The following is a 113914-nucleotide window of genomic DNA, read 5'->3' as shown; positions in this document are numbered from 1 at the left end:
GCCGTAGGTGTCGTTGAAGGGCTTGAAGGAGTCCAGATCGAAAAAGGCCAGGGTAAGGGGACGGCCGTAGCGGATGGTGCGATCCACCTCCAGGCCCAGGGTGACGTGGAAGTGGCGGCGATTGTACAGACTGGTGAGGCTGTCGGTGATGGAGTGGCGGCGCAGCTCCGTCTCCAGCTCCTTGCGGGCGCTCATGTCGTGGAAAAAACCCACCGAGCCGATCTCTTGTCCGTCTTCGAGGAGCAGGGTGGCCGAAAGCCGGATGGGGACCTTGCGGCCCCCCGCGCCAGACACCTCCACCTCCATGCCGTCCAAGACGCCTACCCCACCGAACTCGCTACCGTATAAGGCCTTTTTCACCTTGCGGGCCAACTCGGGCGGCTCGTAGACCTGGGTGATGGACAGCTTGCCCAGCACTCGGGAGGCGGGCAGGCCGGTCAGCTTTTCCGCGCCCTGGTTGAAGATGACCACCGTGCCTCCGCGGTTGACCCCGATGATGCCATCCGGACAAGAGCTGATCAGCCTCTCCACGAACTCATTAGTGGTAACCATTCGTTTCCCCTGCGGATTGGTCAACAAGCCGATGCCTCTCCCCTGCTGCGCCCCGCCAGGCCTGCGCCGGTTATTCGGATATCCGATTGAAACCGCCGCGCATTATAGCATGACCGGTTTCGCCTGGGGAGATATCGTGATTTCCCCAAGAAAAGCCCGGCCCCGGTGGGAGAACCGGGGCCGGGCGGCGCTAGGGATAGGGATATGGGTCATGCCCTCCGGCGCGCCGGGTTGTAAGCGCGCCGGGGGCGGGGTGACGTTTTAGGCGGGCAGGGTTATGTGAGGCAGCTTACTCAGGGCCTCGTCCACCATCTTCTGGGGATACTCGTAGTTGCTCAGCTGGCCGGCCAGGAAGGCGTCGTAGGCGCTCATGTCGAAGTGGCCGTGGCCCGAGAGGTTGAACAGGATGGTCTTTTCCTTGCCCTCTTCCTTGGCCTGGAGCGCCTCGATCACCGCGGCCCGGATGGCGTGGGTGGACTCGGGCGCCGGGATGATGCCCTCGGAGCGGGCGAACATGAGCCCGGCCTCGAAGCACTCCAGCTGAGGCACCGCGATGGCCTCGATGAGCTCGTCTTCCTTCAGGCGGCTGACCAGGGGGCTCATGCCGTGATAGCGCAGGCCGCCGGCGTGGATACCCGGGGGCACGAAGGTGTGGCCCAGGGTGTGCATCATCACGATGGGGGCCAGGTGGGCCATGTCGCCGTAGTCATAGGCATAGATGCCCTTGGTCACCGTGGGGCAGGAGGCGGGCTCCACCGCCAGGATGCGCACGTCCATGCCGCCGATCTTCTCGCGCACGTAGGGGAAGGCCAGGCCCGCGAAGTTGGAGCCGCCGCCGATGCAGCCGATGACCACGTCGGGCTTCTCGCCGATCTTTTTCATCTGCCTGATGGCCTCTTCGCCGATCACCGTCTGGTGCAGGCACACGTGGTTGAGCACCGAGCCCAGGGAGTAGTTGGTGTCGTCGTGGCTCACCGCGTCTTCCACCGCCTCGGAGATGGCCAGGCCCAGGGAGCCGGGGTGATCCGGGTTTTGGGCCAGGGCCGCGCGGCCCGACTCGGTCTGGTCGCTGGGGCTGGCGAAGATCTCGGCGCCCCAGGTGTTGATCATGGACTTGCGGTAGGGCTTCTGGTTGTAGCTGACCCGAACCATGTACACCCGGCAGTCCAGGCCGAACATCTGGCAGGCCAGGCTCATGGCGCTGCCCCACTGGCCGGCGCCGGTCTCGGTGGCGATGCGCTTGATGCCCTCTTTTTTGTTGTAGTAGGCCTGGGGCACCGCGGTGTTGGGCTTGTGGGAGCCCGCCGGGGAGACCGACTCGTTCTTGAAATAGATCTTGGCCGGGGTGTCCAGGGCCTTTTCCAGGTTGCGGGCGCGCATCAGGGGAGTGGGCCGCCACAGGGCCAAGACCTGCATCACCTCTTCGGGGATGTCGAAGAAGGGCGCCGGGCTCATCTCCTGCTCCAACAGGGCCATGGGGAAGATGACGTTCATCTGCTCCGGGGTGGCGATCTCCATGGTGGCCGGATGGAAGGGCGGGGCCAGCGGGGTGGGCAGGTCGGCCTGCACGTTGTACCAGCGCTTGGGCATCTCCTGCTCGTCGAGTAAGACCTTTACCTGCTCCATGACTCTCTCCTTGTACTCCTGACGAATCGTTTCAACTGAAAACAGGGCCTAAAAACAGCCGCGGGCCCTGGGGCCCGCGGCGCGGCTGCTAGCTGAGTTGCTTCAGAGCGCGGACGGACCCCGGCCGGGCGGCTGCCAGCGCCACCAGAGATGCTTTTCACGGCTAGGATTTTGCTTGCTCATCAGCACTCCTTTTGGATACTGTATACGGTATACCAGCGGCGCGCCGATATTGTCAAGGAAAATGTGAAGAAGCGGGCCGTTCACCCTGGTGTGCTATCTTCGGCCCCCGGCCCCCGCCTCCGGGCGGGTCTCCTGTAACCAAACCGGCACCTTAGGGGACAAGTGGATGCAACCGGGCCAGCCAACGGCGCTTTCCCGGCCCCGCCCCCTGGATTCACACGAAAGGACCCGGGTTGGAGGGAAAGTTCACTGGACAAAACATAACCGCCATCATAGAATGGGAAACCCAATCGCCGGTAGATTGGTCTGACCAAGAGCAATCGCCTAGCTCGGTATCACCACGCGCATGAGTCAACTTTGGGGGGGACAGCGGAGATGCCATTGCCCTATTAAGTAATTATTTCCATCGAGTTAATAATTATGAGACCAGGCAACGCCATCCAAGCCCTGATCGCCACGGACAACATAATCCTGCGCCGGGGCATGGCCCGGATGCTAGGCGACTGCCAGGGAGTCCAGGTGGTCTCCGAGCTGAGCAGCGGGCAAGAGGTGATCAAGCAGATCGAGGGAGCGGCCCCGGACGTGGCCCTGATCGATTATTACCTGCCCGGGCTCGGCGGTCTGGAGGTGGCCGCCCGCCTGGCCGACAAGAAATCCTCCCCCAGAGTCATCCTGTTTTCCACCTACGCCTTGCGCGAGAGCAGCGTCTTTTTGGCCCTGGAGGCCGGGGTGGCCGCGGTGTTGGACAAAAGCTGCGGCTACCGCGACCTGGTCGCGGCGGTGAAGGCCGCCGCCGAGGGCAAGACCTACCTCCCCCCCGCCCTGTCCGCCCAGGTGCTGGGCCGCTTCGGCAGCTGGATGGGCCGGCCCAACCGGGGCAAGCGCGGCGAGTTCGCCAGCCTCACTCCCCGCGAGCGCGAGGTCATGCAGCTCATCGCCGAGGGCCTCACCTACACCCAGATCGCCGACCAGCTCTGCATCAGCCCCAACACGGTGAACCGCCACCGGGCCAGCCTGATGGACAAGCTCAACCTCAAGAGCGTGGCCGACATCGTGAAGTTCGCCATCGAGGCCCGGGTGGTCCGGCTGGACGGGCGCGCCTTCGAAAACAACTAGGCCGCCTTCGCCTGAACAAATCCCCTCATCTAAAATAACAATATTTGCCACGGAAAATGGTGCGTTTGCACCATTCCCCCGCCCTTGTAACTAATTGTAAACATTGGATGGCTAGTTGGTCCCCCTGATCTGGCTAGGATCCGGGGAATGGCTCCGGTCCAAGTGGGCCGGGCCGCTTTTCCATGTTTTGGCAAGGAGGAAAGGCTGATGAAGAAACTGTTGATTGTGGCCATCACTATGATGGCCCTGTTGGCCATGTCGGTGCCGGCGATGGCGGACGTGTCGCCTTCGACCTACACCTTCCAGATGGGCGCTCGTATGCTGACCGACATCGGTTGGTGGAATAAGAGCTCCGAGCTCACCACCAGCGGCGCCGACGTGGGCACCTGGTTCCTGAACATGCCCGGGCACAGCTACCTGCGGGGGCGCTTCTACAGCGTGGACAAAAACGTGGGCGGCCGTATCGAGCTGGGCCTGAGGAGCCTCCAGCCCACTGCCGATGTCAGCCTGCGTTACGCCTACGCCTATTGGCGCGTGGGCAACTGCCGCATCCTGGCCGGTCAGACCGACAACTGGTTCGGCTCCCTGGCCTACCATCCCCGTCAGTATGTGGGCCTGAACGAAAACGCCCACCTGCTGCTGTTCGGCTGGGGTCTGCTGTGGCCTCACCGTGTACCCCAGGTGCAGTTCACCTACAACACCGCCAAGTGGGGCGTCCAGTTCGCGCTGGAAGAGCCGCGCCAGAAGAACAACTACTTCGGTGCCGGCACCGACAGCACCTTCGTGTTCCCCCGCGCCAGCTTGACCTTCATGCTCAAGTACGGTGGCTTCATGACTCACCCCGGCTTCAACTTCGTGCAGCACAAGTATGAGTCCGGCAACACCGGCGCCTTTGACGACAGCTACAACACCTGGGCCTTCGTGCTCCCGATCAAGTACACTGTCGGCGCCTTCACCCTAAAGTTCCAGGGCCACTACGGCGTGAACTTCGCGACTGAGTATCCCTTCTACCCCGTCGCCCTTACCCAGCCTTACCGCAACGGCATCACCACCGGCGGTATCGACGACACCACCATCTACGGTGGTATCCTGGCCGGCGAGTACAAGATCGGCAAGATCATGATCACCGGTGGCGTGGGCTACGAGAACTTCTCCAACGACGCCTGGTCCGGCAAGAACGGCTTCTCCAAGGACGAGAACGTCCGCATGGGCTACTTCATCGCCGTGCCTTACCAGTTCACCAAGAACTTCGGCATCCACCCCGAGTTTTCCTACTTCAGCCACGGCGACAGCCCGACCACGGGCAACAGCATCGGCGACGAGTGGCTGCTCGGCGTGCAGTTCCGTTTCGTCTTCTAGGAGTGCGTAGAGTTTAGAAAAGCGTTCATTAGACCTTTTCTAAATCACCCCACGGGGGCCCGGCCGCCAAGCCGGGCCCCCATCTTTTTGCCTGGCGATAGCGATGGAGCCGGCCGCCGGAGAGCGGCTAGGATTCTTTCTTTTCTTTCTTGCCGTGCGAGCGTTTGACCAGGTAGTAGCCCAGCGACAGGGCCACGATCACCGCGGCCACGGCGATGAGGGTCATGGGCTCCTGGGTCTTGGCGTCCAGGATGATCACCTTGCGGGCCACCGCGATCATAGCCACCAGGAACACCACCTCCACGTGAATCTTGGACTCGTCCAGATACATGCGGATGGTCTCGATCAGCTCCAGGCCGATGAGGATCATGAAGAAAAAGCCGAAGATCTCCAAAAGCTCGCTGATCTTGAAGAGCATGAAGGGCGGGTTGATCAGGTCAGTGACCAGCATGATGCCCAGCTCCGCGGTGGAGAGCAGGATCACCACCACCATCATCAGCAGCAGGGCGACGATGGTATAGCGCTCCACCCGGCTGATCAGCCTCTGCGTGATCCCTTTCATGGCTACCCCCTCCCGGCGTACGTGAGCCGCTTTCATAATATTATCCCCCCACGGGCCGGGTCAAACCCCGCCGGGGCGCTGGACAAGATACGGGGCGGGGGCATATACAAGGGCATAACCCCAACACCGGAGACACCCATGCCGCGCCGCGCCAAAGATATCCTCAACGGTCCCCGCTGGTCCAAGGTCCGGGCTCTGATGAAGTCCATGGGCCACAGCGACTACGACCTGGAGCGCCCCATCATCGGGATCGCCAACACCGAGAGCAACATCGTGCCCGGCCACTTCAACCTGGGCCAGGTGTCGGCCTCGGTGAAGCAAGGCATCTTCCAGGCCGGAGGCACCCCCATGGAGTTCGGGGTGATCGGCTGCTGCGACGGGGTGGGCAACGGCCATATGGGCATCCGCTACATCCTGCCCTCGCGCGAGGTGATCGCCAACTCGGTGGAGGTGGTGGCCCAAGCCCACCGCTTCGACGCCCTGGTGCTCTTGGGCTCCTGCGACAAGATCGTGCCCGGCCTTTTGATGGCCGCCGCGCGCCTGGACCTGCCCACTATTCTGGTCAACGGCGGGCCCTCCCTGGGCGGCTGCCAGTTCGACGGCCGCCCGGCGGACATCACCGCCCTGCCCGAGGGGGTGGGCATGCTCACCGCCGGGCGCATGACCCAGGAGGAGTTCGACGAGCTGGAGAACAGCGTGATGCCCACCTGCGGCTCGTGCAGCTTTTTGGGCACGGCCAACAGCATGTGCTGCGCGGCCGAGGGGCTGGGCATGAGCCTGCCGGGCAGCGCCACCATCCCGGCGGTGTACTCGGCCCGCCTGGCGTCGGCCCAGGCGGCGGGGCGGCGCATCGTGGCCATGGTGGACGAAGGCCCCACCGCCCGCGAGATCATCAACCGGGCGGGCCTGGAGAACGCGGTGCGCCTGGGCCTGGCCATGGGCGGCTCCACCAACATGGTGTTGCATATGCTGGCCGTGGCCTACGAGGCCGGGGTGGAGATGGGCGTCGAGGTGTTCGAGGAGTTCTCCAAGACCACGCCGCACCTGGCCAAGATCTATCCCTCCGCGCCGCCCAACGTGCCCGACTTCCACGCCGCGGGCGGGGTGCCGGCGGTGATGCGCGAGCTGCTGCCGCTACTCAACGCGGACAACCCCACGGTGAGCGGCAAGACGGTGCGCGAGAACGTGCAAAACGCCAAGAAGAACGGCAGCGAGATCATCCGTAGCATGGACGACCCATGGTCCGCCCAGGGCGGCCTGGCGGTGCTCAGGGGCAACCTGGCCCCGGACTCGGCGGTGACCAAGCCGGCGGCCATCGACCCGGCCATGCATCTGTTCACCGGCACGGCCCGTGTCTTCAACTGCGAGGAGGACGCCAACCAGGCCATCTTGGCCCAGAAGATCAAGCCGGGCGACGTGGTGGTGATCCGCTACGAGGGGCCCAAGGGCGGGCCGGGGATGCCCGAGATGGCCCTGGCCATGAAGATGCTCTACGGCCAGGGGCTGGCCAAGCAGACCGCCCTGGTCACCGACGGGCGTTTTTCGGGCACCAACAACGGCTGCTTCGTGGGGCACATCTCGCCCGAGGCCGCCGAGGGCGGGCCGCTGGCGGCGGTCAGGGACGGCGACCGCATCACCGTGGACATCGCCAACCGGCGGGTGGACGTGGACCTGAGCGAGGCGGAGATCGCCGAGCGCCTCGAGGGTTGGCAGCGGCCCAAGCCGCGCATCACCAGCGGGTACCTGGCCCTCTACTCCCGGCTCACCGCCTCGGCCGCCCAGGGCGCGATCATACCCAGCCGCTACGAGGAAGACTAGGCAAGAAGCGGCGCAAGGATTTCTTGCGCCTTCGGCGCCCCGATAGCAGAGCTATCGGGGGCAGCAGAAGGTTTATTAAGAGATGATCTTGTTGCCCCCGACAGCTTGTCTGTCGGGGCCGCGCAGCGCAGCGCAGCGGCAAGAAATCTTAGGGGCCGCGTGGGCCTGTGCAAAGATTTCTTGCCGCCGCCCCAGGGGCGGCAGCCCCGATAGCAGAGCTATCGGGGCCAGCAGAGAACAACTTAACTCGTAAAGCTTTCCGGCCAGCAAAGGCCGCCCCCAACCCAGGCACAGCCACTGCTTCGCAGACAAGGCGCGGGCGAGCGACAATCGGAGGCGTATTGGTCAATACGTCGAGATTGGAGCGAAGCCCGCAACGCCGTATGCGGAGGCGTGGCGCAGCCCCCTCGTTCTTTAGCCGCTAATCCCTGTGCAGTATCTCGATCTTCATGCCGTCGGGGGCCTTGAGGAAAGCGGCCTGCACGCCGGGGCGCGGCTCCATGGGCGGGATGATGAACTCCACCCCCTTGGCGCTGAGCTCCTCGTAGACCTTTTGCACGTCGTCCACGATGAAGCCCAGCTCATAGGCCCCCCAGCGGGGATCGGCCTCTTGGGGCTCGGGCTCGTCGCCGCGCTTGGGCGACAGGGCCAGGAAGATGTCCCCCACCTTGACCCGCACCAGGGTGTTGCCCCGCACCTGGAGGCGGGCCACCACCTCGCCGCCGAACATGTTTAGGTAGAAGTCCTCGGTGGCCTGCATGTCTTGGCAGCGCATGTGCACGTGGTCCAGGCTCAGGTTCATGGCGTCTCCTCGCGGGATGGGGGCCGGGAGATTCCGGCGGGTTGGGGCCTACTATAAACCGTGTCAGGCTGCGAGGCACCGCAAAAAGGAGCCCTTTGACCTCGCGCGGCCGGCGTATTAAGATAGGCCGTCGTCAGGGGATTTGCCCGTTCAGCCTGTCCGGGCCACGGTGGCCGCCACCTCCCGCCCCTGCCAACCCTATTACGAGGAGGAGGGCCATGCCTGGTCCGCGTTCCGCCCGTCCATGGTTCGCACTGCTGGTAGCCGCACTGCTGCTTCTGGTCCCGGTCGGGGCCGGGGCCCAGCAAACCGACTGCAAGCAGGGGTGCCAGGACTTCCTGGCCCAAGAGGGGCTCACCGGCCCCGAGGCCATGAATCAGTGCCTGCAAAACTGCCAAAAGGCCCGGGAACTGGGCATCGATGGTCTCAGCTTCAAATGCCTGTACGAGCTGCCCAAGCTATGCGGCTACGAGCTGGCCTGGGACCTGATTCGCCACTGCGTCCCGCCCTGCATCGAGTTCAAGAAAACCGCCTGCGAGGACTGTATGGTCAAGCACGGCTTCTGCGGGGCGGTGAGCGAGTGCCGCACCTGGGTGTGCAAGTGCATCCTCAAGAACCACGACTGCGACCACTACTATCACCACGGCTGCAAGAAGTAGGGACGGCTAGAGCCCGCTGCCCGGCTTGGCCCAAACTAACGAGGCCACGCCGCGCTTCTTGATGGCCCGGAAGCCCAGGTCTTGGGCCACCGCCTCCATCACCGCCTCGGGGTCATCCACCCGCGAGCCGGCCAGCACGTCCGCCCCATGGCTGAACAGCACCGGCGACCAGGGCGTGCTGGGGCCCACCAGCACCCGCACCGCCTGGGGCGCGGCCTCCAGGGCCCAGGCCAGGGCGCGGGTGAGCAGGGTGGTGGAGGTGATCGCCGCCACCTGAGAGCGGCCCAGCACGGCCTCCCACTCCTCGGTGGGCGGGGTCTCCGCGCCGGGGCGCAGCTCCAGCAAATCGAGCTCGGCCGCGATCTCGCCCAGGGCGGCGGTGAAGGGGAAGTCGCCCACCACCACCACGCGCTTGCCCGGAGCCAGCTCGCACAGCAGCTCGTCGGCCCCGGCGGGGCGGGCCTCCGGGGGCGCGGGCCGCGCGGCGTTGAGCGCGGCCAGGCCCAGGCTGGCCAGCCAGGGCGAGTCGTTCATCACCAGTCCGGCCACCTCGCCCAGGGGAGCTCCGGCCAAGCCCCGGGCCTTCTCGGCCTCGCCCGGCGCGGGGGCGGCCCCAAGAGTCGAAGACAGTCCCACCACCCCATCCGCCTGCACGGCCAAAAAGCGGCGGCCCAGGGCCAGGCGCTCCACGGTGAGCGGCACGGGCCCCTGCTCGGCCAGGAGCGCGGCCAACAGGCGCTGTTCGCGGGGGAGCCCGGCCAGGGCGGGGCGCGGGGTGGGCGGCCCGCCGCAGCAGGCGTGGTGATGGCCTGAGCCGTGGGGCTCTATCCGGGTGAGCGGCTTTTTCATGGCTTGGTCCTCCCTAGGGCCGCTGGTCGGGCGCGGCGATAATCTCCGGTTAATTGTAGTCCAATGTGCCCGCCGCACCAAGCGCGGCCCTGCCCGGGGTGTGTTAATCTTGGCCCAACACCCTCACGGAGGCGCGAACCATGCGGGCCCTGTTGGTCATAGACGTGCAGAAGGAATACTTCACCGGCGCCCTGCCGATTAGCCACCCGCCGAACAGCCTGGCCAAGGTGCTGGAGGCCATGGACGCGGCGACGCGCCACGGCGTGCCCGTGGCCGTGATCCAGCACGGTTCGCCCGACCCCCAGGCCCCGGCCTTTCGCCTGAACTCGCCGGGCTGGGAGCTGATGCCCGAGGTGGCCGCGCGCCCCCGCGAGGTGCTCATCGCAAAGCAGCTGCCCGGCTCCTTCACCGGCACCGAGCTGGGGCCGTGGCTGGAGTCCATCGGCGCGGACACGGTGGCCATCTGCGGCTACATGACCCAGATGTGCTGCGACACCACCGCCCGCCAGGCCTTTCACCGGGGCCTGGACGTGGAGTTCCTCTACGACGCCACCGGCACCCTGGACATTGCCAACCAGGCGGGCAAGGTCACGGCCGAGGAGCTGCACCGCGCGGTGCTGGTCACCCAGGCCATGCGTTTTTCGCGGGTCCTTACCACCGCGCAATGGATCGACACCCTGGACGGCAAAGGACGCGACTGCTCCAAATGTTCCTAAGCATTTTTCTCTCGTTGTTGGTGGCCACGGCCGCCGCGATCATCGGCCTGGCCTGGTGGGGCGGGCAGCGCTTCGCCCGCCGGGGCGAGGAAGTGGCGCGGAGCCTCATGGCCCAGTCCGAGCCGGTGGCCCGCCGTCCCGGCGAGCTGGAAGGCCTTCCCGCGCCGGTGCGGCGCTATCTGGAGCAGGCCCTGCCCCCGGCGGGCGGAGAGCCCCGCCTGGCGCGGGCCACGGTGCGCGGCCAAATGCGCCTGAGCGCGGCCCGGCCCTGGCAGCCTTGGCAGGGCAGCCAGGCCTGGTCGCTGAACCCGCCGGGCATGGTGTGGAACGCGCGCCTCAGGATGTCGCGCCTGATGGTGGTCTTCGCCCGCGACGCCCTGGAGCTGGGGCGGGGCAAGCTCTTGGTGAGCCTGTGGGGCTGGCTGACCCTGGCCCGGGCCGAGGACGCGCCGGAGCTGGACCAGGGCTCGCTGCAACGCTGGCTGGCCGAGGCACCCTTCTTCCCCCTGGCCCTGCTGCCCGGCGAGCATCTCAGCTGGGAAGAGATCAACGAGACCTCGGCGCGGGCGGTGGTCCGTTTGGGCGGGGTGGAGGCCGAGGGCGTGTTCCGCTTTTCGCGGCGCGGCCTGCCGCTGAGCTTCTACACCCCGGCCCGCTGGCAACAGCGGGCGGACAAGAGCTTCGCGGCCACGCCCTGGCAGGCGCGCTTCGGGCGCTGGCGGCGCATGGAGGGCTGCCTGGTGCCCACCTGGGGCCAGGCCTCCTGGCTGCCGCCCGAGGGCGATTACGCCTACATCCGGCTGGAGGTGGAAAAGATGGAGCTGGTCTGAGCGGCCCGTTCCGCTCTTATCGCTTCTCTTCTTTCTTTTCTTCTCCCCCCACCACCCCCCTCGCCGGGGTCGCCAAGGGGCCGGCATCTCCGCGCCCAACCGAAGCGCCTCTCCCGCCGACCCCACCAAAACAAAAGCGGACCTGTGTCCGCTTGCCCTACTCCGCAAAGCCGCCCAGCCAGCGGGCCTCTCTCGTTTGCCCCTGCTGTTATGCCGGCCCCGAGTGACCTCGACAAAAAAACGCTTCTTCTTTCTTTTCCCCCTCTCTTCTCTTTGTCCCAAACCGGAGACAACACCAAGGAAGATCGCCACCTCGCGGCGGAAGGGCTTCCCCTTTCTGCCACCGCCCGTGGCCGCCGCTCCTCGCGATGACTTTCTGTTTTCTAGATCAAAATAGGCGTTCGTAATTTACGCCCGACTGCTAAGGCGCGGGAGTCTCTCGGGTGGGAATAAACCCCGCCCCTACATTGGCCTGCCTGCCATACCAGCACTTATTTATTTTTCTTCCCCGTTTTTCTTCTCCCCCACCCCCCCGCCGGGGTCGCCAAGGGGCCGGCATCTCCGCGCCCAACCGAAGCGCCTCTCCCGCCGACCCACCAAAACAAAAGCGGACCTGTGTCCGCTTGCCCTACTTTGCGAGGCCGCCCCGCCAGCGGGCTTTTCTCATTTACCCCAGCTATTATGCCGGCCCCGAGTGACCCCGACAAAAAAAGCTTTTTCTTTTTTCTTTTTCTTCCCTCTTCTCTCTCTTCATCCCACCACGAAGCCGGAGACAGCACCAAGGAAGATCGCCACCTCGCGGCGGGAGGACCTTCCCTTTTCAGCAACCGTTTGGGGCCGCCGCTGCTCGCGATGACACACTGTTTCTGGATCAAAAAAGAACGGTAGGTACTGCTGGGTTTCGCTTGGCTGCGCCCAGCCTATACTGCCCCCTTACTTCAATCGCTTGAGCATTAGCGCGGCCAGCTCCTTGGCCGAGGCCAAGTCCTTGTCCTTGTCGCCGGTGGCCGTATCCACGATCAAGTAGTAGTCGCCCCGGAGCACGTGCAGCCCGGCTCCCATCTTATTGCCGACGCCCCCCCAGAAGGCCTGATCGCCCAGACCGCTTATGGCCTTGGCCCCGGCGGTGCGCGCCTTGGCGTCGGCGAAGAGCTTGGAGGCGGGCAGGGCCTTCCTCAGCTTGGGCGGGGGCAGGGTCAGGGTGATCTGGGCGTAGCGGTCCACCCGCGATTCCTTTACCGCGAAAAAGCACAGGGTCTGGCCCATGGGGTTGGGGCCGGTGGGCTTGCCCGGCTCCATGGCCAGGCCCAGGGCCTTGCCCACCTCGGCCGGGGTGAGCAGGCGGCAAGCCGTGGGCGGCGCGGCCAAGGCGGGGAGCGCGAGACACAGAACGCAGAGCAGGGCCAACAGGCGGACGAGTCTGAGCATGGTTCGATCCTCCGAGCGGTGCGCGGCAAAACCGGGCAGGGACCCGGGGCGGACCCCCTAGGCATCTCCCCCCTGATTATGGGGTATTCAGGCCCAGCTCGGCAATGACCCAAGGCTCGCGGCCCGGACGGGTCAGGACGAGGCGCAGGCCTTTGGCCGGGCGGGGCCGCTCGAGGGTGAGCAGGTAGCGGGCCGGGGTCTGGGCGGGGCGGGCTAGCACGGCCATCAGTGGCGCCAGGCGGGCCGAGAAGGCCGCCTCTTGCCAGCGTCCGGCAGGGTCCAACAGCTCCAGGCGAAGGCCCCGGGGCAGCATGTGGGGCTGGTAGCCCAGGTTCAGCTCCACCCCGGCCAGCTCCAGGGGCCGCTGCCAGACCAACGCGAACCAGTCGACGGTTTGCTGGGGCCGTCCGGTGCCCCAGAAGGTGGCCGGGTCGCGGTCCAGGGCGCGGGGCAGGTCCTGGGGCCAGGCGCTCGCCGTGGCCTTGCCCGGCGGCGGGGCCGAGGCGGGCGGCGGCAGGGGGGCGGGGCCGGGCGGGGGGATCAGCTCCCAGGCCACGGTGTCTTGCCAGGGCCAGGCTCCGGCCCGGCGGGCCAGGCCGGGATGGACGGCCAGCAGGGCCTCCAAACCACGGGACTGGGCGGGGAGCATCTTTTGGCGGTGCAGCAGGACAAAGCGCACCCCGCCCCGGGCCAGGCCGGCGAGCAGCTCCGGGGTGGGGTCTTGCAAGAGCTGGCTCAGGGCCAGGTGCCCCCGGCTGGCCAGGTCGCAGTGGCCGTTGACCAGGGGCCGCCAGTGAAAGGTGGAGAGGTAACGGAAAAAGAAGTCCTGGCGGGGCGAGTCCATGGGCAGATGCAGCACCGCGCCGGGGCCGCTCTGCTCGGCCAGCCAGGCGATGGGCGGCGGCGGCCGCAAGGGGAAGGGCCCGGCCATGGGGATGGGGCCGGGCAACAGCTCGGCCGCCAGCGCCAGGGCCGCGAGGCCCACCAGGGCGGCGCGCCACCCGGCGCGGCCTATGCGGGCCAGCAGCGCGGCCAGGCCCAGCCCGGCCAGCACCGCCAGGGAGAGCTGGGAGATCATGCCCCAGCGGGCCGCGGTGCGCAGCCCGGCGAAACCGGGGAAGTGCTCGTAGAACAAGCGGTAGGGCCCGTTCAACTCCAACCCGGCCAGGCGGATTTCCGGGCCCAGGGACATGAGCAGGCTGAACAGGGCCAGGGCCAGGTATAGCCAGCGGGGCGCGGGCTTGCCCCCGCCGCGAAACAGGGCCACCCCGGCCCCGGCCAGGAGCAGGGCCGCCAGGCCGGGGAAGAGGTAGGCCTCCCGAAAGCCCAGGGGCGAGAGCAGCGGCCCCCACAGGAGCAGGCCCGGCGGGGCGGCCAGCCAGGAGGCGGGCTCGGCCGCATACAGGCGCACCGCCTCCAGGCCCCGGCTCATGCCCATGGCCGCGCGCGCGGCCAGATAGGGCGCGGCGAAAGGCGCCAGCGCCGCCGCCCCGGCCAGACCGCCCAGCCCGAGCTGGAGCCAGCGGCGGCCCGAGGCCCAGCGGCGCTGAGCGGCCATGCCCCAGGCCAGGGCCAACAGCAGGGCCAGGCCGCCGTACAGGGCCCAGTAGGCGCTGCACAAGGCCAGCAGCACATAGGCCAGGAGAAAGCCCCCCAGATCGCGCCAGGTCCCGGAGGCCAGCCAGCGGTGCAAAAACCACAGGGCAAAGGGCGCGAACATCACCGCCTCGGTTTGCAGGCGGGTGATTTGCAGGGTGCGGTAGGGGCAAAAGGCGAAGAACAGCCCGGCCAGGGCCGCCGCCCATAAGGAGCCGCTGAGCCGCCGCGCCAAGAGGTACGTCCCCAGGCCGCTCAGGGGGAAGGTTAGTAGCAGGGCCAGGTTGTGGGCCAGGATGGGCCCCGCGCCCAGGGACAGGGCGGGCCCGGCCAGGAGGGCGGGCACCAGCAGATGCTCGCTGAAGGCCAGGGAGTTGCGCGCCGGGTAAAAGGCGTTGGCATCGAACAGGGCCAGGGGGGCGCGGCCCAGGGCGCGCCAGTCCCAGGCCAGGGCCCAGGTGTTGAGCAGGCTGTCGCCGGGGTCGTAGAGATGGGTCGCCGCGTGGAGGCTCAGGGGGCTGAGCCACCAAAGGGCCAATAGGGCATAGGCCGCGAACACGGCCAGGGCCTGCCCCCACAAGGCGGCCGGGCTATGGCAAGGGCGGTGGTCCAAGCGGATACCTCCCCATGAACGCCATTCATTATGCCCCAACCCGCCCCCACCTGGATAGAGGCCGAGGGAAGGCCTGGCCCCGGGGCGCGGCTTTTGGTAAATTGGCCTGACTGAGCCCGCCTTCAAAGGAGAGACGCCTTGTTCCGCCCTGCTGTTTTGCTGGCCCTGCTGGCCGCCTTGCTCTGCCTCCCCGCCCCACCGGCCCAGGCCGGGAGCGCCCAGGGCTCCCTGTCCGGCGCGGTGGTCAACCGCTACGGCGAACCCCTGCGCGGAGCCACGGTGCGCGTGGAGCACCTGCAAGAGGGCTTCGTGGTGGAGTCCATCGCCGACGGCCAGGGGACCTACGTGATCAACAACCTCTCGCCCGGCGACTACAAGGTCGAGGCCAGCATCGGCAGCAAAAAGGCCGACCTGGCCGTCCAGAAGACCAAGCTGGGGCCGGGCGAAAACAAGAGGCTGAACCTGGTGATCAACATCGTGGAAGGCCGCACCTTGGACCCCAACTACCGGCCCCTCAAGCCGGGCTTGTTGGGCACGCCCTAGGCCAGGGCAAATTTTTGGCGCAAAAAGAGGGGCCCCGCCGACGGCGGAGCCCCTTTCAACATTTCAGACGGCACAGCCAGCCGCCGGCAGACAAGGCGGCCCAAGGCTTGGGCTACCAAAGGGTTGCGGCGGGAGCCTCGGGATTTCCGCTAGGCCACCAACTTTCTCGACCCGCCCTGGCCCCAGCGGCACGCTGGCGAGCGAGGGCCGCAGGCGTAGCTGAAACTACGTCGAGGCCCGAGCGCCGCCAGCAACACCGTATGCCGGTGGCTGGCGAAGCCGTCCTGCTAGCCCATGTCCACCAGGGGCCGCACCTCGGTGACCTCAAACACCACCCCGGCCTTGATGCCCGCGGCCGCCTGCTCGCCCGCCGCGGCGGCGATGGCGCTCTTCACCTGCTCCAGCACCTCGCCCTCGCGGTCGATCTGCTTGCACTCCAGGTAGAGCCGCCAGCCCGGAGTGGCGAAGCCCACCGGGGCCTCCTTCACGGTGAAGAACACCGCGTAGGGGTTGGCCTCCAGGTTCTTGAGGCTGCGGTTTTCCATCATGCCCATGACCAGCTTGCCCTCCACGTCCAGACGGGGGCTGCCGAAGTAGGCGGCGTTGGGCTTGCCGTCGGGGCTGGCCGTGGCCAGCACGCCCACGCGGCCGGGCAGGTTGATAGTCGCGACAAAATCTTCGTCAAAATTGGCCATGATTCTTCTCCTGTTTCGGGGCCGAAGCCCGCTTGAGTTCGGGTTGTGTTTATATGGTGCCATATCTCAAGGCCCCGCGCTGTAGCCATGGCTACAGGGGTGTTGGAGGGCGGGCTTTGCTCTGCTATGCTGGGGCCCATGCCGCGCCCGGACAAAATAGACCTCACGCCTTTGGTGGTGGTGTTGGTGCGCCCGCGCTTCCCGGAGAACATCGGGGCCGCCGCCCGGGTGGTGGCCAACATGGGCCTGGGCGGCCTGCGCGTGGTGGAGCCGGAGCGCCCCTGGGAAGAGCCCATGCAGCGCCTGGCCTCCACCTGCGGCCGCAAGGTGCTGGCCAAGATGGAGACCTACGGCAGCCTGCGCGAGGCCCTGGCCGACACGGTGGGCGCGGCGGCCACCACGGCCCGGGTGGGCTACAAGCGCGGCGAGCTGATCAACCCCCGCCGGGCGGCCCCGGAGCTTTTGGCCTGGGCCGCGGGCGGCAAGGCGGCCATGGTCTTCGGCCCCGAGGACCGGGGGCTGTCCACCAGCCAGCTGGACCGCTGCCAGCTCTCGGTGTGCATCCCCACCGCCCAGGCCTCCAGCCTCAACCTGGCCCAGGCGGTGATGGTGATGGCCTATGAGCTGAGGCAGGCGGCCCTGGAAGCGGGGGCCACCCCGGCCGCCGGACCCAGCCCGGCCAGCCACGGCGAGATGATGGGCCTGCACCGCCACCTGGTCGACGGCCTGGTGGCCATCGGGACCCTGAAGGAAGACAACCCCGAGCACTTCTACCGCCCCATCAAGAACGTCATCGAGCGCGGCCGCCCCTCGTCCCGCGAGGTGCGCGCCATGCGGGGCATCGCCCGCCAGATGCTCTGGGCCGCCGGGCAGATTCAGAAGAAAGACAAGAATAAATAAGAACAGTTTAGTTTTAAGATTTCTTGTGCCTTCGGCACCCCGATAGCAAAGCTATCGGGGCCAACAAGGAGAGTAGACAACAAAACATTTCTGTTGCCCCCGACAGCTTGTCTGTCGGGGCCGCGTAGCGAAGCGAAGCGGCAAGAAATCTTCCTGTGGGTGGAACAAGGGCGTGAAGCTAAACACCAGCCTACCCTTTTTGGGACAAGCCTTTTTCATCACCTTTTCCTGTTACAAAAACCGCCGGCTGCTCAACCGGGAAAACTGCAAGCAAATCGTCATGAATGAACTGGGCGCGGCAGTGGCCAAATATTCGGCAGCCTGTCTAGGATTCGTGGTGATGCCTGATCATGTGCATACCCTGCTGCACCTTACCCACCAGGAACAGCTCGCCTCCCTCATGCAGCGCTGGAAACGCCTGAGTTCCTTTCGCATTAAAAAGCATCTGATAGAAGCGGCCCCTGATTACTTCCCCTCCCAGATCCGCGACGACCCCATTTGGAAGCACCGCTACTACTGCTTCCCTGTGGTGAACGAAAAAAAGGCCGAGGAGAAAATCGATTACATGCACCAGAACCCGGTCAGGGCGGGCCTAGTCACTCGGGCCGAGGAATGGGAGTTTGGCTCGGCGCGGTTTTATCTGTTGGCTGAGAATGCCGGGGTGCCCATCAACTGGCCCGGCTGAAGATTTCTTGTGCCTTCGGCACCCCGATAGCAAAGTTATCGGGGCCAACAGAAAAACCACTAAGTTATAATCTTGTTGCCCCCGACAGCTCGTCTGTCGGGGCCGCGTAGCGAAGCGGAGCGGCAAGAAATCTTCGAGATTGTCGCGCAAAAGAATTTCTTGTGCCTTCGGCACCCCGATAGCAGAGCTATCGGGGCCAGCAGAGACGATCTGACTGCCAACGGTAAGGGCGTGTTGAGCACGGCTGGCTGTTTGTATTATGGTGAAGCCTGCTGACTGACGCCTGCCTGCGCCAAACCGAACCGCCGCCGGAGGTCTGTCCGGCGGCCCTGCCGTGGAGAGGGGATCATGGCCGACAAGCAAGAGCTCATGCCCGGGGTGTTCATCGAGCCTAAAATCATTGAGACCGCGCGGGGACCCATCGAGGTGGACGACACCGGGGGCGACCTGCCTGCGGTGTTGGTAAGCCACGGCGGCATCGGCGGGGTGGACCAGGCCCGCTGCGTGGTCTCCTGGCTGGACCCCAAACAGTACCGCCTCATCTGCCCCTCGCGGCCCGGCTACTTGGGCACTCCGCTCTCCAGCGGCCCCAGCATGGACGAGCAGGCCGATCTGTTCGCCGCGCTCCTGGACGAGCTGGGCGTGGACAAGGTGGCCATGATCTCGGTCTCGGCCGGGGGGCCGCCGGCCTACACCTTTGCCCTACGCCACCCCGACCGGCTCTGGGCGCTGATCCCCATCGACAGCGTGAGCGGCTTCTACGAGATCCCCGAGACCGCCGGCCCCATCGCCCAGGCCATCTTCACCTCGGAGTGGGGCCAGAAGCTTCTAAAGAAGATAGGCGAAAAAAAGCCCGAGTGGTTCTTGCAGGAGATTTTCTCGGCCGAGGCCTACTTCACCAAGGATCAGATCAAGGCGCACATCGCCTATGCCCTGGGCTCGCCCGAGGCGGTGGAATTCATGCGGGCCTTCATGAACACCATGAACCCCTACAACCCGCGCAAGCCGGGCACGGACAACGACATGGTGATCTACCGCAAGCTGACCCACCTGCCGGTGGAGGGCATCACCTGCCCCACCCTGGTGGTGCACGGCACCCACGACGCGGACGTGAAGTTATATGACGGGGTCTATGTGCACGAGCACATCGAGGGCTCGGAGCGCTTCTGGATCGAGGAAGGCTCGCATTTGGGCTTCTGGCTGTGCCCCAACTCCCCCAAGGCCCAGGCCGCGGCCAAGGAATTCCTGGAGCGGCACAAGCCCTAGATGAAACCGTAACTCCTATTTAAATTAAACAAAGATATAATGTTCTGTAAGTTATTATTAACTTAAATTTGGATGGAGACTTAGTGCCTGGCAACGAGCAGCGAAATTTCCCTTGGTGGGTTGTTACTGCCGCAGCTGGGGTAGCAGCTACGGCCTTTGTGTACACAACTTTCATCACGCCGTACCAAAACCAAAAAATTGAACAACTCAGCGAAAAGCTATCCATCACATCTTCGGAGTTAAACGAAGCCAGAAAGAACAACAAATCCCTGCAAGAAAAAAATAAACTCCTGAGAAATCAGGTCTACACCCTCTCCAAAGCGGAGAAAGAAGCCGCAGCGGAGAAAAAAGCCGCCGATTCTCGCGCAAAAGAATGCGACAAAGTTAGACAAGAGAACATGGATCAAGGCAGTGAAATATTGCACCTTAAGAAGGAAAATCAGCGGATTTCTCAGGCATTATCCAAAGCCAAAGACGATGTTAAATTTTTATTGATTCTAACTGATCTTCAAAAACAAGAACTCAAACAATACAAATAAAACCGCCAGAAACGAGCCCCGGCAGCTCTAGCCCAGGCTGCGGCCCTGGCCTACTTGCCGTGGGTCTGGGAGACCTTCTCGAACATCACCGCCAGGCCGGTGGCCAGGCTGTAGATGGAGCCGATGGGCAGGTTGTCCTCGGCGGTGACGTCGAAGAACACGTTGAGCGAGGAGGCCATGCCGTCCTCGGGCTTCCAGTAGCACAGGAGCATGGGCAGCTTGGGCAGGGGGTAGATGACCACCGCGATGTCCGAGTCGAACATCTCCGGGGCGGGCTTGCCGCCGAAGACGTCCACCAGGTCCTCCATCAGCTCGGTGTAGTCGTCGATTATCTTCCAGAGCCGCTTCTCGCACTGGTGCTCGAAGAAGCGGCCCCAGTCCTTGCCCCCGGGCAGATCGCGCAAAGGAACCCACTGGCCCTTGGGGTCCGGGCCGCCGCCGTTGATCACGTAGTTGAGCACCGGCGGAGCCACCCAGCCGTTGATGTGGCAGCCTGAGTAGACCTGGCCCTCCTGATCCACCGAGAAGTCGCGGCCCAGGCAGTTGATGAATAGCTTGCCGTCCTTGTAGCGCGCGCCCAGGGGCCTGGCCAGGGGCTCCAGGTCCAGGGTCTTGATCTTCTCGCGCAGGGGCCCCAGGGCGGCCATGATGTCGTCCATCATCTTGGGGGCCTCCTTGGAGGCCACCGAGGCCGAGGCGGCCACCTCGGGGTCCAGATGGGGGCAGTCGTCCAAGGGGCGCTTGCCCTGGCTCACCGCCACCGCGAAGACCATGCAGGTGGGCGCGCCGCAGTCGCGGCAATTGGTCTGGGGCAGAACCTTGAGGATGTCCAGGGGGGTCTTCAGCTCGGGCATGGCGTCGGCTCCAAAGATTATCGGTTCATGCCCCCAAGCCTAACAGGCGACTCGGGGGCGGGCATCCCCCGGCTGGGGGATGACGATCACCATCCCCTTTGAGGGTCGGCCAGGGCGGCCAACACCATGCCCACGATGGCGATGCACTCCATGTCCAGATAGGACACCGCGTCCGGCTTGAACAGCACGGTGCTGGTGGCCGGGAAGCCTTCTTCCGCGTCGTTGAACAACAGAAGCAGGGGCACCCGGGGCAGGCCGGACAGCTCCAGGGCCAGGTCGTAGGAAAAACCGCCGCCCGCCGGGGCCGCGCCTAGAGGCTCCACCACTTGGCGCAGGCCTTCCAGGTCGCCGGAGCGCTTGGCCGCGATGCGCCGCTCCACGGTGTTCACAAATCCCTGCTGAAAGGGGGCCGAGCCCGGGAAGTCGCGGAAGGAGACCCAGGCCGCGTCCGCCTGGCCCGGCGGGCCGTAGGGGCCCAAAAGGTAGCGGCTGAGCAGCACCCCGATGGAGTGGCCCAAGAGGCCATCCTCGCCGCATTCGATGCCCTGGGGGCTCACCCGGCACTGGCGGCCGAACAGCGGCACCACGATCTCGTGGCCTTCGCGCTCCACCCCCAGGGCCCCGGTGTCTATCTCGTCCCAGCGCTCGCCCATCTGGCGCTGGTAGTCTTCCATTATCTCGCCGAAAACCGGCCGCAGCTCACTCATCGTCGCGTCTCCCGTGCGGTTTATATAAGGGTAACGCATCCGGCCTCTCGAGCCATCCCCCGGCCGGGGGATGGTCATTTGACGGATGGCGGGCTCAGGCGTACCCTGAAAATGCCCCCGCCAGAGCACGCACCAGTGATAGTTGCCCACTCCCGCCTTGAGGTGCCGTTGCCATGAAACCAGCCGCGCGCGTCTGCCTGTGTATCGTCCTGAGCTGCCTGATTCTGCTGCTGGGGGCCAGCGCCCTGTGCGCCGGGCCCGCCGCTCCGCCACCCGCCCCCGGCGACTCCCCGCCCTTGGTGAAGCAATCCCGCGCCCCGCAGTACGTGCAGGTGCGCCTGGAGCATCCCGGCGAGGCCCTGGTGGCCGGGGAGCGCGGCGTCCTGAAGCTGGACGCCTGGCTGCCCCAGGGCAAGGGCCTGGCCTGGGACCCCACGGTGAAGGAGCCGGTGACCCTGTGGCTGGCCACTCCCGCCCAGAGCGGCATCGCCTTTATCGACCACGCCCATCCCCAACGCCCCCGCCATCACATCCTGGTGCGCTTCGAGCGCCCGGCCGCCAACCACGCCGAGCCCCTGAGCACCCAGGTGGAGTACACCGTAAACAGCCGCACCAAGGCGGGCAAGCACACCTTCTGGATGGACATCTTCGGCGAGCTGAAAGGCGCGGACGGCAACCAGGTTCACGACACCGGGGCCCTGCGCCTGCCCTTTGAGGTGGACACCCATCTGCGCACCAAGCTCTTGATGCTGGCGGTGGTGGCGGCGGCGGTGTTTTTGTTCATCGTGGAGTGGGTGCGGGTGGACGTGGTGGCCATCGTGATGATGGTGCTCTTGCCCGAGCTGGGGCTGCTCAACTCCGCGGACACCTTCCGGGGCCTGAGCTCCAACGCGGTGGTGGCCATCATCGGGGTGATGATCATCAGCTACGGCCTGAACCGGGCCGGGATAGTGCACCGCATTATCCAGCCCATATTGGGCTTCGTGAGCAAGAGCCCCAACCGCCTGGTGGTCACCTTCTCCGGCCTCATCGCGGCCATCTCCGGGGTGATGCAGAACACCGGGGCGGCGGTGCTGTTCTTGCCCGCGGTGCGCTCGGTGACCTTCCAGAAGCTCAAGGTGCCCATCTCGCGGGTGCTCATGCCCATCGGCATGGCGGCCATCCTGGGCGGCACCCTGACCATGATCGGCACCAGCCCCCTGATCCTGTTGAACGACATCCTGCCGCCGGGGATGCCCAAGTTCGGCTTCTTGGAGCTGACCCCCATCGGGGCGGCCATCTCCATCGCGGGCATCTTCTATCTGAGCACCCTGGGCATGAAGATGCTGGCCAAGATATCGGCCCGGCAGTCGCAGTATCAGAGCGGGGACAACGACAAGCAGGAGGGCTTCCTGGCCTCCTACCCCGAGATCAAGGGGCCTTTCGAGGTCGCGGTGCCCGAGGACTACCACCCCGGCGACGGCCCCCAGGAGTTGGTGGAGATCCGGCGGCGCTATCTGGTGAACGTGGTGGCGGTGGTGAAAAACGGCGGGGCGCGCGACTACTCGCCCCTACCCAGCACCACCTTGCAGCCGGGCATGTGCCTGTGCGCCTATGGGCCGGACAAGGACGTCAACGCCTTTGCCCAGCACTACGGCCTTCAGGTGCGCGAGCGGCCGGTGGTGTTCAAGGACACCATGTTCAACCCCTCCCTGGCGGGCATCGTGGAGGGCGTGGTCTCGCCGCGCTCCAGCCTCATCGGCCAGACCATCAAGGAGATCCGCTTCCGGGAGACCTTTGGGGTGAACCCCCTGGCGGTGCACCAGGACGGGCGCACCTATTACCAGGAGCTGGCCGACCTGCCCTTGCAGTCGGGCGACACGCTCCTGCTGCACGGCACCTGGGAGCGCTTCCAGGCGTTGCAGGAGATGCACCAGAACTTCATCATCATCACGCCCTTTGAGGAGGAGTTCCACAAGCCGGAAAAGGCCAAGTGGGCCGCCCTGTGCTTCCTGGGCGCCTTGGCCATGATGGTGGTGTCGAGCTTCTACTTCCAGAACCTGCCCTACAACCCCATCCCCTTGTCCGTGTGCCTGATGGTGGGGGCGGTGGCCATGGTGCTCACCAAGGTCATCACCATCAGCGAGGCCTACCACGCGGTGGACTGGCGCACCGTGTTCCTCTTGGGCGGCTTGATTCCCCTGGGCATGGCCGTGGACCAGACCGGCACGGCCAACTGGATCGCCAAGGGCATCGTGGCCGGGCTGGGCGGGTTGATGTCGCCGCTGCTGCTGCTGGCGGTGCTGGCGGTGTTGGCCGGGGCCTTTACCTTGGTCATATCCAACGTGGGCGCGGCGACGCTGTTGGTGCCGCTGGGCATATCCATCGCGCACCAGATCCACATGGACCCCCGGGTGTGCGCCATCGTGGTGGGCCTGGGGGTGTCAAACAGCTTCCTCTTGCCCACCCACCAGGTGAACGCCCTGTACATGGGGCCGGGAGAGTACCGCACCAAGGACTACATCAGCATCGGCGGGGGCCTGACCATCATCTACATGGCCGTGCTGGTGCTGATGACCTACTTCTTTTATCTGTAGGCCAGCAAGGCACGAGAAAACGCGAGCGCCCGTCCGGCCGAGGAGGCTGGGCGGGCGCTTTGCTTTGGGGGGGCGGGGGGCCCGGCAGTGAGCGGTGCGGCGGAAGTTGTGGCCTTCCTTGTGCGCGTCCAGCCAGCCGCCGGCCTTGTGACCTTCACCTTGATGCAGTCAGTGTCGCCTTCATAGGTCGGAAACACCGCGAAGCGGACGAATAATATTTACTTAGATTAGTCTATTGCTGGTGTCGCCAGATATGGAAATCTCTAAAAATTTTCTGATGATCAACCTGCACACCCATGATAGCCCAAAATTCAGAATCATCTTGGCTCGAGCCACAAATATTTTTAAATAGCTCGAAGTATGGTTCCCTTGTCATATAAATATGAAGCAAACTCCCCTTTTGAGTCAATTCTATTTCATTGTTACGCCCGACTATAATAAGTTCTGCGTTTTTTAAATAATTAATAGCCGAATTTAGTTCGCCTTTTTTCATTAAAAATTCCTCTTCTTTGCTAACTATCCCCACCTCCTTAAGGCGAACACCCATGGCGGTGTTTACCAAAGGGAACAAGAAATCCTTATTCAAGGCGTAGGGACTTGCCAGAAAAGCGTCAACAACGAAAGTTTGACTTCCTACTCTAAATTTTTCCTCATACAGGTTTGGAAGATGGTTTTTCCTGACAAATGCAGCAACAGCAGACCGAGCAATCAATCTTTGTATAAACTTTTCATTCGCAGAGGAGTTGAGTTCTCCAGGGTTGCAATATGTAAGAATACTTGAAAGCAGATTTAACCCCCGCCTATAATCATGGTCACACAACTTGATAATTTCACTGCATAACCTTTGGCTGTATGGTTTTTTAGGATCGGGAGATAGAGTTGTATACTTAATTCGGTGATTAATGACATTCTCAAGGCTAACGTAAGGAAATTCTCTTTTTGCGGCAAAGAAACCGCGGATAAAATTTTTTGTTTCTGGACTATATTCTTTAAATGTTTCGTCGCGCAAAGCTATCCATTTTTTTATTGATCTATCTCCAAGGTGCATCATTAGGCACCTAGTCAACCAAGTCACCTGATCATCATCAATGAGGTCTGCTTGGTCAACCATAAAAATTAAAGTCTTACTAGCAAATTCTTTTTTGTGGTTTTTGTAGTACCGAATCAATTCGCTTGCAACCCCGATTGTGCTTTTATTTTGCGGGTTGATATACTGATATATTTTTTCTCTTTTGCATAAGCCGAAAAACCGTTTCCAGGCACCAATAATATCTATTAAAATACTCCGCTCAACTTCTTCATAGGAGGTAAAGGCAGCTCTGTTCCCCACGCATATATGAAACAAAAAGTCATTCAATTCCGGCGCATGACCGTTTGCTGCCTTTCGTTCTAAAAAATGTAAAAAAGATGTCTTTCCAGCGCCGGGACAGCCCATGATTCTAATGTTAGGTATAGCGTGTCTTCCGCCTGTCAATGTTTCTAGCAGATTACCTTCAAAAATTTTTATTTTATTTGAATAATAATAGTTTTTCATAAAATCTTCACATGATTCAATTTCATCTAAATCACCATAATTTGGCTGCTTAGTCCAATTTAGGATTGGATACCAATCAGTAATCAGCGTATTTTCAGCACGCAAAATCTGGCCAGTTTCTTGCTGATCGCCCACACATCACCCCCACTTGCAAAGTTAGTATATATGCCTATGCAGCGCTTTTAAACAAAATCCCCACGCAGCCTTCTAGCACATTGTAGTTAATCAGCAATATCCCAGAAACAAATAATATAATTAATATAAGTCTAAGAAACCAGAATTTGTTGTTTTCTATATTGAACTGTGTAACGGCAGCCATGTGGATAAATTTCTCAACATTTGGTAGCGACATTGCATTTTCTACCGGCAAAATATCTAACAAATATGCGAGGTGGTATTTTATAATCTTTGAGTTAGCTTCCAAATACAAATCGAACTGATTAAAATGCGAATATACATTTAAGCATCTAGCATTGTACATTTCCAATATTACCCTTGCGTACTCCACATCAACGCTAAATTTTTTTACCAAAGGAGGACTCAAAGTCACCGAGATGAAGTAACAAAACGAACAAATCACTGCACCCAATAAAACCAATCTAAAGCTAGACACGTTTATGCCGATTTTTAGTGCCCATGCTATTGGCACTGACAAACTAATTACAAAAAATGCCTTGCCAACTAGACCAGAAAGCAAGGCGTTGATTTGGACCCAATTAGGGATCAGACTATACAGATAAAATAATTTTTCATTTTGGATACTTTTCGGTTTTTGACAAGCATCTATACACATACGGCAACGCCTCAGTTTGACGACATAATCGGGCGTTTATTGTCGTTTGATAAGGCAGGCTACAGGCTTGTTAGGTCTGTTATACAGCTTTTGTTGTTTGGTTTGTGTCGCTTGCCAGCTGTAGAGGCCCCCACCTCAAAATAATATACACCCACTTTGGTTGATTGATATTTATAGTCCCGAATTAAAAATGTCAACAAATTTTCTTGACTTTACCTTTAACGGTGCTGTTTTTATTTTATAGATTGCGCCAAACTCTGTTTCAATTTTCAACACCACATTCTGATTGCCGTATTTCCTCTAAATCTTTTGTCCGTGTTGCTGTCGTTTTTTTCTCCGGTTTCTCATAAATCCTTTCATGCCCCACCCCTCTCCCCTCCCTCGCAATTTTTAGGGGGGGAGCGGGGCCTCTCCCCGGCCTGCCTCGGAAAAAATCAAATTTTGTTAATCGTAAGGCTGGCCGGGGGGTTGACATGGCCTTGGGAATGCTTACGTTAGTGTAGGTATTTACGAAATTACTCCTTTAAGTCGAGGTTTAAGATATATGCGATTCGATAAGTTCACGTTGAAAAGCCAGGAAATCCTGCAAGGGGCCATGGCCCTCGCCGACAAGCGGGGCAACCCCCAGATCGAGCCGGTGCACCTGCTGGCCACGCTGCTGGAGGTCTCCGAGGAGATCGCCCGCCCGGTCTTGGGCAAGGTGGGGGCCAATGCCAACGCCATTTTGGCCGAGGTGACCGAGGCCATAAACAAGCTGCCCCAGGCCTCCGGGGCCACGGCCCAGGCCCACCTTTCGGCCGCCTCCACCCAGGTGCTCAACAAGGCCCAGGAGATCGCCGAGAACATGCACGACGAGTATGTCTCGGTGGAGCATCTGCTCATCGCCCTGGCCGAGTGCGACGCGCCGGCGGGCAACATCCTGCGCGGCCAAGGGGTGACGGTTGACGGCATCATGAGCGTGCTCAAGGACATCCGGGGCACCCAGAGCGTCACCGACCAGAACCCCGAGGACAAGTACGAGGCCCTCAAGCGCTTCTCGCGCGACCTGACCGAGCTGGCCGCCAAGGGCAAGCTGGACCCGGTGATCGGCCGCGACGAGGAGGTGCGCCGCATCATCCAGATACTGAGCCGCCGCACCAAGAACAACCCGGTCTTGATCGGCGAGCCCGGCGTGGGCAAGACCGCCATCGTGGAGGGCCTGGCCCAGCGCATCGTGGCCGGCGACGTGCCCGAGGGGCTCAAGGACAAGAAGATCGTGAGCCTGGACATGGGCTCCCTCATCGCCGGGGCCAAGTATCGCGGCGAGTTCGAGGACCGGCTCAAGGCGGTGCTAAAGGCCGTGGAGGAAGCGGCCGGGACCATCATCCTGTTCATCGACGAGATGCACACCCTGGTGGGCGCGGGCAAGGCCGAGGGCGCCATGGACGCGGGCAACATGCTCAAGCCCGCCCTGGCCCGCGGCGAGCTCCGCTGCGTGGGCGCCACCACTATCAAGGAGTATCGCCAGAACATCGAGAAGGACGCGGCCCTGGAGCGGCGCTTTGCTCCGGTGCAGGTGGGCGAGCCCAGCGTGGAGGACACCATCGCCATCTTGCGCGGGCTCAAGGAGAAGTACGAGGTTCACCACGGGGTGCGCATCAAGGACAGCGCCATCGTGGCCGCCGCCACCCTGAGCGACCGCTACATCACCGACCGCTTCTTGCCGGACAAGGCCATCGACCTGATCGACGAGTCGGCCAGTAAGCTGCGCATTGACATCGACTCCCTGCCCGAGGAGCTGGACGTGCTGGAGCGGCGGCTCGTCCAGCTGAGCGTGGAGGCCGAGGCGCTCAAGAAGGAAAAGGACGACGCCAGCAAGCGCCGTCTGGAGGCGGTCAAGAGCGAGATATCCGACCTCTCGGCCGAGCGCGACGGCCTGCGCACCCAGTGGCAGGCGGACAAGGACCGCATCGAGGGCGTGCGCAAGGCCAAGGAGCAGATCGACGAGCTGACCGCCGAGATGGCCCGGGCAGAGCGCGCCGGCGACCTGAACCGGGTGGCCGAGATCCGCTACGGCCAGCTTCCGCAGATGGAGGAAATGCTCACCGAGCGCCAGGAGGCCCTGGAGGGCGAGGGCGCCATGGTCAAGGAGGAGGTCGACGCCGAGGACGTGGCCGAGGTGGTGGCCCGCTGGACCAACATCCCGGTGAGCAAGCTCTTGGAGGGCGAGCGCGAGAAGCTACTGAGCATGGAAGACCGCATCGCCCAGCGGGTGGTGGGCCAGACCGAGGCCATCGTGGCGGTATCCAACGCGGTGCGCCGCAGCCGCTCGGGCCTGCAAGACCCCAACCGGCCCATCGGCAGCTTCATCTTCATGGGCCCCACCGGAGTGGGCAAGACCGAGCTGGCCCGGGCGTTGGCCGAGTTCCTGTTCGACGACGAGCAGGCCATGGTGCGCCTGGACATGAGCGAGTTCATGGAAAAGCACGCGGTGAGCCGCCTGATCGGGGCGCCTCCGGGCTACGTGGGTTATGAAGAGGGCGGCTACCTCACCGAGGCGGTGCGCCGCCGGCCCTACAGCGTGGTGCTCTTCGACGAGATCGAGAAGGCCCACCCCGACGTGTTCAACGCGCTGCTGCAAATCCTGGACGACGGCCGCCTGACCGACGGGCAGGGGCGCACGGTGGACTTCACCAACAGCATCATCATCATGACCTCCAACATCGGCTCGCAGTACATCCAGGACCTGAGCGGCGATAGCCAGCGCGAGCAGATGGAAGAGGCGGTGATGGGCGCGTTGCGCTCGGCCTTCAAGCCCGAGTTCCTCAACCGGGTGGACAACGTGGTGATCTTCCACGCGCTGACCCTGGAGCAGATCAAGAGCATCGTGGGCATCCAGGCCCAGCGCATCAACAAGCTCTTGACCCAGCGGGGCATCAGCCTGGAGATTACGGACGCGGCCCAGGGGCATCTGGCCGAGGTGGGCTTCGACCCGGTGTTCGGCGCGCGGCCGCTGAAGCGGGCCATCCAGAGCCAGGTCATGGACCCGCTGGCCGTGAAGATGCTCGACGGCAGCTTCGGCGACGGCGACACCATCGTGGCCGATGTCGAGGGCGACAAGGTGGTGTTTGATAAGAGGTAAGGGTCTAGAGACAGCGATAGGCTAAAAGACAAGCCGCCCGGCTCCGCGAGGGGCCGGGCGGTGTAAACACTAGGCTGTTGCCAACAGCACCTAGCCAACAAATCCTTTGACGAGAGAGGGGGACGTATGAGCTACCAAATATTAAATATGCTAGGGAAGGCATTTGAAAGCATCATAAAGGACGAAGCATCTGATTTGGAGGTTAGGAAAAAAGCAATCCGCCTTCTAGGCGAACATCTCGACGACGCGAGAGTGCTTGAAACCATTTTTTATATAGCTGCACCAATTAGTGAACAATACCCGGACGAACTAAAGGCAGAGGCCATCAGGACTCTTGAGTCTGCCATCTCCGACGACATTGATATCGTATCAATGCTTAAAGAAAAAATGAAATCTGACGAACGTGCCGTAAGAATTGCTGCGGCAGAATTGCTCAGTAAGCATTTAGACCAGGATGAATGGGAACGAATTTTTGGAATGTATTTGCTTGATGCGCGTGAGACAAATGTCTGGGCAAAAGATAAAGACTGTTTATTGGACATTATGGGTCTTCGCTGGGAAGAAAAACACCGTCGGGAAAAACTGGAAGAAATCTTAGCTGACCTAAAAAAGCATTTGCCTGAGTAGTGTTAGGTTGGGTTAGGGGCGACAGCCCCATAACCCAACAATTCAATTGCAGTCGGTTCCGTTCCGGGCCTATGACGAAACCAGGGAAGATTGCCACGGCGCGGTGGGGGAGCTGCCTTTTTCATTCCCAACCCTCTTGACCCGCCGCGCCTCGCAATGACGGCTGTTGCTGGAAAGTGAAGTCCCGCCCCACGCGGCTCTTGATCTCAACCCAGCCATAGCCGTCATCACGAGGAGCATCTTGGAAAAGATGCGACGTGGTGATCTTCGCTTTCCCCCCGGCGGGGGGTGGTGGGGGAAAAGAGAGGGGGAGTTGGATTTGTTGGGTTTCGCTTCGCTCTGCCCAACCTACACTGTTGGCTAGACTTGGCCGGGGCCGTTCCGCAGGCATGGCAAAGGAAATGGAAGATTGCCACGGCCGGGCCAGAGAAATCGTGACGGCCAGGAATCTGGTCAAAGAGCAAACCATGCGGCGCAGCAAGCGCCATAATCTGGGGCTGCGGCCCCTAAACGGAGAGGTGATCAGGCCCGAGGTCTACAGGGAATGTGTCCGTTAGCAAAAACCGAATCTTGTCCCAAACGCTATGACGACATAAGGGTAATAGAGTATTAATTACTTCGGTGAGAACGAAAGCATCTTTAAATGAGGGAAAAGTCCCTTAGATTCCATTCTTATGACATTAAGACCACGCTTAAAAGCATAAGGGCCATACTTCACCCATTTGAGACTGTCACTTTTCCAGCCGCCTGTTGATTCAGACAGTATGCGTCCCTGATCGACACCATTGATTATTAATTTTAGTGGGCGAGAGCTTCCGGCTGCAAAATTGACGTTAATATAATATTGTCCCCCTTGAAGATTTATTTTCCATTCGACCCAACCATTGGGGCCTTCATGGACTAAAAGACCTGAGTATCCATCTTTGACAAGAGTTCCCAAAGCCATTTTGGAATCAGCCCTAGAAGCATTTATAGCAAGAATTTTAACTACCGCTCTATGTTGGGCCATTCGGGTAAATGAAAGCATTTTTAAATGAGGGAAAAGTCCAGTAGATTCCATTCTTATGACATTAAGGCCTTGCTTAAAAGTATAAGGACCATTCTTTACCCATTTGAGACTGTTACTTTTCCAGCCGCCTGTTGATTCAGAGAGTATGCGTCCTTGATCTATACCATTGATTTTTAATTTGAGTGGTCGAGAACTTCCAGCTGCAAAATTGACGTTAATATAATATTGTCCCCCTTGAAGATTTACTTTCCACTCGACCCAACCATTTGGGCCTTCATGGACTAAAAGACCTGAGTATCCATCTTTGACAAGGGTCCCAAGAGCCATCTTTGAGTCGGCGCGTGAAGCATTTACAGCAAGAATTTTAACTCCCTTAGTTTCTGCTAAAACAAATGAGGGAAGAAGAGTCACAGCTACTACGAGTGCAAACAAAAATAATTTCGCTAATTTCATTTTTCTATCCTTTTTATGGCTTGAGAATTGAACTCGTGATTTTATTGCCTGCATCGCGGACAATAAAATATTTATCCTGAATTGTCCCCCGCACACTCATTATAAATCCACCGACCGGCCATTCTTACCGTTATCACGGTTTGAAACCAGTGCCAGGACTTTAACTCTGATGAAAATCGACTGGTTCTAATGCTTCCGGGTCACAATACATGCAAATCGACCGATTTTGAGCATAACTCACCATTTGATATTTGGTCAACCGTTCGACACCCAAAGATTGTCATCCAATTTGAGATAGAAGGATCGGAATAGGCGGAGGAAATTGTAGACGCTTACACCCATGAGGAGCCTGGCCTGATTGGCCTCGAACCGGTGGCAGCTTTTTTGGATGGGGGTGATGCGGGGCATGAAGGCCGGGACCGGCGCGCGGTCTTGTATCGTAGCTCAGTACCGAACCTCTTGCTGCTCCGCCAGCGCTACGCAGCCCCGACAGGCGAGCCGTCGGGGCCACCCGGAAAAAGAGCGGACTAAGGCCGAAGTGACAAGGACAGACCAGCTCGCGGCGGGGGGCCGCCTTTTCCCTTCCCTGCCCTCTTGGCCCGCCGCGCCTGGCGATGGACGGCCAGGGGGGATGCGGGGTGTGCCCGGCGGGGCTTGCCAGGATGCCTGCTTTGTGTTTGATTTAGGGCGGGGGCGGCATGGGGCCGCTCCGGGCAAGCTCAACCCGACACACCTGAAGGGGCAATCATGAAAAAAGCCATCGCGCTGGCGCTGTTGCTCATGCTCTCGGCCGCCATGACCACCGGCTGCTACACCACCGGCAAGGTGGCCGGCGACACGGTCAAGGGCGTGCAAGACGGCGCCAAGGATCTGCAAAAGGGATACGAGGACGGCAAGAAGAGCAACTAGGCCCGTAGCGGACCAGGCGGCCGGCACGCCGCGGGGCCAGCACCCCGTGGGGCCGGCCGTTAATTATTTGAGGATGTCGCTGTAGTACTTTTCCCGGCACTCCGGGCAGATGCCGTGGCTGAACTCCGCGCCGGAGTGGGCGCTGATGAAGGCCTCCACCTTTTCCCAATAGCCCTCGTCGGTGCGGATGCTCTTGCAGTGGGAGCAGATGGGGATGAGTCCGCTCAGGGTCTTGACGTTGGCCAGGGCCTCCTGGAGCTGATCGATGAGCGCCTCGCGCTCCTGGCGGTCCAGCTCCGACCGGCTGGTATCGCGCACCGTCTCGATGGCCCCGATGGGGTTGCCCTTTTCGTCATAGAGCACGGCGGCGATGCCGGCCAGGTAGGTGCCCTCGGGCCCCAGGCCGGGGTGGAAGGTCTTGGCCGAGACCAACGCGCCCCCGCGTTCCACCAGGTCGCCGTATTCCGCCTCCCGCTCCGGGTCGCGGCGCAAGACCAGATCGATGAGGATGGGCCGCCGCTCGCCGTAAAAAGGTAGGGAGTGCTCGTAATCGCCCTTGCCCAGCATGTCCCGGGCCTTCACCCCGCTAAGCTCCTCCACCGCTTGGTTCCAGAACAGCACCCGCCCCTCTTGGTCGATGACCCAGGTGGGGTCGGGCAAAAAGTCCAGGATGCGCTCCAGGTTGTCTGCGGTGATGGCCAGCTCCGCCCTGGAGAGGCTCAGCTCCTCGCTCAGGCGGGTCTGGTTGATGATCAACAGCCCCACCATCCAAAGGGTCTGTAACGGGATGCCGACAAGGAAGTATCCCCCCTGGATCAGGGAGCTGGAGAACATGCCGCGGTCCGCCCCCCCCAGCAGGGTGTCGGCCAGTCTCCCCAGCATGGCCAGGCAGAACAACAGGAGCATTACCCCGGTGCCGCCGTAGAGCGGGCGCTGGCCGCGCGGGGCGTACCTGAACAGCCACCAGCCCGTGGGCAGCAGCAGGGCCGCCAGCCCTAAGCTGATGGCCAGGGCCCGCATGGCGAACCAGTTTTGTCCCAAAGAAAACCACACCAGCCCCGCCATGGTGACCAGTGGCACGATGAGCTGGTAGCGGGGCATGGGCCCCAGCCCCAAGAAGCGGCGGGTGCCCGCGAAGGCCAGGGCCCCGCAGGCTGCCAGGCAGGTGTTGCCTGCCAGGACCGACACCGCTTCGGGCATCGCCACCCGGGCCAGGAGCAGCAAATAGGCCAGGGCCAGGGCCAGGGCGCTGAGGGTCCACTGCTTGAAGCCGGGGTAGGTCTTCTGGGTCAGGGCGGTGAAGGTCAGGGCGCCGGCTAGGCAGGCGGTCACCAGGGTGTGGGCGGCGAAAAGGGTGGGAACGTCGAATATCAGCTTCATGGCAACAACTCGGTCCACCGCGGGAAAGGGACCCGGCGGCGGGGCAGGCGCACGGCGAACCGCGCTGACATCTCAGGAATTGTCAGCAAGTTCCATCCCGAATAATTACGCGGGTCCATGGGACGGCTCATTCCTCACTTCTTGCTCTCGCCCCGGCCCTGCTCGACGATGGGGGGCGGCCAGGTCTCGGGGGTCAGGCAAACGTCCTTGCCCTCCTCGGGCAGGGTGTCGCCGAACAGCCGCCGCAGCGGGGCGAAGATGGGGCTGGTGGCGAACTGGATCACCGAGCCCACCAGCCCGCCCGGGGCCACCCCGGCCGAGAAGTCCTCGAAGGTGCCCTGAATCCTGATGGGCGTCTCCAGGCTGAAGAACTGGGGGGTCTTGGCCCGGGGGCTCAGGTCCAGGTCGACGGTGCGGTTGACGAAGTTTATCTTGGCCTCGCCGCTGACCCGGACCTTGCTGGTGTCGATGATCAGCTTGCGCTGGGTGAGCACCCCTTTGCGCATTACCATGTCGGCGATGGCGCAGTTGACCTTGGACTCGTACTTCATGACCAACGAGCGCAAGAGCGAAAAGACCAGGTTGGCCGCCCACAGGGAGGTGGCGTCCTCTTGCAGGTCGTCGGGCCAGATGCCCACCTGCACCAGGCCCTCGGCGTGGGCCATGAACTGGCGCATGGTGGGCGCGGCGGCTGAGAGCGAGATGCGCAGCGAGAGGCGGCCGCCCTTGGCCGCCGGGCCGCCGGCATGGCGGGCCAGCATGGCATAGTTGAGGTTGCGCACCGTCAGGTTGAGCTCCGAGGCCAGGTCCGAGCCGCGCATCACCACCTCGTCGCTGAGCCGGATGCTGCCCTTGGGCATCTCGATGAGCACCGGGTCCAAGGTGAGGCGATTGCCCTCCAGCTTCAGCTCCACATGGGCCCGGCCCAGGTTGGCCCCCCGGAGGCGCAGCTCCCGCGCCTTGATCACCAGCTTGCCCTCGATGGCCCCGAAAGCGGCGCGCACCCCCCGGTCGATGCCTTCCAGGAGCTGGCCCCGGGAGTGGGCCACGGCCACCGCCCCGGTGGGCCGCCCCAGGCCGGCCACCATGTACACGTCCTCCAGGTCGGTGCGGGGCGAATCCAGGAACACCTCCAGGCGGGGCGGCTTGCCGTCGGTGAGGCTGGCCGAGCCGGTGAGGCGGCTCTCGCCCAGCTCGATGAGCATGTCGTTTAGGCGGTAGCGCCTTTGGCTGATGAGTATGTGCCCCTCCACCAGGGGGAAGGTGAGCCCCCGGCCGCCGGGGGCCACCGACAGCCTGAGCTGGTGGGCCCGGATGCGCTCCAGGTCCACATCGCCGTGGATCAATGGGCCCAGCTTCAGGTAGAGGTCCAGGCGCTTTACCCGGGTGAGCACGTGGCCGCCGCTCACGCGGGGGTCGCTCAGCTCGATGTCCTCGGCCTGGAGGTCCAGGCCCCAGGCGGGGGTTATGGTGAGGGGGCCCTTGAAGGCGATGCGGTAGGGGGCCAGGTCCTGGTTTAGGTCCTCTTCCACCATGGCGCGCAGGAAACCGGCGGGCACGGACACATTAAGCCAGCCCAACACAGCCCAGGTCAGGGCCAGGGCCAACACCAACGCCAGCAATGAGAGCAAGATTTTTTTGATCATGCGAGCCTCGGGGAACGATGAGGCCCTATTGTACTTCGCGGGAGGTGAAAAAGTCATCCCAAGGGGTGGGGTCGGCGCCTTTCCGGGCCTGATGGGCGGCCCAGTCGCCGCCGGGGATCAGGGTCAGGCCGTCCACCGGGCGGTTGAACACGTAGACCCAGGCTTGCCCCCCGCCCCCGGCCAGGGGATAAAGTTCGCGTAAATACTCCGACTCGCTGGGGCACCCGGGGAGGCACACCTCGAAGCCGTCCAGAATATCGACCACTTGCGTGTTGAGGATGCGAAACACCTGGCCCTGCACCAGGCCCGGGCCGGGCTTGAGGCCGGGGTAGGCCCCCAGGTCGTAGAGCAGGCCGGACACCGCGTCCGGGCCGATATATTCGAGCATATGCTCCACCCCCAGGCGGGCCTGGGCCGGGAAGGGGCGCATCAGGGTGCCGTAGACGAAGATGTACTCGGTATCGGGCATGGCTCGCAGCCTACAATTTTGTAGAGTAACCGGCGGTTATATTTGTATTTATAGCCCAGGCCGCCCCAAAAAACCAGCCCCCCGTCAAGGGGCGGAGGGCCATCCTAAAAAAATGCAGGCTTACCTTGGCGCGCTCCGAGCACGTGTTTTAAACAGCCAGGCAAGGTGGATGGCTATTATCAGGCACAGGAGCCAACCGTAGATCGGAATCGGATCGAGGATGAAAAAGACCCACAACCAGACAAGACTGTATAACCCGGCGAATAATCTGACGCTCAGGCGCGTGCTGACCAGCAGCATTACGAGAATGCCGATCGGCGACAAACAGATGCCCACGAACCACAGGATATCCGTGGTTGAAGAGAAGGGCTCGCCCGCTCCGGCTTCCGCCCGGGCCTTGATGCCCATCAGCATGCGTCTTTCCATGATGTAATGCAGGGGCATCTCGAAAAAATAGCGCAGCTTATCCGACCAAGTCGCCAGAGGCCGCCCATGAGTCCTAATCACCAGCCGGGTTTGTTGGGGATTTATTTCCCGCAGTAAAAAACACCCCCAGTTACTCAGGACAAAATATCTTCCCGGATCCACCTCCACGACTTGAAAGCTATATTTAATCACCGTGTTAGGCTCATTTAACGATGTCGGGACAACCCGGCCGACCTTCATATCCTTGAATTGCGCTTCGACCCTGTCTTGCGCCCGGTATTTGTATCCCAACGAGTGTTCAACAAACCAGTAGCTGTAAAAACCGCCTCGATCCGCGCCCAATTGAATCAGCCATTCCCAAACCCGCGCAATCGGGGCATTGATGGTGATAGCGCGGGTTGAACTGATAAATGGCGCCCGGTGGTCACCGGGCATCGGCATGGTCAGCTCCTTGTCAGAGGAGCCCCAGGTAAATATCAACGGCTTTACTACCGTGGCACCGACGATCAGAAGCAAGCAGACGACGGCCAGGACGGCCAACACCAATCCAAGCGTTTTTTTCACACCCCCCACTCCATATTTTTTGCCGGACACCTAACAAGTTATAGGCAGGGGAATCCTTTCAGGGCTCGGGCAGGAGCAGCAAACAACCAAAGGCCGTCCGTGGCGTCGGCGAAAGGCGATGCTGGAGCGATTCGGCGACCGAGGCGTACTTTCTGGTACGTCGAGGGCGGCGAATCGTGAAGCGCGCCTTGCAGCCAGCCACGGGCGGCCTGCCCGTAACTATTTAGCTTCGTAGCGGGCCAAGAGGCTATCGGCCATCCCGGCCATGGTCTCCTTGGCCTTCACCGACACATCGGTGGGGCACTTGGCCTCCATGTCCGCCTCGATGATGTCCTCGTCGTAGTACATAAAGCCCAGGAAATCGAAGTCCTTGAGGGTCTTCTTGAGATAGGCCTCGTCCTTTTCCGAGCGGATCTTGTTGCCCACGATCAGGACCTTGGTCAGGCCGATATCCCCGGCCAGCTGGCGGATGTGCTCTGCCGTGTCCACCGAGCGGCGGCCAGGCTCCACCACCACCACCAAGAAGTCCACCCCTTGGCTGGTGCCCCGGCCCAAGTGCTCCAGGCCCGCTTCCATGTCCAGGATCAGGACCTCTTTGCGCAAGAGCACCAGATGGGCCATGAGCGCCTTGAGCATGGAGGAAGCCGGGCAGATGCAGCCGCCGCCGCCCTTTTTCACCGTGCCCATGACCATCAGGCGCACCCCGTCGTGCTCCACCGAGAGCTTGTCGGGCAGGTCGGTTACCGTGGGGTTGAGCTTGAAGTAGGTGCCCCAGTTCTCGCCGTCGCTGTCGGTGCGCTCGGCGATGAGCTGCTTCATCTCGCTGACCGGCACCAGCTTGTCGTAGTCCGGGAAGCCCAGGGCCTGGCCCAGGTTGGCGTCGGGATCGGCGTCCACGGCCAGAACGTTGAGGCCCTTGGCCGCCAGGGCCCGGGCCAGCATGGCCGAGAAGGTGGTCTTGCCCACCCCGCCTTTACCGCTTACCGCTATCTTCATTAGTCACCTCGGTTCGGGTGGAAAATCAGTTCAACAGTTGGCCCCGGCGTAGAGCGCCACCAGGATCTCCAGGTCGGCTTCGCATTGGCGGCGCTGGCGGCAGCCGGGCTCGCGGCCCACGCCGGTCATGGCCTTGACCAGGGGCGCGGTGTAGCCGCCCTGGGCGATGGCTTTGAGCACCGCGGCCTTGTCCACCCCGGCGCAGGGGCAGACCACCGTCTCGTCCGGGGCCTCGCGCCAGCGTTGGGCCTCGGCCTGGCCCACGGTGAGGGTTTCGCCGCAGCCGCATCCGCAGGAGCAGCCGTCGCCGCCGTGATCATGAGTCATGCCGCGCTCCTCGTCCAGACATAAAACAGCGCCGGAATCGACGCTATCTAATAATGTAGGTCCTTTGGCGGCGATTGCAAGCCGGGCGCGGGTTTACATGAGACGGCGGGCCAGCCAGGCGGGGAGATATTGGCTCCAGAACAGCCAAAGCATCCCGAGGGTCCAAACGGCCTTGATCCAGGCCGGGCGGGGCGAGGAGCCCAGGAGCAAAAACCAGGGCCAGGCGGCCAGGTATTGCCGGAAGTTGGAGAGCAGGCTGCCCGTGGCGTGGTTGAGCACGAACGCCGCGCCCAGCAGGCCCCACAGGGCGGGCACGAAGCGGTGGGCGAAGGCGGCCACCCCGCCCAGCCAGAGGAGCAGGGCCAGATTGAGGTGATCGCGCCAGGAGGCCCCGGCCAGGTGGCGGTAGATGGGCGCCCAGGGCCAGTCCGCCCGGCGGCCCCAGCCGATCTGGGAGTCGAAGTAGGCCAGGAAATCGCCAAAGGCCCACCAATGGTGGGCGAACAAGAGCGCCATCCCCAGCGCGGGCGCGGCCGCGGTGAGCATCAGAGCCCGGAGCGCGGGCCAGGGGTCGTCGGCCCGGAGGGCGCGGGGAAGGTAGACAAACAGGGGCAGGATGGCCACCGCCACGGCCAGGGGATAGGCGAGCCCGGCCATGACCCCCAGGAGAACCGCCCACCAAGTCCGGCCACTAAGCAGACACCGGAAATAGGCCGCGCCCACCAAGAGCACCACGCCATAGGGATAGCCCACCAGCAGATAGAAGGAGCAGGGGTAGGCGGCCAAAAAGACCAGGGACCACGCCGCCGCGCCCCGGCCGAAGAGGCGCAGCGCCAGGCGGTAGAGCACATGGAAGGCGGCCAGGGCGGCCAGCCAGGCGGTGATCAGGGTGGCCCACCAGGGATGCACCCCCAGCCAGAACAGCGGCCGGGCCAGCCAGGAGAACAGGGGGAACCAGGAGATGGAACCCTTCATGTACAGGGGAAAGGCCAGGTCCAGGTAGTAGCCGCGCATCATGATGCGGCGGTACCAGGACTCGTCCCACTTGCCCAAGAGAATGGTGCGGGGCAGCTCGGCCCCTTGCCAGGCCATGGCCGCCAGGACCATCAGCGCGAAGGCCGCGAACACGGCGCCGGGGATGAGCCAGTCGCGGGGCTGGGGCGCGGGCGGCGGGGGGCGGGATCGCTCGGGCGGGGCCAGGGCGCGGAGCCACGCGGGCAGCGGCCCGGTGAAGACCCAGGCCGCCCCGGCCAAAAGCCACAGCAGGGCCAGGCCGAAAAGGGCCAGGGCGCGGAAGCGCTGCTCCTTTTCGGCGAAGGCCAGGGCCTGCCAGGCTGCGGGCCGCCAGCCGGGCGCGGGCGGATGCAGGGCAATGGCCGCGCCGTCCGTCCCCACCAGGCGCAGGGAAAGCGCCGCCGGGCCCCGCGCCTGGAAGTAGTCGGCCTCGATGACATGCGGACCCGCGCCCAGCTCCAGGCGCACCCGCTCCTTGAGCAGCGTATGCAGGCGCCAGGCGTCGTACACCCGGCGGCCGTCGAGGCGCACCCGGAGGCCGTCGTCCGAGGCCACCTCCAGCCACAGGGTTTGGGGTTGGTCCAAAAGAAAACCGCCCAGCAGAGCCAGGCGGAAGTAAGCGCGTTGAGGGAAGTGGGCCTTGAGGCCGCCGTCCCGGGCCAGGGCTATGGGTTCATAAAGCAAGCGGGCGGGCAGGGAGGGATCGCGGCGGGAGTCCAGCAGCAGGAGGCCCCGGCGGGCCGGGTCCAGGGAGGCTGCCACCCCGGCCAGGCGCGCGGCCCGGTCGGCGCGGGCCACGGACCAGTAATAGAGCCCCCCCGTGGCCAGGGCGGCGCAGACCGCCAGCCAGACAAGGGCAGGCATGAGCTTGAGGCGAATGGTCATGACCCCCGGGCAGCCAAGAGTCAGCCTGGCTTGGCTCTATCGCCGAAGCCGGGCAGGCGGCGCCTCCCGCCACCCGCCAAGCTGAAGACCATTCCGTGAGGCGGGAGATTAAACCCCTGCGCCAGAGTATGGCATAAAACCGGCCGGGAAGGCTAAGAGCCTTTTGGCCGCGAAAGGGCCATCATCTTATATATGGGCATCCCGGCGGTGAGCGCGATGTCCTCGGTGGAAAGGTAGTGACCGATGCTGTCGTCGAAGAGCAGGTTGCCGTCGGGCGGGAACTCGTCGTCCCCGGCCCAGAGCACCAGCATGATGGGTACATTGGGGAAGGCCCGCACGATCACCGACACGTCGCCGGTCTCGCCCTCGCCCTCGCCGCCCACCAGGGGGGCCAGCTCGGTGAGGAAGGCGGGGCGCTCGCCGAAGAAGCCCACCAGCGGGGCTTTGGCGCGCTTGACGAAGGCCGACCAGTAGAACTCGCCCGCCTCCACCTCGCGGTAGGTGATCCACTTGCCGCTGATGGGGGTGCCGTCCGCGTTGACCAGGTAGTGCAGGATCAGGGCCTGCTCGGCCAGGGGGATCTCCGGGCCCTCGTCCAGGGCGGTCACGGTGACCGGCGGGGCGGTGACCCGCACCGGGCGGCCGAAGTAGTTCAGCTCCAAGTATGAGCCGTCGTCCGCGGGCGCGGCCCCGGCCAGATCGGCCACCACTTTCCAGTCGCGGCCGGCCAGCTCCTCAACGGCCAGGTCAAAGCTCTTCTGATAATCGTCCACCCGGGCCATGTCTCGCTCCTCGCTGGTGGTTCAAGTCTCGGGCCTTCAATGTAGCCGAGGCGCGCGGGGATGTCGAGGGTGGGATGCCCCGAAGCTAGTCGCGCCCGCCGAACTTGCCCACGCCAGCCAGGCCGGCGGCGACACAAACCACCAGCACCCAGCCCACCAATTGCTGGACAAACAGAAAGTAGAACTTGCCGGACCCGACGAGTGCCTTGCTCATTGCTTCATGCTCGGGCCTCAGATCAATGAGAGGCAGCATGTTATCCAGGCTGAAGCCAAGGCAGAACAGCGCCCCATGTGGGCCGCCGCCAGCCGCGCCGCAAACTACGGCACCAATGCCGAGGAAAAGAATCGCCCAGATCAAGGCCGCAAAATATCGATAGCCCAGGCCATAACCAATGGTCCATTTGAGTAGATTACGCCCTGCTCGTGCCAGGGACCACTTGTCCATACGCCGTCGCTCCCTCTCCATCCCGGCGTACATGACCTCGTTGGCCTTGTCGGGCTGTCCTGACTCACGCAAAAACTTGGCGCATTGCTGGTAGGGATCCATGGAAAAGTCTTTTTGCTTTCCTAGCCAGCCCACGTACCAGGAGGCAGAGCGGTCGGAGGCGGTGGTGAATTTTTGTGAATTTCGAGATCGCTCGTTTTGTTCTTTAATAGTTTCTAGCGAACCCACGCTATTATAACGAAAGCCATCTAAACGTAGAGATTCTGGCCAATCTTCCTGACCATCAAGCACCGAACCAACCGAAGTTTCCCGTAGGTCTATAGAGCCGTTGTACCAAGAGATCGACTTCATTTGGTCAGGATGGGAAAGGACCAAATCGCTAGTTATTTTGGCCTGGGATAGGCTCACTTTGTTCAAGTGGCAACCGGCTAAAGACAAAGAGCCACCAACTCGGCAAAGGTGCAAGTGCAACTCATCGAAAAACCGAACTCTGAGCATAATGAAATTTGAGGCCGCACGCAAACCCTCGCAATTAACCGGCCCCAAGAATCCTGCGCCCGACATATCTATTTGTAAACCAACACGCACACCGGGTAGACGTACAGAATCGAAACGCCCATTGCGAAGTGAAAAACTGTCTCCAATTTCAGAAGCATCCATGCCGAGTTCACCACTAAAACGAGCGTGGTTTACACTAAGGTCTCCGTCCACTCGCAAGCCAAATAAATGGGCGGATGTAAGGCGAGCTTTACGCAAGGCAAAATCCCCTTTGATGTGGGCAGAATCCATTGTTAGTTCTTCTTTAATAACTATGTCATCTGCATACATTGAACTCCCTAATATTGCTTCCTTGAGATTAACTTCACCTAAAAATTTCGCCTCCTCCATTCCGACTTGTCCGCCCACAGACACGCCTATTAGGTAGGCAGAGGCGAACCGGCCTTGGCTCAGGAAAAGGCTGCCTTTGATTACAGCGCGATCCATGGCCAGGGTGCCAGTAACCTCCGCACCGATCATGGTAAGCTGTCCGCCCACTTGAACACCTAGCAAACGGGTTGAGGAGAAGCGGCCTCGGCGAAGAAAAAGGCCGCCTTTGATTACAGCGCGGTCCATGCCCAAATCGCCGCTAAACTTCGCTTCCTCCATGGATACTAACCCGCCCACTTGAACACCACGTAGGTTAGCGGAGGCGAAGCGGCCTTTGCCCAGGAAAAGGCTGCCATTGATCTCGGCCCCATCCATAGCCAGCTCGCCGCTGAACTCTGCGCCGGTCATGGAAAGCTGCCCGCCCACCTGCACGCCATGGAGGCGGGCGGAGGCGAAGCGGCCCTGGCGAAGGGAGAGATTGTCCGTGATTACGGCCCGATCCATATGCAGTTCTTTGGCTAGCGCCGATCCTTCTAAACTGAAGTTGAATTTAAAGCGGGCCGCCCACCCGGACAAGCCGCCTTCAAAACGCGACTGCTCCAGCCAAAGCTCGCAAGCAACTTCGGCCTGGCCCAGGTCAATATCGCCCTCAAAAAACGCCCCGAAAATCCGCACCCCCACATGCGTGATCAGTCCCCGCCATGGCTCGCACAGCAAAATGGTGCGCAGGAAATCCGGCCGCAGCGTCCTCCGTTCTTTTTCCTCCTCAGCCCAAAGCGACTCATCCTTGGGGTCAAGTTCCTTGCCGTAGCGCTGGTTGAAATTCGCCTCTCGCCCCGTTCGCACCTGCTCCCAAACCCAACGCTCGGGCTCGGTCCACTTGTGCGAGGGCAAGGGCACCCAGGGCTCTTGGCTTACCGGCGGCAAGCCGGCCAGGTCTTTCCCGGCGATATCATGCATGGCGAAACTCCCCCCAAAGGAGTGCTGAGCAGGCAGGCCATTATAGCAACTTCGGGGGCGGTTTGGCGTTGGGGGCGAGGAGGCTCTATAGTTGAGGCATGGCCAAAAAGAAAAAACGCAAGGACGCGGCCCCGCCCAAGCCCAAGGACACGGGGTTTAATGCGCCCTTCGCCGGGCTGGGCAAGGTGCTGAAAAAAAGCGCGAAGCCCCAGGCCGCCCCGGCTCCGAAACCGGAGCCCAAGCGCCCGGCCGAGGACGAGGGCGCGATGTTCGCCAACGCCATGCGGGACGTGAACCGCATGAAGCGCGGCCCCAAGCCCAAGGACGCACCGCCCAACCCGGCCTTGATCGACGAGGCGGTGGACGAGGAGCTGGAGGTGATGGCCCACCTGGCCGAGCTGGTGAGCGGGGCGGGAGATTTCGATTTGCGCATGAGCGACCAGTACGTGCGCGGGGCCCAGGCCGGGGTGGGGCCGGAGCTGATGGCGCGTCTGGCCGCCGGGGCCTTCCCCATCCAGGACCACATCGATCTGCACGGCCTGAGCCTGGAGCAGGCCGAGAGCGAGACCGCCGACTTCATCGCGGGCGCGGTGGCGCGGGGCCTAAGGCACGTACTCATCGTGCACGGCAAGGGTAAGGGCTCGCCGGGCGGGGTGCCGGTCTTGAAGGAAGCCCTGGCCGCGACGCTCAAGACCAAGCGCTTCAAGCGCTCGGTGCTGGCCTTTTGCACCGCGCAAGGGATAGACGGCGGCACCGGGGCCATGTATCTGTTGCTGAGAAAATGGTCGGGGCCCAAGCAGACTAAGTGGTGAGGCGCGAGGGCTCCCCATCCTGGCTGCAAAACTCGTTTCGCGATTTATCTCGCTCGACGTATTGCGGCATACGCCTCGCTCGCCAAATCCCTGCAACTTCGTTTTTCGCCGAAGATGGAAAACCCCCGGAGATTGCCTTGCTCTCAAGCATCTGGCCGCGCGGCTGGGGGTCTGCTACGCAGGTCGCATAAATACTGGCCATTATCATTGCTGATTTTATCCCGCATAAATACGGGCTGAAATGAGTGGCCACCGGCAGGCCGCATGGATGCTGGGCGAATTACTTGCCCGGGGTGCGTTGGCCGCAGGTCTGGAGCCGCATGCCCACCGTCTGGCGCAGCTTGCCGTCCTTGTCGTAGACCTCCACCCTGTCCGCGTACATCTTGGCCGAGCCGCTGCGGATTAAGCGCACGTACTGCTGGCTCAGGTAGCAGACCCCGGGCTTGGTGTTGTAGTTGAACCACACCACCAAGGGGGCGGAGTCCCAGGCCTTGAACTTGCCTTTGGGGTCCACGGTGAAGGCGCAATTTTCCGGGTGCCCCCCGTCGATGATGCAGGCCTGATAGGCCACCTGGTTGTACACGGTGTAGGCCGAGGCCGGGGCGGCCAGGCACAGGGCCGCGCCCAGCATAACCGCCAAAGTGAGCAACTTGAACGCCTTCATGTTTTCCTCTTTTCGTCGCGGGTGGCCCTGGGCGCGGACCTATTTGCGACCCAGGCGGCCCAGGGTGCTGCCCAGGGGGCTGCCCTTTTCCTTTTGGGTGAGGCCCAGGCGGGCGCGCAGCACCGCCTTGTCGGGCTCCAGCATGATCAGCTCGGAGCCGGGGGGCTCCTCCTCGTCGGGCACCAGGCGCTCGGGGTCGCTGGGGCGCGGCGGCTCGTCGCCGGCGGCGATCATCTGGCCCAGGGTCAGGGTGAGGGCCTCCTCGCCGTTGTGGCAGGCCATATCCTTGTTGGGGCCCCAAGCGGTGAGGCGGGCCAGGTTGGGAAAGACCACCTCCCAGCCGCCCTGGGTGGGCATGAGCATCGCCGGGTAAGGGGCCAGGCCCTCCACCGCGCGCAGCAAGGCTTGTCTCGCTATTTTGTCGGCCATGAGGCACTCTCCGGGCATGAGGGGAGCATTGATCTATATTCGCCCGTGGGGCGGGAAGAGGCAAGGAGTTTGGCGGGAGGGGGAAGAAGGGGGAAGGGAGAGGAGAGGAGAAGAGGAGAAGAGAAAAGAAAAGAAAAAGAAAAGCGTTTTTTGTCGGGGTCACTCGGGGCCGGCATAAGGGCTGGGGAAAACGAGAGGCGCTCGCTGGCGGGGCGCGGAGGGCGAGAAGAAAAGAGGAGGGAAAAAGAAAAGGAAAAGGCGTTTTTTTTGTCGGGGTCACTCGGGGCCGGCATAAGGGATGGGGCAAATGAGGAGCGCTCGCTGGCGGGGCGCGGTCGGAGAGAGGCAAGCGGAGTTGCGCTTGCTTTTATTTTTGGCGGGTCGGCGGGAGGGGCGTTGGGGCGGGGCGAGGAGACGCCGGCCCCTTGGCGACCCCGGCGGGGGGTGGTGGGGGAAAAGAGAAGCAACGAACCGCTGGGGCAAAGGCGGGCCGATGTAGGGGCGGGGTTTATCCCCGCCCGAGAGACTCTCGCGTGCCGGAGGGCCGACACGAAACTCCATTTTTGCTTTCTTAATTACAGAAATCAGAAAGTCATCGCGAGGAGCGGCGGTAACGGGCGGCGGGAGAAAAGGGAGAGGTCTTCCGCCGCTCCGTGGCGATCTTCGTTGGTGTTGTCTCCGGCTTGCAGCAAAGAAAAGAGAGGAAGAAAAGAAAAAGAAAAAGCGTTTTTTACCGGGGTCGCGCGGGGCCGGCATAAGAGCTGGGGAAAACGAGAGGCGCTCGCTGGCGGGGCGTGGCGGGCGAGAAGAAAAGAGGAGGGAAAAAGAAAAGGAAAAAGCGTTTTTTTGTCGGGGTCACTCGGGGCCGGCATAAGGGCTGGGGAAAACGAGAGGCGCTCGCTGGCGGGGCGTGGTCGCTGAGTAGGGCAAGCGGAGTTGCGGGCGAGGAATATTAGCGAGGCTGGTTGGAAGCAGGCCTGCACAGGGCGGGGAGATGCCGGCCCCTTGGCGACCCCGGCGGGGGGTGGTGGGGGAGAAGAGATAGGAAGAAAAAAAGACTGAACTGCCGGAGCGCTGGGGAGCTCCGATTAACGCCCGAGCAAGACAGCCCCGCCTGCAAGAGGCGAGGCGGTTGAGTGCGTCGGCGAGGCGCGCAGTTGCAGCGTTTTGGCGGCCGAGGCGTATGTGGTCAATACGTCGAGGGAGTCAAAACGCGAAACACGCGCCGCAGCCAGCAATCGGCCGCCGAGCTACATGCGGCACCAGCGGGAGCCGCTGGGCGTATCGATAACCTGTATGCCGCGCTGGGCCAGTTCTTCGCGGAGCTGGTCGGCCAGGGCGAAGTCGCCCGAGGCGCGGGCGGCCTGGCGGCGGGTGAGCAGCTCGTCGATCTCGGGGTCGCGGGCCGGGCGCTCCAGGTCGATGATGCCCAGCACCTGGTTGGCCTGCTCCAAAAAGCCCAGCACCTTCTCCACCTGGGAGGCGTCCATCTGCTGACTGTTCATCAGGCGGTTAATGCGCCGGATGAAGGTGAAGAGATGTCCCATGGCCTTGGGCACGTTGAGGTCATTGTCCATGGCCTCCTGGATGCCGCTCTTGAGCTCGTAGAGATACTGGTCCAGGTCCGGGGCGTGGGAGCAGGGGCTGATGAAGCTCAGCCGCGCCACGAAGTCGTTGATACGCTCCACCGACTTGGCCGCCTGGTCCAGCTGCTCCTGGTCGTAGGTCAGCGGGCGGCGGTAGTGCTGGCCCAAAAGCCAGAAGCGCACCGCGGCCGGACTGTAGCCCTGGTCCAGGATCTCGCGGATGGTCACGTCGTTGCCCACCACCCGCGAGGCCTTCTTGCCCTCGACCATGACCACCTCGGAGTGCATCCAAAGGTTGGCCAGGGGCTTGCCGGTCAGGCCCTCGGCCACGGCGATCTCGTTCTCGCCGTGGGGGAAGATCAAATCCGTGGAGGCCAGGTGGATGTCAAAGGGCTGGCCCAGGTGCTTGGAGGACATGGTGGCGCACTCCACATGCCAGCCCGGGCGCACGTTGCCCCAGGGGGTCTGCCAGTAGATGCCCGCCTTCAGATCGGCCAGGGAGGCCCGCTTGAAGATGGTGAAGTCGCGCGGGTTGTCCTTCTCGTAATAGTCGTAGTCCGTGTGCTTGTCGCACTGGGTGGCCGCGATGTCCACCCCCGAAAGCTTGCCGTATTTCTCGAAGCGGCTGATGTTGAAGTAGATGCTTCTGAGTTTCTCGTAGGCCAGGCCCTTGTCCAACAGGTCGCGGGCGGTGTCCACCATCTCGCTAATGTGCTCGGAGGCCTTGGGGTAGTCCAGGGCGGGCCGCATGCCCAGGGCGGCCATGTCCTCGAAGAACACGCGCTCCCACTTGGCGGTGAACTGTTTCCAGTCCGCCCCTTCCTTGAGGCACTGGTTGATGGTGCGGTCGTCCACGTCGGCGATGTTTATCACCAGCTTGACCTCGAAGCCCCTAAACTCCAGATAGCGGCGCACCAGGTCCGCGAAGATCATGCGGCGGCCCAGGCCCAAATCCGGCGGGCCGTCCAGGGAGGGGCCGCAGGCGTAGATGCCCACCCGGCCGGGCTGGGTGGGGACCAGATCCTCCACCTCGCGGCTGAGGGTGTTGTAGAACCTCAGCGGGATGGGCACCTTTTCGCTGCTGAACAGGGGGGTGGACAAATAGCGCTCGCCGCCGTCGGGCAAAAGGGCCACCACCACCGAGCCGTCGGGCAGGGTGGCGGCCTGGTCCAGGGCCACTTTCATGGCCGCGCCCGCGCTCATGCCCACGAAGATGCCTTCCTCGCGGGCCAGGCGGCGGCTCATCTCGTAGGCGCTGTCGTCGTCCACGTTGACCAGGATGTCCACCTCGCCGGGGGCGAAGATGCCCGGGGCGTAGGACTCCTTCATGTTCTTGAGGCCCTGAATCTTGTGGCCCTGGTAGGGCTCCACCGCCACCACCTTGACCTTGGGGTCTATCTGATGAAAGCGTCGGGTGAGGCCCATCACCGTGCCCGAGGTGCCCAGGGTGGAAACCACCAGGTCCACCTTGCCCTCGGTGTCGGCGTAGATCTCGTCGGCCGTGGAGCCTTCGGCGGCGTGGGCCCGCCAGTTGTCGTCGTTGTTGAACTGGTCCACCAGGAAGTAGCGCTCCGGCTCCTCGCGGGCCAGGCGGTAGGCCTCCTCGATGGCCCCGTCGGTGGACATGTGGGCCGGGGTGAGCAGTATCTCCGCGCCGTAGGCCTTGAGAATCTTGCGCCGCTCCAAAGAGGCGGACTCGGCCATGGTGAAGAGCATCTTGTAGCCCTTGACCGCGCAGGCCATGGCCAGGCCGATGCCGGTGTTGCCGCTGGTGGCCTCCAGAAGGACCTTGTCCTTGGTCAGCTCGCCGCGCCGCTCGGCCTCTTCGATCATGTTGAGCGCCGGGCGGTCCTTCACCGAACCGCCGGGGTTCATGAACTCCAGCTTGGCGTAGACGGTCACGCCGGGGTTGTGGTTGAGCCGGTTGATGCGCACCAGGGGGGTGCCGCCCACCAGCTCCAGGATGTTATCCACACGGGGGCTCATTGATCTTCCTCGCCGATTGAACCAGTGTGGCCCCAAGCATACTCAAGCGGGGGGGGATAGTAAAGGCTTGCGGCTTTAGCTTGGGGATTGTGTCGGAGGCCCGATTGGATATATTAAATAGGTCTATCGGCATGGAAGGAGGAGGGAGCATGAAACGAGGGGTTATCTGGCTTGCGATTCTGGCCTTGGCTCTCATGGCGGGCGGCGCGGCCCGGGCCGCCGGCAACGAACCGGTGGGACATTTGCACGAGGCCACCAAGGCCCTGGCCGACGACATCCACGCTCAACGCCAGGCCCAGGGCATCCCGGACCAGGCGCAGAGCAAACAGGCCTTGGGCTCGCAAAAGAAGGTGCGCTTCCGCCTGCCCATGAACGCGGGCAAGGGCAAAGACACCGCCAGCGCCTATTGCTTCGGCTACACCCTCAACTGCACCGCCCGGGTGGTGGGGCCGGCCAACCAGTACTCCGGCAAGGTGACCACCAGCGAGGGCAGCAAGGTGGAGTTCAAGAACCAGAAGGCGGGCGACCCCCTGGACATGACCCTCCATACCGGTTACTTCGGCGACACCACCTTTTCGGTTATCATGGAAGCCGGGAGCGAGCCCTGGCCCGGGGAGGCCGTGGTGGAGCTGGTTTGCAGCTATTGAGAATTCGGAAAGCCATAAGCAAGGAGGACAAGTTGGGGATGCATAAAAGCCTGTTGCTGGTGACGGCCCTGTGCCTGGCCTTTTTGGCCGCCTGCGCCACCACCGGCAGTTGGGATGGTTTCTCCGAAACCGACAAGGGAGCCTGGCAGGCGGTGGGCGCCTCGCCGGAGTACGCTAACGCCCTGCGCGGGGTGGGCATCAGCCCGGCCCAGTCCAAGGCCTGGACCAACGCCGGGTTCACCGACGGCCCGGACATCGCGGCCTGGTACAAGGCCGGCTTCGGCCCGGGCGAGGCCCGCGACTGGCGCCTGGCCCGCTTCAGCCCCCAGGACGCGGCGGTGTGGAAAAAGGGCGGCTTCAGCCTGCAACAGACCCAGGCCTGGATCGCGGCCACCGGCTTCAACGCCCACCAGGCCAAGCAGTGGAGCGACAACGGTTTCGCGGACCCGCAGCTGGCCCAGGCTTGGCACAAGGCCGGTTTCGGGCCCCTGGACGCCAAGCAATGGAACGGCCTGGGCTTCTCCACCAACGAGGCCAAGGCCTGGCAGGCCCAGGGCTTCGACCCGCCCGAGGCGGCCAACTGGAAGAAGAACGGCTTCGACCTGAACAAGGCCATCGACTACCGCAAGAAGGGGCTCAAGCCCGCGGGCAAGTAAGCGGCCTGGCCTAGAGACAATCGGGGCGTCCGGGGAAACCCGGGCGCCTTTTTATTTGCCCTTTCCCAGGGCAACCAGATGAAATAACGAGACAATTAATTTTTTATTTGCATTAGGGGCGCAATCGGGTATCTCTTTAGTTAGTCAATATTAACTTGTTTAGGTATTACTTATTGCCGCGATACGGCCACACCCAAAGGAGAAGCACGCATGGCCAAGGCGCTCATCATTTACGGCTCCACCACCGGCAACACCCAATCCGCCGCCCAGGCCATTGCCGGGGTCCTGGACGGCGACGGCTTGGAGACCACCCTCAAGGACGTGGCCGAGGCCAGGCCGGGCGACCTGAACGGCGGCTACGACCTTTTGCTCCTGGGCAGCTCCACCTGGGGCGATGACGAGATCGAGCTGCAAGAGGACTTCGCTGAGTTCTACGAAAAGATGGACGGGCTGGGCCTGAAGGACAAAAAGGTGGCCGTTTTCGGCTGCGGCGACAGCTCTTACACCCACTTTTGCGGCGCGGTGGACGCCATCGAGCAGAAGGCCGAGGAGCTGGGGGCCGAACTGGTGGCCAGCGGCCTGAAGATAGACGGCGACCCGGACGACGCGGAAGAGGACATCCAGGCCTGGGCCAACAGCGTGGCCGAGGCGGCCTAGAGGCCCCGCGCGGCGCGAAAGGAGGCAGGATTCAGGGCATGGCTTGCAGGGCAAAACGAATCATCAATCTGCACCGCAACGGCATGGACGCCTGCAACTCTGGCGACCTGGAGGGCGCGGTGGGCAAGCTGCGCACCGCCCTCGACGAGGTGCGCGCCATCGGCCTGGAATGCTACCAGGCCAAGATCATGAACAACCTGGGCATCGTGCTGGAGATGAAGGGCGAGCCAGCCCAGGCCAGGGAGCATTACCAGGCCGCCCTGGAGATGATCCAAGGCAAGCTGGGCGGCGAGACGGTGCTGGGCCGGGTCATGGCCGAGAACCTGGACCGGGTGTCGCGGAGCATCGCGGTCCACTAGCGGCCCGCGCCATAGGCAAGAGAAAGGCCCCGCCGGAATCCGGCGGGGCCTTGGGGTGTGCTGAGTAGGCTTTGGGGCCTAGACGTGGTCCTCCAGGATGGCGCGCCATTGGGGATGACGCAGGCGCTGCAGGGCCTTTTTCTCGATCTGGCGCACCCGCTCGCGGCTCAGGCCAAAGACCTGGCCCACCTGCTCCAGGGTGTGCTCGTCCTCGTCGCCCAGGCCGAAGCGCATCTCCAGGATTCGCTTCTCACGGTCGTCCAGGGACTCCAGGGCCTCGCCCAGGTGGATGTGCATTTCGCCCTCACCCACCTTCTCGAAGGCGTTCTCGGCCTCCTTGTTCTCGATGAAGTCGCCCAGCTCGTCGCCGTCCTCGCCCACCGGGGTCTCCAGGCTGGTGGAGTCCAGGGTCAGGTTCACGATCTCCTTGACCTTGCCCTCGTCGATGCCCACCTTCTCGGCCACTTCCTTGGGGGAAGGCTCGCGGCCCAGCTCCTTCAGCAGGCCGTAGTAGACCCGGAAGTACTTGGAGCGGAGCTCCAGGAGGTGGATCGGGATCCGGATGGTGCGGGCCTGGTCGTAGATGGCCCGGCTGATGGTCTGGCGGATCCACCAGGAGGCAAAGGTGCTGAAGCGGTAGCCGGTCTTGTAGTCGTAGCGGTTCACCGCCTTCATCAGGCCGATGTTGCCTTCCTGAATCAGGTCGGCGAAGCTCAGGCCACGGAAGGTGTACTTCTTGGCGATGGACACGGCCAGACGCAGGTTGGCCTCCACCATCTCCTGCACGGCGATCTCCACCCGCAGGCGGGCGTCCTCGATCTCCTCCAGGGTCTTGGCCAGCTTCTTGGTCGGCTTCTTTTTGGCGGCGGCCCGCTGCAACAGCTCGAAGGTGTCGGCCATCACGTCTTCGACGGACATGGGCGACTTGTGGCTGTCGGCCAACCAGGCCTCGATGCGCACGCAGCTGTCGCTGGCGTCCTTGTCGCTTTTGATGATGTCCAGGGCTCTGCTCAATATGGCGTCGCGCCCATCCTGGATGGCCTTACCCAGTTCCAGTTCGCGCTCCGGGGTCAACAGATCCCGTCCCTCGACCTCCTTAAAATAGGTGACCGGAGTGTCCAGGCTGAAATCGGACCCTTTGTATTCACGGCTATCGGCCATGATAATTCACCTCTTCCCAACAGGGCCCCGCGCGGTCCAACGCTTTCGGCTGCCAGCCGCACGGAGTCTTTTCTCTGTTCAGGCTCGCCGCGCCGGATTTGGCTTTTTCCGGGCGCGGTCATCTAAGGGTTAACCTAAGCATCCGAGAGCGAAAGTCAAACCTTCACCCTCATTTATTATTCTGCGCCTCGTGCCGCGGCGATGGAAGCCATAAGCTCCCCATGGTGGGCGGGCACCGGACGGGCCGGGCGGCGGCTCATGTTTATGGCCTCGCTGGGGCAGGCCGTGACACACAGGCCGCAACCCAGGCAAAGCTCCTCGTTTACTTCCGCCGTCTCGTCGTCCACCATTATCGCGGCCACTTGGCAGATGGCCTCGCACTCGCCGCAGGCCACGCAGGCCTCGGAATCCACCATGGCCAGATAGGCCGCCTGGCTGACTCCGCCCAGCTTGTTCAGCCGGGTGATGGTTTGCAAAAACATGCAGCAATCGCCGCAGCAGTTGCACAAAAAATTTACGTTTTGCGCAACGTTATCAACCACGTGCACCAGGCCGGCCTTTTCGGCCCGCTCCAGGGCGTCCAGGAGATCATCTTGGCTGGCTTTTCTCGCCCAGCCCTGCTCCACCGCGAACTCGGCGAACGATCCGAAGATCATGCACACATCCAGGGGCGCGTCGCATCCCTGGCCCAGCTCGTGGGCCTGCTCGCGGCAGTAGCAGTTGGTCAGGGCCAGGTGCTCGTGTTGGCGAATGAGCTCCTCGGCCCGCTCCAAAGGCAGTATTTCCTGGCTGTTGGCCACCGCCCGCCCCACGGGGATCACCCGCGAGTAAGGCGTGGGCGCCTCGGCGAAGGCCTTGCCCACCCCGGGCTCGTAGTAGGCCTCGAACAAGGCGGCCATGCGGCGCTTGGCCGCGCCCGGCGCGCTGGCCCAAAACTGGGCCTCGGCCATGCCCGGCGCCATGGGCAGCAGGCTGTAGTAGTTGCCCTGCCGAGCCCGGCGGCGGTAGACCAGCCCCTTGGCGGCCATGGCGTCCAAAAGGGCATGGGCCTCGTCTTGGGGCAGGCCGGCCTCGTCGGCCAGCTTGGCGGCCTTTTTGGGCCGGAAGGGCATAAGCGCGGCCAGCCCGGCCTCGGCCGGGGTGAACAGCTCGCGCAGAATGGCCATGAGCTCCGGGCCCTGGGGAGCGCCCAAGGGGGCGCGGTCCAGGTTTTTCGCCAAGCTTTCGTAGGCGTCCTGAGCGGGGCTGGCCATGGTTTCGCCTGCCAAAACACTACCTTAAGGTTAAAAGCATACCCCTTCCCTCTGAGGGGAAGGGGCCTACCTGCACGCAATCTGAGAGTGTGGAGTATCGTCATAATAATGTCAAGCAAAAACTGCGTATTTGTGAAATTGGACTGTTGCATAACAGGGGGCGGCTCCCGCCCATATATAATGTTGTCGCGCGCGGCGGACCCAAAAACATCGCGCCGGCCATACTTGCCGCCGCCTTCATGGCCGCAACTTGAATGTGAGCCGGGGCTTTCCCCCGGTTTGCCAAAGCTTGACTCTCCACATGGGCGGGGATATCATTATTTCAAATGATTTGCATCAACTAAAACCTTCACAATTAGTGATGAAAGCCTCCGGCCATGGAACTGAACACCCTGAAGATATTCAATGCCGTGGCCGAGCTGGGCAGCGTCACCCGGGCGGCGGAAAAGCTCAACTACGTTCAATCCAACATCACCGCCCGCGTCCGGCAGTTGGAGCAGGAGCTGGGGACCGAGCTTTTTTACCGGCGGCCCCGGGGCATGACCCTGACTCCCGCCGGGATGACCTTGCTGGAGTACTCCCGGCACATCGAGCTGCTGGCAGCGGAGGCGATCCTGGCGGTGGGGGACCAGGGCGAGGCCAAGGGGCCGTTGCGCATCGGCTCCCTGGGCTCCATCGCCTCGGCCCGTCTGCCCCTGGTGCTGGCCGCGTTTCACCGGCAGCATCCCAAAGTGGAGGTGATGCTGAGCACCGGGTTGGATGATGAGCTGGTCAGGGACCTTTTGGACTACAAGCTCGACGGCGTCTTTGTTCCCGAAGGCGTGGTAAACCCGGAGATCATCGCCGAGCCGGTTTTCCAGGAAGAGCTGGTGCTGGTGGCTCACCAGGACGCGGATTTGTCCCGCCCCCACGATGCCTGCATGGCCGTTTTGTGCTTTTCCCTGGGATGCCTGTATAACGACCGCTTGCAGAGGTGGCTGGATGAGCGAGGCCTCCCGCCCCGCCGCATCATGGAGCTGCGCTCCTGGGACGGCGTGCTGGGCTGCGTGGCCGCCGGCATGGGGGTGTCGGCCATGCCCCGCATCATCGTGGGCAAATCCCCGGTGGCCGGATCATTGCAAATGGTCCCCTTGCCGCCCCATCTGAAAGACATCACCATTGTATTCGCCCGCCGCCGGGACACCTTGCGGACCAAGGCCCAGGAAGAGTTTCTGAAAATGACCCGGCAGCAGCTGGGCGGGGAGCGAGCCTAGCCCGGCGCTCCGAGCGCGGCCCCGCATCCGCGCCTCCGCAAAAAAACTTTGACACGCGGCGTGGTTGAGCATACCTCTCGGGAAACTGGAACTTTGAGCTGATCGGGTCGAAATAGACCTTCAGGGCCGTGGGCACAAGCTGCTCACGGCCCTTTTCTTTTGCCCGCACGGCATAAACCGAACGTACACCGGAGAACGAACCATGTTGACCGACATCCCAGCACCCATCAAGATCAGCGAACATCTGTACCAGCTGGGCACACCCTTTTACCCGGTGTACCTCTCCCTGGGGGACCAGGGCATGATCATCGAGGGCGGCACCGGCGGCACCGCCGAGCTGATCGCCGAGCAGGTGAAGATGCTGGGCGTCGCGCCCGAGCGCATCGCCTACATGGCCCTGACCCACACCCACGCCGACCACATCGGCGCGATGCCCCGCCTGCGCAAGCTGCGACCCCTCCTTATATAAAAGGATGTCCTCCGGAGGGGGTTATTGTTTCGCCGGGGGGACGCGGTTAACCTGAAAATATACCTATTTGCCCATCGGGAGACTGGAATATGGAGCGGGAACTGGAGCTGAGCACCCGCGGCGGGGAAACGGCGCGGGTGAGCGCCGTTGAACTGGCAGAGCTGGCCAAGCGGCTGCAAGGCCGGCTGATAGCGCCCCAGGACCCGGAGTACGAGCAGGCCCGGCGCATCTGGAACGGCATGATCGACAAACGGCCCGGGCTCATCGCTCGCTGCGGCGGCGGGGCCGACGTGCAAGCCTGCGTGAACTTCGCCCGGGAGAGGCGGATCAAGGTGGCGGTGCGCTCGGGCGGGCACAACGTAGCCGGGAGGGCGGTGTGCGACGGGGGGCTGGTTATCGACCTTAGTCAGATGACCAGTGTCGAAGTGGACCCCGAGGCCCGGACCGCCACGGCCCAGGGCGGGGCCACCTTGGGAGATCTGGACCAGGCCACGGTGCCCCACGGCCTGGCCGCGCCGGTGGGGGTGGTGGCTGAAACCGGGGCCGCGGGTCTCACCCTGCACGGCGGCTATGGCTGGCTCTGCCGGGACCGGGGCCTGGCCTGCGACAACCTTCTCCGGGCCGAGTTGGTGTTGGCCGACGGCCGGCTGGTCCACGCCAGCCCCACCCAGAACCCGGACTTGCTCTGGGCCCTCAAGGGCGGGGGAGGCAACTTCGGCATTGTCACCTCCCTTACCTACCGCTTGGCCTCGGTACCCGAAAGCAACCTCGTTGCCTTGGTTCTCTACCCCATGGACCAGGCCTGGCCCGTGCTGGAAGCCATCGGCAGCTACATGCAATCCGCCCCCCGCGAGCTGGCCGTCCTGGCCAGCTTTTGGACCGCCCCGGCCGAGGAGGGCGTGCCGCCCCAGGCTTTGGGCCAGGACGTGCTTTGGGTGCTTGGGGTGTATCACGGCCCGCCCGCCGGAGCTGAAAAGGCGGTGCGGCCCCTGAAGGAGGCCGCCGAACCCATAGCGGACCTGAGCCACGCTACCGACTGGTTGGGGGTGCAGTCGCTGTTCGACGGCGAGTACCCGGATGGACGGCGCTACTACTGGAAGGCGCAGTACCTGGACAGCCTGAGCGGGGAAGTGGTGGAGGAGCTGGTCGCGGCTACGGCCCGGCGGCCTTCTTCCCTCACCTCCCTGGACCTGTGGTTTCTGGGTGGAGCGGTGAATGAGGTGGACCCGGCGGCCACCGCCTTTTCCCAGCGAAGCAAGCCCTGCCTGGTGAACCTGGAGTCCAACTGGGAGGACCCGGCCGATGACCAGGCCAACCTGGACTGGACCCGGGGGGTGTTCAAGAGATTGGAGGGCATGTCCAGCGGCGGGGCCTACCTCAACTTCCCGGGCATGGCCGAGGAAGGCGAGGAAACCTTAAAGGCGGCCTACCAGGGCAACCTAGAACGACTGCGCCGGGTGAAGGAGGCCTACGACCCAGGCAACTTCTTTGCCGGCAACTTCAACATCACCCCCCCCAGATAGGCGTTGACAAGCCGAACGGATGAGCATATCTTTCGGGGAAACTAGAACTTTCGGAGCGAACCGGATAGTCATGATAACCCATCAGTCCCGCACCTTCTTTAGCTACTTCGTCTTTAGCGGCTTTATAGGTGCGCCCATGGGCTGATCGGGTCGAAATAGACCTTCAGGGCCGTGGGCACAAGCTGCTCACGGCCCTTTTCTTTTGCCCGCACGGCATAAACCGAACGTACACCGGAGAACGAACCATGTTGACCGACATCCCAGCACCCATCAAGATCAGCGAACATCTGTACCAGCTGGGCACACCCTTTTACCCGGTGTACCTCTCCCTGGGGGACCAGGGCATGATCATCGAGGGCGGCACCGGCGGCACCGCCGAGCTGATCGCCGAGCAGGTGAAGATGCTGGGCGTCGCGCCCGAGCGCATCGCCTACATGGCCCTGACCCACACCCACGCCGACCACATCGGCGCGGTGCCCCGCCTGCGCAAGCTGTGGCCCCACCTCAAGGTCATGGCCAGCCCCAAGGCGGCCGCGGCCCTGGCCCACCCCAAGCATCTGGAAAGCTTCCTCCCGGCCGACCGCATGATCAGCAAGATTTTGGTGGGCATGGGGGTGATCGACGAGCTGCCGCCGGTGCTGGAGGAGTACGACTTCTCGGTGGACGTGGTGGTGGAGGAAGGGGCGCGCATCGCCCTGGGCCAGGGAGTGGAATGGCACGTGCTCCTCACCCCCGGCCACTCGGCCTGCCACACCTCTTATTACGAAAGCGGCGAGCAGGTCTTGGCCCTGGGCGACATGGCCGGCTACTTCGACCCCGGCCGGGAGATCATCTGGCCCAACTACTTCTCGGGGTTGCAGGACTACTGCCTGAGCATCCAGAAGCTGGCCATTTTGCCCGCGCGCCGGGCGGTGCTCAGCCACAACGGCGCGGTGGATCTGACCAAGCGGCCCTTCCTGGAGGACGCCCTGGTCGCCACCCTGGAGTATCACGGCCAGCTCATGGAGCGCCTGGCCTCGGGCGAAGCCCAGGCCGACACCTGCGCCGAGCAGGCGGCCTGGGTGCACTCCTACGCGCCCATCGCCTCGGTAAAGGCCATCGAGTTCCTGGTGGGGCTCTTGTGCAAGCAGAGCTCCCGGGTGGTGGAGCAGGTGGCGGTCGCGCCGCTGGGATGGAGCGCGCCGAGGGTGGAGATGCAAGCCGGGGCGTAGGGTCGCAAGGAAAAGTGTAGGTTGGGTAGAGCGAAGCGAAACCCAACAGTACCTATTTAGAATGTAGGGCGGGGTTTATCCCCGCCCTTGGTTTTTCATCCAGAAATAGAAGGTCATCGCGAGGAGCGGCGGCCAAGGATGGTGGGAGAAAGGGGAAGCTTGTCCGCCGCTCCGTGGCGATCTTCCCTGGTGTCGTCTCCGGCCTGGAGCAAAGAGAAGAGAGAAAAAGAGAAGAATAAAAAAAGAAAAAGCGGTTTTTTGTCGGGGTCACCCTGAGCCGGCATAACAGTGGTTGCTTAAATAGAATGGCTCGCCGGCGGGGCGGAGTCGCGGAGGAGGCAAGCGGACGTAGGTCCGCTTTTCATTTTTGGTGGGTGGGCAGGATAGGTGCTTTGGCGGCGCGGGGAGATGCCGGCCCCGAGGCGACCCCGGCGGGGGGTGGTTGGGAGGACAAGAAAAGAGAAAGAAACGAGGCCAGGCGCCAGGGCAATATTTATGCGGCCAGGGCCTAGCCGAAGGGGCGGCCGAAGTAGGTGAGCACCGCCAGGGCCAGAAGATACACGCTGATCAGGGACTGGATGCCAGAGACCACGCGCACCCAGCCAGTGGCCCGCAGGGTGTACTCGCGGGGTTGCATGCGCGAGATCCAGTTGCCTACGTTAAGGTCGCGCCAGCCGATGTGGAAGGCGGAAAGGATGGAGAAGTAGAGGGCGTTGCGCCAGGCTTTGCCAGCGCCCAGCCGTTCAACGCCTTCCTCCTCAGGTTTTTTTAAGATTCGTGTAGGGCTCCATACGCGGTAGATTCCATCCCCGTCGGTTCCACGGAGGGCGAACCAGTAAGCAACGGCAAAAAACGGTATGAGAAATAGCATTATTGACAGCGGACGGCCAGGATTCATGCCCCAGCCGCTAGGCAATTCAAAAATAACGTATGCGACTAGCCCCTCAAAATGGCCATAATTTTTTTTGCGGTCATTTCGCATAATTGCATACGTAAGCTGGCGCTCCTGGGTACTTAAGCCGCTAGAAAAGGCAAGATTGCGCAATTTTATAAGACAAACTGGGAACAAACGGTAGGTTAACAAGTCAAGATTATGTGTACTTGCCAGAAAACTTATATTTGGGATTTTTTCATTGATAATGTCCAGGGCCGTCCCCTCGAAGTCATTATCGACAAAGAATGCTTTTGAGAAGTCGACTTCGTATTCTAAATCATCGGGGGTGCGGACATTCCCTCTATCTATAAAACATTCTTTAAATTTATTTTTTGTAATTACAGTTCCGGCAAACGTAGCTGAAGATATCTTCGCTCTATACCACAGAACTTCATGAAACATCGATTTATTAAAATTCGTCTGGTTCAATGCAGTCATTGTGAGATCACACATTATATAGTTACAATTATTTGCTGTAACCTTTTTAAAAAAGGCGTTTGTTAATTTGGTGTTCGAAAACACACTGTCCTCAAACTTTGAGTTTACGAAGAACGTATCACTTAAATCAGAGTCTTGAAATTTACATTTTACAAAAACTGTGTCTTGGAAAGATATCCCTTTTAAAAGCACTCTGTTAAACAAGGTGTTATTAAATTTGGCTCCTTCTAGAAATGCTCTCGTAAGGTCAACATCTTCCAATATAGCACCTGTAAAATTCGCTTGCGCCCCACTCTTTTTGTCAGACCAAATCCATTGGTAATGTTTATCCAACATCTTTTTTAGCTGGGATTCAGTTAGTTTCCTTCCGTTTCCCAGCATTACTACAAATTTCGGTTGTGCAGACTCAGCAAAAACCATTATGGGTATCACTAAAGAAACTAAAAGAGACAATACTATCCCAACTAAACTAGTTTTCATGATTTCCCCCCCGGGATTCTAATATGCCTCACGCCCTCTTTGTGCTGGCACATCAGGAGAGCGACGGTATATTTTCTATTGACTATACTACATATTTATACCTCATAGCCAGATGGGTATTTTCATTTGAACACCGAAGGCATGAAATGCTCGCGCTGCAAGAAACCGGCGCGGCACCGGCTGCCCAGCCACAACGCCCGCTTTTGCGACCACTGTTTGGGCGTGTTCTTCCGGCGGCAGGTGGAAAAGGCCATCAAGCAGTTCGACATGCTGGAGTTCGGCCAGCGGGTCTTGGTGGCGGTCAGCGGAGGCAAGGACTCCCTGGCCCTGTGGCAGGTGCTCATCGAGCTGGGCTACCCTGCCGAGGGGGTGCACGTGGCCCTGGAGCTGGGCGACGGCAAATTCGGGGAGGCATCCCTGGCCTCGTGCCAAGAGATGGCCCAACGCCTGGGCGCGCCGCTGCATGTGTTCAACATGGCTAAGCTGGCCGGGTTCACGGTGCAGGAGATCGCCTGGGCCAACAAGCGCTCCTTCTGCTCGGTGTGCGGCACCCTCAAGCGCTACCACCTCAACCGCCTGGCCCTGGAGCTGGATTGCGACGTTATCGCCACCGGTCACCACCTGGACGACGAGGCGGCGCGCCTGCTGGGAAACCTGGTGCGGCGCCACGAGCACTATCTGGAGAACCAGTGGCCCACCCTGCCCGGAGTGCCGGGAGCCTTCGCCAAGAAGGTGAAGCCCTTGTGCCGCCTGCACGCGGCGGAAGTTAAGAGCTACGCCAAAGCCCACGATCTGCCGGTGGCCCGGGGCGACTGCCCCCGCAGCAAAGGCGCCACCCTGCCCTATTACACCGAGGCGGTGCGCCTGCTGGAAGACCGCATGCCCGGCACCTGCATGAACTTCTATATGGGCTATCTGGAGCAAAAGGACGGGCCGCCCGCCGCGCCGAAGGATTTCCAGCGCTGCCCCACCTGCGGCACGCCCACCTTTGCCGAGACCTGCACGGTGTGCCGCTTCCTGGAGCGCACGGCCGAGCGCGAGGAAAGGAAGGCCCGTGCGGCTCAAGAGCCCGGTTAGCTTCGACCCCGAGGGGGAGCTGGGTCGCATCGCGGCCTTTGCCGAGCAGTGGCAGAGCCTGTTCCGCCCGGCTGATGTGGCCTACACCCCGGCCCACTTCACCGCCGAGCTGGAGCGCCTGCAAGAGGCCGAGCGCCTGCGCCTGTACCTGATCACCCGGCCCCAGGCCCCGGTGGCGTTGGCCATTTTGGACGGCCTGAGCCAGAGCGAGGCCATCGAGCTGTTGGCCCTGGCCCCGCTGGACGACGCCGACACGGTGCGGCCCTGGCTGGCCACCCCGGCCCAGCGGCGGCAGATGATGGCCGCCGCGCCCGAAGAAGGCAGCGGGAGAGGAGTGTATCCCTTTTTGGTGGGCGAGCCCGAGGGCGTGGCGCTAATCGACCTGGAGCCCGAGGGCCTGGTCTTGGCCATGGCCCGCTGGGGGCACCTGAACGTGCTGGACGAGGAGCCGCTTATCGCCGAGCGCCTGCACCTGCTGGGCCAGCAGATCGAGCGCCTGGGCAAACCGGGCTCGGGCGACTAGGCCCCGCCCCGCCAGCACCTCGTTATTCTTATTCTGTCCCCCTTTTCCTTCTTTCAGTTTGGGTACTGTTGGGTTTCGCTTCGCTCTACCCAACCTACACTTTTTCCCTTCTCCCCCACCCCCCACCGTCGGGGTCGCCAAGGGGCCGGCGTCTCCTCGCGCCGCGCGGGCCTGCCTCTAGCGAGCCTCTCTAAAATTTCTCTCCCCCGCCTCCGCTTGCCCAGGTCTGCGAGGAAGCCCCGCCAGCGAGTCTCGCTCTTCGGCAACCACTGTTATGCCGGCCCCGTGCGACCTCGACAAAAAACACCTTTTCTTTTGTTTTCCCCTTCTTCTCTTTGTTCCTCCCCGGCGGCAACACCAAGGAAGATCGCCACGTCGCGGCGGGAGGGTTTCCCCTTCCTGCCAACGCCCGTGGCCGCCGCTCCTCGCGATGACTGGCTATTTCTGTAATTTTAAGCAGCGCTCTAATTCTTAGGCGACCTGCCAGGCGCCCGGCGCAGGCGGCCGGTTATGGCCGCGGAGGCCATTCAGGGGAAGGATCGACCGTAAACCAGTAGAAAAGCAGCGACACCGCCCCGCCCATCACCACCACCATAATGCACAGCACCAACAAGCGGCCCATGCGTTCATCGATGGGGCCGGTGGATTTGTACAGCCCCAGGTGGGCCAAGACCTTGAGCAGGACCCAGATGAAGATGACCAGCAGGACCAGGAGGGTGCCCACCAGGAAGACCCAGGCCAGGAGGCTGCCGAAGGTATCCAGCGCACCTTCGCCCAGGTTTTCGTATGGCAGCATGGGTTCGCGCAAGAGCCGGCTCCTCCTCTTGGGGCCAGTATAGCACCAGGAGGATGGGGGGGCAGCGCGGGGATGGGGGGGCAGCGCGGGGATGGGGGGGCAGCGCGGGGATGGGGGGAGAAACGCTGGGGTGGGGAGAAGAAAGAGAGAAGAAGAAAAAAGGAGAGAAGAGAAGAGGAAGAGAAGGGAGGGAAAAAAGAGAAAAGAAAAGCGTTTTTTGTCGGGGTCACCCAGGGCCGGCAGAACAGTGGTTGCCGGGGAGAGGTGCTCGCTGGCGGGGCGGGGTCGCGGGCCTGGGCAAGCGGAGGCGGAGGCGGGGAATATTAGGGAGGTTGGTAGGAGGCAGGATTTCATGGGGCGGGGAGATGCCGGCCCAGTGGCGACCCCGGCGGGGGGGTGGTTGGGGGAGAGAAGAAAAGTGTGGGTTGGCTAGAGCGAAGCGAAACCTAACAGTACCCAACTTGAAAGAAAGAAGAGGAAGAGAAAGAAGAGAAGAGAGAAAGGAGAAAAAACGAAAGAAAAGCGTTTTTTTGTCGGGGTCACCCAGGGCCGGCATAACACTGGTTGCCGGGGAGAGGCGCTCGCTGGCGGGGCGGGGTCGCGGGCCTGGGCAAGCGGAGGCGGGGGAGGGAAAGATTAGGGAGGTTGGCGGGAGGCAGGCTGGGGTGGGGCGCGGAGACGCCGGCCCAGTTGCGACCCCGGCGGGGGGTGGTTGGGGGAGAGGAGAAAGAGAAAGAAAAGAGAGAGAAGCAGGGGAAAGGCGGAGAGTGAATTTAGAGCAGGGTGCCTTCCAGGTCGTAATCGTGGGTGGCGGTGATGCGGCAGGGCGCGATGCTGCCGGGTTCGGCCGAGCCTTCGGTGATGATCACCAGGCCGTCCACCTCCGGGGCCTGGGCGGCGGTGCGTCCGGCCCAGACCAGGTCGCTGTCCGGGTGGGGGCCCAGAACCAACACCGGGAGCTCCGCGCCCTGGAGGCGGGCCAGGCGCTCGCGGCTGATGCGTTGCTGCATCGCCATGATGCGTTCTTGACGCTCCAGGGCCAGCTCCTCGGGCGGGGCCTCCATGCGGGCCGAACGGGTACCCGCCTCTGGCGAAAAGGCGAACACGCCCAGGCGGTCGAAGCCGGTCTCGGCCACGAAGCGCTCCAGCTCGGCGAACTCCGCCTCGCCCTCGCCGGGATGGCCCACCAGCAGGGTGGTGCGCAGGGTGGCCTGGGGGCACAGCGTCCGGATCTCGGCCACCAGCGCCCGAAGCTCCGCGCCGGTCTTGCGGCGGCCCATGGCCTGCAAGACCGGGTCGGCGATGTGCTGCAAGGGCAGGTCAAAGTAGGGCACCACCTTGGGGGTGGCGATCATGGCCGCGATCATCTCGCGGTCCAGCAGGTCGGGGTGCAGGTAATGCGGCCGCAGCCAGGCGATGCCTTCGATATCGGCCAGCGCGGCCAATAGCTCGGCCAGGCCGGGGCCGCCCAAGTCGCGGCCGTAGGAGGTGAGGTCCTGGGCCACCAGGTTAAGCTCCTTCACGCCTTGCCCGGCCAGGGCCTGGGCCTCGGCCACCACGTCGGCCACCGGGCGGGAGCGCAGGCGGCCGCGAATCTTGGGGATGGTGCAAAAGGCGCAGGAGTGCACACAGCCGTCGGCCACCCTGAGATAGGCCCAGCCCGGCCCGGTGCTGAGCGCGCGGGGATCGGCCGCGCCGAAGATGCCCGCCGGCGGGCTGATGGCCAGGCGTCCGCTTGGCGGGGCGGCCAGGTGCTCCAGCAGGCGGGGGGCCTCGCCGGGCGCGAGCAGCAGGTCCACCTCGGGCAGGCTGGCGGCCAGCTTTTTGCCGTAGCGCCCCACCAGACAGCCGGCCACCACCAGGCGCTGGTCCGGTCCCTTGGCCTCGGCCAACTCCAGGGCCGCCTCGATGGCCTCCTCCACCGCGGGCTGGATGAAGCCGCAGGTGTTGACCAAAAGCAGCTCGGCCAGCTCGGGGGTGTCGGTGGCCTCCCACCCGGCGCGCAGCAACAGCCCGGCCAAATGCTCGCCCTCCACCAAGTTCTTGGCGCAGCCCAGATTGACCAGATAGTAGAGACCGCTCAAGAGGCCCATCCCTTCACCAGGTAGGCGTCGATCATGGCGCACATCCACAGGCCGTAGGCCACCGCGCCCAGGCCCAGGAGCCAGCCCAGCCAGCGGGGGATGGGCGCGAAAAGGGTGCGGCGGTAGTCGGCCGCCTCCCAGCCGCGCCCGCCGCGCAGGATGCACAGCGAGGCAAAGAAAACATAGCACTCCACCGCAAAGGGAGGAAAGCCCAGATAACCGGCCAAGGGCATCTCGAAAATCTTGGGCTCGGCCAGGTAGGGGATGTTGTAGACCCAGCGCGCCCCGGCCAGCCAGTTCCAGGACTCCCAAAAGGCCCCGCAGATGGCGCCTGCCACCAAAAGGCCCAGGAAGGGCGAGAGGTCGCCCCGCTCCCAGGAGCGCATCAGGCTGGGGACACCATAAAAATGGTTCAACGGCTCCAACAAAAACACCAGGCTACCCCAAACCAGTGGGAAAAATACATGGGGCCAAGCCATGGGAAGTATTAGCATTAGCGCGCCGACCCCAACAAAGTATGGGTACCAGGCCCTGGTGGCCGGAATCGGGCGAATATTGGCGCCCTGGCGGAAGCCCCAGACGCGCAGAAGCTCGTAGGTCTCGAAAATGCCGGGCAGCACCGTGGCGTAGGCGATGAAAGCGCCGGCCCAGCGCTCGGCCAAACGGGGCGGTACCCCCACGTAGAACCAGTCTTGCAGGCGCAGGTTGACCATCTCCCAGGCGAACCAGAAGGCGGCGCTGGCCAGGCACATCAGGGCAAAGGTCTTGAATCGGTTGATTATCAGGCTGTTGCCCGCGCGACGCTGCACCAGGGCGTCGGCCAGGCCGATGTAGCCCCACCAGGCCATCTGGTAGAACCAGACGCGGACCCATTCCACCCCCGCCAGAGAGCCGGCCAGGGCGAAAGCGAAGATCCCCGCGCCCAGCCAGCCGTGCCAATTTTTTGACGTCAGGGGTATAAAGGCCATGATTTCACCATAAACTAGCGTGAAACATTAACGCTTTTTCTTGTATTTTGTATAAGTTACGTCCTGAACCTCGGGTAGAGGCTCCTGGGGGGACAAACCTTCCAGTTTCAGCCAGGCGGCCAAATCGGCCAGGGCACGACGGGCCTGGGCCGCCCCACGCTGCTTTTTATATACTTTTTCCTCCAGAGGAGGCAGCAAACCGAAGTTCACATTTGATGGTTGGAAGTCCTTGCTGGCTTGGTTTTGCAAATGCGACACCAACCCGCCCAGAGCAGTGGTTGGCGGTGGGGTTAGTAAAGCTTCTTTGTGCACAAGGCGTGACGCGTTGATTCCACAGAGTATCCCCATGGCCGCCGATTCGACATACCCCTCCACACCGGCCAATTGGCCGGCCACGAAAAGATCGGACTTCCCGATAATGCGCTGAAAAGGGTCCAGAACTCGGGGGGCATCCAGGAAGGTGTTGCGGTGGATGGAGCCCCAGCGGACAAACTCCGCCTCACGCAGGGCGGGGATCAGGCGAAACACCTGGTTTTGCGCCTGGTAGGTCAGCTTGGTCTGAAAGCCTACCAGGTTCAGCATGGTGCCGGCCTGGTTTTCCTTGCGCAGCTGGACCACCGCGTGGGGCCAGCGCCCGGTGCGTGGGTCGTCCAGGCCCACCGGCTTCATGGGGCCGAAAAGCAGCGTCTTCTCGCCGCGCGAGGCCATCACCTCTATGGGCAGGCAGCCCTCGAAGAAGCGGGCCTTCTCGAAATCCTTGAGCGGCACCTGGGCCGCCGAGGTCAGGGCCGCGTAAAACGCGTCATATTCACTCTTGTTTAAGGGGCAATTGAGGTAGTCGCCCTCCCCCGGCTCGCCGTAGCGGTCTCCCCACCAAGCCGAGGACATATCTACCGTTTCCAGGGAGACGATCGGCGCGATGGCATCGTAAAAATGCAAGTGATCACTGCCAGTTACCCTGCCAAGCTCCTCGGCGAGGGCCTCGGTGGTCAAAGGCCCGGTGGCCAAAATGGCCGGCGTGTTGGGCAGGGTATCCACCCGGCGGGTCTCGCGCGAGATGTTGGGCTCCGCCTCGATCTGGGCCTCCAGGTGCGCCGCGAACCGCTCCCGGTCCACGGCCAGGGCCTTGCCCGCGCCCACCGCGGTTTCCCGTGCCGCGCGCATCATGGCCGAGCCGATGATGGCCATCTCGGCCTTCAGCAGGCCCACCGCGCTGGATATCTGGGCCGAACGCAGGGAATTGGAGCAAACCAGCTCGCCCAGGTGGGGAGAATGGTGCGCCGGGGTGAATTCGGCGGGCTTCATCTCCACCAAAGTTACCTTTACCCCGAACCGGGCCGCGGCCAAGGCCGCCTCGCAGCCGGCCAGACCGCCTCCGATCACCAAAAGCTCTTCGGCCATGCTCTCTCGTCACCTTTCTCACGCCCGGCCTTGCCGGGTTGGCCCCTCGGCCGCGACAGCAGCGCTCTTTGGGGGCCCAGGGGGCATAAACCGCCCTGGTTTTGGGGACAGGGAAGGTGAAACTAGCTCCCCTGATTTGGTTTATGGTAAATCCCGCTTGAGTTACGGCCCCTTGCGCCACCATACAACCAATAGCTTATATGGTCCGCCTTGGGCCCACGCCGCGATTTTATGCCTTCCGCCGGTCTCTCCGATGTGGCCCGCTGCCGCGCGGGGCACGCTTTTTAGCGGCGATTGGCTCTTTCCAGGCCGAAAAGCACCCTTCCGGCTCCCCCCGAGTCCCCGCGACCGTCATTTTTCTCAGTTTGTAAGCTTGTTCTTATTACTTTACAGTATTCCCCGGGGGATTATACAATCTTCCCATCCTCACCGCTCCCCTGGAGAATTCTTTTGGCTAGGCCGCTGGTCGAACTGAACCGGATCTGCGAAGAGCTCCGGCCCATCCTTGCCCGCAATCTGCCGCCCAACCGGCAGGGCCGCGCCCTCATCGCCACGGTGGGCGGCCTGCTGGGGGCCAGCGGCGGGGCGGTGTGCGCCTGGGAGCGCGGCGGCCAACTCAGCCTGACCGCCACCTGGGGCCTGCCCCCGGCCGGGGCGCGGCGTTTGCGCACCATCAGCCAGGCTCCCCCGGCCTGCCCGGGCGAGCCCCTGGGCCGCATCGGCTGGGTGGTGATCTCCCCCAAGAGCCGGGAGGCCGCCAACAGCGGCTGGCCCCTGCTGGACAAGCTCTTGGCCGACCTGGGCCAGCGGCAACATCTGGCCGTGTGGCCCCTGTCGCGCCCTTCGGGCAGTGGCCTGGCCCTGTTGCGTTTCAAGGAGGCGCCCGCTTGGAGCGCCGACTTCGGCCACGCCGCTTCCAATCTCCTGGCCGGGGCGGTGGAGCATGTGCTCTTGCAGGCCCAGCTCTCCCACCGCCAGGGCGACTACAGCCGCATCTTCGCCAACAGCCGCGACATGATCTACCTCTCCACCCGCGACGGCCGCTGGGTGGACGTGAACCCCGCCGGGGTGGAGCTGCTGGGCTACGACTCGGCCGAGGATCTCTTGTCCACCCCGGACAGCGCCCAGAAGGCCTACCTCAACCCCGCCGACCGTCAGGCCTTTCAGGCCGCCATCGAAAAGGACGGCTTTGTAAAGGATTACGAGGTTAGCTTCAAGAAAAAGGACGGCACGCCCATAGAGGTGGCCATCACCGCCTCGGTGCGCCAACGCAACGGCTCGGTGGTGGGCTACGAGGGCATCATCAAGGACATCACCGCCAGCAAGCGGGCCCAGGCCCAGGCCCAGGCCGAGCACAGCCTGGTGGCCTCCATCCTGGAGGTGATGCCCGTGGCCATCTTCGTGGTGGACCGGGCCCACAAGGTGATCCACTGGAACAAGGCCTGCGAGGAGCTCACCGGCTGGGACCGGGACAATATCCTGGGCACCGACCAGGTGTGGAAGGTGTTCAAGCGGCCCAAGGGGGTGTCCCTGGCCGACGTGGTGGTCATGGACGACCCGGCCCAGCTCCAAGCCAACTACGGCAAGGAGAACCTCCGGCGCTCTCCCCTGGCCCCCGAGGCCTGGGAGGCGGAGAAGTTCTTCGAGGAGCTGGGAGGCAAGCCCCGCGAGCTGTTTTTCACCGCCGCGCCGCTCCGGGACAACGCGGGCAACGTCACCGGCGCGGTGGAAGCCATCGTGGACACCACCGAGACCAAGGAGCTGCAACGCAAGCTGGCCGAGAGCGAGGCGCTCTACCGCACCCTGGTCGAGTCCAACCGCGAGGGCATCGTGCTGCACGACTACAAGCGCTTCGTCTTCGCCAATCAGAGCTTCTTGGAGTGCTTCGGCCTGGGGCGGCTGGATCAGGCGGGCAGCGATTTCCTTGAGCTGTTGGCCGACTCCTGCCGGCGGCAATATCTGGAATGGATGCGCTCGGTGGAGCGCGGCGAGGCGGCCCAGGTCTTCGAGGGCCAGGGCATCCGCCCCGACGGCCTGTTCGACCTGGAGGTGACCGCCACCCCCTGCCCCTACCGGGGGGCCAGCGCCATCCTGTTCACCACCCGCGACGTGACCATGCGCAAGTCCATGGAGGAGCAGCTCATCCGTTCCGAGCGCCTGGCCGCCACCGGCAAGCTGGCCTTTGACATCGCCCACGAGGTGAACAACCCCCTGGGCGGCATCCTCACCTACGCCCATCTCCTGTTGGAGGACGTCAAGGACCAGGGTGAGGTGTCCCCCACCGTGGACAAGATCATCAAGCTGACCAACCGCTGCAAGATCATCGTGCGCGGCCTGCTGGACTTCGCCCGCCAGGACACCCCGGAAAAGGAGCCCATGGACTTAAACCGGGTGCTTCTGGACATGCTCTCGCTCATGGACGGGCACATGATCCTCCGGCGGGTGGAGATCAAGCAAAACTGGCAGCACGGCCTGCCCGTGTTCTGGGGCCAGAGGGCCAAGCTGGAGCAGGTTTTCTTGAACATGCTCATCAACGCGGCCGAGGCCATGGAGGGCGAGGGCGTCCTGGAGCTTTCCACGGCGCACGACGAAGAGGCCGAGGAGATCCGGGTGGTGTTCAGCGACAATGGCCCGGGCATGGACGAGGAGGTGGCGCGGCGCATCTTCGAGCCCTTCTTCACCACCAAGCCCCGCGGCCGGGGCACCGGCCTGGGCCTGGCCATCAGCCACGGCATCATCCAGCAGCACGGCGGGAGGGTGGAAGTGGACACCGCCCCGGGCCAGGGCTGCACCTTCAGCATCATCCTTCCTTTGAACGACGCCTGATCTGAGCCGGCTTCGCCAGCCACCGGAATACTGCGTTGCTGGCCTCGCTCGGGCCTCGACGTATTCCCCGATACGCCTCCGGCCCTCGCTCCCCAGACGCCTGGCCTTCCGGCGGCTGGCTGTGCCGGGGGGCGAGACGGCTTCAACGGAAGTTCAACGCAACAACCCATGAAGTTTCACGTGAAACATTGAGGGCGGGAGCACCCTCGATGCACCCGCCCAACCTATGTTTCACGTGAAACCTAGCCGACTATCCCTTATTACGTGTAGATAGCGATTATACGGGGCGCTGTTTTGCCGCCCAGAGTGTACTCCACCACCTCAAGGCCCCTTTGGCGGGCCTCGGCGGCGTCCTTTTGGGCCCGGGCCAGCAGGATGGCCCCTCCATCGGCCAGGTAGGGCCGGGCCAGGGCCAAGGAGCCGGGGATGTCGGTGACCGCGCGCAGGGTGATGGTGTCGAAGCGCTGTTCCAGGAGATCCTCGCCCGCCCTGCCCTGCACCGGGTGCGCCCGGCCCTCCAGGCCCAGGGTGCGCACCACGTGTTTCTGAAAGGAGATGCGCTTGGCGCGGGGCTCCAAAAGTGTCACGTGCAACTCGGGAAGGGCCAAGGCCAGCACCAGGCCGGGGAAGCCTGCCCCCGAACCGATGTCCAGGAGCGTATTGCCGCGAATATGGGGAACAAGAGCAAGAGAGTCTTGAATAAGGTTTAGCTCAGCCTCCTCGGCGGTGCGGTGGCCGGTGAGGTTGTGCGTGCGGTTCCAGCGGAGGAGTTCGGCAATCAGAGCATTAAACTGAATTTCATTGTTTTCTATTCCTTCGGACAAGCTTCCTTGCTCCTAATTCGCCTTGATGGTCCCCTTAAAGCGCCATGCCCTCCTGAAACCGAGCTCGTCGGCCTCTGCTACTGTCATAACGTAGCATTCTCCTGCTTGATCTATTTTTACACGGTCATACTGTTGATCAAAGGGAAGGTGGTATATACGCTCACCGGTAGACCGGTTGATGTTGCACTTGATCTTGGGGTAGTCAAATTTGAGAGGAACGAGCTCAACCCTAACCCCAAGCTCTTCGGCAGCCTTATTAGCCACCTCTGACAATTCCGTCGTCACGACAAGAACAGGAGTTACTTTTTCTGTTGGATTTTGCATTCGATACAAAAGGGTAGTGCCATACAACTGAAAAACATGCTTTTCGTGAATTGTCTTGCTAGCACTCCAACACTTAGCTTGAATGATTTCGACAACCTTGTCCCGTTTACAAATTAAATCGCGGCCAAGATCCTCAAAACCTTTCAACGCACCGAAATATGCGACGTCCCATCCCTCTTGTTCACGAAGGTATCCAAGATACCTTTCATAAAACCGACCTATTTCCCAGTTGGCTTTGGGGCGGTCAACATAACGATCGAGGGCAAGTTGATTCCTTTCTGTTTCATCAAGAGAATTCCATTCTTGGTTTGACAAGAATTTTGTTGTTGGATCAGCAGATTCCAGTCCCTCCGCATTTGCGGCGTTTGCCGAGAGCGGGATTGTTTCGTCGAGAATTGCATCTCTAAAATCTACAAGTACAGGGAAGTATTCCTCATAACTTTTCAATTGATATTCTAGGAACTTATATTGCTTTTGCAGTTCCTTTTTTTCCTTCTTTACCTCTGATACAACTTTCGCAGCTTTCCGCGCAGGGTGCTTTTTATTTTTAAGATAGTCATCCCGGAGATCTAAAACACGCTCAGCTTCGGCGATAAATTCTGCGAGCCAGTTGCGGCCTTGTAGAATGCCTTCTTTGAAGGCGGTATCTCTACCGTCTAAATATAGTTTAAGTCTTTGATTATATGCGCTATATCTAACTTTAACAGTTAGGGCTTTTACGATTCCAAAGGCAATACCACCACAAATTAAGCCATAAAACACCCAAACCATTCATCCCCCTCACTTCCCCACGCAGAAATCGTCGAAAATGGCCTCGATCACCGCCTCGGGCGCGTCGATGCCGTCCACTTCCCCCAAAAATGCCAGGGCCACGGCCAGATCCAGCGAGATCAGCTCCATCTGAGGGTCTTCGCTCTCCAGCCCGGCCAAGGCCCGGCGCGAGGCCTCCGCGCTGGCGGCCAGGGCCTCGGCCTGGCGCTTGCCGGCCACCGCCTCGCCGGGGGCGGGCTCGGCTTCGCCCTTGGTGAGCGCCCCTCCCAGCGCCTCGGCCAGCTCGGTGAGTCCCTCGCCGGTCTTGGCGCTCACGCTCAGGGCGCCCTCCCCCGCCTCGCCCAGGGGCCAGGCCGCGTCCAGATCGCTCTTGTTGGCCGCGATCACCCGGGGCACCCCCTCGGTGGCGGCCAGCACCGCCCGGTCTTCGTCGCTCAGCGGCGCGGCCTGGTCCAGCACCACCAGGGCCAAATCCGCCGCGCCCAGGCGCTCGCGAGCCGCCGCCCGCCCCAGCTCCTCCAGCTCGCCAGGCTCCAGGCCCAGGCCGGCGGTGTCGGTGAGGCGGCAGACCACGCCCCCCAGGATCGCCGCCTCCTCGATGGCGTCGCGGGTGGTGCCCGCGATGCTGGTCACGATGGCCCGCTCGCTGCCTAAAAGCGCGTTGAACAGGGAACTTTTGCCCACATTGGGCCGACCGCAGAGCACCACCAGGGCCCCTTCGCGCCAAACCCGCCGCGCGGCGCGCTCGGCCACCAGCTTGTCCAGGGGCGCGACGACTCCCTCGCGCAGCCCGGCGGCCACCGGAGCCCCGGCGATCTCGCCCGCTTCCTCGGGGAAGTCGATGGCCGCCTCCACCGCCGCCGCCGCGCTGGTTAGCGCAGCGCGCACCGGGGCCAGCCGCCGGGCCAAGCCTCCGGCCAGACCGGCCAGGGCCAAACGGGCCTCGGCCCCCGAGTGGGCGTTGATCAGCTGCCCCACCGCCTCGGCCTGGCTAAGCTCCAAACGGCCGCCCAGATAGGCCCGCAGGGTGAACTCGCCCGGCCGGGCCAGGCGGCAACCCGCGCTCAAGGCCGCGGCCAGCAGCTCTTTGAGCACCGCCGGGCCGCCGTGGGCCTGTATCTCGAATACGTCTTCCGTGGTGTAGGAGCGGGGCGCGGCAAAAAACACGGCCAGAACCTGGTCCAGCTCGCGTCCCTCGCCGTCCAAAGCGCGGCCCAGCACCAGGCGGCGGGGCTCCTCGGCGGGCGCAGGGCCCTCCCCCAGCGGCCGGAACAGGCGCTCCCCCACCGCGCGGGCCTGGGGCCCGGAGATGCGCAGGATGCCGATGCCCCCTGCCCCGCTGGCCGTGGCGATGGCCGCGATGGTGTCGCCCTGGATGTAGCCGCCCTGGTTCACGCCCGCCGCCACAGCGCGGTGATGAGCCCCGCGCCCATGAGCACCCCGCCGCCGACCCGGCCCAGCAGGCGGTCGCGGCCGGGGCGGGCCAGCATCCGGGCCAGGCTGCCCGCCGCGCAGGCATAGAGCACCGCGTTGGCCACGGCCAGAATCACGAAGCTGGCCGCCATGAGCATCAGCTGGGGCCAGGGGGGCAAGGCCGGGTCCACGAACTGGGGCAAAAAGGCCACGAAAAAGACGATGCTCTTGGGGTTCAAAGCGGTGACCACGTAGGCGCGGGCCAGCATGGAGCGCCCGCTGGGGGCCGCGCCGCTCCGGGGCGCGAAGGCCGAGCCCGAGCGCCACATGCGCAGGCCCAAATAGATTAGGTATGCGGCCCCGGCCCATTTGAGCAGGGAAAAGGCGGCGGCCGAGGCGGCGAGCAGGGCTCCCATCCCGGCCAGGGAGAGGCTGAGCGCGGTGAGGTCGCCCAGGCCCACGCCCACGGCGGTGTACCAGGCCGTGCCGCGCCCCTGGCCCAGGGCGTAGCTGGTCACCAGCATCACCGTGGGTCCGGGAATCACCAGCACCAAGGCGCTGGCCGCCACAAAGGCGGTGTAAAGCTCCCAACTCATAAGCCCACCCTTTCGCGGGCAAGTTTATAGGCGGGAGCGGCCTGCTGTCCAGCCGTGGGGCACGGCGATCTTGGCCAAGCGAAATTATCCGGGCCAGGCGCGCCGGGCCCTCCCGGCCTCGGCCACGCCCGCCACCCAGGCAAGAGCCTTCTATCTTATTGTTTTTATTGTCTTTTTATAAGTTTGTCCGCCTACAGTCCCTTGGGCGCGGCGGATGTGGTTGCTACTCAGCCTCCACCACGAAGCCATTCTTTTCGCCGCAAGAGGTGTCGTTCCAGGTGTACTTGCTGTGGTAGCCCACCTCGGCGCAGTTCTCGCTGCCGTGGGCGTTGTTGGGCTCGCCGGAGTGCCAGTTGGTGTAGGTGATCTTTTGGTTGTTGACCCAGCGCCAGCGCCCCTCGCTGCCCTGGTCGGTGAAGCCGATCCAGTATTGCTGGCCGGCGCCTTTTGCCCGGGCCAGGTCGCTGACGAACTGGTTCTCGGCCTGGTCGGAGATGGTCACCAAATGGCCGCCCAGCTTTTGGGCATAGGCCTGGGCCTGGTTCCAGGTCATCTTGGTGGTGATCACCCGGTAGTTGTGCCCCCGCCAGGCGGTCCAGGGCGAGGGCTGCGGGGGCGGCGGGGGCGCGGCCTGGCAGGTGCCCCACACAATGGCGTAGCCCTGGTTTTTGGACACGGGGTTGTGCGACCAGGAGGCCCGGTCGGACACGTCTATCTCGTAATCGCCCGGCCCCAAGACCAAATTGGCCGGGTTGACGATCCAGTTGCAGTTGGGCAGGAAGTATTTTTGCCAACTGCTCAGGCCCGGCCGGGCCTTGAAGGCCCAAGAGCCCTTGGTGCCGTTGATCCCCCGGATGAAGATCTTGCCCGGCACCTTGCCCCGATAGCGGTTGTGGTGGAAGGTCTGCATCTCGGTGATCCGGCAGCGGCCGTTCAGGTGGAAGGTGGTCTTCTGGGGAGGATTGATGTCCACCCCGTTGCCGTTGAAGTTGTTGAATATGACCTGGCCCGGAAAGCCGCCCTTCTTGTAGGTGGAGCAGGAGAGATGGGTGGGCTGGTTCTTGAAATGGGCCATGAAGTTGAGGATGTATTCCTGGTTCTCCAGGCCCGGCACCTTAACGCACTGATTGCCGGTGTGGCACCAGAAGCTGAAGCCCTTGATGGCGTCCGGGTTCCACATCAGGCGGATTTCTTGCTTGCGGTCGTTGTTGTAGGTGATGAGCAGGCGCTGGATGCCGCCGGTCTTCTTGTACCAGTACATGTGCTTGATGTTGGCGGCGGACTGGCTGAGCTGCACCCGCTGCACCGGGCCGTAGTAGTTGGTCGGGTAGATGAGCATCTGGCGGCAGGCCTGGGGCCTCCCGGTGGAGGAGCCCACGGCCGCCGTGCTGGCGATAGGCGGGTTTATCAGGGTCAGGCAGAGAGTGGAGAGGACGACTAACAACAGATAGCGGAGCGCGGACACGCGGGCGATAGGCACGATTCCCTCCTTTTGGTCGCCCGAGTGTACCCACATCTTGCAAAGGGAATCAACCTGGAGGGTATTCGCCGCCCTCCCCTTTCTTCCTCCTCATTCTTTTCCCCTCTCCCCTCCTTCCTTCTTTCAGCTTAGGTACTGTTGGGTTTCGCTCCGCTCTACCCAACCCACGCTACTGCTTTTCTCCCCCCCCGCCGGGGTCGCCAAGGGGCCGGCGTCTCCCCACACCGCCTAAGCGCCCCTCCTGCCCACTCCCCAAAACAAAAGCGGACCTGTGTCCGCTTGCCCATCTCCGCGACCCCAGCCCCGCCAGCGAGCCCCTCTCGTTTGCCCCAGCTATTATGCCGGCCCCGCGCGACCCCGACAAAAAAACGCCTTTTCTTTCTTTTCTCTTTCTTCCCCTCTCCCCTCTTCTCTCTTCTCCAATCCGGAGACAACACCAACGAAAATCGCCACCTCGCGGCGGGAGAGCTTTCCCTTTCTGCCGCCGCCTCGGCCGCCGCTCCTCGCGATGACTCACTGTTTCTGTATTTTCCCGGTAGCGTAGGTACCGATTTTGCCGACCGGTGTCTTCTCCCCCCCCCCCCCGCCGGGGTCGCCAAGGGGCCGGCGTCTCCCCGCCCCGCCTAAGCGCCCCTCCTGCCCACTCCCCAAAACAAAAGCGGACCTGTGTCCGCTTGCCCTACTCAGCGAAGCCGCCCCGCCAGCGGGCCCCTCTCGTTTGCCCCAGCTTTTATGCCGGCCCCGAGTGACCCCGACAAAAAAACCGCCCTCTTTCTCTGCCCCTTGCCTCCCCCTTCCTTCTTTCAACTTAGGTACTGTTGGGTTTCGCTCCGCTCTACCCAACCTACGCTATTGCTCCGCTCCTCCCCCGCCCCCAAAAGAAAAAGGCCCCTCTGCCGGGAGCCCTGTTCACCAAGCCGTATTCCGCCCAACCCCTAGTCCGGATTGAGCGCCTGAAACAACTCTATCTTGTTGGCCACCTCGAGCTTCCGGTAAACCGAATCCAAATGCCGGCGCACCGTGGAGGTCGACAGGCCGAACTCCAGCGAGATTTCCTTGGCGGTGAGCCCGGCGGCAAACAACTCGGCGATCTCTTCTTCCCGGGGGGTCAGCATGGCCGCCGCCTGGCGGGGATAGGCCACCAAGAGAAAGAGGTCGTCCATGGCCTCGCCCTTCACGCCCATGCTCCTGCCCCGAAAGGCCTTGGCGGGCTCGCCTTGCAGCCACTCCCGCACCTCCACGGGCAGGGCCGGGCCGCTCCACCCCGGCCACTCCGCCTGCACCAGCTCCAGAAAGTCGCCCTGGGCCTGGCGCACCCAGCCTTCGCGGTCGCATACCGCGGCGGGGCCCCCGGCCTGGCTCTTGGAGCGGCTGCGCACGTACTCGATCTGGTTGTGCTGCCAGGCCTGGGTGAGCAGGGGAAAGACGAACTGCTTGGCGATGCGCTCCTCGGGGGTGAAGGCCGGACGGGAGACTTTGCGGTAGAGGCTCATCACGTCCAGCAGGCCGCTGCGGGGCACGGGCAGGGCGGTGGAGATGGCCGACTCGATGCCGTAGACGTGGGAATGCTGCCGGTATATCTCCAGGGCCCGGCGCTCCTGCCGGGCATAGAACTCGTACACGTCGAAGGTGACGCCCGGCGTGGCGATGATGTTGGCCAAAAGCCGGTCCTGGTGCTTGAAGCGCTCCCAGTTGACCATCATCTCCTCGGGCAGGCCGCTCAGATAAACGTTGTGCACCCGGAGGTCGTCGGTGTAGCCGCTGGCCCACAGGGCCATGTCAAAGGGGATCAGGCCGTTCAAAAGCTCCATGGCCGCGTCCTTGAAATCCCCCACCGGAGCTCGGTGGCCCAGTTCCATGAGCTGGCCGACGAAGCGGCCCATTGCTTGGTCTAGCACCGTTGCCGAGTCCTTCTCGTGCCGGCGCGCCGCCCCCATGGGGCGTTTGCCCTATGGTTGGCCCGCCGGGATCATGTTTTACTGGCCGCCGTCCACCTTGGTCACGCGCCTTACGCGACGCGGCGAGGCTCGGGCTACTGGAGAGGCAGTTCATCATTTTAGGAGTAACCATGAGCAAGCTCAAGATCGTTTTGGCACTGTGCGCGGTGCTGACCATGATGTGGCTCACCTCGGGCAGCGGATGCAGCAGCGGCAGCGGCGGCGGGTCGGACTTAAGGGTTCCCTGCGCCAGCTATGTGGTCGGCACCTGGAAATTCGCGGGGAGCACCTCGACTGGAACCCTGACCTTCAACGGGGACGGCGAGGTGTCCGGGATCACCCAAAGCGGCGCCTGCCCCGGCTTCGGGCTGGTGCCCAGCGCGAGCAGCACCAACTTCAGCGACTATCCCATCAAGGTCAACTACACCGTCAAATGCAACAACGGCAAGACCTACAAGTACACCCTGTCGCTCAGCCCGGTGGACGGCAAATGCTCCACCCTCAGCGGCACCAAGAAGGGCGATTACTCCGGGGGCATCACAGAGAACATCGCCTTGAGCAAGTGATAGCAAACCCGGCGGCCCGCCCCGCGCCCCAGCGGAGCGGGCCGTTCCCGGAGGCCGTCTCCATGCGAGTTTTCACCCTGGTGCTTCTGCTGAGCCTGTTCCTGGCGAGCCCGGCCCCGGCCGCGCCGCCGGAGGGGGCGGAGCTTAGGGTGGTGGCCCTGACCGCCGACCAGAAGGAGCGCCTGGCCCAGGAAAACGGGGTGTGGTCCTACACCCTGTGCCTCGGTCTGCCCCAGGTGGGCCCCAGGGTGGAGATAGACCAGCGCACCGAGTTTCAGGCGGTGTTCATCGACCGCGCGGGACGCTACCAGGGGCAGGAGCTTATCTTCGAATGGCTGCACGGCAGCCCCTGGCGGGCCCTGGCCCGGCCGGTGACGCGGGTGTTGCGCCGCTACCCGGGCCAACCCCACGCCATGGCGGGCTACAGCTGCTGGTCCGCGCCCGGCAAGATGGGCAAGTTCTGGTCGGCCCTGTTCCCCAGCTCGGTGATGAAGCGCTCCAAGTGGATCGCCTCGCGCTGCTACGGCCCCCGTGCGGTGCGGGTGCGCGGCCAGGACGGCCGCCTCATCGCCGAGCGCTCCTTCGAGGTATATAAAAAGGGCGTGCGCGTCTACTGACTCGCCACCCTTTGCCTTTGCCCAATGGAAAAGGGCCTCCCGCGCGGGGAGGCCCTTTTTATTTAGCTATGATGCGCCCTCTCAGCGGGGAGTGACCACCACCTTCTTCATCTCGCCCTTGCCCCGGCTCATGGTGCTGATGCCCTTCATGCTCCGCAGCACCAGGTGCACCACCCGCCGCTCCTGGGCGCTCAGGGGCCCCAGGCTCTGGGGCTTGCGGCTGCTCTTGGCCTTGTCCGCCGCCTTGCGGGCCGACTCTTCCAGGGCCGCGCGCCGCCGGCCGCGATAGCCGCCCGCGTCCACGCTAAGGTGCACCGCCTTGCCGTACTTGTGGCTCACGATGCGGGTGGTGAGGTATTGCAGGGCGTCCAGGGTCTGGCCCCGGCGGCCGATGAGCACCCCGGGCTCGCCGCCCGCGATGTTCAGCTCGATGCCCTGCTCGCCCCAGGCGGTCTCGATGGTGGCGTTGGGGTCCAGGGAGGCGGCCAGGCGGGTGAGCACCTCACCGGCGTAGGCCAGCATCTCCGGGCCGTCGGGGTCGCGCTCGGGCCGGGTGTCCCGGCGGGGGGCCGGAGGCTCGGGCTTGGCCTCGGGGGCCGGGGCCTCGGCCTTGGGCTCGGGCCTGGGTTCCGGCTTGGGAGCCGGTTTGGGCTCGGGCTTGGGCCGCGGCTTCGGCTCAGGCTTGGGTTCCGGCTTGGGCTGCGGCTTCGGCTCCGGCTTGGGGGCCGGCTTGGGCTGCGGCTTGGGGGCCGGCTTGGGCGCGGGCTTCGGTTCAGGCCTGGGGGCCGGCTTGGGCTCGGGCTTGGGCTCGGGCTTTTTCTTGCCCAGGCCCAGGGCGCCATTGGCGCTGTCGGTCATGGAGGCCACCAGCGCGGCCACCTCCTCGGCCTGGGTCTTGCCCCGGGGCTTGGCCTTGATCACCGCCTTCTTGGAGCCGATGCCCAGAAAACCGCCGCCTCCGGCGCTGATCACCTCCACCTCGAGCTGGTCCAGGCTCAGGCCGAAATGCTCCTGGGCGGCCAGCATGGCCGCCTCGGTGGTCTTGGCTGTGAATTCAACCGCGTCCATGGGCATTACGTCTTGCTCTTGTTGGTCCAGTACTGCTGGCCAATGCTCATGAGGTTGTTAACCAGCCAGTAGAGCACCAGTCCGGAGGGGAAGTTGATGAACATCACCGTGAACACCACAGGCATGAGCATCATCATCTTGGCCTGGGTGGGGTCGCCGGTGGTGGGGGTCATCTTCTGCTGCAAGAACATGGACGCGCCCATGAGCAGGGTCAGTATCGGCAGCCCGGCTCCCACGTAGGGGATGTCGATGCCGATGGGCAGGCGGTCCGGGGCCGAAAGGTCGTTGATCCACAGCATGAAGGGCGCGTGCCGGAGCTCGATGGCGCTGCCCAAGACCTTGTAGAAGGCGATGAACACCGGGATCTGCACCAGCATGGGCAGACAGCCCCCGGCGGGGTTCACCTTGTAGGTCTTGTACAGCTGCATGATCTCCTGGTTCATGCGCTGCTTGTCGTCCTTGAACTTCTCGCGGATGCGCTTCACATGGGGCTGAAGCTTCTGCATCTCCTTCATGGACTTGTAGCTCTTGCGGGTCAGGGGCCAGAAGATGAGCTTGGTGATCAGGGTGATGATGATGATCGCGACGCCGTAGTTGCCGACGAAGCCGAAGATCAGGTTCATGGCGATGAGGAACGGCTTGGCGATTATGTCGAACCACCCGAAGTCCAGGGCCTGGTTCAGGTTGTGGCCCAGGGATTCCAGGATCTTCATTTCCTTGGGGCCGAAGAACACCAGGTAGTCCACCTGACGGGTGGAGCCGGGCTCCAGGGCGATCAGAGGCTCCACCAGGGTGGCCAGCATCAGGCCGCCCTTTTCGCTGCCCATCACGAAGCGCTTGGCCGGGGGCGCGCCCTCGGGCTCCAGGGGAGCCACCGCGCCCAGGAAGTAGGGGATGGCCAGGCCCATGTAGCTAATCTCGCCGGAGTCCTTGGGGTTGTCGTCCAGGTCCCCGATGCCCAGCTCCTCGTAGCGCCCGTTCTTGGAGAATTGGATGCCGGTGAAGGCGTAGGAGTGGGTGTCGCCGCGCTTCTTGTTCTCCAGCAGGCTGAGAGCCGGTTGCAGCTCCAGCTTTTGGCCGCTGGTGTTGGTCAGGCGCAGGCTGAGCTCCCAGGCGTAGGTGCCGGCCTTGAAGGTGTAGACCTTGTCAACCTTGACCCCGCCCACCGTGGTGGAAAACACCAGCTGCTTGGAGCCCTTGGTCACCTCCAGCTTGTCGGCCGAGGGGGTGAAGTTGCGCACCGAGAGCTTGGGGTCGAGCTTGGTCAGGTTCACGGCCAGGGAGGCCGGGTCGTCGTCGCCCAGGTCCAATACCTTGAAATGGCCGCCCTGCTTCTTGGGCTGGTTGTAGTAATCCCGCAGGATGACGGTCTTGACGCCGCCGCCCCGGCTGGTGAGCACCGCGGTGTAGAGCGGGGTCTTGACCTCCACCAGGGTTTCGGCGCCCATGGGCGCGGCCTGGGGAGAGGCGGGGGCGGGCACGGCCGCCGGGGCCTGCGCACCCGGCGCGGCCGGGGCCTTAGCCGCCGGGGCGGCCTGGCTCTGGGGGGCGGTGGTGGTGGGGACCGGCTGCTCCTTGGGCTTATCGCCAAAGAGCATGATCCAGGCCCACATCAGCCCCACGCTAAGGGCCAGGGCCAACAACATGCGTTTCTGATCCATGATCGCTTCCTAAAAACGGGAGCACCGGCCTCAGGCCGGGTCGTGGCCCCCGGCGGAGAAGGGGTGGCAACGGGCCAGGCGCCAGAGGCTCTTGGCCATACCCCGCCACAGGCCGTACTTGGCCAGGGCATCCATGGCGTAATGGGAGCAAGTGGGGGTGAAGCGGCACTGGCCGCCCAGGTAGGGGCTCAGAGTGAGCTGGTACAGACGCACCAAAGCCCGGGCCGCGATAACGGCCGGGCTCAGGCGGTCGGGGGTTCCGGCAGCCGTTCGAACAGGTTCCACAGCTCTTGGCTCAACTGGGCCCAGGTCATGGCGGGCGCACCGCTCTTGGCGATGACCACCAGGTCCCATCCCGGGGGCAATGCGGCCCGCCGCTGGCGATAGGCTTCGCGCACCAGACGCTTGAAACGGTTGCGCCCCACCGCATTGGCCACCCGCCGCGTGGCGGTGATCCCCAGACGGGTCAGACCCAGCCGGTTGGGATGGTACAACAGCAGCAAGCGCCGCCCGTGCAGGCGGCCCGGCTGTTTCTGGGCGGCCAGGTACTGGGAGCGCTTGGCAAGGCGCGCCGTCTTGGGATAGCCTAACTCCGCCGTGGGCATCGAGCCCCCGCGGGCTCACACCGCAAGCCGCTTGCGGCCTCTGGATCTGCGGCGGCTAATCACGGCGCGGCCGCCACGGGTGCGGGAGCGCACCAGGAAACCGTGGGTGCGTTTACGCTTGGTATTGCTGGGCTGGAAAGTACGTTTCATCTCGCTTCACCCTTGTTGTTTCATGCCAGGTTTAGGACCCGCGTCCTTGGGGTAGCCGGACGAAAGGCCGCGCAAAAGGGCACGCCCCGCACGTCCGGAACCGCCCCCTCGGGAGGCGGCCCGGCCCTCGGGCGGCCCGGCAAGGGACAAAGTTAATCACAAGGAGCGGTTATTGTCAAATGCCCACCCCCCAGCCGGGGGCCGGAGCGCGGGTCGGCGGGGGGGCGCAAGTCACCAAGATATGACCTCAAAAGGCTTGCTACCCCGGAGCCTCTCTGGTAGTCTCCCAATGATGCCGCAACCATTATATATGCGATTTTCCTTCCTGGAGCCACCATGTTCCTAGACCCCCTGCTCGGCTTGTTCAGCAGCGACATGGCCATCGACCTGGGCACGGCCAACACCCTGGTCTATGTCAAGGGCAAGGGCATCGTGCTCTCCGAGCCCAGCGTGGTGGCGGTGCGCCAGGACGCCCGGGGCTCCAATCGGGTCCTGGCCGTGGGCAAAGAGGCCAAGATGATGCTGGGGCGCACCCCGGGCAACATCCGCGCCATCCGCCCCATGAAGGACGGGGTCATCGCCGACTTCGAGGTGACCGAGGCCATGCTTCGCCACTTCATCCGCAAGGTGCACGCGCGCCGCACCCTGGTTCGGCCCCGCATCATCATCAGCGTGCCCAGCGGCATCACCCAGGTGGAAAAACGCGCGGTCAAGGAAAGCGCCGAGAGCGCCGGGGCCCGCGAGGTGTACCTGATCGAGGAGCCCATGGCCGCGGCCATCGGGGCGGGGCTGCCCATCACCGACCCCACCAGCAACATGGTGGTGGATATCGGCGGCGGCACCACCGAAGTGGCGGTCATCTCCCTGGCCGGCGTGGTCTACGCCAAGAGCGTGCGCGTGGGCGGCGACAAGATGGACGAGGCCATCCTCCAATACGTCAAGCGCAAGCACAACCTGCTCATCGGCGAGCGCACCGCCGAGATGATCAAGACCACCATCGGCAACGCCTACCCCGGCGGCCTGGAGCCCGAAGAGGGCCTGGCCGAGGGCGAGGCGCCCATCCCCGTATCCATCGAGGTGAAGGGGCGCGACCTGATCACCGGCATCCCCAAGACCATGGAGATCACCTCCGAGGAGGTGCGCAACTCCATCACCGAGCAGATCGACACCATCGTGGAGACGGTGAAGATCGCCCTGGAGCAGACCCCGCCCGAGCTGGCCGCCGACATCGTGGACAACGGCATCGTGCTCACCGGCGGCGGCGCCCTGCTCAAGGGCCTGGATTCCCTTTTGGCCCGGGAGACCGGCCTGCCCATCACCATCACCGAAGACCCCCTGTCCACGGTGGTGCTGGGCTCGGGCAAGGCATTGGACGAGTTGGACCTCCTCAAAGAGGTCATGATCAAATAGACGCCGCCGGGACCGGTCCGCGCGGCGCCCGAACACGGCCCGCAAACTCCAAGCCCGCATATTTCATGAGGGTTGGGCGGCATCCAACCACGATGCAATTTCAGGTAAACTTATTGAGAAAAGCGCCGACGTCACCTTGGTGCGGTGTGCACCCATGTCCGGCACGGTCGGCCGCCGGTTGCGCAACCCTCTTGAAAAGTGCTGGCTAGCAAAGCGCCGTGAACTTCTTCCGCAAGTACCGGGTTCCCATCATCGTGGCCCTGTTCCTCCTGGGGGCCTTGGCCTACTTTTCCTTCAGCGCTGGCAAGGGCATCGACCGGGTGCCCGGCGGGCGCTACGCCATGGAGCTGATCGGCCCGGTGCAGCGCGGGGTCACCGGGGTGGGCCAGTGGTTCAACTCCATCTGGCGGCGCTACTTCGCCCTGGTGCAGGCGGCCGAGGAAAACGAGCACCTGCGCAAGGATCTGGCCTCCCTGGGCCAGCGGGTGGTGGACCGCGACGAGCTGGAGCTGGCCAACCGGCGCCTGAAAAAGCTGCTCAACTTCCAAAAGACCCTGGACTACCCCATGGCCGCCGCCGAGGTGGTGGGCGCCGACCCCAGCGGCCGCTTCCAGACCGTGATCATCAACAAGGGCACTTCGGCCATGGTCGAGCCCTTGATGCCGGTGGTCAACGCCGAGGGCGTGGTGGGCCGGGTCATCTGGGCCAGCCCCCACTACGCCAAGCTGCTGCTGCTCATCGACGCCAACAGCGCGGTGGATGTGCTGGTGCAGCGCAACCGTTCGCGGGGCATCGTGGAGGGCAGCGGCAGCGGGGTCTTGCGCCTCAAGTACGTGATCCACACCGCCGACGTGGCCGTGGGCGACAAGCTCATCACCTCCGGCGCGGCCGGGGTGTTCCCCAAGGGCGTCTTGGTGGGCACGGTGAGCGCGGTGCACAAGGAGCAAGACGGCGCCTTCCAGCGGGTGGAGGTCTCCCCGGCGGTGGACTTCGGCCGTTTGGAAGAGGTGCTGGTGATTCTGCGCAAGCGCAACCTGGACGGCTAGGGCGGCTTCGCCAGCCACCGGCATACGGTGTTGCTGGCATCGCTCGGGCCTCAACGTGACTTGGGCCACGCCTGCGGCCCTCGCTCGCCAGACGCCTTGTCTGCCGGCGGCTGGCTGTGCCGCCGAGAGTATGGGCCTGGCGATGGCCGGGGGCGGGCGCAACATTACTATATAGAGCGTATGGACCCGGCAAGGGCAACAAGATAGAGGTTGAACCACCCAGATGAGACGCGACGCTTCACGTTGGCCCCGAGCGGCGGGAACCCTAGTCTTAGGGTTCTTCCTGGCCGTGTTGAGCACCACGGTGTTCTCGTGGTGGTCGGTGGGGCCTCTGCGTCTGGAGCCCATGATCGTCCTGGTGGTCTCGGCGGGCTACCGCCTGCCGCTGGTCCTGGGCTTCGTGGTGGTCTGGGCCCTGGCCTATCTCATGGACCTGATCTCCGGCGGGGTCTTGGGGCTCAACATCGTGATCTACTCGGTGGTCTACGTGATCTGCCAGCTGGCCCGGCGCAAGCTCAACATCGACTCCTGGCCCTTCCAGATGCTCTCGGTGGGGGTGATGACCATGCTGGCCCATCTGCTCATGGCCGCCGGGCTCACCCTGACCATCCCCAGCTACATCCCCCCGGCCAACCTGCCCCTGCTGCTTTTGGCCCAGGGCCTGATCAGCGCCCTGGTCGCTCCCCTGTTCTTCGGGCTCATCGAGGCCCTGGTCCGCCCCATGGCCCGCTTCTGGCCCGATGAGCGCAGGGTGGCCCCGTGAATCTTTCCTCGGTCCCCAAGCCGGCCAGCCTGGGCGGCGGCCGCGGCCTGGAGCCGGCCGAAAACCCCCTGGTGCGCCATGCCCTCATGGCCGCGGCGGTGGTGGTGGCCCTGGCCTTTCTGGTGCTCCTGGGGCGGCTGTGGTACTTGCAGCTTCTCCGGGGCGAGCACTTCCGCAAGCTTTCCGAGACCAACCGCATCCGCCTGGTGGACCTGCCCCCCAGCCGGGGCCTGATCTTCGACGCGGAGGGCCGCCTTTTGGCCGACAACCGCCCGGCCTTTTATTTGGCCGTGGTGCCCGAGGACGTGGCCGACTGGAAGACCCTGGGCAATCGCCTGGACAACCTGGTGGGCCTTACCCCCGAGGAGTTGGCCAAGGCCCGCAAGGCCGCCCGGGGCGCGCCGCCCTTCAAGCCCATCGTGCTCAGGTCCCGTCTGGACCGCCACCAGCTGGCCCTGCTCGAAACCTTCCGCTACGAGCTGCCCGGGGTAAAGGTGATGGTGCGCTACCAGCGGGCCTATCTGGCCCCGCACGTAACCGCCCACGTCATCGGCTATTTGGGCGAGATCAACCGCAAGGAGCTGGAGCGCTCCAGCCGGGCCAAGTACCGCATGGGCGACTGGGTGGGCCGCTACGGCCTGGAGCAGAGCCGCGAGCAGGTCCTGCACGGCCTGCGCGGCGCCCGTCAGGTGGAAGTGGACGCCATGGGGCGGGAGATCAAGGTGCTCAAGGAGGCCCCCTCCAGCCGGGGGGCGGACCTCACCCTGAGCATCGACCTGGACCTGCAACGGGCGGCGGCCCGGGCCCTGGCCGGACGGGTGGGCGCGGTGGCGGCCATCGACCCACGCAACGGCCAGGTGCTGGCCCTGTACTCCAACCCCTCCTTCAACCCCAACGACTTCATCACCGGCATGAGCGTGAAGCAGTGGAAGAAGCTGGTCAGCGACCCCCTGCACCCGCTCAAGGACCGCTCCATCAGCGGCATGTACCCGCCGGGCTCCACCTACAAGATCATCACCAGCGCGGCCGGGCTGGCCGAAAAGGCCATCGACCTCAACACCCGCTTCTTCTGCGCGGGCCAGATCCCCTTCGGACGCCGCTATTACAAGTGCTGGGCCTACAAGAAGGGCGGCCACGGCCACACCGACGTGCACAAGGCCATCCGCGAATCCTGCGACGTGTTCTTCTACAAGACCGGCCTGCGCCTGGGGGTGGAGCGCCTGGCCAAGTGGGCCCGCGCCTTCGGCCTGGGGCGGCCCACCGGCATCAGCCTGGCCCACGAGTCCCCAGGCCTGGTGCCGGACAGCGCGTGGAAGAAGAAACGCTTCAAGGAGCCCTGGCAGGATGGCGAGACCCTGTCGCTGTCCATCGGCCAGAGCTTCACCCTGGTTACCCCCTTGCAGCTGGCCCGCATGACCGCCGCGGTGGCCAACCGGGGCCGCCTGCTCACCCCCACCCTGGTCAAGGCGGTTACCCCGCCCGGGGGCGAGCCGGTGCCCGAGCCCGAGCCGGTCACGGTGAAGGTGCCCATCAAGGCCGAGTACCTGGAAGTTATCGCCAAGGGCCTGGACGCGGTGGTCAACGAGCCCCACGGCACCGCGCGGCGGGCCCGTCTGCCCGGCATCAGGGTGGCCGGCAAGACCGGCACCGCCCAGGTGGTGGGCCTCAAGTTCGAGAAGTCCTTTGGCAAGGAAGAGAACGTTCCCTGGAAGTACCGCTCTCACGCCCTGTTCGTGGCCTTCGCCCCGGTGGATAATCCCTCCATCGCGGTGGGCGTGGTGGTGGAGCACGGCGGCCACGGCGGCTCCGCCGCCGCCCCGGTGGCCAAGGCGGTGATGCGCGCCTGGTTCGGCCTGCCCCAGGGCCCGGTGCCCGAGTTCGAGCCCCAGGCCCTGCCCCCCTCGCGCCGGCCCGAGCCGGAGACGCCCAAGGACCAGAAGAAACCGGGAGCGGGCGCATGATCGACCGACGCCTGGTGGCCAACTTCGATTGGCTTCTCTTGGCCCTGGTGCTGGCCCTGGGGGCCTGCGGGGTGGCCAATCTCTATTCCGCGGCCAGCTCCTTCCACGGCGGGGGCACCCCGGTGTTTTTGAAGCAGTCCTACTGGATCGGCCTGGGCGTGGGGGTGATGATGGCCGTGGCCGTGGTGGGGCCCCAGCGCCTGTCCACCATCGCCTACCCCTTCTACGGCCTGGTGGTGGTGCTGCTCATCGCGGTGCTGTTCTGGGGCAAGGTGGTGGGCGGCAGCCAGCGCTGGCTGGTGCTGGGCCCGGTGGTGTTGCAGCCCTCGGAGCTGGCCCGTCTGGCGGTGGTGCTCATGCTGGCCACCTACTTCCAGCGCCGCGACCAGTCCGAGCCCTACCGTTTGTTGCAGCTATTGCCCCCCCTGGGCCTGGCCTTCGTGCCCGCCCTGCTCATCCTCAAGGAGCCGGACCTGGGCACCTGCCTCTTGGTGCTCATCGTGGCGGTGAGCGTGATCCTGGTCAACGGGGTCAAGCTGAGGGACCTGGCCATCGCCTCGGTGGGGCTGATCCTGGTCTTGCCCGTGGGCTGGCGCTTCATGAAGGACTATCAGAAGCGGCGCATCTTCAGCTTTCTGGACCCGGAGAGCGACCCCCTGGGCAGCGCCTACCACCTGATCCAATCCAAGATCGCGGTGGGCTCGGGCCAGTTCACCGGCAAGGGCTTCATGGCCGGCACCCAGACCCAGCTGCACTTTTTGCCCGAGCAGCACACCGACTTCGCCTTCTCGGTGTTGGCCGAGGAGTGGGGCTTCATGGGGGCCATGGTGGTGCTGCTCTTGTTGGCCGGCATCATCTACCGGGGCCTTTCCACCGCCTACCGCGCCAAGGACCGCCAGGGCCTGTTGCTGGTGGTGGGGGCCACGGCCCTGATCTTCTGGCCGGCCATCATCAACGTGGGAATGGTGCTGGGCCTGTTCCCGGTGGTGGGCATCCCCCTGCCCTTCATCTCCTACGGCGGCTCCAGCCTCATCACCACCATGGCCGCCCTGGGGCTCATCCAGGGCGTGGCCATGAGACGCTTCGTCTTCCACAGCCGCAGGTAAAGGCCGGCTTCGCCAGTGGCGTGCCGCCACGGCCAAAGCGGGTCGAGATACGGCTCGGTTCCGGCCAGCATCCTTGGCTCCCGTTGGGGCGCTTTGGCGGCTCCGTGGCAAAGCGGCGGGATGCGGAGAAAAGAGATCGCCGGATTTCTTGTTGCCTCGCCGGGGCTCGGCAACCCCGATAGCAAGCTATCGGGGGCAACAGGGATAAAGAAATAGTCGCGCATTCCGTCGGACCCCGGCACAGCCAGGCGGCGGCAGGCAAGGTGCGGGCAAGTGAGTTCCGCAGGCGTATATGCCAATACGCCGAGGAAACGAACGCCGCCCGCAACGCAGCATCCCGCCGTCCGGCGAAGCCGGCCGGGCTTGCTTGCTTTACCGGCTCCGTCCACCATGCTAAATTGCACACAGGCCTATTTTATTAGGGGGTTCGATGCGTCCTCGCAGCTTTAGCGCCTTCCTGCTCCTCGCTCTTTTGGCTGCCCTACTCTGCCTGGCCCCGGCCACGGCCCTGGCCAGCGCGGCCTCGGAGGTGAACAAGGGGCTGGACGCCCACCGCGAGGGCGAGCTGGGCCTGGCTATGAGGCTCTACGACCGGGCCATCAACTCCGGCGAGCTGCCCCTGGTCGCTCTGTCCATGGCCTACAACAACCGGGGCGCCTTGTGGGCCGACCTGGGCCACCTGAAAAAAGCGCTCAATGATTTCGGCCTGGCCCTGGAGCTGGACAGCACCAACCCGCTGTTCTACACCAACCGGGGCCTGGTCTATCAGCGCTGGGGCAAGTACAAGGACGCCCTGGACGACTACAACCGGGCCCTGGACCTGGACGACGGCTTTGCCAACGCCCTGGTGGCCAAGGCCTGGCTTCTGGCCACCTGCCCGGTGGCCGCGCTGCGCAACGGGCCCCAGGCGGTGGAGCTGGCCGGCCGGGCCGCCGGGGGCGAGCGCACCGCCAACATCCTGGACACCCTGGCCGCCGCCCTGGCCGAGGACAAGAAGTTCCCGGCCGCGGTGCGCATGCAGCGCCGGGCCATCCTCCTGGTGCGCGATTCCGACGGCGAAAAAGGCGATCCCCCCGAGGCCATGGAGCGCCGCCTGAGGCTCTACGAAAAAAAGCAGCCCTACCGCGAGGCGGCCCGGCCGCCCAAGCCGGTGACCCCCGAGTACGATTAGCCACCCGCCAAGTGTGAAAATGCGGTGAAGCGGCCCCTTGGAGACCGATTTGGGCTTGCTACCGCCCTCCCTTGCGTGTTAGTGAAATAAAGTTCACTAAGAGCGCCGGCAGCCCATGCGCCGGTCCGGTCCGCACAACCGAACGAACAACCAAGATAGTAACTGGGCCAATTGGCGCAAACACCTTCTCTGGAGGAGGTTTTCGTGGGTAGAAAAAGCCGCGAGTCCCATGTCAATTTCTACTTGGGGCAAGGCATCCGGCAAGAGGGCAAGCTCGTTTTCAAGGGCCAGGCCCGGGTGGACGGAGAGTTTTCGGGCGCGATCCATGGCGAGGGGCTGGTTTTGGTGGGGTCCACTGCCGTGGTAGAGGCCGAAATCAAGGCAGACCGGGTGGTTATAAGCGGCCGGGTGACCGGCAACGTGGTGGCCGGGGAGCGCATCGAGCTGAAAAAGCCGGGCAATCTCATCGGCGACGTCACCGCGCCCCTGGTGGTCATGGAAGAAGGGGTCCGCTTCGAGGGCCACTGCCACATGGCCCTGAACCAGGGAAACCAAGAGGCCGGCCGCCTCAAGCTCCTGGGCGCCCGGAGCGCCCCCGAAGCCTGAGAGGTGACTTAAGACCCTATGGGCACAAAAAAAGTTTTGACAATTCTTTTTAAAAATTGTAGAAACTCGCAGCTTGTGTTTTTGGTAACAGGTGCCCGTTGCTCTCCCGAGGAGGGGTCAACCGCCGAATACAAGCTATTTTCAAGTGCTTAATTTCGCAAGCAGGGCGTGGAACACAATCCGTGGGGAGCGGGCGCCGCGTCCCCCCCTAGTTGCGGGAGCAATAAGGCTTTATGGTCAGTATTGACATAGACAGTTCGCTATTCTGGCAGATCGGCAACTTCCTGGTATTGCTGGTGGCGCTGAACTACTTGCTGTATCGCCCCATCAGGGGCATCATCAAGCAGCGGGCGGAGAAATTCGCCCAGCTGGGCAGCGACATCACCGCCTCGGAAGAAGGGGCCAAGGCCAAGGAGGCGGAGATGGAGGCCGAGCTGGCCGACGCCCGCCGCCAGGGCGCCGAACTCCGCGAGGAGATGAAAGGCCAAGGCCACGGCACCGAGCGCGAAATCGTCGAGGCGGCCACCGCCGAGATGGAAGCCGCGGTGGCCAAGGTCCGCTCCGAGATCGAGTCCGAGATCGGCGGCGCGCGCGACGACCTCAAGGGCCAGGTTCAGACCTTCGGTCAGGAGCTGGCCCAGAAGCTTTTGGGGAGGAGCTTGCAATGAAAATAGCCAAACTGGCTAAGAGCATCCTTCCCGCTTTGGCCCTGGTGGGCCTGAGCGCCGGTCTGGCCCTGGCCTCCGGCGGGGGCGAGGGCGGCGGCGCGGCCGAGCACCACTATCAGTGGGGCAACTTCCTGTTCCGCGTGATGAACTTCGCGGTGCTCGTGGCGGTTTTGATCATCGTGCTGCGTAAGCCCCTCAAGAGCGGGCTGGGCGCGCGGGTGGATCAGATCAAGAGCGAGCTCGAGGAGCTGGAGGCCAAGCGCGAGGAAGCCAAGCGGGCCTACGCCCTCATGGAGCAGCGCCTGGCCGACGCCGCCGGTGAGCGCGACAAGGTTTTGGCCGACTTCCGGGCCATGGGCGAGAAGGAAAAAGCCGCCATCATCGAGGGGGCCGAAGCCACCGCCGAGCGCATCAAGGAGCAGGCCAATTTCACCATCGAGCAGGAGACCGCGGCGGCCAAGGCCGACCTTCGCCGCGAAGTGGCCGAGATGAGCGCCGCAGTGGCCGAGGACCTGCTAAAAGAAAAGATTAACCCCGAAGACCAGACTCGCCTGGTGGATGAGTACCTGGCCAAGGTTTCGCGGGAGGTACAGTGACCAGCCTGATCGTCGCCAAACGCTACGCCCGCGCCTTGCTGGAGATCGGCAAGGAAGACGGGAATATGGAGAAGTACGGACAGGAGCTGGCCGAAGTTGCCGCCCTGTTCGCCGAGTCGGCAGAGTTGGAGTCGGTGCTGGCCAACCCGGCCATCGGCTTCGAGGACCGCAGCCGGTTGCTGAACACCTTCCTGGACAAGATGGGCCTCAGCCCCATCGTGAACAACTTCTTCCGGCTGCTTATGGACCGCGGGCGCATCAGCGCCGCCCGCGACATCAGCGCGGTATATGCCCGCCTGGTGGATGACCAAAAGGGCATCACCCGGGCCGAGGTCGTCTCGGCCGCGCCTTTGGGCGAAGAAGAGGTGAAGCGCCTCAAAGAGGTGCTCGCCAAGATGGCCGGCAGCGAGGTTATCGTGGAAATCAAGGAGGATTCCAGCCTGATCGGTGGCGTGAGAGCCCAGATCGGGGACCTGGTCTTGGATGGAACCATCAAGACTCAGCTGGAAACTTTGAGGGATTCTTTGAGAAGGGGTGATTACGCCTAATGCAGATCAGAGCCGAAGAGATTAGTCAGGTAATCCGCGAGCAGATCAAGGATTACGACAAAAAGGTAGAGGTCAGCGAGACCGGCACCGTTCTGAGCGTTGGTGACGGCATCGCCCGTGTGTACGGCGTCGAGAAGGCCATGGCCGGCGAGCTCCTGGAGTTCAGCCACGGCGTTCTGGGCATGGTGCTCAACCTCGAAGAGGACAACGTCGGCGTGGCCATCATGGGCGACGTGGAGCACATCAAGGAAGGCGACGCCGTAAAACGTACCGGCCGTATCGCCGACGTGCCCGTGGGCGACGCGGTCATCGGCCGGGTCATCGACCCGGTGGGCAACCCGCTGGACGGCAAGGGCCCCATCGACACCGAGGAACGCGGCCGTATCGAGGTCGTGGCTCCCGGCGTCATCGCCCGTAAGAGCGTGCACGAGCCCATGTACACCGGACTCAAGGCCATCGACGCCATGACCCCGGTGGGCCGCGGGCAGCGCGAGCTGGTCATCGGCGACCGCCAGATCGGCAAGACCGCCATCCTGGTGGACGCGATCATCAACCAGAAGGGCCAGGACGTCAAATGCATCTACGTCGCGGTGGGGCAGAAGAAGTCCACCGTGGCCCAGGTCATCGACACCCTGACCCGGCACGGGGCCATGGAGTACACCTGCGTGGTCAGCGCCTGCGCCTCCGACCCCGCCACCCTGCAGTACATCGCGCCCTACTCCGGTTGCACCATCGGTGAGTACTACCGCGACCGCGCCGGGCACTCCCTGATCTGCTACGACGACCTGAGCAAGCAGGCGGTGGCCTACCGCCAGATTTCCCTGCTGCTCCGCCGTCCGCCGGGACGTGAAGCCTACCCCGGCGACATTTTCTACAACCACTCGCGCCTGCTGGAGCGCGCGGCCAAGCTCAACGACGAGCTGGGTGCCGGTTCTCTGACCGCCCTGCCCATCATCGAGACCCAGGCCGGCGACGTGAGCGCCTACATCCCCACCAACGTGATTTCGATCACCGACGGCCAGATCTACCTGGAGCCGGGCCTGTTCTACTCCGGCGTGCGTCCGGCCATCGACGTGGGTCTGTCGGTTTCCCGCGTGGGCGGTTCCGCCCAGGTGAAGGCCATGCGTCAGGTGGCGGGCACCATGCGTCTGGACCTGGCCCAGTTCCGCGAACTGGAGGCCTTCGCCCAGTTCGGCTCGGACCTGGACAAGTCCACTCAGGCTCAGCTCAACCGCGGCTTCCGCCTGGTTGAGATCCTGAAGCAGCCCCAGTATCAACCGCTGTCCATGGCCAAGCAGGTGACCATCCTCTTCGCCGGCACCCGCGGCTACTGCGACAAGTACGAGGTGGGCGTGCTGGCCGGCTACGAGGCCCAGCTGTTCGACTTCATCGAGACCAAGCACCCGGATGTATTCGCGGACCTGGAGGCCAAGAAGGAAATCGACGACGACCTCGAAGCCAAGATGAAAGCGGCTCTCGAGGAGTTCGACGGCATCTTCCAGGCCCAGCAGTAAACGAAGGGGCGGCTGACATGGCGGCACTTCGCGACATACAAAACAAGATCTCGGCGGTCAAAAAGACCAGGCAGATCACCCGGGCCATGAACATGGTGGCCGCGGCGCGGCTGCGCCAGGTGCAGGAACGCACCGAGCGCTTCCGCCCCTACGCCGACAAGTTCAGCGAGGTCCTGGGCAGCCTGAGCGAGGGGCTCGATTCCGAGGCCCATCCGCTCCTGGCCCAGCCCGAGACCGTGGACCGGGTCGGCCTGATCCTGATCACCGCCGACCGCGGGCTTTGCGGCTCGTTCAATATGAACCTGATTCTCAAGGCCCAAAAGTTCCTTACCGAGAAAAAGAGCGAGGGCAAGGAAGTCGCCTTCTATGCGATCGGCCGCAGGGGCATCGACTTCTTCAAGCGGCGCAAGGTCGAGTTTGCCGCCCAGATGCCCGGGGCCATGAACGTGGTGGACTTCGACCTGGCCACTCAGGTGGCCCGGCTGGGGCTCAACGCCTTTTTGTCCGGCGAAGTGCAAGAGGTCTACATGATCTACTCGCGCTTCCAGTCCCTGATCTCCATGATCCCCACCGTGGAGCGGCTCCTGCCCATCTCCCCGGAGATGGTGGGCGACGATGCCGAGGACGCGGCTTCCGTGGAGTACCTCACCGAGCCTTCGGCCGAGGAGATCCTGGTGGACCTGTTGCCCCGCTACCTAAACGTGCGGGTTTACAGCGGCTTGCTGGAGACCTCCACCAGCGAGAACGGGGCCCGCATGGCGGCGATGGACAACGCCACCAAGAACTGCAAGGAACTAATCCAGAACCTGACCCAGGTCTTCAACAAGGCCCGCCAGGCGGCCATCACCGCGGAGTTGATGGACATCGTGGGCGGCGCCGAGGCCCTGAAGTCCGGTTAGGCTCTGGTACAAGGATTTATATAGCTAACGCTTCTCTTTAGGAGGCCGGTTGGTCATGGAAATAGTTAACAGTGGAAAGATCACTCAGGTAATTGGCCCGGTGGTGGACGTCGTGTTCGCCGACGGCCAACTGCCCGAGATTCTCTCGGCCCTTTTGATCTCCAACCCGGGTATCAACGATCAAGAAGATAACCTGGTGGTGGAGGTGGCGCAGCACCTGGGCGACAACGTGGTGCGCTGCATCGCCATGGACGTCACCGAGGGCCTTACCCGCGGCCTGCCGGTCAAGAACACCGGCGAGCCGATCATGATGCCCGTGGGCAACCCCACCCTGGGCCGCGTGCTCAACGTGGTGGGCCGCCCCGTGGACGGCCTGGGCCCGGTGGAAGCCACCGAGTACTACCCCATCCACCGCCCCGCTCCCTCCCTCGTCGACCAGGACACCACGGTCAACGTGCTGGAGACCGGCGTGAAGGTTATCGACCTTCTGGTGCCCTTCCCCCGCGGCGGCAAGATGGGCATGTTCGGCGGCGCCGGCGTGGGCAAGACCGTCATCATGATGGAAATGATCCACAACATCGCCATGCAGCACGGCGGCATCTCGGTGTTCGCCGGTGTGGGCGAGCGCACCCGTGAGGGCAACGACCTCTACCACGAGATGAAGGATTCGGGCGTTATCGACAAGGCCGCCCTGATCTACGGTCAGATGACCGAGCCTCCCGGCGCCCGCGCCCGCGTGGCCATCTCCGCCCTTACCGCGGCCGAGTACTACCGCGACGAGCAGGGCCAGGACGTGCTCCTGTTCATCGACAACATCTTCCGCTTCACCCAGGCGGGTTCCGAGGTGTCGGCGCTTCTGGGCCGCATGCCTTCCGCCGTGGGTTATCAGCCCACCCTGGGTACCGACCTGGGCGAGCTGCAGGAGCGCATCACCTCCACCACCAAGGGTTCCATTACCTCGGTGCAGTGCGTGTACGTGCCCGCGGACGACTTGACCGACCCCGCGCCGGCCACCACCTTTGCCCACCTGGACGGCACCGTGGTGCTCTCGCGCCAGATCGCCGAGCTGGGCATCTACCCCGCAGTGGACCCGCTGGACTCGACCAGCCGCATCCTCGACCCCAACTACCTGGGCGAGGAGCACTACAACACCGCCCGCCAGGTGCAGATGATCCTGCAGAAGTACAAAGACCTCCAGGACATCATCGCCATTCTGGGTATGGACGAGCTCTCGGAAGAGGACAAGCTGACCGTGGCCCGCGCCCGGCGCATCCAGCGCTTCCTGAGCCAGCCCTTCCACGTTGCCGAGACCTTCACCGGCACCCCCGGCAAGTACGTGAAGCTGGAGGAGACCATCCGCGGCTTCAAGGAGATCGTGGACGGCAAGCACGACGACCTTCCCGAGCAGGCCTTCTATATGGTCGGCGGCATCGAGGAGGCCGAGGAGCGCGCCCGTCAGCTCAAGGGCGACGAAGACTAGTAGCCTAGCGAGGGGACGGTATACCCATGGCCAACAAGATACTGCTGGAAGTGGTCACCCCGGACAAGCTGCTGTTGTCCAAAGAAGTGGACGTGGTGGTGGCCACCGGCGTGGACGGTGAGTTCGGCGTGCTGCACGGCCACGTGCCCTTCCTGGCCTCGTTGGCCGTCGGCGAGATGCGCTTCAAGGACGGCAACGACACCGACTTTGCGGCCGTCGCCGGCGGTTTCGCCGAGGTGACCGGCGAGAAGGTGACCATCCTGGCCGAAGCGGCCGAGCTGGCCCGCGAGATCGACATCGACCGCGCCCAGCGCGCCCGCGAACGGGCCCAGCAACGCATGGAAAAGGCCCGCGCCGAGGAGATGGACTACGTCCGTGCCGAGGCGGCCCTGCAAAGGGCCATGCTGCGCCTGCGCACCGCGGAGCGCGCCAGCGGCCCGCTCGGCTAACCACCCAGACCCATACGACCAACCGACTGCGGCCGTCCCGAAAGGGGCGGCCGCTTTTTTTGTGCTAGTGAGCCGGCTCATTGGGCGCGGGGCGGCCTCCCTTGCCCCAATTTGCTGGTTTGTATGCCCCCTGATATAGGCTATGATGCCTTTACCGCCCAGGTCCGGTGCTGGCGTACGGCAATTATTTGGGAGGAAAATCGTGTTGAAAAAGTTCTCATTGCTCCTGGTAATCGTGTTGCTGACCGCCACGCCCGCCCTGGCCCAAGGCAAGGCCGCGCTCTCCCTGTTCGGCGGCTGGGCCACGGGCACCGAAAGCAACCCCATTGACGGCCGGGACGGCGACAGCGGCCCCAACTCCAGCTCCATGGACTCCACCTGGACCGTGGGCGGCGAGGCCTATTACTCCTTTGCCAGCGGAGTGGAGGTGGGCGTCGGCGCCCAGTACCTGAGCTTTTTGACCAAGGCCGCCCGTAGCGGCCGCAGCGAGGAGGACTGGTCCACCATCAACGCGGTGCCGGTCTACCTGGTGGGGCGCTACCGCCTGAAGCTGGGCCAGCAATTCACCTGGTTCGGCGAGGGTGGGGTGGGCTATACCTTCACCAGCTCGGACAAGGAAAAGGGCATCAACGACATGCAGACCGGGCTGGGGGAGTCGGTGAACCTTTCCACCTCCGACAACGCGGCCTATTTCCTGGGCACCGGGGTGGGCTATAGCCTTTCCGACAACTGGATGCTGAGCCTGGGGGCGCGTTACTGGTGGCTGACCGTGGACAGCGACCTGGCCACCGGCAGCCTGGGCACCTTCTCCAAGACCGAATACAAGCTGAACAACTTCCAGTTGTTACTGGGGATCACCTGGTTCTTCGGGTTCAACTAGCCCGGGCGGCGGGGCAACCGTGCCCCAGACCCATACGACCAACCGACCGCGGCTGCTCCTTTAAGGGGCGGCCGCTTTTTTGGTTGGGGGGCCGCTGATCTCCCATGACAGGTTTGACCAGGCCTTCCCAATCCCCCTTGCTTATCGTTGTTTAACCTCCTACCATATCCCTTGTGGCCTCGAACCGTTCCCGTGCCGACTCTAGGAGACGACTCATGCAGATAAACAAGGTGACTCTAGTCTACTTCTCGCCCACCGGGACCACCCAGAAGGTGCTCAAGGCCGTGGCCCAGGGCCTCGGCGTGGACAACGTGAGCAACCTCAACCTGACCCTGCCCGAGGACGCGGCGCGGGACATCGCCCCCTGCGGCGACGAGCTGGTCGTCCTGGGCGTGCCGGTCTACGGCGGCCGGGTGCCGGCCGAGGCCATCGCCCGCCTGAGCAAGCTATCGGGCAACGGCGCCCTGGCCGTGCCGGTGGTGCTCTACGGCAACCGCGAGTTCGAGGACGCGCTCCTGGAGCTGAAGAACCTGGCCGCGGAGCTGGGCTTCAAGCCCGTGGCCGGGGCCGCCTTTGTGGGCGAGCACTCCTTCGCCACCCCGGAGATGCCCGTCGCCAACGGCCGCCCGGACGCGGAGGATCTGCAAAAGGCGCGTGATTTCGGCCAGAAGATCAAGGACAAGCTGGCCGGCGCGGCCTCGCCCGACGATTTGGCCGACCCGGAGATCCCGGGCCGCTTCCCCTACGAGGGCGGCCCCATGGCCATGGAGATTTCGCCGGTCACCAAGGAAGACCTCTGCATCCTCTGCGGCACCTGCGCCGCCGTGTGCCCCACCGGGGCCATCACCGTGGAGGACGAGGTGACCACCGAGGTGGCGCTCTGCATCCGCTGCACCGCCTGCGTGAAGAACTGCCCCACCACCGCGCGGGTCTGGGAAGCGCCCCAGATGTCCAAGGTCACCAACTGGCTGGTGGAGAACTGCGCCGAGCGCAAGGAGCCCCAGGTCTTCGGGGTGTAGCCCCCGGGGCCCGCGCCCCCGGGGCCCCGGCGATCCCGCATTTCATATTTCTTACATTCGCTTAGCGGCCCCTCTCGCCTCTTGCCTAACGCCCTTTAAACCAATAACATAGGGCCTTATGAACACTAAGCTACCTGAATTGGCGGTGGTGATCCTAGCTGCGGGCAAGGGCACCCGCATGAAATCGGATTTGCCAAAGGTTTTGCACCCCTTGGCGGGCCGTCCCATGATCGACTGGGTGGTGGACCTGGCCGAGGAGCTGGGCGCCGCCCGCACCGTGGTGGTGGTGGGCCACGGCGCGGAGCTGGTGGAGGCCCAACTGGCCGGGCGCGAACACCTTTTCTTCGCCCTGCAAGAGCCCCAGCTGGGCACGGGCCACGCGGTCATGGCCGCCATGCCCGCGCTGGAGGGCTTCCAGGGCGACGTGATCATCTTCTATGGCGACGTGCCCGGCATGAGGCGCTCCACGGCCCAGGCCATCATCGACACCCACCGGGAGCAGGGCAACGACGAGACGGTCCTGGCCATGGACCTTGACCCGCCCCCGCCCTATGGCCGCCTGATCTTCGACCAGCGCGGCCAGCTCAGCCGCATCGTGGAGGAGCGCGACGCCAGCGAGGAAGAGAAGAAGATCACCCTGGTGAACTCGGGCATCATCGTGGCCACCGCCCAGGCCATGCGGACGGGCCTGCCCCTGCTCTCCACGGAGAACGACCAGAAGGAATACTATCTCACCGACCTGGCCGAGATACTGGGTGCGCGGGGCTACAAGGTGGGCTACGCCGTGGCCCCGGACCCCGAGGAGCTGCGGGGCATCAATTCCAGGGACGAGCTGGCCGCCATGGAGCGGCGTTGGGCCGCCAACGGCGGCAAAGGGGACTAGAGGCAATGTGCGGCATTATCGGCTACCTGGGGCCCGGCGAGGCGCCGGAGGTCATCATGGACGGCCTGGCCCGCCTGGAGTACCGGGGCTATGACAGCGCCGGGCTGGCCGTGGTCACCCCGGAAGGCGATTTCGCGGTGCGCCGGGCCGAGGGCAAGCTCAGCCGCCTGGCCGACAAGTTGGCCAAGGATCCGTTGAGCGGCCACCTGGGCATGGGCCACACCCGCTGGGCCACCCACGGCCGCCCCAGCGAGACCAACGCCCACCCCCATCTGCACGGCGACGTGGCCGTGGTGCACAACGGCATCATCGAGAACTACCTGGAGCTCAAGCAGGAGCTGACCCAGGCGGGGCACAACTTCGTCTCCGAGACCGACACCGAGATCGCGGCGGTGCTCATCGCCGATGAGCGGCGCAAGGGCAGCGGCCTGGAGGCGGCGGTGCGCCGGGCCCTGGGGCGCATCCGGGGCTCCTACGCCCTGGTCATCCTGGACCGCGCCCAGCCCGGCCTGATCATCGGGGCGCGCAAGGACTCGCCCCTGGTGCTGGGCCTGGGCGAGCCGGGCGAGTTTTTCCTGGCCTCGGACGTGCCCGCCTTTTTGGCCCACTCCAACCGGGTGGTTTTCCTACACGACGGCGATCTGGTGGTGATCCGGGACGGCGAGTACGCCATCAGCGACCTGGCGGGCAAGCTCCAGGAGCGCCCGGTGGACACCATCTCCTGGTCCCCGGCCATGGCCGAGAAGGCCGGGTACAAGCACTTCATGCAAAAGGAGATCTTCGAGCAGCCCCGCGCCCTGGTGGACACCATCGGCGGCCGGGCCAAGGCCGGCGAGGACGACGTGTTCCTGCCCGACCTGGGGCTCACCCCCGAAGACCTCAAGGGAATCAAGCGCCTGGTGCTTTTGGCCTGCGGCACCTCCTGGCACGCCGCCCTGGTGGGCAAGTTCTGGCTCGAGGGCCTGGCCCGCATTCCGGCCGAGGTGGACCTGGGCAGCGAGTTCCGCTACCGCGACCCCCTGGTGGGGCCCGGCGACCTGGTGGTGGCCATCAGCCAGTCCGGCGAGACCGCCGACACCCTGGCCGCCTTGCGCGAGGCCACGGGCAAGGGCGCCAAGGCCGTGGCCATCTGCAACGTGGTGGGCTCCACCCTCACCCGCGAGGCCGCTGGCGTGGTCTACACCCACGCCGGGCCCGAGATCGGGGTGGCTTCCACCAAGGCCTTCACCACCCAGCTGGTGGTGCTCTACATGCTGGCCGTGCATCTGGGCCGGGTGCGCGGCGCTCTGGATAGCGAGCAAGGCCGCGAGCTTATCAACGACCTGGTAAGCCTGCCCGGCCTGCTGCAACAGACCCTGGAAAACGAGGAAGCGGTGCGCGAGGTGGCCGAGAAATACGCCCAGGCCACCGACTTTTTGTACCTGGGCCGGGGGCTCTGCTACCCCATCGCCCTGGAAGGCGCGCTCAAGCTCAAGGAGATAAGCTACATCCACGCCGAGGGCTACCCCGCCGGCGAGATGAAACACGGGCCCATCGCCCTGATCGACCAGGAGATGCCCGTGGTGGTTTTAGCCAACAAGAACGACGTGTTGGAGAAGGTGCTCTCCAACATGCAGGAGGTGCGCGCCCGCCAAGGACAGCTCATCGCCCTCACCGAAGCGGACAACCAGGCGGCCTGCGGCCTGGCCGACGCGGTCATCGGGGTGCCTCACTGCCCGCCCCTGCTGGCCCCGGTGGTGCTCACGGTGCCCTTGCAGCTTTTGGCCTATCACGTGGCCGTGATCCGGGGGACCGACGTGGATCAGCCGCGCAATTTGGCCAAGAGCGTCACCGTGGAGTGACAATTTGGTGAGCTTGTTCCAATTATCTCCTTGCGCCAACCCGATTCATCCCCTAGATTTGGACATGGCAGAAAAGGTAAACTAATCCATGGACCTCAACACGTTCAACCTGCTTGAGAAAAAGATAGAAGAGCTTCTGGGCCGCCTGAGCGAGCTGAGTGGAGAAAACGGCGAGCTGCGCGGCCGTCTGGAAGAAAAAGACAAGGAACTGGCCGAGATGAATCAGCTCCTGGCCGAAGGCGACGCCGAACGGGACCAGGTGCGCAAACGGGTGGAACAACTCTTGGCCAAGTTGGAGACATTATAGATCGGGGCCGGAAGCTGAATTGCCCAAGGCGGTTACCGTAGAGATACTCGGCAACGAGTACGTCCTGCGCTCCGACGCGGGCGAGGAAAGGGTCCGCCAAGTAGCGGCCTTGCTCAACGACCGGCTCAACGAGGTGCTGGCCACCACCAACACCTCCTCGACTCTGGCGGCCGCGGTGCTGGCCGCCCTGAACATAACTCACGAGCTCCTGCAACTACAGGATCAGCAGGAGAAACTGTCTCAGGAGATCGAGGCGAAAACCGAAAGACTCCTCAAGATGATTGAGGAGCGGAAGGCTTAGGCGCCCCTGCCCTGTTCGTGTACAGGCGGGACAGTCATTTTGAGCCAACACTCAAGATAACGGGCCGAATGCCACTGATACCCGGTGGCAGCACCCCAAGGGGTCGCTCGAACCGGATTCACGCCCGGCCCACCTGTTCCGACAGGTTCAAAAAGTGACCGCCCCACGGCAGAGGCGGGGGACCTTTAAAAAACCGCTTCAGCGGCGCCAAGCCGATAGATGATCATGAGCCCAAAGCATTTTCCCGGCAGCCTGCCCATCCCCCCAAGCAGAGGGAAGGCGTGCTGCACCCCACGCCCGGTACGGCCGCCCGGCCGGTAGGCCAACAGGGCATGCGCCCTAGTGAAAGGCGAGGGAAAAAGCGATGACGGGCCCGGTCAAGGCCTCGGTCTCCTTGCACAGATAAAGGAGGCCCCATGTCTACACCCCTTGCCTTGGCCGGGATAATTCTGGCCCTCCTGCTCGGGGTGGCGCTCGGTTACATCATCCGCTTGCGGCAAGCGGCCAGCCGGCTGGAGTCGGTGGAGGCCCTGAGCCAAAAGATGGTGGACGACGCCCGCCGCGAATCCGAGACCCTGAAAAAAGAAGCCCTCTTGCAGGCCAAGGACCAGCTCTACCAGATGAAGCTGGAGCTGGAAGCCGAGACCAAGGAGCGCCGCGCCGAGCTGGCCTCCATGGAAAAGCGCCTGGACAAGAAGGAGGAGACCCTCGACCGCAAGAGCTCTCACCTGGACGAGCGCGAGGACGACTACCACAAGCGCGACACCGAGCTGACCCAGATGCGCAGTGACGCCGAGGCCCGCCTCGGCGAATACGAGAAGATGGTGGCCGAGGAAAAGGCCACCCTGGAGCGCATCGCGGCCATGACCCAGGACCAGGCCAAGGCCGAGCTCATCTCCACCATCGAGTCCCAGGCCCGCCACGAGAGCGCCAAGACCCTGGTGCGCATCGAGGCCGAGACCAAGGAGGCCTCCCAGAAGAAGGCCCAGGAAATCCTGGCCCTGGCCTGTAAGCGCTATGCCGGCGATTACGCGGTGGAAAAGACCGTGAGCGTGGTGGCGCTGCCCAACGACGAGATGAAGGGCCGCATCATCGGCCGCGAGGGCCGCAACATCCGGGCCATCGAGGCGGCCACGGGCATCGACCTGATCATCGACGACACCCCCGAGGCGGTGATCATCAGCGGCTTCAACCCCCTCCGGCGCGAGGTGGCCCGCCGCTCCCTGGAGCGCCTCATCTCCGACGGCCGCATCCACCCCGCGCGCATCGAGGAGGTGGTCAAGAAGATCGAGACCGAGGTGGAGGCCAGCGTGAAGGAAGCCGGCGAGCAGGCCACCTTCGACGTGGGCGTGCACGGCATCCACCCCGAGATCGTTAAGCTGATCGGCCGCTTGCGCTACCGCTCCTCCTACGCCCAGAACGTGCTGGTCCACTCCCTGGAGGTGGCCTTCCTCTGCGGCATCATGGCCTCCGAGCTGGGCCTGGACACCCAGGCCGCCAAGCGGGCGGGCCTGCTGCACGACATCGGCAAGGCGGTGGACCACGAGATCGAAGGCCCCCACGCGGTGATTGGCGCGGACCTGGCCCGGCGCTACGGCGAAAAGCCCCACATCGTCCACGCCCTGGCCGCCCACCACGAGGACGTGGCCCCGGATAGCGTGCTGGATGTGCTGGTGCAGGCGGCCGACGCCCTGAGCGGCGCCCGCCCCGGCGCCCGCCGCGAGATGCTCGAGTCCTACGTCAAGCGCCTGGAAGACCTGGAGCGCATCGCCACGGTGCACGAGGGCGTGGCCAACGCCTACGCCATCCAGGCCGGCCGCGAGCTGCGCATCGTGCTGGAGGCGGAAAAGACCAACGACGACCTGGCCCTCATGCTCTCCCACGACGTGGCCCGCAAGATCGAGGAAGAGCTGATGTACCCCGGCCAGATCAAGGTCACGGTCATCCGCGAAACCCGCGCCGTGGACTACGCCAAGTAGCTTTTTATGAGGCTGGGGGAACTTTTCTGGAGAAAAGTCCCCCCAGACCCCCTCAAAAGACTTTCACGGTTGTTTTCCGCCGCGCCGGAACGCGGACGAAAAACAACCTGACTGGCAGCCACATGACCCCCTTCCAACCGTGGCAAAAGGCCGACGCGCCGCCCAGCCTTGCTGGGCCAGCGGCGGCGTTTTGCCCACAGTTTTTTGGAATGGGGTTTGGGGAAAACCTTTTTTTCAAAAAAGGTTTTCCCCAAGAGTCTCCCCAGCCGCCCAGGATTGCCCACCATGCTTAAGCTTCTGATGATAGGGGACGTTTTCGGCTCTCCGGGGCGGCGTTGCCTCAAGAGCGTGTTGCCCGGCCTGCGCCAGCGCCTGGGGGTGGACCTGGTCATCGCCAACGGCGAGAACGCCTCGGGCGGCCTGGGGCTCAGCGCCTCGGTGGCCGCGGAGATCTTCACCCACGGGGTGGGGGTCATCACCACGGGCAACCATGTCTGGCGCTACAAAGACCTGCGCCAGGTGCTGGATGAGGAGCCGCGCATCATCCGCCCGGCCAACTACCCCGGCGAAGCGCCGGGCAAGGGCTGGACCGTGGCCACCACCAAGAGCGGCCGCCGGGTGGGGGTGATGAACCTGGAGGGCCGGGTGTTCATGAACCCCCTGGAGGACCCCTTCCGCGCGGCCGACGAGATTCTGGCCGGACCGCTAAAGGCGCTCAAGGTGATCCTGGTGGACATGCACGGCGAGGCCACCAGCGAGAAGCAGGCCCTGGGGCGCTATCTGGACGGCCGGGTCAGCGCGGTGCTGGGCACCCACACCCACGTGCCCACGGCCGACGAGCGCATCCTGGCCGGGGGCACCGCCTATCAGTCCGACGTGGGCCTCACCGGGCCCTACGAGTCGGTGATCGGCATGGACCCGGCCACCGCCACCTTCCGCTTGCGCGAGTTCCGCCCCCTGCCCTTCAAGGTGGCCGGCGGCCCCGCGGCCATGGACGCCACCCTGGTCACCATCGACGAGACCACAGGCCGCGCCACGGCCATAGAGCGAGTGCACGAAAAGCTGGGGTAGGATAGCTGCCCACGGGCTGGCTTGCTAGGGTCAAACAGCTGTTACCAATTCATACCAACCTAAGGATTGTAGCCGTCGTTTAACAGCAACAGCACGGAACGGCCACGTTAAAAATAGTCCAGTAATGTATGCTATATGTTATGCTGCTAATGATATAACAGAAGGAACTATCGCCAATGTAAATCTTTGGCTGAAGGCAAATAATGGGGGCTCACGGCTGGTTAGTAATTATAATTGGAATCTGTTTGTTGGCCTTACGGGGGCTCAGTTTTTCCTGGTTTACGGTGGACTGGGTCGTTGTAACAATTTATTTTATTTTCTCTATCCCTTTTTTTGCACGATTTCTTAAAAAAGCTAAATTGCCAGGTACAGAGTTTGAATTCAAAGATACAATTGAAAGGACAAAAAAGGTTCTCACAGAAAGTGAACAATCCGCACTAAAAGTCAGGCAAGGAAAGCAATTATTAAATAAATCAGGCAAAGAATGTTACCCGATAGACATAAATCCAGATAATTCATCAGGCAAATCATCACTAAAAAAGCTAGAAGCTGATGGTGAATACCTTTCAGATCAATTCTTTGATCTCTCAAGTCCGCGTGCATTGGCAGAGACCGACCCGGTACTGGCGCTAGCCGCATTGCGGATAGAAATAGAGAAAAAGTTTAAATTGTGGAGTAAAGATGCTAGTGAGGACACCTCTAAATATTCACTCGGCAAAATTATTAGTTTGTATGGAAAAAATGACTGGATGAACTCTGCCCAACTAAAAGCATTACAAAATATAACCAAAATGTGCAACGAAGCGATTCACGGTGCGGAAGTCTCTTATGACATCGCAATAAAAATTATTGATTTGACTGCTGAAGTAAATAAAACGTTTTGCCTGGGTTATTCGAACGATTTCACCCCTCTGAAAAACCACCAAAAATATGGCATTGCATGCCCCTGGGAGCACTGTATAGAAAACATGCCCTTCGATCGCGGAGAGGCGGAGTGTCCTATATTTGGTCATGTGTGTCCAGGAGGTGAGGGCCAGGCCAGCATCTGCAGCGAAGAAATCGAAAGCGGGTAACCCCGACAATTTCCTGTTGTCAGGCGAGCCGCACTCGCAAGCGGCCCAATGCCAGCGCCCCACCTCAACTTTAGGCTTTCTCTTTTTTTCCTTACCTGGCCTCTTTTTCCGCCCCGCCGTGCCGCCCCTTCCCCACCCCCATCAAAAATATTAGTTGACACCCGGGTTTTTAGGCATAAGCTGGTCATAGACCTACCATCCAGCCAAAGGCTACCGCTGGTCATGCTGGCCTCCGCGCCGCACACTCAGCCGAAAACTTGGGCTCGTTGGTCGAAAGCCCCGCCAACGGAGGCGGTGCGACCCTATATCCTTTTTTGGAGTTTTGTTTAATGAGCAAGAATCTTTACGTGGGCAACCTTTCCTTCAGCACCAACGACCAAACCCTGCAGGGCCTTTTCGAGCAGTACGGCGAGGTTGACTCCGCGCGGGTCATCACCGACCGCGAGACCGGCCGCTCCCGTGGCTTCGGCTTCGTGGAGATGAGCTCCGGCGCCGAAGAGGCCATCAAGGCCCTGGACGGCACGGACTTCGAAGGCCGCAACATCAAGGTCAACGAGGCCAAGCCCCGCGAGCCCCGCCAGAACAACCGCTGGTAGGAATCCGCCCGCGAAGCCGGTCCCTCGGGCCGGCTGCAAAAAGATCCCGCTTCGCCAACCGCGAGGCGGGATTTTTTTGCCCCATGGCCGCCGCCGAAAATATAAGTTGACACAGGGGTTTTTAGGCATAAGCTTTCCCTCAGCTACCACCCAGCCAAAGACCACCGCTGGTCAACCCGGCCATTGGGCCGCACACTCAGCAAAAAACTTGGGCTCGCTGGTTCGAAGTTCCGCCAAGGTTGGCGGAGCGACCATTTTTCTTTTTTTGGAGTTTTGTTTAATGAGCAAGAATCTTTACGTGGGCAATCTTTCCTTTGACACCAACGACCAAACCCTGCGTGGCCTGTTCGAGCAGCACGGCGATGTGGATTCCGCCCGGGTCATCACCGACCGCGAAAGCGGCCGCTCCCGCGGCTTCGGTTTCGTGGAGATGAGCTCCGGCGCCGACGAGGCCATCGCGGCTCTGGACGGCAAGGACTTCGAGGGCCGCACCCTCAAGGTCAACGCCGCCAAGCCCCGCGAGCCCCGCCAGGACAATCGCTGGTAGGAAACTGCCCGCGCGCAGCCGGGCCCTTGGGTCCGGCTGCCAAAGATCCCGCTTCGCTAACCGCGAGGCGGGATTTTTTTGTGACCCCCCCAAAGCAAAGCCCCGATCCCATCCGGGACCGGGGCGCTTGAGCTTGGATAATCAGCTAATGCCGCTGTGGCTGCCTACTCCTTGCGGCGGCGGCGATAGCGCCAGCCGGCCAGGCCGCCCAACCCGCTGGCCAGGAGCAACAGGCTCGCCGGCTCGGGGGTGGAGGCGCTTCCGCCGGTGGTCTGATAGGTCACGGTCACATCGCCGCTCACCGTGGGCGGGGTGGAGCCCTGGCTGATGCCGCTGGCCCCGCTCACCTTCAGGTAGGTGTCGATGTACCCGATGATGTTGAAGGTGCCGCTGCCGATGTAGCCGCCCCAGCTGATGGTGGGCACGCTGCCGCTCAGGCTGTTGGTCACGTTCTGGCCCACCACGTAGGCATAGTCCGAGCCGCCGCTCTGCACCCCCAGGCCGTCGCCGTCGTTGGGCCCCAGGGTGAACGAGCCGGTGGTGACCGCCTTCACAGAGGTAGTGGGGCTGGTCAGCAGGCTGGGCAAGACCACGCCGCCCCCGATGAGGAAGCCGCTGGTGCCGAAGTCAACCGTCACCGTGGCCGTGCTGCCGCTCTCGTTGTCCACCTGCCCCAAACCGCCGGAGGTGGTCAAGCGCAGGGAAACGGTGATACCGGTCAGGTCCGCCACGTTCCCGCTGAACTGGTTGAAAGTCAAGTTGGGGAAATACTTGGGCGTCTGCGGACCAAAGGACTGCACCTGGATGATGTCGGCCCCGGCGGGAAGAGCCAGCCCCAGCAGCAATAGCGCTGTAATTATAAACTTAGCGAACCGCGCCACTTTCTCTTCTCCTTATGAGGAATCTCCCGGGGCAGTGACTTAATTATAAGCACGTTGGTAGGCTCACACAACTTATATGAATTTTTTCCCAACTAATACAGTAAATTGTCGCTGAGCTCGCCCCGGGCCGCCGGGCAGGGGCCTTTGGGTCGGGCCGTCCGCCTCAGCGGGGGCCCGCCAGGCTGGGCATGCTTTCCCGGATGCGCAGGCTCTCTCCGGCGCGCAAGCTGATGCTTCTGTGGTAGGTGGGCCGATAGCCCCGCAGCCTGAGCTCCAAGTCGTAGCTCCCGGGCGGCAGGGAATCGAAACGCACCTGGCCGCGGTCGTCGCTGAACCCCAGGCGCTCCCGGTCCGGCCCGCTCAGGCGGGCCGAAACCCCGAAGAGATAGCCCCCCCGAAAGCTGCTCACCTCCACCACCAGGCTGGCCTCCTGCCCGGCCCGGGCGGGCGCCGCCGCCGTGGCAACGGCCAGGGCCAGCCAGGCCAGAACCAGGCCCAGGAAAACGCGCCGTGTCACCCCGTTCCTCACATGCCCTGGCCCTGGGGGCGCATCTCGATGCGCAGGGTCATGGTCTGCCCCTGGCGCACCACCACCCCGGTGCGCACCACGCGCTGCATCTTGGCCTTGATCACCTGGACCTCGTAGACCCCCTGGGGGATCAGGGGGAACTCCACCACCCCGTCGAAGCCGGTCTCCCGGTTGCGCTGGCGCTCCGGGCCGACCAGCATCACCCCGGCCTGGGCCAGGGGCGCGCCCATATGGCCCACCACCACCACCCGCAGGTTGCCCCGGGCCTCGGCGCCGGCCGTGACCGGCGCGGCCAGCAGGCACAAGGCCGCCAGGCTCCCCAACGTCAGCCATAGAAATTTCTTGGTCAAGCGGCTTCTCCCTTCCCGCCCGCGCGGACTAATGCCTTCATCTATTATAAGCTAATCTCCCCGAGGCTGATTGCCATTGCCCCCGGCGCCGCGTCCCCGCTATAATGCCCCTTGTCATGACCAGCCAAGCGCGCAACTATTCCCAGGCCTACCACTATCGGGGCTCCGCCCCGAGACGCTGACGCACATACCCGGATTCCCCTCGACAAGGCCCGCCGTGCGGGTTATATCACCAGGGGCGGCCATCGCCGCCGGTGCAATCTTGCCAAAGAAAACGAGGCGTTTGACGTGAGCGTGTACGATACTTTCCTGGAGCGCGGCTATGTGGCCCAGTGCACCGACGAGGTGGAGCTGGGCAAACTGTTCAACAGCGAGACCGTGCTGGGCTACATCGGCTTCGACCCCACCGCCACCTCTTTGCACGTGGGCAGCCTCATCCCCATCCTGAGCCTGGTGCACCTCCAACGCGCCGGGCACCGGCCCATCGTGCTGGTGGGCGGGGGCACGGGCATGGTGGGCGACCCCTCGGGCAAGACCGAGATGCGCAAGATCCTCTCCCTGGAGGAGCTGGCCGCCAACGCCGAGGCCATCAAAGAGCAGCTGACCCCCTTCCTGGAGTTCGGCGACGATAAGGCGGTCATGGTCAACAACGCCGACTGGCTGGCCCCGCTGAACTACATCGAGATGCTCCGCGACGTGGGCCGCCACTTCTCGGTGAACCGCATGTTGGCCGCCGAGAGCGTGAAGCTGCGCCTGGAGACCGGCCTGAGCTTCATCGAATTCAACTACATGATCCTCCAGGCCTACGACTTCATGCACCTGTGCAAGCACCACGGCTGCCGCCTCCAGATGGGCGGCAACGACCAGTGGGGCAACATCGTGGCCGGGGTGGACCTCACCCGCCGCATGGTGGGCCAGACCGTCTACGGCCTCACCTTCCCGCTCATCACCACCAGCACCGGCCAGAAGATGGGCAAGACCCACGCGGGCACGGTGTGGCTGGACCCGGAGCGCACCAGCCCCTACGACTTCTATCAGTACTGGGTGAACACCACCGACGACGACGTGGAGCGTTTCCTCAAGCTGTTCACCTTCCTGCCCATGGACCAGGTGGACGAACTGGCCCGGCTGGAGGGCGCGGCCATCAACCAGGCCAAGCAGGTGCTGGCCTACGAGGTGACCAAGATCGTGCACGGCGAGGCCGAGGCCAAGAACGCCCAACAGGCGGCCCAGGCGGCCTTTGGCGGCGGGGCCGACGCCGAGGGCGTGCCCACCTCCGGCATGGCCAAGGACCGCCTGGCCGAGGGCGTGCCCGCCTTCCTGCTCTTCAACGAGGTGGGGCTGTGCAAGAGCTCTTCCGAGGCCCGGCGGCTCATCACTCAGGGCGGGGCCTATGTGGGCGAGAACCGGGTGGAGGCCTTCGACACCCCTATCACCCTGGACATGGCCGGCGAGGACGGCGCGATCTGGCTGCGCGCGGGCAAGAAGAAGCATCACCGGGTGGTGCCCGAGTAGCTTTAACTCCAGCGAGACGATTCTCCGGGGCTCCGCGCAGGCGGGGCCCCGGCTTTTTTATGCCCGGGGATGCTACAATCACCCACCTGCCGAACATGAAAAAGTTGGGAATAAAAGGGGGGGACATGGAATTGCACGAAACCATCAAGGTGGTGCGCCTGCTCAGCGAGGGGGTGGACCCCACCACCGGCGAGGTGCTGCCGGAGGATCACCTCATCAACCGGCCCCAGATCATCCGGGCCCTGCACCACGTCCGCGAGATTTTACAAAACCCGGCCCTGACCAGCGACCGCCCGGCCAATCAGGGCAAGCCCTGGTCCGAGGTGGAGGACGCGGAGCTGACCCAGGCCTTCCGGCGGGGCGACAAGATCAAGGACATGGCCGCGGCCCACCAACGCAGCAGCGGCGGCATCCGCAGCAGGCTGGTCAAGCTGGGGCTGATCGATCCCGGCAAATAGAGCCCTCATTATCCCAGTCCTTTTCTCTGGGCCGCCTCCCCTCTTCCTTCTCCTCCCCCCACCACCCCCCCGCCGGGGTCGCCTCGGGGCCGGCATCTCCGCGCACCACCTAGGCCTGCCTCCAACGGGCCTAGTCGATTTTCAAGGCCCCCTCTCCGCGCCCTTCGCCACCGCGTCCCCGCCCCGCCAACGAGCGCCCCTCCCCGGCACCTACCCTTATGCCGGCCCTGGGCGATCCCGGCAAAAAAACCCTTTTTTTTCTCTTTTCTCCCTTCTTTTCTTTGCTCCCAACCGGAGACGAGGCAAATGCATGGGTGGGGCTTATATCCGCCTGCTGGCGCGCGAGAGTCTCTCGGGCGGGGATAAACCCCGCCCCTACATTGGCCTCCCATTCCACCGCCGTCCCTCGCTTCTTTCCCCCTCTTCCTTCTCCTCCCACCACCACCCCACCGCCGGGGTCGCCGCTGGGCCGGCATCTCCGCGCGCCACCTAGGCCTGCCTCCAACGGGCCTAGTCGATTTTCAAGGCCCCCTCTCCGCGCCCTTCGCCACCGCGTCCCCGCCCCGCCAACGAGCGCCCCTCCCCGGCACCTACCCTTATGCCGGCCCTGGGCGATCCCAGCAAAAAAACCCTTTTTCTTTTCTCTTTTCTCCTCTCTTTTCTTTGCTCCCAACCAGAGACAAGGCAAATGCATGGGTGGGGTTTATATCCGCCTGCTGGCGCGCGAGAGTCTCTCGGGCTCATGGGCCCCGGCTTTTTTGTGCCCTGGCGTGCTACAATCCCCGTAGCTGATAGGTGGTTGCGGTCCGTGCCTTACCCGGTCTTTATTTGCCAAGGGAGGTGTCCGGTGCCCTCATTCACCCACAAGATGTTCAACCTGAGCTTCCAGGAATTCATCACCCCCAGCATCATCAAGATCCTCTACGTGCTCATCCTCATCGGCGTGGCGATCTGGTTCGTGGTCACCGCGATCGCCGGTTTCGCCGCCGGGTTCGGCTACGGCCTCTTGTACCTCATCGGATCGGCCATCGCGGCCGCCGTGTTCGCCATCCTGGCCCGGGTGTACATGGAGGTGATCATGGTTTTTTTCCGGATGCTGGGCCTATTGGAAAACATCGCGGCGGCCAAGACCCCGGCCGCGGCCCCGGACCTGGGCCCGCCCCCCAGCGTGGACCCGGGGGTCGGCGAGGCCTAGGCCGTAACCGCCCTTTAACTTGCGGCCGCCCCCACGGGGCGCTAGGCTGGCCCTCATGAGGCGCCGTATGCCCATCGCCCGCCTGCTGGCGGCCGCGCTCTTGGCAAGCTGTTTGGCGGCCGGGGTTGCCCCGGCGGCCGAGCCCGAGCCCCGGCCCTGGCGGGTGGAGCCCCGCTTGCGGGTGAACCCCTCCCCCGCCCTGCGCGCCGTGGTGCACGCCGGCCGTACCTCTGGCGAGGCCCAGCTTCGCGCCCTGTGCGCCGCGCCCGGCTTCGAGGAGATATGGGCCTACCTGCCCGGCGAGAAGCTCTGGGTCGAGCTGGGCTGCTGTGAGCGCACCACCAAGGACGGCAACTACATCGGCATCGAGGTCTACGTCTACCGGCTCTTAAAAAAGCACCCGCGCCTCGCCGTGTATCACATCCACCCCAAGACCGCCTTCATCCGCGAGACCTACCACGCGGACAAGCGCCTGATGAAGACCGTGGAGGAGGGTCTGCCCTCGGTGGCGGACATCAACGCGGCCGAGCTGTTGTCGCGGGCCTTTTGGAAGCACCACCCCGAGGGCGAGATCGAATGGCTGGTGGTCAGCCGCCACGGGGTGACCACCTACGGCCTCACCCCGGCCGGACGCGCGGCGCGGGAAGTCAGCGCCCAGGCCTTTCTCTTCGACCCCCTGGACCCGAACGAGCTGGCCGAGGCCGATGCCATGTCTGACCCCACCGCGCCAGGGCCGCGGGTCAACCGCCTCATCTCCCAAGCGGTGGAGCGCCTGAACGGCAAGGAGGTCTTCGTCTCCTTTAGGCCCTTCGAATAGAGACGCCCGCGCCCGGAACGCAACGAAACCACCCCCAACCTCCCACCAAATATGCTCCAGAAATAGTGAGTCATCGCGAGGAGCGGCGGCCCCGGGCGGTTGCTGAAAGGGGAAGCAACTCCCGCCGCGAGGTGGCGATCTTCCCTGGTTTTGTCTCCGGTTGGGAGCAAAGAGAAGAAAAGAAAAAGAAAGAAAAGCGGGCTTTTTTTGCCGGGGTCACCCTGGGCCGGCATAACAGCTGAGGCAAACGAGAGGCGCTCGCTGGCGGGTCTTCCTCGCGGACCTGGGCAAGCGGAGGGGTGGTCGGGAAATTCTAGAAAGGCTCGCGAGAGGCAGGCTGTAATGCGGCGCGGAGATGCCGGCCCCGAGGCGACCCCGACGGGGGGTGGTGGGGGAGAAAAAAGAGGGGCCTGCTCGCGGGAGGCCTCCGGATCGGTGCATCGGAAAGGCGTTGATGCAGCGGCCAGGCCAATGTAGGGGCGGGGTTTATCCCCGCCCGAAAAACCCCCATGCGCCAGCGGGCGGGCGCAAACCCTGTTTTTTACTCTTCTCAAATTCCAGTAACAGCGAGTCATCGCGAGGAGCGGCGGCTCCGGTCGTTTGCTGAAAGGGGAAGCCCTTCCGCCGCGAGGTGGCGATCTTCCCTGGTTTTGTCTTTGGTTCGGGCCTCAAAAGGCAATTATGAGAGAAGAAGATGGGGAAAAAGAAAGAAAAGCGGGCTTTTTTGCCGGGGTCACCCTGGGCCGGCATAACAGCTGAGGCAAACGAGAGGCGCTCGCTAGCGGGGCTTCATCGCGGACCTGGGCAAGCGGAGGGTGGTCGGGAAATTCTAGAAAGGCTCGCGAGAGGCAGGCTGTCATGCGGCGCGAAGACGCCGGCCCCGGTGCGACCCCGACGGGGGGTGGTTGGGGAGATAAGAGGGAGGGAAAAGAAAGGCAAAAGCCTGGCCTGCTTTTTCTTACATCGCCCTACCCCCGGCACAGCCAGGCGTGGCTAGGCAAGGCGCGGGCAAGCGAGGCCCGCAGGCGTATATGCAATACGCCGAGGAGGCGAGCGCCGCCCGCAACGCAGCATAGGCGCGTCTGGCGAAGCCGGCCCGAGCTAATCCAGATCAAGAGGGCTCTTGCATTGATTGCAGCGCATCGCGCCCCTGAAAGCCTGGGCCCCGCACTGGGGGCAATGGTAGCGGGCCTCCTCGTCCAGCATCCACTGCCCGGTGTCGTGCTCGCGGCGATAGGGCACCGCCCGCAGAATCACCTTCTTGCCCACGGCCATGGAGAAGTTCCCGATGAACTCGCAGGGGAACTCGCCGCACTGGTGGCAGCCCTCGTAGCCCTTGTCCTTGGTGCAATCCTTGATGAAGCAGGTCTTGCAGAAGAAGAACGGCTCGGCCGACATGCAGCCGTCGCAGTGGATGTCCTCGGGCTTCAGGTTCTCGGCCCCGGGCAAAGTGCCCTTGCCCGGGGTGTTGCCCTGGTAGAGGTTCACCAGCTTTTCCTGCAACTTGCGGTTGTTATCGCGCCCGGCCAGGTGGATGGCGCAGACCCCGCAGTAGAGCCCGCAAGGGGCCGCGAAGTACGGATTGATGCCCACGCTACCCTCTCCTATATATATGGGCAGGCCCCTGGTCCGCGCCCGGCTCAGCGCAAGTCGAAGTGGTCCATGTTGGTGGTGTAGATCACCTTGCCCGCCCCGTTGTACACCTCCACCTTGCCCGGGTAGACCTTGGCCTGGCCGTCGGCGGGGATGCTGAAGCTGTAACTCTGGCGAAGCTGGCCTTGGGACAGATAGCTCACCGATACGTTCATCAAGAGCGCGTCGCTGTCGCCTTTGTGGCTCTTCCGGGGGCGTATCTTGAATTTATCAAAGCCAAAGGACCACTTGCCGCTCACCCCCACCAAATAATCGGTGTTGTTGTGGATCACCCAGGCCGAAGCCGCCGGCGCGGTCATGAGCAGTGCGGCGATGATAAAAAGGGTGGTGATGGTTTTTTTCATGAGCCTTCTCGTCCTTCCATCGGGCCCACGGCCCGCAATGTGACTACATCCTAGCTATTTTTTGACAGCCAAGTCAAAGCTTCCCATGGGCCGCGCGCTTTCGGAGGTCTTTTTAAACACCATACCGCATGCCTTTTGACCATATCCACCGCCCCTCCGGGCATTTGCGCTAGATTTTGCCACCTTTTGTCGCAATTTTTTCGGTTGCCCCCCTCCCCCATATATAGTAGTAGTGAACTTGCGGCCACCACTTGGAGTGCCAAGAGACGGTTGGCGGCCGGGGTCTTATATTTTTTTCACCAAATTGTTTTTTTTCGCTTGCAGGACCAACGAGTTCTGGTACTATCCCCCTCGTTGCCGCACGGAACCTGTCGGGGCCGGCGCGAGCCGGAAGGCAGAAACCTGAAGGCAGCTCTCTAACAAGAGAAGACAAGAATCCAGTTCACCCCAGAGGTGATTAAGTTGGTCTTGACAACGGCCGACGGGGTGGATAAACTGATTCTTGCGCCTGTTGATCTCTGAAAACTGAATAGCGGGTTAAAAACAGTAGACGTCGAGACGGGTTAAGTCAT

General features: G+C 63.5%; 106 protein-coding genes and 1 other RNA gene (1 of these 107 cut by a window edge). 59 read left to right on the top strand and 48 right to left on the bottom strand.

The window, feature by feature from the left end; genetic code table 11:
- Both KQH53_18270 and KQH53_18265 read right to left on the bottom strand, forming a co-directional pair.
- A protein-coding gene (locus tag KQH53_18270; GenBank protein MCB2228628.1) for a sensor domain-containing diguanylate cyclase crosses the window boundary here: on the bottom strand, positions 1–552 show its 5' portion. 363 nt of this gene lie to the left of the window's left edge; only the first 552 of its 915 coding nucleotides appear in the window; its start codon is at positions 550–552; its stop codon lies off the left edge, out of view.
- Between the two features lie 261 nt (positions 553–813).
- Positions 814–2178 (bottom strand): TrpB-like pyridoxal phosphate-dependent enzyme, encoded by a 1365-nt coding sequence (locus KQH53_18265; GenBank protein MCB2228627.1) that lies wholly within the window; start codon positions 2176–2178, stop codon positions 814–816.
- Between the two features lie 603 nt (positions 2179–2781).
- On the opposite strand from KQH53_18265, the gene KQH53_18260 reads away from it, so the two are divergent.
- Both KQH53_18260 and KQH53_18255 read left to right on the top strand, forming a co-directional pair.
- Complete coding sequence (locus tag KQH53_18260; protein MCB2228626.1) at positions 2782–3477, top strand: response regulator transcription factor; 696 nt, start codon at positions 2782–2784, stop codon at positions 3475–3477.
- Between the two features lie 207 nt (positions 3478–3684).
- The gene (locus tag KQH53_18255; GenBank protein MCB2228625.1) at positions 3685–4836 is read left to right on the top strand and encodes a hypothetical protein; all 1152 of its coding nucleotides are present in this window, start codon (positions 3685–3687) and stop codon (positions 4834–4836) included.
- A gap of 127 nt (positions 4837–4963) precedes the next feature.
- Here KQH53_18255 and KQH53_18250 read toward each other — a convergent pair whose 3' ends face one another.
- A complete protein-coding gene (locus KQH53_18250; GenBank protein ID MCB2228624.1) occupies positions 4964–5398 on the bottom strand; it encodes a phosphate-starvation-inducible PsiE family protein in 435 nt (144 codons plus the stop codon).
- 138 nt (positions 5399–5536) lie between these two features.
- On the opposite strand from KQH53_18250, the gene ilvD reads away from it, so the two are divergent.
- Positions 5537–7216, top strand: coding sequence for a dihydroxy-acid dehydratase (gene ilvD, locus KQH53_18245; protein MCB2228623.1), 1680 nt, complete (start codon positions 5537–5539; stop codon positions 7214–7216).
- A gap of 421 nt (positions 7217–7637) precedes the next feature.
- Here ilvD and KQH53_18240 read toward each other — a convergent pair whose 3' ends face one another.
- Complete coding sequence (locus KQH53_18240; protein MCB2228622.1) at positions 7638–8018, bottom strand: VOC family protein; 381 nt, start codon at positions 8016–8018, stop codon at positions 7638–7640.
- A gap of 218 nt (positions 8019–8236) precedes the next feature.
- Between KQH53_18240 and KQH53_18235 the strand changes: the two genes are divergently transcribed.
- Entirely contained in the window at positions 8237–8677 is a 441-nt protein-coding gene (locus tag KQH53_18235; GenBank protein MCB2228621.1) for a hypothetical protein, read from the top strand.
- Between the two features lie 6 nt (positions 8678–8683).
- Here KQH53_18235 and KQH53_18230 read toward each other — a convergent pair whose 3' ends face one another.
- Positions 8684–9526, bottom strand: coding sequence for a DUF364 domain-containing protein (locus KQH53_18230; protein ID MCB2228620.1), 843 nt, complete (start codon positions 9524–9526; stop codon positions 8684–8686).
- Positions 9527–9666: 140 nt separating this feature from the next.
- Between KQH53_18230 and KQH53_18225 the strand changes: the two genes are divergently transcribed.
- Complete coding sequence (locus KQH53_18225) at positions 9667–10242, top strand: cysteine hydrolase (protein ID MCB2228619.1); 576 nt, start codon at positions 9667–9669, stop codon at positions 10240–10242.
- Positions 10233–11072 (top strand): hypothetical protein, encoded by an 840-nt coding sequence (locus KQH53_18220; protein MCB2228618.1) that lies wholly within the window; start codon positions 10233–10235, stop codon positions 11070–11072. Before KQH53_18225 ends, KQH53_18220 begins: the two co-directional genes overlap by 10 nt.
- Before the next feature lie 933 nt (positions 11073–12005).
- Here KQH53_18220 and KQH53_18215 read toward each other — a convergent pair.
- Positions 12006–12500 (bottom strand): hypothetical protein, encoded by a 495-nt coding sequence (locus KQH53_18215; protein MCB2228617.1) that lies wholly within the window; start codon positions 12498–12500, stop codon positions 12006–12008.
- A 76-nt stretch (positions 12501–12576) separates the two neighbouring features.
- The gene (locus KQH53_18210) at positions 12577–14709 is read right to left on the bottom strand and encodes a hypothetical protein (protein MCB2228616.1); all 2133 of its coding nucleotides are present in this window, start codon (positions 14707–14709) and stop codon (positions 12577–12579) included.
- A 138-nt stretch (positions 14710–14847) separates the two neighbouring features.
- Between KQH53_18210 and KQH53_18205 the strand changes: the two genes are divergently transcribed.
- Positions 14848–15252, top strand: a complete 405-nt coding sequence (locus tag KQH53_18205; protein ID MCB2228615.1) for a carboxypeptidase-like regulatory domain-containing protein — start codon at positions 14848–14850, stop codon at positions 15250–15252.
- A gap of 287 nt (positions 15253–15539) precedes the next feature.
- Here the strand turns inward: KQH53_18205 and KQH53_18200 are convergent, their stop codons facing one another.
- On the bottom strand, positions 15540–15947 hold the full coding sequence (locus tag KQH53_18200) for a pyridoxamine 5'-phosphate oxidase family protein (GenBank protein MCB2228614.1): 408 nt from the start codon (positions 15945–15947) through the stop codon (positions 15540–15542).
- Between the two features lie 138 nt (positions 15948–16085).
- On the opposite strand from KQH53_18200, the gene KQH53_18195 reads away from it, so the two are divergent.
- The 4 genes from KQH53_18195 to KQH53_18180 all read left to right on the top strand — a co-directional run bounded on the left by KQH53_18195 (position 16086) and on the right by KQH53_18180 (position 19337).
- Positions 16086–16847 carry an RNA methyltransferase gene (locus KQH53_18195; GenBank protein MCB2228613.1) on the top strand — a complete coding sequence of 254 codons (762 nt, stop codon included), beginning with the start codon at positions 16086–16088 and terminating at the stop codon, positions 16845–16847.
- A gap of 172 nt (positions 16848–17019) precedes the next feature.
- Positions 17020–17532 (top strand): transposase, encoded by a 513-nt coding sequence (locus KQH53_18190; GenBank protein MCB2228612.1) that lies wholly within the window; start codon positions 17020–17022, stop codon positions 17530–17532.
- A gap of 348 nt (positions 17533–17880) precedes the next feature.
- A complete protein-coding gene (locus tag KQH53_18185) occupies positions 17881–18798 on the top strand; it encodes an alpha/beta hydrolase (GenBank protein ID MCB2228611.1) in 918 nt (305 codons plus the stop codon).
- Between the two features lie 83 nt (positions 18799–18881).
- Positions 18882–19337, top strand: coding sequence for a hypothetical protein (locus KQH53_18180; protein MCB2228610.1), 456 nt, complete (start codon positions 18882–18884; stop codon positions 19335–19337).
- A gap of 50 nt (positions 19338–19387) precedes the next feature.
- Here the strand turns inward: KQH53_18180 and KQH53_18175 are convergent, their stop codons facing one another.
- Positions 19388–20191: a DUF3786 domain-containing protein gene (locus KQH53_18175; GenBank protein MCB2228609.1), complete on the bottom strand. Its 804-nt coding sequence runs from the start codon at positions 20189–20191 to the stop codon at positions 19388–19390.
- 86 nt (positions 20192–20277) lie between these two features.
- On the bottom strand, positions 20278–20898 hold the full coding sequence (locus KQH53_18170) for a DUF3786 domain-containing protein (GenBank protein MCB2228608.1): 621 nt from the start codon (positions 20896–20898) through the stop codon (positions 20278–20280).
- Between the two features lie 173 nt (positions 20899–21071).
- Between KQH53_18170 and KQH53_18165 the strand changes: the two genes are divergently transcribed.
- The gene (locus tag KQH53_18165) at positions 21072–23474 is read left to right on the top strand and encodes an SLC13 family permease (GenBank protein MCB2228607.1); all 2403 of its coding nucleotides are present in this window, start codon (positions 21072–21074) and stop codon (positions 23472–23474) included.
- A gap of 232 nt (positions 23475–23706) precedes the next feature.
- Here the strand turns inward: KQH53_18165 and KQH53_18160 are convergent, their stop codons facing one another.
- Positions 23707–25143 (bottom strand): hypothetical protein, encoded by a 1437-nt coding sequence (locus tag KQH53_18160; protein ID MCB2228606.1) that lies wholly within the window; start codon positions 25141–25143, stop codon positions 23707–23709.
- Between the two features lie 34 nt (positions 25144–25177).
- Positions 25178–25801 carry a hypothetical protein gene (locus tag KQH53_18155; GenBank protein ID MCB2228605.1) on the bottom strand — a complete coding sequence of 208 codons (624 nt, stop codon included), beginning with the start codon at positions 25799–25801 and terminating at the stop codon, positions 25178–25180.
- Between the two features lie 544 nt (positions 25802–26345).
- On the opposite strand from KQH53_18155, the gene clpB reads away from it, so the two are divergent.
- Positions 26346–28922: an ATP-dependent chaperone ClpB gene (gene clpB, locus KQH53_18150; GenBank protein MCB2228604.1), complete on the top strand. Its 2577-nt coding sequence runs from the start codon at positions 26346–26348 to the stop codon at positions 28920–28922.
- 126 nt (positions 28923–29048) lie between these two features.
- Complete coding sequence (locus KQH53_18145) at positions 29049–29549, top strand: hypothetical protein (GenBank protein ID MCB2228603.1); 501 nt, start codon at positions 29049–29051, stop codon at positions 29547–29549.
- 613 nt (positions 29550–30162) lie between these two features.
- Here the strand turns inward: KQH53_18145 and KQH53_18140 are convergent.
- Entirely contained in the window at positions 30163–31011 is an 849-nt protein-coding gene (locus KQH53_18140) for a hypothetical protein (GenBank protein ID MCB2228602.1), read from the bottom strand.
- A 747-nt stretch (positions 31012–31758) separates the two neighbouring features.
- On the opposite strand from KQH53_18140, the gene KQH53_18135 reads away from it, so the two are divergent.
- Complete coding sequence (locus tag KQH53_18135) at positions 31759–31920, top strand: hypothetical protein (protein MCB2228601.1); 162 nt, start codon at positions 31759–31761, stop codon at positions 31918–31920.
- 63 nt (positions 31921–31983) lie between these two features.
- Here KQH53_18135 and KQH53_18130 read toward each other — a convergent pair whose 3' ends face one another.
- From KQH53_18130 to KQH53_18090, 9 genes are all read right to left on the bottom strand, one after another.
- Positions 31984–33300: a PAS domain-containing protein gene (locus KQH53_18130; GenBank protein MCB2228600.1), complete on the bottom strand. Its 1317-nt coding sequence runs from the start codon at positions 33298–33300 to the stop codon at positions 31984–31986.
- A 134-nt stretch (positions 33301–33434) separates the two neighbouring features.
- Positions 33435–34946, bottom strand: coding sequence for an AsmA-like C-terminal region-containing protein (locus tag KQH53_18125; protein ID MCB2228599.1), 1512 nt, complete (start codon positions 34944–34946; stop codon positions 33435–33437).
- Positions 34947–34971: 25 nt separating this feature from the next.
- Positions 34972–35415 carry a gamma-glutamylcyclotransferase gene (locus tag KQH53_18120; GenBank protein ID MCB2228598.1) on the bottom strand — a complete coding sequence of 148 codons (444 nt, stop codon included), beginning with the start codon at positions 35413–35415 and terminating at the stop codon, positions 34972–34974.
- A 120-nt stretch (positions 35416–35535) separates the two neighbouring features.
- Positions 35536–36405, bottom strand: coding sequence for a hypothetical protein (locus KQH53_18115; protein ID MCB2228597.1), 870 nt, complete (start codon positions 36403–36405; stop codon positions 35536–35538).
- A gap of 219 nt (positions 36406–36624) precedes the next feature.
- Positions 36625–37401 (bottom strand): AAA family ATPase, encoded by a 777-nt coding sequence (locus KQH53_18110; protein MCB2228596.1) that lies wholly within the window; start codon positions 37399–37401, stop codon positions 36625–36627.
- 30 nt (positions 37402–37431) lie between these two features.
- Complete coding sequence (locus KQH53_18105) at positions 37432–37728, bottom strand: hypothetical protein (GenBank protein ID MCB2228595.1); 297 nt, start codon at positions 37726–37728, stop codon at positions 37432–37434.
- A 93-nt stretch (positions 37729–37821) separates the two neighbouring features.
- Positions 37822–39627: a hypothetical protein gene (locus KQH53_18100; GenBank protein ID MCB2228594.1), complete on the bottom strand. Its 1806-nt coding sequence runs from the start codon at positions 39625–39627 to the stop codon at positions 37822–37824.
- A gap of 152 nt (positions 39628–39779) precedes the next feature.
- A complete protein-coding gene (locus KQH53_18095) occupies positions 39780–40409 on the bottom strand; it encodes a DUF3786 domain-containing protein (protein ID MCB2228593.1) in 630 nt (209 codons plus the stop codon).
- 85 nt (positions 40410–40494) lie between these two features.
- A complete protein-coding gene (locus KQH53_18090; GenBank protein ID MCB2228592.1) occupies positions 40495–42681 on the bottom strand; it encodes a hypothetical protein in 2187 nt (728 codons plus the stop codon).
- Positions 42682–42779: 98 nt separating this feature from the next.
- Here KQH53_18090 and KQH53_18085 point away from each other — a divergent pair, with 98 nt between their 5' ends.
- Positions 42780–43493 (top strand): Smr/MutS family protein, encoded by a 714-nt coding sequence (locus tag KQH53_18085; protein MCB2228591.1) that lies wholly within the window; start codon positions 42780–42782, stop codon positions 43491–43493.
- Positions 43494–43773: 280 nt separating this feature from the next.
- Here the strand turns inward: KQH53_18085 and KQH53_18080 are convergent, their stop codons facing one another.
- From KQH53_18080 to cysS, 3 genes are all read right to left on the bottom strand, one after another.
- Complete coding sequence (locus KQH53_18080) at positions 43774–44157, bottom strand: hypothetical protein (GenBank protein ID MCB2228590.1); 384 nt, start codon at positions 44155–44157, stop codon at positions 43774–43776.
- A gap of 39 nt (positions 44158–44196) precedes the next feature.
- Complete coding sequence (locus KQH53_18075) at positions 44197–44586, bottom strand: type II toxin-antitoxin system HicB family antitoxin (GenBank protein MCB2228589.1); 390 nt, start codon at positions 44584–44586, stop codon at positions 44197–44199.
- Between the two features lie 1250 nt (positions 44587–45836).
- Complete coding sequence (cysS, locus tag KQH53_18070) at positions 45837–48158, bottom strand: cysteine--tRNA ligase (GenBank protein MCB2228588.1); 2322 nt, start codon at positions 48156–48158, stop codon at positions 45837–45839.
- A 149-nt stretch (positions 48159–48307) separates the two neighbouring features.
- On the opposite strand from cysS, the gene KQH53_18065 reads away from it, so the two are divergent.
- The 4 genes from KQH53_18065 to KQH53_18050 all read left to right on the top strand — a co-directional run bounded on the left by KQH53_18065 (position 48308) and on the right by KQH53_18050 (position 50477).
- A complete protein-coding gene (locus KQH53_18065) occupies positions 48308–48805 on the top strand; it encodes a hypothetical protein (protein MCB2228587.1) in 498 nt (165 codons plus the stop codon).
- Positions 48806–48843: 38 nt separating this feature from the next.
- Positions 48844–49461 (top strand): hypothetical protein, encoded by a 618-nt coding sequence (locus KQH53_18060; GenBank protein MCB2228586.1) that lies wholly within the window; start codon positions 48844–48846, stop codon positions 49459–49461.
- Positions 49462–49671: 210 nt separating this feature from the next.
- The gene (locus KQH53_18055) at positions 49672–50118 is read left to right on the top strand and encodes a flavodoxin (protein ID MCB2228585.1); all 447 of its coding nucleotides are present in this window, start codon (positions 49672–49674) and stop codon (positions 50116–50118) included.
- Positions 50119–50156: 38 nt separating this feature from the next.
- Entirely contained in the window at positions 50157–50477 is a 321-nt protein-coding gene (locus KQH53_18050; protein ID MCB2228584.1) for a tetratricopeptide repeat protein, read from the top strand.
- A 78-nt stretch (positions 50478–50555) separates the two neighbouring features.
- Here the strand turns inward: KQH53_18050 and KQH53_18045 are convergent, their stop codons facing one another.
- Together KQH53_18045 and KQH53_18040 are read right to left on the bottom strand one after the other, a co-directional pair.
- Complete coding sequence (locus KQH53_18045) at positions 50556–51638, bottom strand: sigma-70 family RNA polymerase sigma factor (GenBank protein ID MCB2228583.1); 1083 nt, start codon at positions 51636–51638, stop codon at positions 50556–50558.
- A 176-nt stretch (positions 51639–51814) separates the two neighbouring features.
- Positions 51815–52891: a 4Fe-4S binding protein gene (locus KQH53_18040; protein ID MCB2228582.1), complete on the bottom strand. Its 1077-nt coding sequence runs from the start codon at positions 52889–52891 to the stop codon at positions 51815–51817.
- 377 nt (positions 52892–53268) lie between these two features.
- On the opposite strand from KQH53_18040, the gene KQH53_18035 reads away from it, so the two are divergent.
- From KQH53_18035 to KQH53_18020, 4 genes are all read left to right on the top strand, one after another.
- Positions 53269–54144 carry a LysR family transcriptional regulator gene (locus tag KQH53_18035; GenBank protein ID MCB2228581.1) on the top strand — a complete coding sequence of 292 codons (876 nt, stop codon included), beginning with the start codon at positions 53269–53271 and terminating at the stop codon, positions 54142–54144.
- Between the two features lie 202 nt (positions 54145–54346).
- A complete protein-coding gene (locus KQH53_18030; GenBank protein MCB2228580.1) occupies positions 54347–54613 on the top strand; it encodes an MBL fold metallo-hydrolase in 267 nt (88 codons plus the stop codon).
- A gap of 89 nt (positions 54614–54702) precedes the next feature.
- Positions 54703–56136, top strand: a complete 1434-nt coding sequence (locus tag KQH53_18025; protein MCB2228579.1) for an FAD-binding oxidoreductase — start codon at positions 54703–54705, stop codon at positions 56134–56136.
- A 245-nt stretch (positions 56137–56381) separates the two neighbouring features.
- Complete coding sequence (locus KQH53_18020; protein ID MCB2228578.1) at positions 56382–57347, top strand: MBL fold metallo-hydrolase; 966 nt, start codon at positions 56382–56384, stop codon at positions 57345–57347.
- A 508-nt stretch (positions 57348–57855) separates the two neighbouring features.
- Here the strand turns inward: KQH53_18020 and KQH53_18015 are convergent.
- Positions 57856–59199: a pentapeptide repeat-containing protein gene (locus KQH53_18015; GenBank protein ID MCB2228577.1), complete on the bottom strand. Its 1344-nt coding sequence runs from the start codon at positions 59197–59199 to the stop codon at positions 57856–57858.
- 126 nt (positions 59200–59325) lie between these two features.
- Between KQH53_18015 and KQH53_18010 the strand changes: the two genes are divergently transcribed.
- Positions 59326–60276, top strand: a complete 951-nt coding sequence (locus KQH53_18010; GenBank protein MCB2228576.1) for an adenine nucleotide alpha hydrolase family protein — start codon at positions 59326–59328, stop codon at positions 60274–60276.
- A complete protein-coding gene (locus tag KQH53_18005; protein ID MCB2228575.1) occupies positions 60254–60799 on the top strand; it encodes a hypothetical protein in 546 nt (181 codons plus the stop codon). Before KQH53_18010 ends, KQH53_18005 begins: the two co-directional genes overlap by 23 nt.
- 508 nt (positions 60800–61307) lie before the next feature.
- On the opposite strand, the gene KQH53_18000 is transcribed toward KQH53_18005, so the two are convergent.
- The 4 genes from KQH53_18000 to trmFO form a co-directional block, all read right to left on the bottom strand.
- Positions 61308–61607 carry a hypothetical protein gene (locus KQH53_18000; GenBank protein ID MCB2228574.1) on the bottom strand — a complete coding sequence of 100 codons (300 nt, stop codon included), beginning with the start codon at positions 61605–61607 and terminating at the stop codon, positions 61308–61310.
- Positions 61608–62368: 761 nt separating this feature from the next.
- Entirely contained in the window at positions 62369–63679 is a 1311-nt protein-coding gene (gene rimO / locus KQH53_17995; GenBank protein ID MCB2228573.1) for a 30S ribosomal protein S12 methylthiotransferase RimO, read from the bottom strand.
- Entirely contained in the window at positions 63676–64647 is a 972-nt protein-coding gene (locus KQH53_17990) for a hypothetical protein (GenBank protein MCB2228572.1), read from the bottom strand. The genes rimO and KQH53_17990 overlap by 4 nt, the downstream gene beginning before the upstream one ends.
- Positions 64648–64674: 27 nt before the next feature.
- The gene (gene trmFO / locus KQH53_17985) at positions 64675–66048 is read right to left on the bottom strand and encodes a methylenetetrahydrofolate--tRNA-(uracil(54)-C(5))-methyltransferase (FADH(2)-oxidizing) TrmFO (GenBank protein ID MCB2228571.1); all 1374 of its coding nucleotides are present in this window, start codon (positions 66046–66048) and stop codon (positions 64675–64677) included.
- 450 nt (positions 66049–66498) lie between these two features.
- Between trmFO and KQH53_17980 the strand changes: the two genes are divergently transcribed.
- Positions 66499–68874: a PAS domain S-box protein gene (locus tag KQH53_17980; GenBank protein MCB2228570.1), complete on the top strand. Its 2376-nt coding sequence runs from the start codon at positions 66499–66501 to the stop codon at positions 68872–68874.
- A gap of 260 nt (positions 68875–69134) precedes the next feature.
- Here the strand turns inward: KQH53_17980 and rsmG are convergent, their stop codons facing one another.
- The 6 genes from rsmG to KQH53_17950 form a co-directional block, all read right to left on the bottom strand.
- Positions 69135–69698 (bottom strand): 16S rRNA (guanine(527)-N(7))-methyltransferase RsmG, encoded by a 564-nt coding sequence (gene rsmG, locus KQH53_17975; GenBank protein MCB2228569.1) that lies wholly within the window; start codon positions 69696–69698, stop codon positions 69135–69137.
- Between the two features lie 12 nt (positions 69699–69710).
- Positions 69711–70793: a restriction endonuclease gene (locus KQH53_17970; protein ID MCB2228568.1), complete on the bottom strand. Its 1083-nt coding sequence runs from the start codon at positions 70791–70793 to the stop codon at positions 69711–69713.
- 9 nt (positions 70794–70802) lie between these two features.
- Complete coding sequence (gene mnmE / locus KQH53_17965) at positions 70803–72146, bottom strand: tRNA uridine-5-carboxymethylaminomethyl(34) synthesis GTPase MnmE (protein ID MCB2228567.1); 1344 nt, start codon at positions 72144–72146, stop codon at positions 70803–70805.
- Positions 72147–72184: 38 nt separating this feature from the next.
- The gene (locus tag KQH53_17960; protein MCB2228566.1) at positions 72185–72802 is read right to left on the bottom strand and encodes a LysE family translocator; all 618 of its coding nucleotides are present in this window, start codon (positions 72800–72802) and stop codon (positions 72185–72187) included.
- A 223-nt stretch (positions 72803–73025) separates the two neighbouring features.
- Entirely contained in the window at positions 73026–74282 is a 1257-nt protein-coding gene (locus KQH53_17955; GenBank protein MCB2228565.1) for a C-type lectin domain-containing protein, read from the bottom strand.
- Between the two features lie 935 nt (positions 74283–75217).
- A complete protein-coding gene (locus KQH53_17950) occupies positions 75218–76180 on the bottom strand; it encodes a helix-turn-helix transcriptional regulator (protein MCB2228564.1) in 963 nt (320 codons plus the stop codon).
- Positions 76181–76350: 170 nt separating this feature from the next.
- Between KQH53_17950 and KQH53_17945 the strand changes: the two genes are divergently transcribed.
- Both KQH53_17945 and KQH53_17940 read left to right on the top strand, forming a co-directional pair.
- Positions 76351–76785 carry a hypothetical protein gene (locus tag KQH53_17945; protein MCB2228563.1) on the top strand — a complete coding sequence of 145 codons (435 nt, stop codon included), beginning with the start codon at positions 76351–76353 and terminating at the stop codon, positions 76783–76785.
- A gap of 62 nt (positions 76786–76847) precedes the next feature.
- Entirely contained in the window at positions 76848–77402 is a 555-nt protein-coding gene (locus KQH53_17940; protein MCB2228562.1) for a hypothetical protein, read from the top strand.
- An 81-nt stretch (positions 77403–77483) separates the two neighbouring features.
- Here the strand turns inward: KQH53_17940 and KQH53_17935 are convergent, their stop codons facing one another.
- Genes KQH53_17935 through rpmH form a run of 5 tightly spaced genes read right to left on the bottom strand, consistent with a single transcriptional unit; the run spans position 77484 to position 80886 of the window.
- Positions 77484–78470: a Jag N-terminal domain-containing protein gene (locus KQH53_17935; protein MCB2228561.1), complete on the bottom strand. Its 987-nt coding sequence runs from the start codon at positions 78468–78470 to the stop codon at positions 77484–77486.
- Positions 78471–78475: 5 nt separating this feature from the next.
- Complete coding sequence (gene yidC / locus KQH53_17930) at positions 78476–80131, bottom strand: membrane protein insertase YidC (protein ID MCB2228560.1); 1656 nt, start codon at positions 80129–80131, stop codon at positions 78476–78478.
- 30 nt (positions 80132–80161) lie between these two features.
- Entirely contained in the window at positions 80162–80485 is a 324-nt protein-coding gene (gene yidD / locus KQH53_17925) for a membrane protein insertion efficiency factor YidD (GenBank protein MCB2228559.1), read from the bottom strand.
- Entirely contained in the window at positions 80374–80736 is a 363-nt protein-coding gene (rnpA, locus tag KQH53_17920; GenBank protein MCB2228558.1) for a ribonuclease P protein component, read from the bottom strand. Before rnpA ends, yidD begins: the two co-directional genes overlap by 112 nt.
- A 15-nt stretch (positions 80737–80751) precedes the next feature.
- Positions 80752–80886 carry a 50S ribosomal protein L34 gene (rpmH, locus tag KQH53_17915; protein ID MCB2228557.1) on the bottom strand — a complete coding sequence of 45 codons (135 nt, stop codon included), beginning with the start codon at positions 80884–80886 and terminating at the stop codon, positions 80752–80754.
- Between the two features lie 336 nt (positions 80887–81222).
- Between rpmH and KQH53_17910 the strand changes: the two genes are divergently transcribed.
- The 26 genes from KQH53_17910 (at position 81223) to KQH53_17785 (ending at position 105600) form a co-directional block, all read left to right on the top strand.
- Entirely contained in the window at positions 81223–82296 is a 1074-nt protein-coding gene (locus KQH53_17910) for a rod shape-determining protein (GenBank protein ID MCB2228556.1), read from the top strand.
- A gap of 218 nt (positions 82297–82514) precedes the next feature.
- Complete coding sequence (mreC, locus tag KQH53_17905) at positions 82515–83342, top strand: rod shape-determining protein MreC (protein ID MCB2228555.1); 828 nt, start codon at positions 82515–82517, stop codon at positions 83340–83342.
- 289 nt (positions 83343–83631) lie between these two features.
- On the top strand, positions 83632–84105 hold the full coding sequence (locus KQH53_17900) for a hypothetical protein (GenBank protein ID MCB2228554.1): 474 nt from the start codon (positions 83632–83634) through the stop codon (positions 84103–84105).
- The gene (gene mrdA, locus KQH53_17895; GenBank protein ID MCB2228553.1) at positions 84102–86066 is read left to right on the top strand and encodes a penicillin-binding protein 2; all 1965 of its coding nucleotides are present in this window, start codon (positions 84102–84104) and stop codon (positions 86064–86066) included. The genes KQH53_17900 and mrdA overlap by 4 nt, the downstream gene beginning before the upstream one ends.
- Positions 86063–87172, top strand: coding sequence for a rod shape-determining protein RodA (gene rodA / locus KQH53_17890; GenBank protein MCB2228552.1), 1110 nt, complete (start codon positions 86063–86065; stop codon positions 87170–87172). The genes mrdA and rodA overlap by 4 nt, the downstream gene beginning before the upstream one ends.
- Positions 87173–87602: 430 nt before the next feature.
- The gene (locus KQH53_17885; GenBank protein MCB2228551.1) at positions 87603–88343 is read left to right on the top strand and encodes a hypothetical protein; all 741 of its coding nucleotides are present in this window, start codon (positions 87603–87605) and stop codon (positions 88341–88343) included.
- A 204-nt stretch (positions 88344–88547) separates the two neighbouring features.
- Positions 88548–88949, top strand: a complete 402-nt coding sequence (locus KQH53_17880; protein MCB2228550.1) for a polymer-forming cytoskeletal protein — start codon at positions 88548–88550, stop codon at positions 88947–88949.
- Positions 88950–89182: 233 nt separating this feature from the next.
- Positions 89183–89617, top strand: coding sequence for an ATP synthase F0 subunit B (locus KQH53_17875; protein MCB2228549.1), 435 nt, complete (start codon positions 89183–89185; stop codon positions 89615–89617).
- Positions 89614–90213 (top strand): F0F1 ATP synthase subunit B, encoded by a 600-nt coding sequence (atpF, locus tag KQH53_17870; protein MCB2228548.1) that lies wholly within the window; start codon positions 89614–89616, stop codon positions 90211–90213. Before KQH53_17875 ends, atpF begins: the two co-directional genes overlap by 4 nt.
- Positions 90210–90761, top strand: a complete 552-nt coding sequence (locus tag KQH53_17865; GenBank protein MCB2228547.1) for a F0F1 ATP synthase subunit delta — start codon at positions 90210–90212, stop codon at positions 90759–90761. The genes atpF and KQH53_17865 overlap by 4 nt, the downstream gene beginning before the upstream one ends.
- Positions 90761–92275 carry a F0F1 ATP synthase subunit alpha gene (gene atpA, locus KQH53_17860; GenBank protein ID MCB2228546.1) on the top strand — a complete coding sequence of 505 codons (1515 nt, stop codon included), beginning with the start codon at positions 90761–90763 and terminating at the stop codon, positions 92273–92275. The genes KQH53_17865 and atpA overlap by 1 nt, the downstream gene beginning before the upstream one ends.
- A gap of 17 nt (positions 92276–92292) precedes the next feature.
- Positions 92293–93174 (top strand): ATP synthase F1 subunit gamma, encoded by an 882-nt coding sequence (gene atpG / locus KQH53_17855; protein MCB2228545.1) that lies wholly within the window; start codon positions 92293–92295, stop codon positions 93172–93174.
- Positions 93175–93229: 55 nt separating this feature from the next.
- Entirely contained in the window at positions 93230–94654 is a 1425-nt protein-coding gene (gene atpD / locus KQH53_17850) for a F0F1 ATP synthase subunit beta (GenBank protein MCB2228544.1), read from the top strand.
- Between the two features lie 26 nt (positions 94655–94680).
- The gene (locus tag KQH53_17845; GenBank protein ID MCB2228543.1) at positions 94681–95103 is read left to right on the top strand and encodes a F0F1 ATP synthase subunit epsilon; all 423 of its coding nucleotides are present in this window, start codon (positions 94681–94683) and stop codon (positions 95101–95103) included.
- Between the two features lie 202 nt (positions 95104–95305).
- Positions 95306–95983 (top strand): porin family protein, encoded by a 678-nt coding sequence (locus tag KQH53_17840; GenBank protein MCB2228542.1) that lies wholly within the window; start codon positions 95306–95308, stop codon positions 95981–95983.
- A gap of 215 nt (positions 95984–96198) precedes the next feature.
- Positions 96199–97002, top strand: coding sequence for a 4Fe-4S binding protein (locus KQH53_17835; protein MCB2228541.1), 804 nt, complete (start codon positions 96199–96201; stop codon positions 97000–97002).
- Positions 97003–97120: 118 nt separating this feature from the next.
- Complete coding sequence (locus KQH53_17830; protein ID MCB2228540.1) at positions 97121–97885, top strand: NTP transferase domain-containing protein; 765 nt, start codon at positions 97121–97123, stop codon at positions 97883–97885.
- A 5-nt stretch (positions 97886–97890) separates the two neighbouring features.
- Positions 97891–99726, top strand: a complete 1836-nt coding sequence (gene glmS / locus KQH53_17825; protein ID MCB2228539.1) for a glutamine--fructose-6-phosphate transaminase (isomerizing) — start codon at positions 97891–97893, stop codon at positions 99724–99726.
- 88 nt (positions 99727–99814) lie between these two features.
- Positions 99815–100033, top strand: a complete 219-nt coding sequence (gene zapB, locus KQH53_17820; GenBank protein MCB2228538.1) for a cell division protein ZapB — start codon at positions 99815–99817, stop codon at positions 100031–100033.
- A 19-nt stretch (positions 100034–100052) separates the two neighbouring features.
- Entirely contained in the window at positions 100053–100334 is a 282-nt protein-coding gene (locus KQH53_17815; protein MCB2228537.1) for a cell division protein ZapA, read from the top strand.
- Positions 100335–100519, top strand: a non-coding RNA gene (ssrS, locus tag KQH53_17810) — 6S RNA.
- 231 nt (positions 100520–100750) lie between these two features.
- Positions 100751–102313 (top strand): ribonuclease Y, encoded by a 1563-nt coding sequence (gene rny / locus KQH53_17805; GenBank protein MCB2228536.1) that lies wholly within the window; start codon positions 100751–100753, stop codon positions 102311–102313.
- A gap of 285 nt (positions 102314–102598) precedes the next feature.
- Positions 102599–103384, top strand: a complete 786-nt coding sequence (locus KQH53_17800) for a TIGR00282 family metallophosphoesterase (protein MCB2228535.1) — start codon at positions 102599–102601, stop codon at positions 103382–103384.
- A 203-nt stretch (positions 103385–103587) separates the two neighbouring features.
- Positions 103588–104457 (top strand): hypothetical protein, encoded by an 870-nt coding sequence (locus KQH53_17795; protein ID MCB2228534.1) that lies wholly within the window; start codon positions 103588–103590, stop codon positions 104455–104457.
- A gap of 329 nt (positions 104458–104786) precedes the next feature.
- Positions 104787–105053, top strand: coding sequence for an RNA-binding protein (locus KQH53_17790; GenBank protein ID MCB2228533.1), 267 nt, complete (start codon positions 104787–104789; stop codon positions 105051–105053).
- 280 nt (positions 105054–105333) lie between these two features.
- Positions 105334–105600, top strand: a complete 267-nt coding sequence (locus KQH53_17785; GenBank protein ID MCB2228532.1) for an RNA-binding protein — start codon at positions 105334–105336, stop codon at positions 105598–105600.
- Positions 105601–105764: 164 nt separating this feature from the next.
- Here KQH53_17785 and KQH53_17780 read toward each other — a convergent pair whose 3' ends face one another.
- The 3 genes from KQH53_17780 to KQH53_17770 form a co-directional block, all read right to left on the bottom strand.
- The gene (locus tag KQH53_17780) at positions 105765–106481 is read right to left on the bottom strand and encodes a PEP-CTERM sorting domain-containing protein (GenBank protein ID MCB2228531.1); all 717 of its coding nucleotides are present in this window, start codon (positions 106479–106481) and stop codon (positions 105765–105767) included.
- 163 nt (positions 106482–106644) lie between these two features.
- On the bottom strand, positions 106645–106998 hold the full coding sequence (locus KQH53_17775; protein ID MCB2228530.1) for a carboxypeptidase-like regulatory domain-containing protein: 354 nt from the start codon (positions 106996–106998) through the stop codon (positions 106645–106647).
- An 8-nt stretch (positions 106999–107006) separates the two neighbouring features.
- A complete protein-coding gene (locus tag KQH53_17770; protein ID MCB2228529.1) occupies positions 107007–107360 on the bottom strand; it encodes a carboxypeptidase-like regulatory domain-containing protein in 354 nt (117 codons plus the stop codon).
- A gap of 288 nt (positions 107361–107648) precedes the next feature.
- On the opposite strand from KQH53_17770, the gene tyrS reads away from it, so the two are divergent.
- The 4 genes from tyrS (at position 107649) to KQH53_17750 (ending at position 111345) form a co-directional block, all read left to right on the top strand.
- Positions 107649–108875 carry a tyrosine--tRNA ligase gene (gene tyrS / locus KQH53_17765; GenBank protein MCB2228528.1) on the top strand — a complete coding sequence of 409 codons (1227 nt, stop codon included), beginning with the start codon at positions 107649–107651 and terminating at the stop codon, positions 108873–108875.
- A gap of 125 nt (positions 108876–109000) precedes the next feature.
- Positions 109001–109333 (top strand): hypothetical protein, encoded by a 333-nt coding sequence (locus KQH53_17760; protein MCB2228527.1) that lies wholly within the window; start codon positions 109001–109003, stop codon positions 109331–109333.
- Between the two features lie 847 nt (positions 109334–110180).
- Positions 110181–110528, top strand: coding sequence for a DUF4282 domain-containing protein (locus KQH53_17755; GenBank protein MCB2228526.1), 348 nt, complete (start codon positions 110181–110183; stop codon positions 110526–110528).
- Positions 110529–110595: 67 nt separating this feature from the next.
- Positions 110596–111345, top strand: coding sequence for a hypothetical protein (locus KQH53_17750; GenBank protein ID MCB2228525.1), 750 nt, complete (start codon positions 110596–110598; stop codon positions 111343–111345).
- Positions 111346–112446: 1101 nt separating this feature from the next.
- Here the strand turns inward: KQH53_17750 and KQH53_17745 are convergent.
- Together KQH53_17745 and KQH53_17740 are read right to left on the bottom strand one after the other, a co-directional pair.
- Complete coding sequence (locus KQH53_17745) at positions 112447–112938, bottom strand: DUF3795 domain-containing protein (GenBank protein MCB2228524.1); 492 nt, start codon at positions 112936–112938, stop codon at positions 112447–112449.
- 47 nt (positions 112939–112985) lie between these two features.
- Entirely contained in the window at positions 112986–113342 is a 357-nt protein-coding gene (locus tag KQH53_17740; GenBank protein ID MCB2228523.1) for a hypothetical protein, read from the bottom strand.
- Positions 113343–113914: the final 572 nt, after the last annotated feature.

Source organism: Desulfarculaceae bacterium, from assembly GCA_020444545.1.
Taxonomy (GTDB): Bacteria; Desulfobacterota; Desulfarculia; order Desulfarculales; family Desulfarculaceae; genus Desulfoferula.
The sequence above is the reverse complement of the archived record's forward strand: the minus strand, read 5'-3'. Positions and strand labels throughout refer to the sequence as shown.

Excerpts from the sequence above, each read along its gene's own strand:
- KQH53_18265 (MCB2228627.1), bottom strand. The coding sequence starts at position 2,178 with ATGGAGCAGGTAAAGGTCTTACTCGACGAGCAGGAGATGCCCAAGCGC.
- atpG (MCB2228545.1), top strand. The coding sequence starts at position 92,293 with ATGGCGGCACTTCGCGACATACAAAACAAGATCTCGGCGGTCAAAAAG.
- KQH53_17760 (MCB2228527.1), top strand. The coding sequence starts at position 109,001 with ATGGAATTGCACGAAACCATCAAGGTGGTGCGCCTGCTCAGCGAGGGG.
- trmFO (MCB2228571.1), bottom strand. The coding sequence starts at position 66,048 with ATGGCCGAAGAGCTTTTGGTGATCGGAGGCGGTCTGGCCGGCTGCGAG.
- KQH53_18065 (MCB2228587.1), top strand. The coding sequence starts at position 48,308 with ATGAAACGAGGGGTTATCTGGCTTGCGATTCTGGCCTTGGCTCTCATG.
- KQH53_18095 (MCB2228593.1), bottom strand. The coding sequence starts at position 40,409 with ATGGCCCGGGTGGACGATTATCAGAAGAGCTTTGACCTGGCCGTTGAG.
- KQH53_18200 (MCB2228614.1), bottom strand. The coding sequence starts at position 15,947 with ATGGCCAATTTTGACGAAGATTTTGTCGCGACTATCAACCTGCCCGGC.
- KQH53_17785 (MCB2228532.1), top strand. The coding sequence starts at position 105,334 with ATGAGCAAGAATCTTTACGTGGGCAATCTTTCCTTTGACACCAACGAC.
- KQH53_18260 (MCB2228626.1), top strand. The coding sequence starts at position 2,782 with ATGAGACCAGGCAACGCCATCCAAGCCCTGATCGCCACGGACAACATA.
- KQH53_18195 (MCB2228613.1), top strand. The coding sequence starts at position 16,086 with ATGCCGCGCCCGGACAAAATAGACCTCACGCCTTTGGTGGTGGTGTTG.
- KQH53_18080 (MCB2228590.1), bottom strand. The coding sequence starts at position 44,157 with ATGAAGGCGTTCAAGTTGCTCACTTTGGCGGTTATGCTGGGCGCGGCC.
- KQH53_17875 (MCB2228549.1), top strand. The coding sequence starts at position 89,183 with ATGGTCAGTATTGACATAGACAGTTCGCTATTCTGGCAGATCGGCAAC.
- KQH53_18235 (MCB2228621.1), top strand. The coding sequence starts at position 8,237 with ATGCCTGGTCCGCGTTCCGCCCGTCCATGGTTCGCACTGCTGGTAGCC.
- KQH53_18225 (MCB2228619.1), top strand. The coding sequence starts at position 9,667 with ATGCGGGCCCTGTTGGTCATAGACGTGCAGAAGGAATACTTCACCGGC.
- KQH53_17945 (MCB2228563.1), top strand. The coding sequence starts at position 76,351 with ATGAGCAAGCTCAAGATCGTTTTGGCACTGTGCGCGGTGCTGACCATG.
- KQH53_18045 (MCB2228583.1), bottom strand. The coding sequence starts at position 51,638 with ATGGCCGATAGCCGTGAATACAAAGGGTCCGATTTCAGCCTGGACACT.
- KQH53_18035 (MCB2228581.1), top strand. The coding sequence starts at position 53,269 with ATGGAACTGAACACCCTGAAGATATTCAATGCCGTGGCCGAGCTGGGC.
- rny (MCB2228536.1), top strand. The coding sequence starts at position 100,751 with ATGTCTACACCCCTTGCCTTGGCCGGGATAATTCTGGCCCTCCTGCTC.
- KQH53_18060 (MCB2228586.1), top strand. The coding sequence starts at position 48,844 with ATGCATAAAAGCCTGTTGCTGGTGACGGCCCTGTGCCTGGCCTTTTTG.
- KQH53_18170 (MCB2228608.1), bottom strand. The coding sequence starts at position 20,898 with ATGAGTGAGCTGCGGCCGGTTTTCGGCGAGATAATGGAAGACTACCAG.
- KQH53_18125 (MCB2228599.1), bottom strand. The coding sequence starts at position 34,946 with ATGATCAAAAAAATCTTGCTCTCATTGCTGGCGTTGGTGTTGGCCCTG.
- KQH53_18255 (MCB2228625.1), top strand. The coding sequence starts at position 3,685 with ATGAAGAAACTGTTGATTGTGGCCATCACTATGATGGCCCTGTTGGCC.
- KQH53_17845 (MCB2228543.1), top strand. The coding sequence starts at position 94,681 with ATGGCCAACAAGATACTGCTGGAAGTGGTCACCCCGGACAAGCTGCTG.
- KQH53_18250 (MCB2228624.1), bottom strand. The coding sequence starts at position 5,398 with ATGAAAGGGATCACGCAGAGGCTGATCAGCCGGGTGGAGCGCTATACC.
- KQH53_18185 (MCB2228611.1), top strand. The coding sequence starts at position 17,881 with ATGGCCGACAAGCAAGAGCTCATGCCCGGGGTGTTCATCGAGCCTAAA.
- KQH53_17830 (MCB2228540.1), top strand. The coding sequence starts at position 97,121 with ATGAACACTAAGCTACCTGAATTGGCGGTGGTGATCCTAGCTGCGGGC.
- atpA (MCB2228546.1), top strand. The coding sequence starts at position 90,761 with ATGCAGATCAGAGCCGAAGAGATTAGTCAGGTAATCCGCGAGCAGATC.
- KQH53_18130 (MCB2228600.1), bottom strand. The coding sequence starts at position 33,300 with ATGAAGCTGATATTCGACGTTCCCACCCTTTTCGCCGCCCACACCCTG.
- KQH53_17935 (MCB2228561.1), bottom strand. The coding sequence starts at position 78,470 with ATGGACGCGGTTGAATTCACAGCCAAGACCACCGAGGCGGCCATGCTG.
- KQH53_17970 (MCB2228568.1), bottom strand. The coding sequence starts at position 70,793 with ATGGTTTGGGTGTTTTATGGCTTAATTTGTGGTGGTATTGCCTTTGGA.
- KQH53_18090 (MCB2228592.1), bottom strand. The coding sequence starts at position 42,681 with ATGCATGATATCGCCGGGAAAGACCTGGCCGGCTTGCCGCCGGTAAGC.
- KQH53_18120 (MCB2228598.1), bottom strand. The coding sequence starts at position 35,415 with ATGCCCGATACCGAGTACATCTTCGTCTACGGCACCCTGATGCGCCCC.
- atpD (MCB2228544.1), top strand. The coding sequence starts at position 93,230 with ATGGAAATAGTTAACAGTGGAAAGATCACTCAGGTAATTGGCCCGGTG.
- KQH53_17940 (MCB2228562.1), top strand. The coding sequence starts at position 76,848 with ATGCGAGTTTTCACCCTGGTGCTTCTGCTGAGCCTGTTCCTGGCGAGC.
- rodA (MCB2228552.1), top strand. The coding sequence starts at position 86,063 with ATGATCGACCGACGCCTGGTGGCCAACTTCGATTGGCTTCTCTTGGCC.
- KQH53_18230 (MCB2228620.1), bottom strand. The coding sequence starts at position 9,526 with ATGAAAAAGCCGCTCACCCGGATAGAGCCCCACGGCTCAGGCCATCAC.
- KQH53_18055 (MCB2228585.1), top strand. The coding sequence starts at position 49,672 with ATGGCCAAGGCGCTCATCATTTACGGCTCCACCACCGGCAACACCCAA.
- KQH53_18220 (MCB2228618.1), top strand. The coding sequence starts at position 10,233 with ATGTTCCTAAGCATTTTTCTCTCGTTGTTGGTGGCCACGGCCGCCGCG.
- KQH53_18030 (MCB2228580.1), top strand. The coding sequence starts at position 54,347 with ATGTTGACCGACATCCCAGCACCCATCAAGATCAGCGAACATCTGTAC.
- rpmH (MCB2228557.1), bottom strand. The coding sequence starts at position 80,886 with ATGAAACGTACTTTCCAGCCCAGCAATACCAAGCGTAAACGCACCCAC.
- KQH53_18105 (MCB2228595.1), bottom strand. The coding sequence starts at position 37,728 with ATGACTCATGATCACGGCGGCGACGGCTGCTCCTGCGGATGCGGCTGC.
- KQH53_18175 (MCB2228609.1), bottom strand. The coding sequence starts at position 20,191 with ATGCCCGAGCTGAAGACCCCCCTGGACATCCTCAAGGTTCTGCCCCAG.
- rnpA (MCB2228558.1), bottom strand. The coding sequence starts at position 80,736 with ATGCCCACGGCGGAGTTAGGCTATCCCAAGACGGCGCGCCTTGCCAAG.
- KQH53_18135 (MCB2228601.1), top strand. The coding sequence starts at position 31,759 with ATGAAAAAAGCCATCGCGCTGGCGCTGTTGCTCATGCTCTCGGCCGCC.
- clpB (MCB2228604.1), top strand. The coding sequence starts at position 26,346 with ATGCGATTCGATAAGTTCACGTTGAAAAGCCAGGAAATCCTGCAAGGG.
- KQH53_18075 (MCB2228589.1), bottom strand. The coding sequence starts at position 44,586 with ATGGCCGACAAAATAGCGAGACAAGCCTTGCTGCGCGCGGTGGAGGGC.
- KQH53_18100 (MCB2228594.1), bottom strand. The coding sequence starts at position 39,627 with ATGACCATTCGCCTCAAGCTCATGCCTGCCCTTGTCTGGCTGGCGGTC.
- KQH53_18145 (MCB2228603.1), top strand. The coding sequence starts at position 29,049 with ATGAGCTACCAAATATTAAATATGCTAGGGAAGGCATTTGAAAGCATC.
- KQH53_18085 (MCB2228591.1), top strand. The coding sequence starts at position 42,780 with ATGGCCAAAAAGAAAAAACGCAAGGACGCGGCCCCGCCCAAGCCCAAG.
- KQH53_17795 (MCB2228534.1), top strand. The coding sequence starts at position 103,588 with ATGGGGGCTCACGGCTGGTTAGTAATTATAATTGGAATCTGTTTGTTG.
- cysS (MCB2228588.1), bottom strand. The coding sequence starts at position 48,158 with ATGAGCCCCCGTGTGGATAACATCCTGGAGCTGGTGGGCGGCACCCCC.
- KQH53_17800 (MCB2228535.1), top strand. The coding sequence starts at position 102,599 with ATGCTTAAGCTTCTGATGATAGGGGACGTTTTCGGCTCTCCGGGGCGG.
- KQH53_18025 (MCB2228579.1), top strand. The coding sequence starts at position 54,703 with ATGGAGCGGGAACTGGAGCTGAGCACCCGCGGCGGGGAAACGGCGCGG.
- KQH53_18110 (MCB2228596.1), bottom strand. The coding sequence starts at position 37,401 with ATGAAGATAGCGGTAAGCGGTAAAGGCGGGGTGGGCAAGACCACCTTC.
- zapB (MCB2228538.1), top strand. The coding sequence starts at position 99,815 with ATGGACCTCAACACGTTCAACCTGCTTGAGAAAAAGATAGAAGAGCTT.
- KQH53_18015 (MCB2228577.1), bottom strand. The coding sequence starts at position 59,199 with ATGAAAACTAGTTTAGTTGGGATAGTATTGTCTCTTTTAGTTTCTTTA.
- glmS (MCB2228539.1), top strand. The coding sequence starts at position 97,891 with ATGTGCGGCATTATCGGCTACCTGGGGCCCGGCGAGGCGCCGGAGGTC.
- ilvD (MCB2228623.1), top strand. The coding sequence starts at position 5,537 with ATGCCGCGCCGCGCCAAAGATATCCTCAACGGTCCCCGCTGGTCCAAG.
- KQH53_18215 (MCB2228617.1), bottom strand. The coding sequence starts at position 12,500 with ATGCTCAGACTCGTCCGCCTGTTGGCCCTGCTCTGCGTTCTGTGTCTC.
- KQH53_18240 (MCB2228622.1), bottom strand. The coding sequence starts at position 8,018 with ATGAACCTGAGCCTGGACCACGTGCACATGCGCTGCCAAGACATGCAG.
- KQH53_18155 (MCB2228605.1), bottom strand. The coding sequence starts at position 25,801 with ATGTGTATAGATGCTTGTCAAAAACCGAAAAGTATCCAAAATGAAAAA.
- KQH53_17790 (MCB2228533.1), top strand. The coding sequence starts at position 104,787 with ATGAGCAAGAATCTTTACGTGGGCAACCTTTCCTTCAGCACCAACGAC.
- atpF (MCB2228548.1), top strand. The coding sequence starts at position 89,614 with ATGAAAATAGCCAAACTGGCTAAGAGCATCCTTCCCGCTTTGGCCCTG.
- yidC (MCB2228560.1), bottom strand. The coding sequence starts at position 80,131 with ATGGATCAGAAACGCATGTTGTTGGCCCTGGCCCTTAGCGTGGGGCTG.
- KQH53_17990 (MCB2228572.1), bottom strand. The coding sequence starts at position 64,647 with ATGGCCTTTATACCCCTGACGTCAAAAAATTGGCACGGCTGGCTGGGC.
- KQH53_18165 (MCB2228607.1), top strand. The coding sequence starts at position 21,072 with ATGAAACCAGCCGCGCGCGTCTGCCTGTGTATCGTCCTGAGCTGCCTG.
- yidD (MCB2228559.1), bottom strand. The coding sequence starts at position 80,485 with ATGGGACCTGGTGGTCATCGCCAAGAGCGGTGCGCCCGCCATGACCTG.
- KQH53_17885 (MCB2228551.1), top strand. The coding sequence starts at position 87,603 with ATGCGTCCTCGCAGCTTTAGCGCCTTCCTGCTCCTCGCTCTTTTGGCT.
- KQH53_17910 (MCB2228556.1), top strand. The coding sequence starts at position 81,223 with ATGTTCCTAGACCCCCTGCTCGGCTTGTTCAGCAGCGACATGGCCATC.
- KQH53_17835 (MCB2228541.1), top strand. The coding sequence starts at position 96,199 with ATGCAGATAAACAAGGTGACTCTAGTCTACTTCTCGCCCACCGGGACC.
- KQH53_18050 (MCB2228584.1), top strand. The coding sequence starts at position 50,157 with ATGGCTTGCAGGGCAAAACGAATCATCAATCTGCACCGCAACGGCATG.
- KQH53_17960 (MCB2228566.1), bottom strand. The coding sequence starts at position 72,802 with ATGAGTTGGGAGCTTTACACCGCCTTTGTGGCGGCCAGCGCCTTGGTG.
- KQH53_17740 (MCB2228523.1), bottom strand. The coding sequence starts at position 113,342 with ATGAAAAAAACCATCACCACCCTTTTTATCATCGCCGCACTGCTCATG.
- KQH53_18040 (MCB2228582.1), bottom strand. The coding sequence starts at position 52,891 with ATGGCCAGCCCCGCTCAGGACGCCTACGAAAGCTTGGCGAAAAACCTG.
- KQH53_18140 (MCB2228602.1), bottom strand. The coding sequence starts at position 31,011 with ATGAAATTAGCGAAATTATTTTTGTTTGCACTCGTAGTAGCTGTGACT.
- KQH53_17750 (MCB2228525.1), top strand. The coding sequence starts at position 110,596 with ATGCCCATCGCCCGCCTGCTGGCGGCCGCGCTCTTGGCAAGCTGTTTG.
- KQH53_18020 (MCB2228578.1), top strand. The coding sequence starts at position 56,382 with ATGTTGACCGACATCCCAGCACCCATCAAGATCAGCGAACATCTGTAC.